At 60.3% G+C, this 110,890-nt stretch carries 116 protein-coding genes and 3 pseudogenes (2 of these 119 running past the window's edge); 87 read left to right on the top strand and 32 right to left on the bottom strand.

Translation table 11 applies throughout. The features are described 5' to 3' along the window. The 13 genes from P9250_RS31560 to P9250_RS31620 form a co-directional block, all read left to right on the top strand. On the top strand, positions 1–722 hold the 3' portion of the coding sequence (locus P9250_RS31560) for a TrbG/VirB9 family P-type conjugative transfer protein (RefSeq protein ID WP_310397315.1). It extends 151 nt beyond the left edge of the window; 722 of the gene's 873 nt are visible here — the last part of the coding sequence; the start codon falls outside the window, past its left edge; it ends in the stop codon at positions 720–722. Between the two features lie 83 nt (positions 723–805). Continuing rightward, positions 806–1,975 carry a TrbI/VirB10 family protein gene (locus P9250_RS31565; protein ID WP_310397317.1) on the top strand — a complete coding sequence of 390 codons (1,170 nt, stop codon included), beginning with the start codon at positions 806–808 and terminating at the stop codon, positions 1,973–1,975. Continuing rightward, positions 1,968–2,768, top strand: coding sequence for a transglycosylase SLT domain-containing protein (locus tag P9250_RS31570; RefSeq protein ID WP_310397319.1), 801 nt, complete (start codon positions 1,968–1,970; stop codon positions 2,766–2,768). Before P9250_RS31565 ends, P9250_RS31570 begins: the two co-directional genes overlap by 8 nt. Then, the gene (locus P9250_RS31575; RefSeq protein WP_310397321.1) at positions 2,765–4,024 is read left to right on the top strand and encodes a TrbG/VirB9 family P-type conjugative transfer protein; all 1,260 of its coding nucleotides are present in this window, start codon (positions 2,765–2,767) and stop codon (positions 4,022–4,024) included. Before P9250_RS31570 ends, P9250_RS31575 begins: the two co-directional genes overlap by 4 nt. Then, positions 4,021–4,443: a lytic transglycosylase domain-containing protein gene (locus tag P9250_RS31580; RefSeq protein WP_310397323.1), complete on the top strand. Its 423-nt coding sequence runs from the start codon at positions 4,021–4,023 to the stop codon at positions 4,441–4,443. Before P9250_RS31575 ends, P9250_RS31580 begins: the two co-directional genes overlap by 4 nt. A gap of 5 nt (positions 4,444–4,448) precedes the next feature. Beyond that, entirely contained in the window at positions 4,449–5,135 is a 687-nt protein-coding gene (locus P9250_RS31585) for a toxin co-regulated pilus biosynthesis Q family protein (protein ID WP_310397325.1), read from the top strand. A gap of 5 nt (positions 5,136–5,140) precedes the next feature. Then, positions 5,141–6,772, top strand: coding sequence for a type II secretory pathway protein (locus P9250_RS31590; protein ID WP_310397326.1), 1,632 nt, complete (start codon positions 5,141–5,143; stop codon positions 6,770–6,772). Positions 6,773–6,791: 19 nt separating this feature from the next. Further along, positions 6,792–8,072, top strand: coding sequence for a hypothetical protein (locus tag P9250_RS31595; protein ID WP_310397328.1), 1,281 nt, complete (start codon positions 6,792–6,794; stop codon positions 8,070–8,072). Positions 8,073–8,106: 34 nt separating this feature from the next. After that, positions 8,107–8,676, top strand: a complete 570-nt coding sequence (locus tag P9250_RS31600) for a hypothetical protein (protein ID WP_310397330.1) — start codon at positions 8,107–8,109, stop codon at positions 8,674–8,676. A 3-nt stretch (positions 8,677–8,679) separates the two neighbouring features. After that, positions 8,680–11,142 carry an ATPase, T2SS/T4P/T4SS family gene (locus tag P9250_RS31605; protein WP_310397331.1) on the top strand — a complete coding sequence of 821 codons (2,463 nt, stop codon included), beginning with the start codon at positions 8,680–8,682 and terminating at the stop codon, positions 11,140–11,142. A gap of 11 nt (positions 11,143–11,153) precedes the next feature. Beyond that, a complete protein-coding gene (locus P9250_RS31610) occupies positions 11,154–12,272 on the top strand; it encodes a type II secretion system protein (RefSeq protein ID WP_310397333.1) in 1,119 nt (372 codons plus the stop codon). Between the two features lie 10 nt (positions 12,273–12,282). After that, complete coding sequence (locus P9250_RS31615; RefSeq protein ID WP_310397335.1) at positions 12,283–12,927, top strand: hypothetical protein; 645 nt, start codon at positions 12,283–12,285, stop codon at positions 12,925–12,927. Between the two features lie 33 nt (positions 12,928–12,960). Further along, positions 12,961–14,250 (top strand): hypothetical protein, encoded by a 1,290-nt coding sequence (locus P9250_RS31620; protein WP_310397337.1) that lies wholly within the window; start codon positions 12,961–12,963, stop codon positions 14,248–14,250. Between the two features lie 865 nt (positions 14,251–15,115). On the opposite strand, the gene P9250_RS31625 is transcribed toward P9250_RS31620, so the two are convergent. The 6 genes from P9250_RS31625 to P9250_RS31650 all read right to left on the bottom strand — a co-directional run bounded on the left by P9250_RS31625 (position 15,116) and on the right by P9250_RS31650 (position 20,343). Beyond that, on the bottom strand, positions 15,116–16,090 hold the full coding sequence (locus tag P9250_RS31625; protein WP_310397339.1) for a CAP domain-containing protein: 975 nt from the start codon (positions 16,088–16,090) through the stop codon (positions 15,116–15,118). Positions 16,091–16,300: 210 nt separating this feature from the next. After that, complete coding sequence (locus P9250_RS31630; protein WP_310397341.1) at positions 16,301–16,675, bottom strand: hypothetical protein; 375 nt, start codon at positions 16,673–16,675, stop codon at positions 16,301–16,303. A gap of 3 nt (positions 16,676–16,678) precedes the next feature. Then, on the bottom strand, positions 16,679–16,852 hold the full coding sequence (locus tag P9250_RS31635; RefSeq protein WP_310397681.1) for a hypothetical protein: 174 nt from the start codon (positions 16,850–16,852) through the stop codon (positions 16,679–16,681). A 25-nt stretch (positions 16,853–16,877) separates the two neighbouring features. After that, the gene (locus tag P9250_RS31640) at positions 16,878–18,086 is read right to left on the bottom strand and encodes a FlhC family transcriptional regulator (protein WP_310397343.1); all 1,209 of its coding nucleotides are present in this window, start codon (positions 18,084–18,086) and stop codon (positions 16,878–16,880) included. A gap of 47 nt (positions 18,087–18,133) precedes the next feature. Next, a complete protein-coding gene (locus P9250_RS31645) occupies positions 18,134–19,414 on the bottom strand; it encodes a hypothetical protein (protein ID WP_310397345.1) in 1,281 nt (426 codons plus the stop codon). A 248-nt stretch (positions 19,415–19,662) separates the two neighbouring features. Beyond that, positions 19,663–20,343: a nuclease-related domain-containing protein gene (locus P9250_RS31650; RefSeq protein ID WP_310397347.1), complete on the bottom strand. Its 681-nt coding sequence runs from the start codon at positions 20,341–20,343 to the stop codon at positions 19,663–19,665. 403 nt (positions 20,344–20,746) lie between these two features. On the opposite strand from P9250_RS31650, the gene P9250_RS31655 reads away from it, so the two are divergent. From P9250_RS31655 to P9250_RS31680, 6 genes are all read left to right on the top strand, one after another. After that, positions 20,747–21,028, top strand: coding sequence for a hypothetical protein (locus P9250_RS31655; protein WP_310397348.1), 282 nt, complete (start codon positions 20,747–20,749; stop codon positions 21,026–21,028). Positions 21,029–21,136: 108 nt separating this feature from the next. Then, positions 21,137–21,571, top strand: a complete 435-nt coding sequence (locus P9250_RS31660; protein ID WP_309851086.1) for a hypothetical protein — start codon at positions 21,137–21,139, stop codon at positions 21,569–21,571. A gap of 10 nt (positions 21,572–21,581) precedes the next feature. After that, positions 21,582–22,367 (top strand): hypothetical protein, encoded by a 786-nt coding sequence (locus tag P9250_RS31665; RefSeq protein ID WP_310397350.1) that lies wholly within the window; start codon positions 21,582–21,584, stop codon positions 22,365–22,367. Between the two features lie 11 nt (positions 22,368–22,378). Beyond that, on the top strand, positions 22,379–22,921 hold the full coding sequence (ssb, locus tag P9250_RS31670) for a single-stranded DNA-binding protein (RefSeq protein WP_310397666.1): 543 nt from the start codon (positions 22,379–22,381) through the stop codon (positions 22,919–22,921). 255 nt (positions 22,922–23,176) lie between these two features. Then, positions 23,177–24,259, top strand: coding sequence for a primase-helicase zinc-binding domain-containing protein (locus P9250_RS31675; protein ID WP_310397351.1), 1,083 nt, complete (start codon positions 23,177–23,179; stop codon positions 24,257–24,259). Positions 24,260–24,372: 113 nt separating this feature from the next. Then, a complete protein-coding gene (locus P9250_RS31680; RefSeq protein ID WP_309851080.1) occupies positions 24,373–24,597 on the top strand; it encodes a hypothetical protein in 225 nt (74 codons plus the stop codon). Positions 24,598–24,889: 292 nt separating this feature from the next. On the opposite strand, the gene P9250_RS31685 is transcribed toward P9250_RS31680, so the two are convergent. From P9250_RS31685 to P9250_RS31695, 3 genes are all read right to left on the bottom strand, one after another. After that, complete coding sequence (locus tag P9250_RS31685; RefSeq protein WP_309851076.1) at positions 24,890–25,042, bottom strand: hypothetical protein; 153 nt, start codon at positions 25,040–25,042, stop codon at positions 24,890–24,892. A gap of 127 nt (positions 25,043–25,169) precedes the next feature. Beyond that, positions 25,170–25,496, bottom strand: a complete 327-nt coding sequence (locus P9250_RS31690) for a hypothetical protein (protein WP_310397354.1) — start codon at positions 25,494–25,496, stop codon at positions 25,170–25,172. Beyond that, complete coding sequence (locus P9250_RS31695) at positions 25,493–26,524, bottom strand: PRTRC system protein D (RefSeq protein ID WP_310397356.1); 1,032 nt, start codon at positions 26,522–26,524, stop codon at positions 25,493–25,495. The genes P9250_RS31690 and P9250_RS31695 overlap by 4 nt, the downstream gene beginning before the upstream one ends. Positions 26,525–27,711: 1,187 nt before the next feature. On the opposite strand from P9250_RS31695, the gene P9250_RS31700 reads away from it, so the two are divergent. Both P9250_RS31700 and P9250_RS31705 read left to right on the top strand, forming a co-directional pair. After that, entirely contained in the window at positions 27,712–28,512 is an 801-nt protein-coding gene (locus P9250_RS31700; protein ID WP_310397358.1) for a hypothetical protein, read from the top strand. Beyond that, on the top strand, positions 28,512–29,690 hold the full coding sequence (locus P9250_RS31705) for an integrase domain-containing protein (protein ID WP_310397360.1): 1,179 nt from the start codon (positions 28,512–28,514) through the stop codon (positions 29,688–29,690). Before P9250_RS31700 ends, P9250_RS31705 begins: the two co-directional genes overlap by 1 nt. A 92-nt stretch (positions 29,691–29,782) precedes the next feature. Here the strand turns inward: P9250_RS31705 and P9250_RS31710 are convergent, their stop codons facing one another. From P9250_RS31710 to P9250_RS31740, 7 genes and pseudogenes are all read right to left on the bottom strand, one after another. Continuing rightward, positions 29,783–29,923, bottom strand: a complete 141-nt coding sequence (locus tag P9250_RS31710; RefSeq protein WP_309851064.1) for a hypothetical protein — start codon at positions 29,921–29,923, stop codon at positions 29,783–29,785. Between the two features lie 82 nt (positions 29,924–30,005). Further along, positions 30,006–30,671, bottom strand: coding sequence for a Lar family restriction alleviation protein (locus tag P9250_RS31715; protein ID WP_310397362.1), 666 nt, complete (start codon positions 30,669–30,671; stop codon positions 30,006–30,008). A gap of 121 nt (positions 30,672–30,792) precedes the next feature. Further along, positions 30,793–31,188 carry a hypothetical protein gene (locus P9250_RS31720; protein ID WP_310397364.1) on the bottom strand — a complete coding sequence of 132 codons (396 nt, stop codon included), beginning with the start codon at positions 31,186–31,188 and terminating at the stop codon, positions 30,793–30,795. 55 nt (positions 31,189–31,243) lie between these two features. Then, the gene (locus tag P9250_RS31725) at positions 31,244–31,555 is read right to left on the bottom strand and encodes a hypothetical protein (RefSeq protein WP_310397366.1); all 312 of its coding nucleotides are present in this window, start codon (positions 31,553–31,555) and stop codon (positions 31,244–31,246) included. Between the two features lie 7 nt (positions 31,556–31,562). Then, positions 31,563–32,096, bottom strand: coding sequence for a hypothetical protein (locus tag P9250_RS31730; RefSeq protein WP_310397368.1), 534 nt, complete (start codon positions 32,094–32,096; stop codon positions 31,563–31,565). Positions 32,097–32,131: 35 nt separating this feature from the next. Continuing rightward, positions 32,132–33,100 (bottom strand): annotated as a pseudogene (locus P9250_RS31735) (DUF1173 family protein); the annotation flags it as partial. A 218-nt stretch (positions 33,101–33,318) separates the two neighbouring features. After that, the gene (locus P9250_RS31740) at positions 33,319–33,648 is read right to left on the bottom strand and encodes a hypothetical protein (RefSeq protein ID WP_310397371.1); all 330 of its coding nucleotides are present in this window, start codon (positions 33,646–33,648) and stop codon (positions 33,319–33,321) included. 183 nt (positions 33,649–33,831) lie between these two features. Between P9250_RS31740 and P9250_RS31745 the strand changes: the two genes are divergently transcribed. The 31 genes from P9250_RS31745 (at position 33,832) to P9250_RS31895 (ending at position 59,334) form a co-directional block, all read left to right on the top strand. Further along, positions 33,832–34,239, top strand: coding sequence for a hypothetical protein (locus P9250_RS31745; protein ID WP_310397372.1), 408 nt, complete (start codon positions 33,832–33,834; stop codon positions 34,237–34,239). 386 nt (positions 34,240–34,625) lie between these two features. After that, on the top strand, positions 34,626–35,420 hold the full coding sequence (locus P9250_RS31750) for a hypothetical protein (protein WP_310397374.1): 795 nt from the start codon (positions 34,626–34,628) through the stop codon (positions 35,418–35,420). 61 nt (positions 35,421–35,481) lie between these two features. Next, positions 35,482–38,601, top strand: a complete 3,120-nt coding sequence (locus P9250_RS31755) for an SNF2-related protein (RefSeq protein ID WP_310397376.1) — start codon at positions 35,482–35,484, stop codon at positions 38,599–38,601. Further along, positions 38,602–38,850, top strand: coding sequence for a hypothetical protein (locus tag P9250_RS31760; RefSeq protein WP_008343155.1), 249 nt, complete (start codon positions 38,602–38,604; stop codon positions 38,848–38,850). It abuts the gene before it with no gap. 317 nt (positions 38,851–39,167) lie between these two features. Further along, positions 39,168–39,866, top strand: a complete 699-nt coding sequence (locus tag P9250_RS31765; RefSeq protein ID WP_310397378.1) for a hypothetical protein — start codon at positions 39,168–39,170, stop codon at positions 39,864–39,866. Positions 39,867–40,073: 207 nt separating this feature from the next. Then, positions 40,074–41,717: a PRTRC system ParB family protein gene (locus tag P9250_RS31770; protein ID WP_310397668.1), complete on the top strand. Its 1,644-nt coding sequence runs from the start codon at positions 40,074–40,076 to the stop codon at positions 41,715–41,717. Positions 41,718–41,805: 88 nt separating this feature from the next. Further along, a complete protein-coding gene (locus tag P9250_RS31775; protein ID WP_310397380.1) occupies positions 41,806–42,294 on the top strand; it encodes a PRTRC system protein E in 489 nt (162 codons plus the stop codon). Between the two features lie 9 nt (positions 42,295–42,303). Next, on the top strand, positions 42,304–42,540 hold the full coding sequence (locus P9250_RS31780) for a PRTRC system protein C (protein ID WP_310397382.1): 237 nt from the start codon (positions 42,304–42,306) through the stop codon (positions 42,538–42,540). 99 nt (positions 42,541–42,639) lie between these two features. Continuing rightward, positions 42,640–43,779 carry a PRTRC system protein F gene (locus P9250_RS31785; RefSeq protein ID WP_310397384.1) on the top strand — a complete coding sequence of 380 codons (1,140 nt, stop codon included), beginning with the start codon at positions 42,640–42,642 and terminating at the stop codon, positions 43,777–43,779. Positions 43,780–43,792: 13 nt separating this feature from the next. After that, complete coding sequence (locus P9250_RS31790) at positions 43,793–44,521, top strand: PRTRC system protein B (RefSeq protein ID WP_310397386.1); 729 nt, start codon at positions 43,793–43,795, stop codon at positions 44,519–44,521. Beyond that, positions 44,521–45,177: a PRTRC system protein A gene (locus P9250_RS31795; RefSeq protein WP_310397670.1), complete on the top strand. Its 657-nt coding sequence runs from the start codon at positions 44,521–44,523 to the stop codon at positions 45,175–45,177. Before P9250_RS31790 ends, P9250_RS31795 begins: the two co-directional genes overlap by 1 nt. Beyond that, positions 45,174–46,007, top strand: a complete 834-nt coding sequence (locus P9250_RS31800; RefSeq protein WP_310397388.1) for a PRTRC system ThiF family protein — start codon at positions 45,174–45,176, stop codon at positions 46,005–46,007. The genes P9250_RS31795 and P9250_RS31800 overlap by 4 nt, the downstream gene beginning before the upstream one ends. A 14-nt stretch (positions 46,008–46,021) precedes the next feature. After that, positions 46,022–46,396 carry a hypothetical protein gene (locus P9250_RS31805; protein WP_310397390.1) on the top strand — a complete coding sequence of 125 codons (375 nt, stop codon included), beginning with the start codon at positions 46,022–46,024 and terminating at the stop codon, positions 46,394–46,396. 7 nt (positions 46,397–46,403) lie between these two features. Further along, positions 46,404–46,580 carry a hypothetical protein gene (locus tag P9250_RS31810; protein WP_310397392.1) on the top strand — a complete coding sequence of 59 codons (177 nt, stop codon included), beginning with the start codon at positions 46,404–46,406 and terminating at the stop codon, positions 46,578–46,580. Between the two features lie 92 nt (positions 46,581–46,672). Further along, positions 46,673–46,933, top strand: coding sequence for a hypothetical protein (locus P9250_RS31815; protein ID WP_310397394.1), 261 nt, complete (start codon positions 46,673–46,675; stop codon positions 46,931–46,933). 156 nt (positions 46,934–47,089) lie between these two features. Continuing rightward, entirely contained in the window at positions 47,090–47,647 is a 558-nt protein-coding gene (locus tag P9250_RS31820; RefSeq protein ID WP_310397396.1) for a hypothetical protein, read from the top strand. Between the two features lie 279 nt (positions 47,648–47,926). Then, positions 47,927–48,877: a LysR family transcriptional regulator gene (locus tag P9250_RS31825; RefSeq protein ID WP_310397398.1), complete on the top strand. Its 951-nt coding sequence runs from the start codon at positions 47,927–47,929 to the stop codon at positions 48,875–48,877. Between the two features lie 151 nt (positions 48,878–49,028). Next, entirely contained in the window at positions 49,029–49,796 is a 768-nt protein-coding gene (locus P9250_RS31830; RefSeq protein ID WP_310397400.1) for an SDR family oxidoreductase, read from the top strand. A gap of 106 nt (positions 49,797–49,902) precedes the next feature. Next, entirely contained in the window at positions 49,903–50,199 is a 297-nt protein-coding gene (locus tag P9250_RS31835) for a DUF1330 domain-containing protein (RefSeq protein ID WP_310397402.1), read from the top strand. Between the two features lie 160 nt (positions 50,200–50,359). After that, a complete protein-coding gene (locus tag P9250_RS31840) occupies positions 50,360–51,220 on the top strand; it encodes a LysR family transcriptional regulator (RefSeq protein WP_310397404.1) in 861 nt (286 codons plus the stop codon). 585 nt (positions 51,221–51,805) lie between these two features. Further along, the gene (locus P9250_RS31845; protein ID WP_310397406.1) at positions 51,806–52,051 is read left to right on the top strand and encodes a hypothetical protein; all 246 of its coding nucleotides are present in this window, start codon (positions 51,806–51,808) and stop codon (positions 52,049–52,051) included. Between the two features lie 115 nt (positions 52,052–52,166). Continuing rightward, complete coding sequence (locus tag P9250_RS31850) at positions 52,167–52,301, top strand: hypothetical protein (RefSeq protein ID WP_310397408.1); 135 nt, start codon at positions 52,167–52,169, stop codon at positions 52,299–52,301. Between the two features lie 98 nt (positions 52,302–52,399). Continuing rightward, complete coding sequence (locus P9250_RS31855) at positions 52,400–52,861, top strand: glycine zipper 2TM domain-containing protein (RefSeq protein ID WP_310397410.1); 462 nt, start codon at positions 52,400–52,402, stop codon at positions 52,859–52,861. Positions 52,862–52,898: 37 nt separating this feature from the next. Continuing rightward, on the top strand, positions 52,899–53,183 hold the full coding sequence (locus P9250_RS31860) for a hypothetical protein (protein ID WP_310397411.1): 285 nt from the start codon (positions 52,899–52,901) through the stop codon (positions 53,181–53,183). A 105-nt stretch (positions 53,184–53,288) separates the two neighbouring features. Then, complete coding sequence (locus P9250_RS31865) at positions 53,289–53,687, top strand: hypothetical protein (protein ID WP_310397413.1); 399 nt, start codon at positions 53,289–53,291, stop codon at positions 53,685–53,687. Continuing rightward, the gene (locus P9250_RS31870; RefSeq protein ID WP_310397415.1) at positions 53,684–54,148 is read left to right on the top strand and encodes a hypothetical protein; all 465 of its coding nucleotides are present in this window, start codon (positions 53,684–53,686) and stop codon (positions 54,146–54,148) included. Before P9250_RS31865 ends, P9250_RS31870 begins: the two co-directional genes overlap by 4 nt. Before the next feature lie 227 nt (positions 54,149–54,375). Continuing rightward, complete coding sequence (locus P9250_RS31875) at positions 54,376–54,834, top strand: hypothetical protein (RefSeq protein WP_310397417.1); 459 nt, start codon at positions 54,376–54,378, stop codon at positions 54,832–54,834. Between the two features lie 103 nt (positions 54,835–54,937). After that, on the top strand, positions 54,938–55,819 hold the full coding sequence (locus P9250_RS31880) for a hypothetical protein (RefSeq protein WP_310397419.1): 882 nt from the start codon (positions 54,938–54,940) through the stop codon (positions 55,817–55,819). A 173-nt stretch (positions 55,820–55,992) separates the two neighbouring features. Further along, positions 55,993–57,018, top strand: coding sequence for an ATP-binding protein (locus tag P9250_RS31885; protein WP_250528359.1), 1,026 nt, complete (start codon positions 55,993–55,995; stop codon positions 57,016–57,018). Positions 57,019–57,126: 108 nt separating this feature from the next. Then, the gene (locus P9250_RS31890; RefSeq protein WP_310397422.1) at positions 57,127–58,041 is read left to right on the top strand and encodes a hypothetical protein; all 915 of its coding nucleotides are present in this window, start codon (positions 57,127–57,129) and stop codon (positions 58,039–58,041) included. 9 nt (positions 58,042–58,050) lie between these two features. Beyond that, a complete protein-coding gene (locus tag P9250_RS31895) occupies positions 58,051–59,334 on the top strand; it encodes a DUF2201 family putative metallopeptidase (protein WP_310397424.1) in 1,284 nt (427 codons plus the stop codon). Between the two features lie 73 nt (positions 59,335–59,407). Here the strand turns inward: P9250_RS31895 and P9250_RS31900 are convergent, their stop codons facing one another. Together P9250_RS31900 and P9250_RS31905 are read right to left on the bottom strand one after the other, a co-directional pair. Further along, the gene (locus tag P9250_RS31900; protein WP_310397426.1) at positions 59,408–59,875 is read right to left on the bottom strand and encodes a hypothetical protein; all 468 of its coding nucleotides are present in this window, start codon (positions 59,873–59,875) and stop codon (positions 59,408–59,410) included. Between the two features lie 27 nt (positions 59,876–59,902). Continuing rightward, positions 59,903–60,373, bottom strand: coding sequence for a zinc-finger-containing protein (locus P9250_RS31905; RefSeq protein WP_310397428.1), 471 nt, complete (start codon positions 60,371–60,373; stop codon positions 59,903–59,905). Positions 60,374–60,728: 355 nt separating this feature from the next. On the opposite strand from P9250_RS31905, the gene P9250_RS31910 reads away from it, so the two are divergent. The 13 genes from P9250_RS31910 (at position 60,729) to P9250_RS31970 (ending at position 74,267) form a co-directional block, all read left to right on the top strand. Continuing rightward, positions 60,729–61,778: an ATPase, T2SS/T4P/T4SS family gene (locus P9250_RS31910; protein WP_310397430.1), complete on the top strand. Its 1,050-nt coding sequence runs from the start codon at positions 60,729–60,731 to the stop codon at positions 61,776–61,778. A gap of 12 nt (positions 61,779–61,790) precedes the next feature. Further along, positions 61,791–62,144: a TrbC/VirB2 family protein gene (locus tag P9250_RS31915; protein WP_310397432.1), complete on the top strand. Its 354-nt coding sequence runs from the start codon at positions 61,791–61,793 to the stop codon at positions 62,142–62,144. A gap of 1 nt (position 62,145) precedes the next feature. Beyond that, complete coding sequence (locus tag P9250_RS31920; RefSeq protein WP_239294732.1) at positions 62,146–62,454, top strand: VirB3 family type IV secretion system protein; 309 nt, start codon at positions 62,146–62,148, stop codon at positions 62,452–62,454. Continuing rightward, entirely contained in the window at positions 62,448–64,910 is a 2,463-nt protein-coding gene (locus P9250_RS31925; protein ID WP_310397434.1) for a type IV secretion system protein VirB4, read from the top strand. Before P9250_RS31920 ends, P9250_RS31925 begins: the two co-directional genes overlap by 7 nt. Before the next feature lie 23 nt (positions 64,911–64,933). Continuing rightward, positions 64,934–65,701 (top strand): type VI secretion protein, encoded by a 768-nt coding sequence (locus P9250_RS31930; RefSeq protein ID WP_310397435.1) that lies wholly within the window; start codon positions 64,934–64,936, stop codon positions 65,699–65,701. Next, positions 65,698–66,717 carry a type IV secretion system protein gene (locus P9250_RS31935; protein ID WP_310397437.1) on the top strand — a complete coding sequence of 340 codons (1,020 nt, stop codon included), beginning with the start codon at positions 65,698–65,700 and terminating at the stop codon, positions 66,715–66,717. The genes P9250_RS31930 and P9250_RS31935 overlap by 4 nt, the downstream gene beginning before the upstream one ends. Continuing rightward, entirely contained in the window at positions 66,714–68,081 is a 1,368-nt protein-coding gene (locus P9250_RS31940) for a TraI domain-containing protein (protein ID WP_310397439.1), read from the top strand. The genes P9250_RS31935 and P9250_RS31940 overlap by 4 nt, the downstream gene beginning before the upstream one ends. Further along, entirely contained in the window at positions 68,078–69,949 is a 1,872-nt protein-coding gene (gene traD, locus P9250_RS31945; protein ID WP_310397441.1) for a conjugative transfer system coupling protein TraD, read from the top strand. Before P9250_RS31940 ends, traD begins: the two co-directional genes overlap by 4 nt. A gap of 10 nt (positions 69,950–69,959) precedes the next feature. Continuing rightward, entirely contained in the window at positions 69,960–70,478 is a 519-nt protein-coding gene (locus tag P9250_RS31950; protein ID WP_310397443.1) for a hypothetical protein, read from the top strand. Then, entirely contained in the window at positions 70,435–70,689 is a 255-nt protein-coding gene (locus P9250_RS31955; RefSeq protein WP_063786815.1) for a hypothetical protein, read from the top strand. Before P9250_RS31950 ends, P9250_RS31955 begins: the two co-directional genes overlap by 44 nt. Continuing rightward, positions 70,682–71,296, top strand: coding sequence for a DUF4400 domain-containing protein (locus P9250_RS31960; protein WP_310397445.1), 615 nt, complete (start codon positions 70,682–70,684; stop codon positions 71,294–71,296). Before P9250_RS31955 ends, P9250_RS31960 begins: the two co-directional genes overlap by 8 nt. Before the next feature lie 400 nt (positions 71,297–71,696). Next, complete coding sequence (locus P9250_RS31965; protein ID WP_310397447.1) at positions 71,697–72,533, top strand: ATPase; 837 nt, start codon at positions 71,697–71,699, stop codon at positions 72,531–72,533. Positions 72,534–72,542: 9 nt separating this feature from the next. Further along, complete coding sequence (locus P9250_RS31970) at positions 72,543–74,267, top strand: ATP-dependent helicase (protein ID WP_310397449.1); 1,725 nt, start codon at positions 72,543–72,545, stop codon at positions 74,265–74,267. A gap of 75 nt (positions 74,268–74,342) precedes the next feature. On the opposite strand, the gene hfq is transcribed toward P9250_RS31970, so the two are convergent. The 5 genes from hfq to P9250_RS31995 form a co-directional block, all read right to left on the bottom strand. Continuing rightward, positions 74,343–74,618 (bottom strand): RNA chaperone Hfq, encoded by a 276-nt coding sequence (gene hfq / locus P9250_RS31975; RefSeq protein ID WP_244818618.1) that lies wholly within the window; start codon positions 74,616–74,618, stop codon positions 74,343–74,345. Between the two features lie 210 nt (positions 74,619–74,828). Beyond that, positions 74,829–75,032, bottom strand: a complete 204-nt coding sequence (locus P9250_RS31980) for a hypothetical protein (protein ID WP_244818617.1) — start codon at positions 75,030–75,032, stop codon at positions 74,829–74,831. Between the two features lie 59 nt (positions 75,033–75,091). Beyond that, entirely contained in the window at positions 75,092–75,544 is a 453-nt protein-coding gene (locus P9250_RS31985; protein WP_008343235.1) for a polymer-forming cytoskeletal protein, read from the bottom strand. Positions 75,545–75,555: 11 nt separating this feature from the next. Then, positions 75,556–76,407, bottom strand: a complete 852-nt coding sequence (locus P9250_RS31990; protein ID WP_310397451.1) for a hypothetical protein — start codon at positions 76,405–76,407, stop codon at positions 75,556–75,558. Between the two features lie 89 nt (positions 76,408–76,496). Beyond that, the gene (locus P9250_RS31995) at positions 76,497–77,093 is read right to left on the bottom strand and encodes a DUF1845 domain-containing protein (RefSeq protein ID WP_310397453.1); all 597 of its coding nucleotides are present in this window, start codon (positions 77,091–77,093) and stop codon (positions 76,497–76,499) included. Positions 77,094–77,766: 673 nt separating this feature from the next. On the opposite strand from P9250_RS31995, the gene P9250_RS32000 reads away from it, so the two are divergent. The 9 genes from P9250_RS32000 to P9250_RS32040 all read left to right on the top strand — a co-directional run bounded on the left by P9250_RS32000 (position 77,767) and on the right by P9250_RS32040 (position 88,248). After that, complete coding sequence (locus tag P9250_RS32000) at positions 77,767–78,027, top strand: hypothetical protein (protein WP_310397457.1); 261 nt, start codon at positions 77,767–77,769, stop codon at positions 78,025–78,027. A 5-nt stretch (positions 78,028–78,032) separates the two neighbouring features. Further along, positions 78,033–79,358 carry a hypothetical protein gene (locus P9250_RS32005; RefSeq protein WP_310397459.1) on the top strand — a complete coding sequence of 442 codons (1,326 nt, stop codon included), beginning with the start codon at positions 78,033–78,035 and terminating at the stop codon, positions 79,356–79,358. A 183-nt stretch (positions 79,359–79,541) separates the two neighbouring features. Next, a complete protein-coding gene (locus P9250_RS32010; RefSeq protein WP_008343254.1) occupies positions 79,542–80,024 on the top strand; it encodes an NADAR family protein in 483 nt (160 codons plus the stop codon). Between the two features lie 82 nt (positions 80,025–80,106). Beyond that, a complete protein-coding gene (locus tag P9250_RS32015; protein WP_310397461.1) occupies positions 80,107–81,501 on the top strand; it encodes a metallophosphatase family protein in 1,395 nt (464 codons plus the stop codon). A gap of 239 nt (positions 81,502–81,740) precedes the next feature. Continuing rightward, positions 81,741–82,289: a hypothetical protein gene (locus P9250_RS32020; protein WP_310397463.1), complete on the top strand. Its 549-nt coding sequence runs from the start codon at positions 81,741–81,743 to the stop codon at positions 82,287–82,289. Then, the gene (locus P9250_RS32025) at positions 82,277–84,598 is read left to right on the top strand and encodes an SMC family ATPase (protein ID WP_310397466.1); all 2,322 of its coding nucleotides are present in this window, start codon (positions 82,277–82,279) and stop codon (positions 84,596–84,598) included. The genes P9250_RS32020 and P9250_RS32025 overlap by 13 nt, the downstream gene beginning before the upstream one ends. 302 nt (positions 84,599–84,900) lie before the next feature. Continuing rightward, entirely contained in the window at positions 84,901–85,287 is a 387-nt protein-coding gene (locus P9250_RS32030; protein ID WP_310397468.1) for a hypothetical protein, read from the top strand. Positions 85,288–85,559: 272 nt separating this feature from the next. Next, the gene (locus tag P9250_RS32035; protein WP_310397470.1) at positions 85,560–86,375 is read left to right on the top strand and encodes a hypothetical protein; all 816 of its coding nucleotides are present in this window, start codon (positions 85,560–85,562) and stop codon (positions 86,373–86,375) included. Between the two features lie 67 nt (positions 86,376–86,442). After that, entirely contained in the window at positions 86,443–88,248 is a 1,806-nt protein-coding gene (locus tag P9250_RS32040; protein WP_310397472.1) for a phosphoadenosine phosphosulfate reductase family protein, read from the top strand. A 30-nt stretch (positions 88,249–88,278) separates the two neighbouring features. Here the strand turns inward: P9250_RS32040 and P9250_RS32045 are convergent, their stop codons facing one another. Next, complete coding sequence (locus P9250_RS32045) at positions 88,279–88,533, bottom strand: hypothetical protein (RefSeq protein WP_310397474.1); 255 nt, start codon at positions 88,531–88,533, stop codon at positions 88,279–88,281. 126 nt (positions 88,534–88,659) lie between these two features. Next, positions 88,660–89,418: a hypothetical protein gene (locus tag P9250_RS32050; protein WP_310397476.1), complete on the bottom strand. Its 759-nt coding sequence runs from the start codon at positions 89,416–89,418 to the stop codon at positions 88,660–88,662. Positions 89,419–90,300: 882 nt separating this feature from the next. Between P9250_RS32050 and P9250_RS32055 the strand changes: the two genes are divergently transcribed. The 5 genes from P9250_RS32055 to P9250_RS32075 all read left to right on the top strand — a co-directional run bounded on the left by P9250_RS32055 (position 90,301) and on the right by P9250_RS32075 (position 93,426). Next, on the top strand, positions 90,301–90,507 hold the full coding sequence (locus P9250_RS32055; protein WP_310397478.1) for a hypothetical protein: 207 nt from the start codon (positions 90,301–90,303) through the stop codon (positions 90,505–90,507). Continuing rightward, entirely contained in the window at positions 90,504–90,644 is a 141-nt protein-coding gene (locus P9250_RS32060) for a hypothetical protein (protein WP_310397481.1), read from the top strand. Before P9250_RS32055 ends, P9250_RS32060 begins: the two co-directional genes overlap by 4 nt. Positions 90,645–90,650: 6 nt before the next feature. Continuing rightward, entirely contained in the window at positions 90,651–90,938 is a 288-nt protein-coding gene (locus P9250_RS32065) for a hypothetical protein (RefSeq protein WP_310397483.1), read from the top strand. Continuing rightward, the gene (gene ligD / locus P9250_RS32070; protein WP_310397486.1) at positions 90,911–92,440 is read left to right on the top strand and encodes a DNA ligase D; all 1,530 of its coding nucleotides are present in this window, start codon (positions 90,911–90,913) and stop codon (positions 92,438–92,440) included. The genes P9250_RS32065 and ligD (P9250_RS32070) overlap by 28 nt, the downstream gene beginning before the upstream one ends. A gap of 623 nt (positions 92,441–93,063) precedes the next feature. Continuing rightward, positions 93,064–93,426: a hypothetical protein gene (locus tag P9250_RS32075; RefSeq protein WP_310397489.1), complete on the top strand. Its 363-nt coding sequence runs from the start codon at positions 93,064–93,066 to the stop codon at positions 93,424–93,426. A 297-nt stretch (positions 93,427–93,723) separates the two neighbouring features. Here the strand turns inward: P9250_RS32075 and P9250_RS32080 are convergent. Beyond that, positions 93,724–96,654, bottom strand: a pseudogene (locus tag P9250_RS32080) (error-prone DNA polymerase); the annotation flags it as partial. A gap of 58 nt (positions 96,655–96,712) precedes the next feature. Here P9250_RS32080 and P9250_RS32085 point away from each other — a divergent pair. Further along, a complete protein-coding gene (locus P9250_RS32085) occupies positions 96,713–97,984 on the top strand; it encodes an IS256 family transposase (RefSeq protein ID WP_409015006.1) in 1,272 nt (423 codons plus the stop codon). Positions 97,985–98,015: 31 nt separating this feature from the next. Here P9250_RS32085 and P9250_RS32090 read toward each other — a convergent pair. The 3 genes and pseudogenes from P9250_RS32090 to imuA all read right to left on the bottom strand — a co-directional run. Continuing rightward, a pseudogene (locus P9250_RS32090) lies at positions 98,016–98,249 on the bottom strand (PHP domain-containing protein); the annotation flags it as partial. Between the two features lie 14 nt (positions 98,250–98,263). Then, a complete protein-coding gene (locus P9250_RS32095; protein ID WP_310397495.1) occupies positions 98,264–99,727 on the bottom strand; it encodes a DNA polymerase Y family protein in 1,464 nt (487 codons plus the stop codon). After that, positions 99,651–100,364 (bottom strand): translesion DNA synthesis-associated protein ImuA, encoded by a 714-nt coding sequence (imuA, locus tag P9250_RS32100; protein WP_310397497.1) that lies wholly within the window; start codon positions 100,362–100,364, stop codon positions 99,651–99,653. The genes P9250_RS32095 and imuA overlap by 77 nt, the downstream gene beginning before the upstream one ends. A 412-nt stretch (positions 100,365–100,776) precedes the next feature. Here imuA and P9250_RS32105 point away from each other — a divergent pair, with 412 nt between their 5' ends. The 4 genes from P9250_RS32105 (at position 100,777) to P9250_RS32120 (ending at position 103,151) form a co-directional block, all read left to right on the top strand. Then, complete coding sequence (locus P9250_RS32105; protein WP_310397499.1) at positions 100,777–101,133, top strand: hypothetical protein; 357 nt, start codon at positions 100,777–100,779, stop codon at positions 101,131–101,133. Positions 101,134–101,182: 49 nt separating this feature from the next. Then, the gene (locus tag P9250_RS32110; protein ID WP_310397501.1) at positions 101,183–102,142 is read left to right on the top strand and encodes an SOS response-associated peptidase family protein; all 960 of its coding nucleotides are present in this window, start codon (positions 101,183–101,185) and stop codon (positions 102,140–102,142) included. Positions 102,143–102,512: 370 nt separating this feature from the next. Further along, on the top strand, positions 102,513–102,758 hold the full coding sequence (locus P9250_RS32115) for a hypothetical protein (protein WP_310397503.1): 246 nt from the start codon (positions 102,513–102,515) through the stop codon (positions 102,756–102,758). Positions 102,759–102,905: 147 nt separating this feature from the next. Continuing rightward, the gene (locus P9250_RS32120; protein WP_310397672.1) at positions 102,906–103,151 is read left to right on the top strand and encodes a hypothetical protein; all 246 of its coding nucleotides are present in this window, start codon (positions 102,906–102,908) and stop codon (positions 103,149–103,151) included. Positions 103,152–103,161: 10 nt separating this feature from the next. Here the strand turns inward: P9250_RS32120 and ligD (P9250_RS32125) are convergent, their stop codons facing one another. From ligD (P9250_RS32125) to P9250_RS32135, 3 genes are all read right to left on the bottom strand, one after another. Further along, a complete protein-coding gene (gene ligD / locus P9250_RS32125; RefSeq protein ID WP_310397675.1) occupies positions 103,162–105,123 on the bottom strand; it encodes a DNA ligase D in 1,962 nt (653 codons plus the stop codon). 1 nt (position 105,124) lies between these two features. Continuing rightward, positions 105,125–105,424 carry a hypothetical protein gene (locus tag P9250_RS32130; RefSeq protein WP_310397505.1) on the bottom strand — a complete coding sequence of 100 codons (300 nt, stop codon included), beginning with the start codon at positions 105,422–105,424 and terminating at the stop codon, positions 105,125–105,127. A 271-nt stretch (positions 105,425–105,695) separates the two neighbouring features. Next, positions 105,696–106,688 (bottom strand): tyrosine-type recombinase/integrase, encoded by a 993-nt coding sequence (locus P9250_RS32135; protein ID WP_310397507.1) that lies wholly within the window; start codon positions 106,686–106,688, stop codon positions 105,696–105,698. A gap of 324 nt (positions 106,689–107,012) precedes the next feature. Here P9250_RS32135 and P9250_RS32140 point away from each other — a divergent pair, with 324 nt between their 5' ends. The 3 genes from P9250_RS32140 to P9250_RS32150 all read left to right on the top strand — a co-directional run. Next, positions 107,013–107,273 (top strand): hypothetical protein, encoded by a 261-nt coding sequence (locus tag P9250_RS32140; protein WP_310397509.1) that lies wholly within the window; start codon positions 107,013–107,015, stop codon positions 107,271–107,273. Between the two features lie 265 nt (positions 107,274–107,538). Continuing rightward, entirely contained in the window at positions 107,539–110,031 is a 2,493-nt protein-coding gene (locus P9250_RS32145; protein WP_310397510.1) for a DEAD/DEAH box helicase, read from the top strand. 387 nt (positions 110,032–110,418) lie between these two features. Continuing rightward, positions 110,419–110,890, top strand: partial view of a type IV toxin-antitoxin system AbiEi family antitoxin gene (locus tag P9250_RS32150; RefSeq protein ID WP_310397512.1) — the 5' end (the start) only. 644 nt of this gene lie beyond the right edge of the window; the window shows 472 of its 1,116 coding nt (coding positions 1–472); its start codon is at positions 110,419–110,421; its stop codon lies off the right edge, out of view.

The raw sequence follows: 110,890 nt of genomic DNA on the forward strand, positions 1-110,890 counted from the left end.
CGATCAATCCGTTCAACGGCGGCGCTGATCCATTGACGATGCCCAGCGACGCTCGCATCGGCGTGTTTCCGTACAGCCGCGACCAGATTTACCGCGTGCTGACCGCACCGCTCAAGCTGACGACGATCGAACTGGAGAAGGGCGAGAAGCTGATTGCCGACCCGGCGATGGGCGACAGCGTCCAGTGGGAGATCGACGACGACAAGATGAACCATGTGTTCATCAAGCCGCACAAGGCGGACCTCGTCAACACGCTGCACCTCACGACGAATCTTCGCGAATACGACTTCACGCTCATCGCCTCACCGGCGGGCGGCATGTTCTATCAGACGGTGCGCTTCCAATATCCGCGCGCGCCGATCGCCCGCGTCAGCGCTCGCGAAAATGCGTCCGGAAGCGGCGACCGTGGTGGTGCCGACTCGGGAAGCATCAGCGTCGCGCCCGACAAGCTGAACTGGGACTACAGCGTCGACGGCCGCGCTGAATTCACGCCGGAAACGGTTTTCGATGATGGCCATGCTGTCTGGATGCGTATGCCCGCGAAAGCTCAGGAGTGGCCGGTTCCATTCATCCTCGACCACGGCGACCGCGTCGTTGCGAACTTCATTCGGCGCGGCGACTTCCTCGTGCTTCAGCGTCTGGCCGACGAGATCGTGCTGCGTTCCGGCAAGGACGAGGTTACCGTGACGCGCGGCCGTCGGCGCATGTTCGGAGTGTTCTGACCGTGGCAAAGAAACCGGACGCGGCCACGCCTACTGCGGAGCAAGAAACGCTAGTCAAAGGCAAGACGCCGCGCAATGCGATTATGAGCATCGGCATTCTGGCTGCGGTCGTGATCGGCGGCCTCGGCTTTTACTATCAGCTACAGGCGACGAACAAGGCAGACGAAGAGGCCCGCATCAAGAAGGCGACCGCGCTCAAGTCGAGTACGGAGACGCCCACTGCCGCGAACAACAACGACATCGACCAGATGATCCGTCAGCAGCGCGACGCAGCTGCGTCGGAGGCTGCCGCGCGTGCTGCTTCTGAAGCAGCAGCTCCGAAGCCCGCCATCAAACCGATGCTGACCGGTGCGGACTTCAAGGAAGAGGTCGCAGGCTCGGGCACGGACACGCGCGAGCTTTCCCGCCAAGCGGCGCAAGACGCGATCTATACGTCTTCCATCTTCAAGCAGGCCGGCGCATCGCGTTCGGCGAACTCGTCGACCGGCGTACTCCCCGCTGGCGTCCCTTCGTTGGACGAGGTGCGAGCTTCTCGGAACGCTGCGGGAGCTAACACCCCCGATGCGATGGCGCTCGCGTTGGCGAAACAAGGACAGGCTCCCGAAGACCGCGACCGCGCGTTCCTGCGCGATGCGGCGTCGCAAGGCGGCATCGAGCGGACGACGTTCAATGGCCGCTCAACGGGTTGCACGTTGACGCCGCCCCACGTCATTCACGTCAAGACGGTCGAAGGGCTGAACTCTGACAAGCCTGGCCGCGTGTCGTTAATGGTGGACGAGGACGTTTATGACAGCCTGCGCGGTGACTGCTTGATGATCCCGAAGGGTGCGTTCATCAACGGCATGTACAGCGCGGACGTCAAGGTTGGACAAGAGCGTTTGCTCGTCGCTTCGACGAGTCTGCGTCTGCCCAACGGAAAGAGCGTGCCGCTCAACGGTATGCAAGGTGCCGACCAAAACGGCTACGCCGGGTTCTCGGGCGACGTGAACAACCATTTCCTGAAGATCTTTGGTGCGGGCTTCATTACGGCGATTTTGCTGAAGGCGTTCGACAGCAGCTCGCAGACGGCGACGACCGCGACGCCTAACGGCGTCACTACATATGGCGACACGGCAGGGCAGGTCGCGGCCGCGACGGCCCAGACCGTCATGCAGCGCAACCAGAACATCCCGCCGACGATCACGGTGGAGCCCGGCCAAAAGTTTCTGGTGCAGGTCACCCAAGACATCGTCATGGAGCCGTACCATGAGTAAGGCTCTCGCGGCGGCATGCCTGTCTGTCATGGCGTTCGGCGCCCATGCTGCAATCATCGATTCGATCATCAGCCCGACGCGCATCGTGCTTGATGACGGCGTAAAGCGCGCAATCGTCGAGCTGCCGGGCGAGCCGGTCTACACCTGCGGACTGAAGCCGTTCCTCGCATGGGCTAACCGCTTTGAGGGCCAAACGGTCGAAGCTGCTTCCGGTGGCGTTGCCGTGAGCATCGACGGCTCGCCTGTCAGCCTCGAAAGCCTCTTTGTGAAAGCCGGGTGGCTGCGCCCCGCGAATCTTACCGATGACGCACAAGCGAGCATCGCAGAGCGGCAAGGTGGCTGGGCTTGCGCGTCCGCGCAAGCGCCGTTCGACGTCATGCACACGTCAGTCGATCCCAAGATTCTCGCCGGTATCGCGCTGAACGAGTCCGCCTATAACGGGCGCGCATGGCCGTGGACGTTGAACGTTGCCGGTCGCGGCTTTTTCTTCCGCACGCGCGAGGACGCGTACCGAGCCATTCGATACCTCATCAGCAACGGCCGTTCAGACTTCGACATTGGCCTGATGCAAGTGAACTGGGGATACCACAGTAAGCGCTTCAAGAGTGCTTGGGATGCGCTCGCGCCGGCGACCAACATCCGCGTGGCGGAAGACATCCTCAACGAGAACTACCGCCTCACGCATTCCGCAGTGAAGGCCGTCGCGTATTACCACAGCGCCAATCCTGCCCCGGGCCGCGAGTACATCGCGCGCTTCGTGAAGCACCTCTCTCAAATTGAACGCGGTCTATGAAGCACACGCTCTCTCTTCTCACTATCGCGCTTGCCGCAGTCGCGCTCAATGCGGCGGCCGCTGGCACAGACCCGCTCGACTTTGACTACGAGATCGCGGGCAATGTGTTGGAACGACCGGCGCTCGTCTTCAACGACGGCAGCGACACGTACTTCCAACCGCGCGCCGGCCAGGTGTTGCGCGTCGACGGTGGCCACAGTCAGGGTCCGTACATCGTTGTGCCGGGCACGCCCGAGGTGATCCGTTACTCGGCCGGCGGTTCGAGCGCCACCGCATACTGGAAGAAAGCGAATCGATTCATTGGCGACAAGGCGCGCACCGAGACACCTGCCGGATTCAGCGGATTTTCCGGTCGGCTCGCGCTCATTGGACCGCGCAGCAGCCTGGAAAGTACGCGGCCTCTGAACGCCACGCTGCCGCTCGCGCAGCTGGTGAAAGCGGTGGTGCCGCAGGGTTGGACGGGTTCAGCGCAGAAGGACATCGATCTGACCGCTTCGACCAGCTTCGGTACGCGCGACGGCGAGAACTGGATGCAATCGCTCGATCGTTTGGTCGCCGCCTCGGACCTGTACGCGGACGTCGATTTCAACTCTCACCATGTAACACTTCGCCGCTCGGCTCCGCAGTCGGTGGCGGTGAACTATGTAGCACCGGTGTCGCAGGTCGCAGCAGCTCCGGCGCCAGCGTCTAGCGCAAACGCTGCGGCCGACCCCATTGCCGATATTGCGAAAAAATCTGACGCAGATGCACCTGCCGCATCAAGCTCCGTTCTTGCCGCGAAGCTCGGCGCGGTTGCGATCCGCGACGGTGATGATAGCCATATTCAAATCAAATTTTCGGCCAAGCCCGCGGCCGAGTTGAAGGTGATCGGTCAGGATGGCAAATCGCTGCGTCCGAAGTGGGATGACGCGACCGACGTGGTTACGTTCAACCGCGCGGAGCGCTTCACCGTTTCCAACGGCACGAACAAGGTCGAAGTCGCCCGCGTCGCCGGAACGGTCTATGAGTTCGACACTGCGAACAAGGCCGTTTTGCAGAGCGTGTTCGATCAGGACGGCTCGACCTTCTTCAAGTTCGCCGATACCGTCGGCAAGGTGACGGTCGCAGACGTGGCGCACATGGGCTCGGGCGAGCAAAAAGGTCGCTACTACAAGTTCAACGGCACGGCTGATCAGTTCATCGTGAACGCTGACGGCAACGTCGTGAATGTGCAGCGCAAGCACGATGTTCGGTTTTTTGATCGGCCCGCATCATGAGCCGACTGTTCCTTTTCTCGGCGTTGCTCTTCACAGCCGTCTCCCTGAACGCGCGCGCGGATTGCCTTGACGACGCGGCAAGCTATCACCGCGTGAGCGTTCAGGTCGTACGCGCGATTGCGCAGCAAGAGTCCGGAATGCGCCCGTATGTGACCAGCCGCAATACCGACGGCAGCGAGGACATTGGCCTGATGCAAATCAACTCGTCCTGGCTTCCGAAGCTCGCTCGCTTCGGTATCACGCGACAACATCTGTTCGATGCGTGTGTGAACGCCTACGTAGGCACATGGATTTTGGCTTCGAACATTAAGCAATTTGGTCCGACTTGGAAAGCCGTCGGTGCCTACAACGCAGTCTCCTCGAATAAGCAACTCGTCTACGCCAACAACATTTACCGCCGCCTGCAACGCGCGAACTGACCAACATGACGCCTACTTTTTCTATTCAAACGCAACGCACCGCGCGCATGGTGGCCCACTTGTTCGCGTGTCTGGCACTGACAACCGTATCGGGTCTCGCCGCAGCCGATCCTGACCAGTCGCGCCTCGCACCTCCGCCGGGCGACGGTTGGCAATTTCTCTCCGCACCGGTCGCAAAGGCCCCGGTGGCCCCGGTGGCCCCGGTGGCCCAGGTCGCCATGGTGACACCGGCTGGGCACGTTGCTGCCGCGGCCCCGGTTCTTACCGCTGCTCCTGCGGCTCCTGCTGCTCCCGCCGCGCTCAAGGCAGCGATCGGCGGCGCTGCGCCTTTGGCGCTTCCTGGTGCTGCCGCGCCGTCAGCTGTCGGCTCGTTGGACGTTGCCCCGGTCGTTGTGCCGTCGCAAGGTGGTGCGACGGCGCCCGGCGGAATCCTAAGCTTCACGATCACGCCGCAGGACATTAACCTGCGCAACGCGCTCGACCGCTGGCTGCAGCAGCAGGGCTGGCAACTTGCATGGAAGATCGACGACGACTTGCCGCTCGAGTTCAACGCGACGTTCTCGGGCGACTTCAAGTCGGTGCTCACGCAAGTGATGCAGGCGACGAATCACATGCGCACGCCCACGCGCGTTTGCAAGCACACCAACAACGTAATCCGCGTCGTCGCACGCGCAGCCAACTGCCAAGAGTAATCGCCATGCGCCTCACGAAAATCAAATCTGCCGTTGCCATTCTCGTGGCCGCCTCGCTGACTAGCTGTGCCGTGTCGCAATCCGATGTGAACCATGCCTATGACGCGACGAACGCTGAAGCCACGCGTGCGATGGGCAATGGCCCGGAGTCCATGTCGCTCGTTGAGGAAGTGCCGACCGCGTTCCTCGGTGACCGACTTGTGCCGGTCGCATACGAGGCTACGCTGCCCGCGATCTTCCGTGAAAAGACGGTGGTGTTCCCCGGTAATCTGCCGCTCTCGAGGATCGCGACGCTTGTCTCTACGGCTACCGGCTATCCGGTGCATCTGAGCCCGGACGTCTTTATCCCGCGCGACGCACTGATTCCGAGGACGAACGGCGGCGCTGGCGCGCCAACCGCACCAACGCAGCCGCAAGCCATCGCGAAGTCGAACGTGGAGCCGGTCTACGCCCAAGCATGCAACTGCAAAGTGGGCGAGTATCTGCGTGGCGTGACGGAAAACCTCGGCCTCGACTGGACGTTCGATGGCAACACCATCTCCATCAGCCGCTTCGTCACCAAGACGTTCACGATCGCGGCAATCCCCGGCAAGGTGTCGATCAAGTCGACAATGTCCAAGGGCACAGATACCTCGACGGGTAATCAAGCGTCGGGCGGCACGACCGGCGGGACAACGGGCAATACCGGCTCGTTCTCCGCTGTCACATCTACCGGCCGCGACGGAACATTCGATCAAATCGCGATCATCCAGTCCGAGCTTGAAAAGCTCAAATCGCCGCTCGGCGAGGTGGTGGTCAATCCGCAAAGCCGCCTTGTGATGGTGCGTGACACCAAGGAAGCGGTCGATCGCATGGGTGCGCTGCTCGCGCGCGAGAATGCCATATCGACGAGGCAAGTCGCGCTGCGCGTGCGCACGTTGCAAGTGGATCTGAGCAACAGCTCACAGGCCGGTGTGAGTGCAGACATCGTGTTCAATCGCATCTCGGACGGCCTGAAACGCTATGCCGTGACAGTTGCATCGCCTACGTCGCTTGCGACGGCGATCGGCGGCACGGTCGGTCTGTCCGTCCTCAAGCCCGGCTCACCGATGGAAGGCACGAACGCCATCGTCAGCGGCCTTAACGCGTTCGGCAAGACTGTCCAGGACAACACGCAAACGAAGCTGACGTTGAACGGTTTGCCGGTGTCCATCGGCTCCTTTGAGACGAAGGGCTACCTCGCCGCAACAACGCCAAGCCTCGGCTCGCTCACGGGCGGCACGGCCGGCGTGCCGGGTCTGCAACCGGGATCGGTGACGGTCGGCGACTTCGTGAACATCCTGCCGTCCGTCAACGACCACAACCAGATCATCCTCTCGTACTGGAGCGATAGCTCCAAGCTGAATGGCCCGTTCACCACGATCAGCACAGGTTCGGGCGCCACGCTGCAGCAGATCCAGTTGCCCGACATCCTCGGCAACAAGGACGATCAGACCATCGCGCTGTCGGACGGTCAGACCGTCGTGCTCTACGGCGCGGTGAGCAATCGCTATGACGGCAGCAACAACAACGGCATCGGTGGTCTGTCCGGCGCTTGGAACAAGGGCAGGACGTTCCAGGTGATCATGCTGACCGCGACTGTTGTCCCCTCGATGTAAGTGCGAGGTAAGCAGACCCATGCACTTTGAATCGATACCGGGAGAGAAGGGCGCGAAGCTCGCGTTCGGGCTGGAGTGGCGCGCCTATTCGGCAAAGGGCTCGCGCGGCGAGCGACGGGAGTACGCGAAAGAGTCCGGCGCGACGCACTATGCGGAGTTCAAAGCCAATGACGAGACGATCGTCGGCTACTGTGAGCTTGAGCCCGCACAGCGCAAGGGTGGCAAGCTGTATTCCGCCGCAGCGCGCATTGCCCAGCTTGACCGCGTACGCCGGCGTCCTGCGGTCCTCGTTCTTATCCAGAACGATGAGCGCGTTCACCTTGTGCTGGTCCAGCGCGGCGCGGTTTCACTCGATCAGGAAGTCGCGCTTAATGCGCTTGCCGACAAGCGTGAAGCTCTTGAGGATGCTTGTGCGAAGGCTGGGCTTGAACTGGCGACGCTCGGCTATGGCGCGCAACTGCACGCGGTCGATGAAGCGTTCGACCTTCGCGAGCTGCTCGGGGCTCGCAAGGTCGGACTAATCAAAAAGGTCCCGGTCACCGTCCCGGCGACGGTTCCGTTGCTCGTCATCCTGGCGGCCGCATTCTTCGGTGGTAAGCAATTGATCGACGCGCTCAATCCACCGCCGCCTCCGCCAGCGCCCCCACCGACCTTCATGCAGGACTATCAGTCGGCGGTGACACGGACGCTCGCTGCACCCGCGCCGCTGGCGAACCAACTCGTACCGAAGCTGTTGGCAGCCTTCGGTGCCCAGGAAACGAATGTCGCCGGATGGCAGTTCCAGAAAGCGACATGCACGGTTGCGGGCCCGTGTGTCGTGACCTACAAGCGGCAGGGCGGCACCTTCAAGGAGTTCGACGCACGCGCGCCCGAGTCACTGCGTCCGATCGTCTTCAATGCAGACGGCTTGCATCTGACGACGCGCGGTCCTGAGGTCTCGGTGGCCGAGCGCGTCGCACCAGCGCAAACGAAAGGGTGGCCGACGCAACAGGCGCTTATCAAGGCTCTGCAGACGGATCCGCAGCGGCTTTCGAGCAAGCCCGAAACGCTGGATAGCCACGGCTACGTCGTTGACATCAAGCCTGCTGAGCGGCTCATTCCGCGACAACCGATGGCAGGCGAAGTGCAAGGGCCGCTCGTGCAGCGGGGCACGTGGCAAATCGACGGATACAAATGGCAAAGCGCGTTGATCTCGCGCCTGCCCGACAACATGGCGCTGGACACCCTCGACGTCGACATGAAGGACGACGGTACAGGCGTGCATTTCACTGCGAAGGGTAAATATTATGTTCTCAACTAAGTGGCCAGTTCGCGCCGCATGCTTTGGCGCGCTCATGTTTGTCGCAGGCGCGGCTCTCTCCGAGGAAAGCCATCTCACGCTGGACGACATCGACAAGCTCGCCCGCGAGAAGCTGGTCGATTCGATGCGCAAAGGCCAGGGTGGCGAAGGCAATGGGGCGAATGGAGCGCCCGCGAGCGGGGGTGTTGGGCTGAATTCGCCGATCGGTGCCACGCCTGCACCCGTCGCGGCTGCGCCCGCGGCCGTCGCCCCCAAGATCGAGCGAAAACCTAGTCTTCCGCCCAAGCGCATGTTTCCGGCCACGTTCGTTGGCGCGTACTCCGATATGTCTGGTTCGTACGTGCTCTACGACTACCAAGGCACGACCTATACCGCACGCCGCGGAACTCGTTTGCTCAACGGCTGGACGGTCGCATCTATCGACGGCTTTATCGTCAACCTCGTCGATGGCAAGCGCCACTGGACAGAGACCATAGCGGCACCGGCTGAGGTGCCTGTAATTTCGGACGGCCCGGCCGTCCGGGCGATCACCGATCTCTCATCGCCGCTTCCGCCCGGTGGAGTCTCGTCGACCGCTTCCACTTTCGTACCGTTCGGGAAATAAGAAATGGGTCTGTTTGCACAAGAAGAGCAGGACACGCCGGAAGCCCGCGGAGGCTTCCTCAAGCGCTTCCGGACGCCACGTTCGAGTTTCGTCGAGCCGGGCAGCAGTGCCGAGCCGCAGTTGAAGATGCCAAAACCCGTGCGCGAGAAAATATGCGGAAATGAGCAACGGCAGTCGGCAGCGAGCCGCGCGGTGAATCCTCAGGTTATGTTCCTTGGACGTGCACTCTCGGGCGGCGGCATTGAAGACGTCGATAATACTGAGTTTAACGATGACCGGTACGCGCCGCAGCAACGAGCGGAACATGGATCCAAGGCTCCAGAACGTCCCGACAGAGACGAACCGGTGTTCCAGCCGTTCGTGCCGCCCACGTTCGAGCGTCCCACCTACGCCAGCATGCGCGCTGCAATGGACAACGTCGAGCGTGCTCAGTCGGGAGTCGAGGCAACCGTCACCGAGCAAGCCGCTTCGGTCGACGCGCAGTCTCAATCGGCACCTATCTCGTCGGGAACTGCAGAGGATAGCGTTGCAGCCAATTCGGATGCGACGTCAGACGCGGTAGCGCGTGACGACAACGGGTCGTGCAACAATGAGCGACAGCCGCAAGCCGAAGTCCGACGGCCGGCTGAAGCGGAGCCGGCCGCGCATGTCGTCATGCCTGCGTCGACAGCCGCGAAAGATGATCCTCGCGTTGAACAGCGTCAGCCAGAGGCGGCGAAGGAACGCGCCAAGGCTTCGTGGACGAACGTCACCGAATCGGAACCGGGATCGGACGACGATTCGCAGGTAGCGGCCGGCGGGCTTTCATCGGGGCGACCGGAACTGGTGTCGCCCGACTCGCTCCCGGACTTCAAGCGGATTCTAACGATCGCCGACGACGACGCTGCGCTGCGCATTCCTGCCGCCGCACGGAAAGACTTTGTCGCGGTAGAGCTGCAACCGGGCGTTGCCATCACGGTGGCGACCGCGCGTTTCGCGGAGAAGGCGCAGTACGCAACGTTCATCAAGGATCTCGGGATTAACGACATCCTCGTGCGCGAAGAAATGGTCGCGACTGCGGCTGTCATTGCTTCGATATACGCCGGGAAGACGGCCGCATCGTCGAACTCGGCCGCGCGCGAGTCGAGCCGGGCGATCGGCATTTTCCGCGACATCATCGAGGCCGCGCACGGTTATGGCGCGAGCGATATCCACTTCGAGCCGCGTGAATTCCACAACGAAGTCGAAGTCCGTTTCCGCGTGAACGGCGATATGTACACGTTCAACCGCATGCCCAAGGGCATCGTGCGGCGTGCGCTGTTCGCGGCATACAGCGACCTCGTGCAGAAGAACACCAACTCTGGCAACAGCTTCCAGCCGAGCGCGCCGCAGTCCGCGATGATTCCGCTCGTTGTGAAGACGGACACGGTCAATCTTCGTTGGCAATCGTCCCCGCTCGTTGGCGGTTATGACGTCACGCTGCGTCTGCTCGACGGCAACTTTAAGAACTATTCGGTGCTGCTGCCGAAAGACATGGGCTTGGAGAAGAGCCAGCTCGACCTGATCGACACGCTAAACTACGTCAGCGGCGGAATCACAGCCCTTACCGGTGAGACCGGCTCGGGAAAGACGACGACGCTTCGCGCGCTGTCCTACATGCTGCCGGATCGCGAACTGAAAAAGCAGTTCGCGGTGAACGAGCCGTCCGAGTACCCGATGCCGTGGCTCTCCGACTACTCCATCATCCGGCGTCCGGATGAGACCGACGATGAGGCAAACCGCAAGTACGCGGAAGTCATCCGTACGCTCATGCGGCAAGACCCGGATGATCTGACCATCGGTGAAGTGCGAGACCGGGTGGTGATGGGGCTCGTTGCCGAACTGGCGCTGACCGGTCACCCGGTGCGCTTTTCTCTGCACGCCGGTGACATCATCGCGGCCGTCATGCGTATGGCAGGCGGGCGGCTGCAACTGCCGATCGACGAACTGGCGTCGGAAGGCTTCATCAACGCGGTCGGCAATCAGAAGCTGATCCCGACGCTGTGCGAGCACTGCAAGCTGCCGGCCGAAGACGTCATGCAGAAGGCCGACCTCGAAGTGCTTCGCGCCAAGTTCGGCCTCGACACGTCGCGCATGGCATGCCGAAACTACGACGGGTGCGCACACTGCCGCCTCGACGGTCTGTTCACGCGCAACGGGAAGGTGGCCGGTGGGACTAAACGCCCGTCGCTGGCCGCAGAACTCTATCGGCCAACGCCCGAATTCCTGGACCGTGTTGCCCAACGCGATTGGGCCGGCGCACGCCAAGTTTGGCGCGGAGAGCGCCGTACCGGTTTCGAAAACGCCGATATGACTGGAAAGACGCTATATGAACACGCTCTTTTCAAGGCTTCTTGCGGTTTGATTGACCCACAATTCATCAATCGGTCGATGCAGTCGTTCGCGCAGTACCGCGTGATGCCCGGCGTCGATGGTCTGATGGTCTAACTTGTCCCGCTATGTTCACGACGTTCGCAAAAATGCTGCCGCCTGGGCAGCAGTTGGTCGCCGCGCGCTGGCGCTTCCAGAAGGTCCGCGAGGACTTCTATCGCGAGACGCGTCTTGATATCGCAGCAAAAGGGCTGCGCAACACCGAGACGCTTTTTGATCGGCTCGAAACGTACGAGAAGCGCAGCCGCTCGCGAGGAAAGCTCGAATGGCGGGTGTTCGCGCGCATCCGGGAGGCCATGCAGCGCGGAGAGAGCTTCGCCATGGCGATCAAGCCGTTTATTCCCGGCGACGAATACGCGCTTTTCGATATCGCGGACGAGTCGTCGCGCGAAGACGCGGTTGTGCGCGGATTCGAGTTGGCCGAAATGGCGGCGAAGGCCAAGCGCGTCCTGTCGTCTACCACCTCGGTGCAGATGGCCTATCCAGCCTTGCTGCTCGTCTATATGTACGCGTATTGCATGCTGTTTGGTGGCGTCATATTCCCGCAGGTGCTCGACGTAAGGCCCCTCGACCAATGGCCGGATCTTGGGCGCTTCCTGTACCACGTCGATACGTTCTGCTTCGAGTATTGGTGGCTCACGCTCACAGCCATGATCGGTCTAGTGTTTGCGTACTTCTCGACCCTGAAACGTTGGGCAGGGCCGCTACGCGACAAGTTCGACCGCATGCCGTTGCTGTGGCGCAATCGCCGCGATCTGCGCGCGGCGCTCCTGATCGTTTCTCTAGCAGGCCTGTTCGATTCGAACATGACTCTGCGTGCAGCGCTGGAGCGGCTGTTGAAGACCGCCGACCCGTGGCTGCGCTGGCATTTGAAGATCATGGACCGACGCCTGACGGCTCGTTCAGACGAGCCGATGCGGGCGCTCGACACGGGCATTTTCTCGCTCGCGATCGTCGACACCATTATGGACGCTGCGGGCCGTGACCAGTTTGAGGCCGCGATCAAAAGCCTTGGGCGTGAATCGCTCGATCGCGTCGTTGAAGCCGTCAAGTGCAATGCTCGGTTGACGCACTACATGCTGCTGGGCTTCGCGGCGGCATTGTTCCTAACCCTTGGCATCGGCTCGTATGTCGTGACCGGCGCCGTCAATCTCACATCGGGAAATCCCGCCGCTACAAGCAACTAAGGAAATAAAAATGACCAACGATAAACGAGAAGCCGTCCGGATGGACCCGAATACAACCGCTGCGAATAAGATGGACGCGATCAAGGCGCGCCGCGCACGCATGCTGAAAGCGGCGCGTGCGACCAGGCAGTCCGGGGAGCTGTCGATGATCGAAGCGGGTGCAGTGATGGCGGGTGCCGCGTTGCTCGCGCTGGCGGTCTATGCCGGCGGGAAGTACGTCCTCGACCTGATCCATGCGTCGCAGTTCAAAAGCGAGGCGCAGATGTTCCACACCGGCATCCTGAACGCGACGCAGAACGATGCCGATTTTTCCTCCGAGACGCTGACTGTCTTGGCGCAAAACCATGCCTTCGATTCGGCGGGTTCGCGCGTCGCGTCGGACAATTCTTCGGTGAAGGGGATGTTCAACGGGACTGTCACGGCAGCCGTTAATACGCTTGTCACCTCGAACGACGCGCTGGTGTTGACGTATCCGGTCACCTCGACGGTGTGCTCGCTGAGCGCCGCTGCTCTGATCACCGTCTATACGCAGGTAACGGTCAATGGCACGACCATCTTTTCACCGACGGTCGCGTTCAACCCGGCGACGGTCGCAACCGCCTGCGCGTCGAACGGCTCAATGGCGTCGATGGGCCTCTGGACCACCCGTACTTAAGCGCGGGCCGCCGACATGGGAAGCATTCTTGAGATGTTGATCGTCCTGGTTGGCGCGGCCTTGCTGACAGTACAGGGAATCAAGGAAGACATCGCTGCGAAGCGCCAGAACCTCTTGCAGATCGAAGGGCAAAACATTGCGTCGATCAATGCGGCGCTTGGCAGCTATATCACCAACAACTATGCCGCACTTATTCCCGCGGGGTTTTCGCAGACGACGTCTACGCCAATCGCTGCGCCGACGCTGGCGCAACTGAGCGCGCAGTCGAATAACAAGGTTGCTTTCAAGAACGGTCCATTCTGGGGTGGCACCTACCAGATCGCTCTATCCATCGTGCCCGACAATTGTTCGACCTCTGCAGGTAATTGCCATATCGCCTCGCAGATCTATCCGAGCTTGCCGCTGGTTAGCATGAGGAATAAGACTGCCGACATCGCCGGTGCCGGTGTTCTCGCTGCGGCCGGAGGTGCGCAGTTCGGCTACTCGACAAACCGAGCGCCTGCGACGGTGACCGGTATTCACGGCGGGTGGACGTTGCCTAATCCGGTAGGCAGTAAAGCCGGGATGGTATTGGCGATTAACGGTTTTGGCGCGGATGGTAATTCGCCGTATTACCGGCGTGATGGTGCGCTGCCGTTGACTGGCACGATGAACGCCAACAATCAGGACATCCAGAACGCAGGCAACGTGAGCGCCAAGACGCTAAGACTGCAGGCAGGCAACAGCCTGCAGATCAGCGACGGCGCAATCTACTACGGTGACACCGTGAACGCTGCCGTTCGTACCGAAGGCGCGCTCTATGTGCAGAACTACCAAGGGACGGGATCGGCGCCTATCAATGTCGGAGACGTGAATTCGAGCGGCACGTTGAACGGCAATGCTTTGACAGTGAATACCGCGACCGCAAACGTTGCGAACATAAACGCCGGTGCGGGGAACTGTGGCTGGAACGGCGTGGCGATCCGCAACAACCTCATGTACGTTTGTAATAAGTGGGGCAACTGGGTTGGTGTCAGCTCCTTAGTGAGTAATCAGTCTGCCGATGCCCAATACGCGGGGTACTACAACGGTTGGGGCATCAATCCGCCGGCGTGTGGTGCGGGCGGAAGTCCCTGGTACCGGATCATTCCCCAAAGCGTCACCACCGATTACTCGAATCACAATCCACCAATCGGTGGCGCGCGCTTCGGGATGGGCTGGAACGGAAGTCAGTGGGTCTTGCAAATCTATGACGTTCTTGCCGATGGAGCGAACACGTTAGTCGCAGATCAGCTCGGTCTGCAGGCGCAGGTGGACGTCGGATGCAATTACAGCAACCAGTAATGCCCAAAAAAATGAAAATTAGGACAGGACTAACGGTTTGTCTTGTCGCGGCTCTGAGTGCACCCGTAGTTATGCCGCAGGTAGCACAGGCGCAATGGGTTCAAATCCCTCTGGGCGTTCCCCGCGCGCCAGGATGTGACGCTGGTTACTCGTGGCAAAAGATTGGTGTACGGTATCAGTGCGTCACGCCGCAGCCTTCCTGTGCGTATGGCTTTGCCAGCGGCCCCGCCTGGAACGGCAGTACATGGGTCTATTCGTGCAATGCACCGCCGCCGCCACCGCCACCGCCGCCTCCCCCAAGCTGCCCGAGCGGGACTTACCAGGCGGCTGCTCCGTCGTGGAACGGCGCGGCGTGGGTTGGGCAGGTGTGCTTTCCGAACGGGCAGCAACGGCCTCCTGGTCCTCAGACGCAGTGCGCGGCACGCGCTCAACAAGACGGTATAACGCTTCCACCCGAGAACGTGTCACGAAGGCACTCGTTCAATTCGTATGCCGGCCCGGCAACATCGTATTACTACGACTTGTCCACGGGGCCTTATTGGGAGGTCGGGGGGTATTCTGGAAATAGTTGGACGGTCATTTGTAGCTTCGTCAATGCCACGGGTGATTGGGTTCCCGCAGCTAATAATCCGTATGTACGCGCCATTAACGAACCTTATGACGGCGCTGGTGGAGGGTAAAGACCGTGGCTCGCCATGTAAGGCAGTAGTATCCGACGCCTCGCGCTGCTGTATCGCGGGGCTTTTGGTGTCAAGCGCACGCAACGCGAAGCGATCGAGGTTGCCCAAGGCTGTCATTAAGCGCGGCCGACAAAAAAGCCGCCATAAAAGTTGGCGGCTTTTGGCACCGGTACGCGGATTTTTTGTTAGCCGACGACGTCTCCAGTCGTAAAGCTGAACGTACGCGAGAACGCCACGCCGTTGATCGTACCCGTCAGCGAAACCGTGTATTGCGAGTTCGGGGACAACGGAGTGGTCGGGTACGCTACGCCCTGATCCGGCAGCAATTCCTTGTTCGGGTCTTTGGCCGAGTCGAGAACTTGCAAGGTAATGACATGCCCGGACGAATCCGTCATAGTGCCCGTTTGCATAGTGATGATGTCAGTCGGGTTGCCGACAACTCCTACCGGCGTTCCCCAATTACCGGACGTTGCGGGAGGGGTCGGGATTTCTCCAAACGACGTGTAGGCAACGCCAGCAGTCCCTTGGCACGGAAAGGTTAGCGGCGCGTTGGAGGTTAGCTGCTGAGAATTCGTCAAGTTCAACGAGAACTGCTCTTGCGGGAAGCCGTTGTACGTTTTCGCGACCTTGCCGATGCCAACCGTGTTCATAAGTGAGGCCGCAATGCTAATGTGATACACCCCGCTCAGGAAACCATAGATGGCTCGCCGACCATATTCTGCGTCCGTCAACGTCGCGTTCGTATAATAGCCACCAGACACCCCGATGGAACCGTTGTTAGACGTGTACCCGAAATGGGCTGCGCGATCAACGAAAGTCGCCCCTGTGAAGCCGGGATTGCCCGCGACTTCAGTGTCGGTAATAACATCGTTCACCGTAAGATACTGCGCGTGCGCCGCCGTCGCTTGGTCGAGTGCCGTGTTTTCCTGTAGGGCCGGGAAGCCGCATTGCTGGCGCTGTTGGTTGAGCAGGGTGAACGCTGCCAGTTGGAAGCTATCGGCCGGATACTGCGGTGTTGTTAGATTGGCCGGATTTGCGGGCGTGCTCGCTGCGGGCGCAGACGACGCATTGCTGCTGCCGCCACCACCACCGCAAGCGGCCACCAGCAGCGATGCAGCAATCGCGGCCATCGAGAGTTTGAAGTATTTCTGAATCATCATTTGTTGTTTCCGATCTAGTTGTTGCAGTCGCCCCCGCGATCTGCTTACTTTCATCTTATCGAGCGGTGTTCGAAGTCAAGCGTCTTGGAAGTCCGTCTCGAAAACCGCTTCCCTCGTTGGTAAATTGCCGTTGGCCAATCGGCGGCGCACGCATTGTAATACTCGCGTAGGGTCCGGCATTCGGCACCGTTGCTGGATCGCAACCGTTTGCTAACGATGTTTGGCGCGGGCTCGAAAGTGCTTCACCCGCAAGGCGATAAAGACGACGCCGAGCACCGCAGCAACGGCGACGGGCTGTGTCGCGCCGACAGACGAGAGAAGTGCGGACCCGCCCCAAAGGAGAATGAGGAGGTTCGCGAGCGCGCCGAATGCCTTGCTTTTCGACACGGCCGCGAACTGCCGCCTGCCTGACCCGAATCTTTGCGCGAAGCGAACGTTGCTTTGCTCAAGGTCGAACGCGTCCTGCGACTGCACCGTTGCCCGATCTGCGCGGTAGTGCCTTTCGTACCGTTGGAATCGGGCGTCGCCGCGGCCCTCAAGCCATGCGGCGACGCTGTCTGGAAAGAGGTAAGCGAAGTCCTGCATGGCTCAGTGCGTCACGTCAGAGTGAAATTCGATCGCGCCGATCGCATCGGCAATGCACAGACCATCGACCTCGCCGTAGTACGCGCCGGTTTGAAGGTCCAGCCAGCCAAACTGCACGCGGCCGTCGCGTGAGAAAACGACGAGTCCAGCTTCAACGCTAAACTGTTCGGACATCAATCGACTCCCTCCGTTGTGGTTATCGTTACTCGGGCTTCGACTTTGCCTGCTTTTTGGCGAAGCGGGACTTCAGACTGTAGCTGCAGCCCGGACAGAAGAAGTCTTTCGCCAGTTCGATCCTTCCTTGCTCGTTGGAGAGGATGTACTCCGTCTTACAGGTCCGGCACGGGGTCATCGTCAGCCGAGAGTGGATCGCCATTGCTCGGGTGAGGTGGATCGCGCGGTCGGGGCTAATGACCAACTCTTTGCCGAACATCTTCTCGGCGACGTCGATAGAGGCGATAAGCGCCTCAGGGATGTTGCCTCCGTTGGCCAGCGCCGCGCGATAAAGCCATGCCAAGAACGTTCCCTGCAGGCGATGTGTCGGGTGCTCGACGTACCAGATTAGCGACGTCGGATTGCAGCCGCACGGTGAACTGACGCCGTGGATTTCCCGGTAGGTGTTCCGTGCTTTTGTCGCGTTCAGCGTAAACAGATTGGTCGCAGTTGCAGCGCGGCAGCCTTGTGTCATAAGCGCCCGCGCGTAGACATCGCGCTGAGCCCGGTCCAGCCGAAGGTCTGACCACGCGTGCTTGAATGGCAAGGTGGACGGCGACAGCTGAGCCGTACGCATGAGGTAATGGGCGACCGCCTCGTTTGACAGCCATCCCGTGCGGTATTCTGTCCAGAACATGTTGTCGTCGAACCGCCATCTATAGAGCGGGAACTTGATCTCGCCGATCGCCGACTGGATGCGACGCATCGGCAGGCCCTTGAGATAGTGCGCGAGTTCGAGCGAGAGACCTAGCAGCGGTGCCGCCAGGACATTCATGTGCAGCACGTCCTTAAGCAGCGTCACATAGGAGCTGTTGTTGTGAAAGATGTCTCGGCCGGTCATGCCATCGACTTCGGGCATCTTATCCGTCAGCTCTTCTACTTTTCGCGAACGCAGGACGCCGTTGACGAACGTATCCCAGTCTCTGGGGTCCGGCAGGGTAGGGGACAACGCTAGGAACGGCATGTTCATCAACGTCGCCTTCGGATCGGCGTGCGTGTCGAACAGTTCCACGTTGTCCAGCGATAAGCCCAGCACGCCCTCCGCGTCGGGATACCGCGCAAGTACCTTGTGCATTGCGTCAGTGAGCGAATAGTTTTCGCGCTGGATCTTTTCGGCCAAGAAAGCCGGTAACGCGATGTTGGTCTCAATCGCGTCTAGAGTATTTTTTGACATTGTCGTTATCAATTTTTCTGTCATTCTGTGCGCCTCACGGCGCACGGCCACGTGGTCGGTCTTAGCCCTTTTTACTTAGCGAGCCATGCGTCGAGTTCGCTCTGCGATTTGCGCATCATCGCGGACAAAGTCTCCAGCATGGTGCGATGCTCGGCAGGGCTGTCGCATGCCTGGACGGCCAGTTGCGCGGCGGTGAGCTTTCCTGCGAAGGACTCGAACGCGGCGGAAACGCCTTCCATCGTCTTATGCACTTTTTCTGCGGCAGCGAGCGCAGCCTTGGCTTTCTCGCGGTTCTTCTCAACCTCGGTTACTTCTTGCTTCAGTGCGTCCAAGGCTTGCGTCGTCTTCTTGAATTCGGCTGTCTTCGCCTCCAACGCTTCCGATAGCGATGAGAAACCGGTGGGGGTGACAAGAACCTCCTTCACCTGAACTTCTGGCTTTTTGTTCATGACCTCATCGAGCAGTCGGGCGATCTCCCTGTCTTTATCTGCGAGGTCTTTCTGCATGTCGCTCATCCCCGCAGTACGACGGTTGTACAGGTCGTCTAGGCCGTCCAGTTGCTGCTGCTTTGCCGCCAGGGCCCGCGCCTTGGTGTCGAGTTCATCCTTAAGATGCTGCGCCTCGCGCTGCGCAAGGTCGAGTGCGGTCTTCGTGTCCTCAAGGACGGACGTGACGTTGTCTACTTGCTTTTGGCTATCGACAAGCGCTTTTTCTTGCTTCTGCAGCGCGTCGAGCAGCTTCTTCACGTCTGCTCGTTTCATGTCGGGCTTGCTTTCCTTCGCCAGCATGATCTCGTTGATCTGGGCGTCGGTGATGTGTGCGGCGGCCAGCATGTCGAGCTCGCCGACATTGAAGATACGGATAGCCTCTTCGTTGTTACCAAAGCGTTCCCAGCATCGCATGTACTGGCGGGCTGCCGACTCCTTGATCTTCAGCGAGTTCTCGAAGAAGTCGTACGCCATGCGCGCCGCTTTGCGATGGATCGCAATTTTGTCGCCGCCCTTCGCCACCAGATTGTTACGAATGAGGTAATGGGCGTGGAAAAGCTGATTGCCTAGCGCAATCATCTCTGCGGAGATGCGTTCCCGCGACTCGGAAACGGCCATCATGGAGTCCGTCAGCTTCGCGACGAGCTCGTCCTCTCCGCCAAACGAGTCTTTAGCGGCTTTTTCGATGGTGACCCGGGTGATCCCTTTGTTATCGTCGCGCGGGACGATGAAGTCGGACATGGAATCGTCACAGAACGGAACCGGTAGATTGGGATTGAACTTATTTGGAACGTTTCCGGACGTCTCGCCTGACAGCATTTCTTCTCTCCGTTGTGTGCAGCGCTGACGGGCGCTGCCCTTCATGAGCGGGGCTCTCATCCCCGCAAACCTATCGAACGATCGATCATCTAAGTAACCAATCGTAAATTCGTCGTTACACCTTCGGAGAGTGAAAAGACGCATATTTCACCCCCCTTTCGCGCCGTCGTGCGCAAACAAAAGCCCTACAAGCGCAGGTAAGCAATCGTTTAACGGTTCATATGTGTAACACTTTAACGTTTATGTGGAATAAATTTCCTAGACAAGGGCTTGATTTCGGTCGAAAGTTTTGGTTAAGCGGCCACCCGCGCCTTGTGGGCAATAAGAGCGTTTGCTGAGTTGTCGGCGTACATCAGCACGGCCGCCGTGGCGCGACGGATGTCCACCGGCGATCTTTCTTTGAACGAATCGCGCTTGAGTCGCAGCCAGTAGGGCAACTCCTCCAGCGATAGCAGATCGATCGGCAGGTCCCGGTGAAGCACGGCCGTGGGCGATGTGAAAATGCCGGCACCGGCAACCGGCCACATGTTTGGCAGTTGTTCACGAAGGAATCGGAGCTTGGTCCGGTTCTGCGCTATTGGGCAGCGCCTATCCTCCGTTTCGCCGTGGTGCGAAGTTCGGGTGAGATTCCCGGACATCGCTGACGGCGCAATGTGCCCGGACCAGTTTTTCGTCTCAAAAACGAAAATCCCGAAGGGCGTGATCGCAAGGTGATCGATCTCTGCCGTGGGAAAGGCCGTCCCCGGTGCGTGCTCGATCACCAACGGACCATCGTGCAGATAAAACTCCTCGCCGCACAGGCAGCGGAGGGATTTGCGCAGCTTCGCCTCCGTCGCAGCCTCGCCAGCAGCGCCGATCGCGTCCGCCCAACGTGGCGCTGTGCGCGCCGAATGCGAAGTGCGCGAGCAACGCCGTCCTTTAGACCGTCTATATAGGTAGTAGCCGCCGACGGCGATCAGTAGTTTGATAAGCATGTGCTGGCTCCCTGGTATGTATGCTCCAAGCATGGCAGGGCATGCGCGAAGTCAAGGCCGCCTGGCTCGCAGTCACAGATGCGTCGAAAAAAGCAAAAGGCGGTATGAAATCGGGAGCTTTCGAAGGCACACACCTCGCTGGCAGAGCGTAAATTCCCATCTATCCCCGCGTCCACGACGCATCGACCCGAGTTGCGCATACCGATAGGCCGCGCGCTCGCATCCCACTTTCCCCTGCTTTGAGCTGCTTCCGCCACGCCTTCATTCGAGCCATGACGAAAGCGTCTCTCCGCGCGCCGTTTTTCCCTGCTCACCCGAGCATCGAAAATCATCCAGCGCTGTATAGGCTGGACATCCCCTAGTGCGTCTTTTTCCGGAGAGAAAAATGCCGAGGCAGTTGGTTATGAAGGCGATGAAGTCGCCCGGCTGGTTGGTCGCTGTTTGCTTTGCCCTGTGGCTTGCTGCGCACTCGTTCTTCGCCTTTCTGTTTGTCTCTACCACCGTCGGTGTCTGGATCAAGAGATCCATCAAGGCGGCGCTGAAAGAGGAGAAAGCTGAGGATTCGAAGGCGCCCGCGCACGCCGTTGTCGCTCCGGCTCCCGCCGACGCCAACGTCACGCCCATCAAACGTCAGTACGCCAAGTCCGCAGTGGTCGTTCCACTTAAGACAGGCACCGACAACTAGTCGCTACGCCTGAATGTCAAGACTGCCCGCACGGGCGGTCTTGACCCCTCACCCCAACGGGAAACCATCCCGTTGCGGGCATGGGTTCCCGTTCCTTCGGAGATTCCCATGCAAGCAGAAGTAGCCGCATGGCAACTGGACATGTTCGGCGCTCCCGAAGCACCGATCACACGCGTCCAAGCCAAGCCCGATCCGCTGCCCGATCCGCACCTGTGGAGCGGGGCCGTTAAAGACAAGATGGTCGACGCGTTGATAAGTCTCGCGACTGACAGCAGACGCGGCGACAACATGCCCGAGTCGTTAATGGACTGCGCTGCGTTGTTCAGCGAGCGACTCAAAAACCGAAAAAAGATGGAACTCGAAGACTATCGGGCCACGCTCGGATGGGTCATGGAGTTCTGGATGGGCGCCTTACCGTATCGATTCGTGTGCCAGATCAACGGCGTCGATCCCGAGATCCTGCAGGACGTCATTCTGAGCAACCCTTTGCTCAAACGCGACATGGAAGAAGTGCGTCGCGAGTGCTTCGGCACGCTGCTCTAGGAAGTCGACTATGAGCACATCAACATTCGGCCGGCTGCTGGGAACGCTCTTCGGAGTGCAGTCGGCGACGCAGGCCCGAAATAGCTACCCCGCAAAGCAATCATCCCCCGTCGAAGTCGGAAAAGGCGGAGCGAACGAGCGGCACATCGCGATCGCTGGTCAACCGATGCTATTTCGCGACGAGGGCGATGTCGTGGTGCAGTTTCGCCCGGCGTTCGACTATGAGCTACGGCCAACCGCAGTCGGAATGAAGCTGATTCCGGCGCTCGCTCCGCACTGGGAAGTGCTGCGAGAGCACCAGGGTCCGCTCACAGAAGCGATTGCGGCTGCCGTCCGGGACGTTCAGCCGACAGAGACGCCCTCCGAGCGTTCCGTTGCGCGAACCCGCCCAGCCGCCGCTAGCGACGCGCGACCGACAAGACAAATCGTCGAGACCGTAGCGTCGTCGCCAGCGCTGGCCGCCGAGCCATCACATCGGCCCAGTGAGCGCGCGCGATATGGCGTGCTCAAGGAGTGGGGCGAGAAGGAGTTCCCCGACGGCAAGCGACCGGGGCGGACCTACGAATCCTTCTGCATCACACTCGAGCACCGTACAGGTGTGGACGTGCTGCAAGGCGAGGGTCTTCGCGACGCGATTGCAGAAGCACATTGCAAAGTCGGCGATCGCATAGAGGTCAGACGCCTTGGCAAGATCAAGGTACCTGCCGTCGATAAACGTGGTCGACCCAAGCTCGACGCCAGCGGCGCGCAAGTGCTGTGGGACAAGTGGCTTTGGTCGATTTCGAAGAAATCTTAAAGGAGCTTTTTATGGCATCAATAAACAAGGTCATCCTCGTGGGCAACCTCGGAGCCGACCCGGAAACGCGTTATCTGCCGAGCGGCGACGCGGTGGCAAACATTCGACTGGCAACGACGGATCGCTACAAGGACAAGTCCTCGGGGGAAATGAAGGAGCAGACCGAGTGGCATCGCGTTTCGTTCTTCGGTCGGCTGGCGGAAATCGTCAACGAGTATCTGAAGAAGGGCTCGTCGGTGTACATCGAAGGCAGAATCCGCACGCGCAAGTACACGGACCAAGCCGGGCAAGAGCGGTATTCGACGGAAATCGTCGCAGACCAGATGCAAACGCTCGGCGGCCGTTCTACCGGTGATCGTTCGTCCAATGACGGTTTCGAGAGCCAGCGCCCCGCACGTCAAGAACGGTCGCAGCAGCCGCGATCGAGCAGCCCGACGCCGGCAAATCGCGAACCGCAATCGACGTCGTATGGCGGAGGCGGAGGCTTCGGAGATATGGACGACGATATTCCGTTTCGCGCCTATCTAAAGGGACGTGAATGGTCCGCCGTTTGATCCCGTAACTGCTCACCTCACCTCCTGTTTTTCCTCACCTTCGTTGCTTCGTCGCACCGGGAACGGTCGGCGGAGCCGCGAAGCGTCTCTTTCCGACGCGACATAGCCTCATTCGTCGCCACACCCGCCTTTCGTTTTCCCTGCTGAAAAAAGCCGTCCGCCTCGCGCGAGGCGAGCACGGCGGGCGGCTTTTTTGAGCACGGTTTCACCGCCTGTTCAGGCATCGAACTCAACCACACCACAACTGGAGTGACAATGAATGTAAAGGACGTCAAGCTGTCCCCGGAACAGTGGATTGCGTTGCTCCAGAAGTATGGAGTGCCCGCAAGCTCACTGACTGGGAAGGGCGCACCCTGTCCCATCTGCGGCGGAAACGACCGCTTCACCTACGACAACAACCGCGGTCGCGGCGACTGGGTCTGCCGCAAGTGCAACGACGGCGACCGAAAAGCCGGCGACGGCTTCGAGCTCATCTGCAAGTCCGCCGGAATGACCTTCCGCGAACTCATGGTCGAACTCGAGGGCGGCAGCCTGGCCGATGCACGGCAGAACCGAGCACAACCGGCAGCCCCGGTGCCCGGCCGAAAGGTCGATCCCGAGTGGGCGCGCAAACGCCTCGACTCGATGTGGGATCGAGCGACGCTGGTCGGTTCCGACGGCCTCGTTCCGCGGTACCTGCGCGAGCGGGTGCCGGGTCTGACAGTGGGCCCGTCCGCGGCGCTGCGCATGGCGATGCTCGATTACCGCCACGAGAAGAAAGTTATCGGTCAGTGGCCGGGCATCCTCGCTCGTTTCACGCTGCCGGACGGCCGACTCGGAACGCTGCACCGAACGTTCCTTGAACGCTCGAAACCTGCGAAGGCGTCGATCGTCACTAACGATGGCGAGATCCTCCCATCCAAGCTGAACGACGTGACGCTTCATAAGCTCAACGGCGGCGCGGTCCGGCTGATGGATCCAGTCGATGGGGAAATCGGCGTCGCGGAAGGTCTCGAGACGGCGTATGCCGCGCACATGCTCTTCGGCGTGCCGGTCTGGTACTGCCTGAATCGAATCCTTCTCGCCGATTTCGTTGTGCCGGACGGGCTCGGCATTCGCGTCGTCCACATTTTCGCGGACTTCGATGCGGTCGATCCCCGCACCGGTAAATCGCCGGGGGTCGATGCCGCATTGAAGCTTGCGAAGCGGCTGCGAGCTGAAGGCTACACGGCTATGGTTCACCGGCCTAAAAAGCGGGAAACCGATTTTGCCGACGAGTGGTGTGCATCTCAGGCAGCGCATCGCCCGTCCGTTCCAATGGTGGTACGCCGCGACGAACGTGAAGCACTGCACGTTTGAGTATTTGATTCCGCGGCCGCCTGGCCGCTAACACGTAACTTTTTGCCCGGTGGGGATTCGTCCCCAACCGGGGCCGCAATCCGCCCGAGCTTTTTTCCAATGGAGAAGAGGAAATGAGCTTTAGCATGATTGTTGGCCGGTATGAAATCGTCGCAACGTCCGGTGTCGAGAACGGCTCGGTCAGAGTTGGAAAGTCTGAGGCGGAAGCCTACGATGTGATCGACCGTAAACGAGGCGGTCATGCCCGAGTGGAGAAGCAGGGCGTCACGCTGGACACTGCTTGGTTTTACTGCATTCGTCGACAGGCGAGCGCACAAGGTGTATCTCTGCTGCATTGATGCCCCGTGAAGACAAAAGCCCCGACCGTTTGGTCGGGGCTTTTTTATTTGGCAGCTAGGAATCAGCGACTACTTGTAGCGCACCACGTACCACAAACGCCACCGTAAGACGAAAAACGTAACCTTCAGGAACGGAACGAGGATGCCAGTTGCCCAACACATCACGAACGCACTGGACCCGAACAACACCTGAGTGAGGCCGCTCTTTGGCAGGTACGCACAAACCCACATCACGAAGAAAGACGCCATCACGATAATGATGCGTCGCGTGAAAAACGGCAGCGCCATGAATCTAGCGTACATCATCGGCTCCTTCGGCTGAGCGGGACAAGGCGCGATGAAACAGATAAGCAGCCTCCCAAGCAGCCAGTGCGGCGGCCACAAAGATCCACATGCGAACGCCGCGCGTCCAGTCGGCGTGCGCCAACATTTCTAAAAAGCCCATTTCTCCCTCCGTCGCCTTTGCAGGCCTGAACTATACGTTCCTATCTTGTCAGCATTCTCGCATTGTCAAGCGGTCGCGAAGAAAGCGGTCGAGAAGAGCACCGACGCTTTTGCTGTTGGCGGTGTCATCACCCCAGGATTAGATTTTCAGCCAGGAATGCGTAGTCGAAGTCTGGTTCGCCGTCGCCGACGGGTTGACTCGGTGCAGCTGTAACGACCGCGTCGCGTGCGGACGTAAGAATCGTTGGGCCGGCGATTGGCTCCCCGGTCGCAGCCGGCGCAGCACGCGTCCCCGGCTGGTTGCTGACCGAAACGTTGCCCCGCAGCGCATCTTCTGCAAGGCGCTTCAACAGCGCCGCACGCTGCCTCGGGTTGGAGATCGCAACCAGAGCGTCGAACAACGCTGGCGTCACTACTTCGCTGATTGTTACCTTGATCTCCAAAGCGCCTGTCATGCGGGCACTCCTTCCTTGCGCTTCTTATCGCGCAGCATCGTTGCCTCGCCAGCGGCAAGAAACCCCTTGACGTTCGTGAAACACGGATCCGGCATGTGGTCGATCCTCAAATGCGGAAAACGCGCTTGTATCTCGGACTTGTAGAGAGCCGCACCCCCACCCGTGAGAACGATTGAGCGAATATCCACGGTGTTTTTCACACCCGCTTGGATCGCTTTCACCGCAGCGTCTATGACCGTTTGCGCTCCAGGCAGGAACTCGCGAAGGTCGTAATCGTTCCCGTTGAGCAGCAACGTGGACCCGGTGCGCAACGCCTTATCGATCCGCTCAATTCCCTGAGTGTCGATATGCAGCTTCTCTTTGATGACAGCCGCGATAGCTTCGTAATGGTGAGAAGCGCCGCTGTGATGACCTCCGCTGCGCTCTTCGTCGATCGTCAGCCCCGTCGCGACTACCCAGTCCGTGGTGAAGTAGCCAACGTCAATAATGAGGTGCGGGTCCTCTTTGTCGAACTCGTGATAGCGCGAGAAGTTGACCAATGCACCCAGAGGCTGCGGCAGCACTATGACGCTTCCGACATCGAAATCCACCTCGCCGAACGCATTTTTGCCGGCGAAGGCAGTGCGCAAGTGCGCAACGTGGGTGTGGAAGTTGCGCATCGGCAGACCGAGGACCAAGCGGTCGACCGATGCAATGTTGGCGAAATGAAACGCGCCTGCCAGCAACGCGGCATAGCTGGAAGTCGTGCAGTAGTCGTCGTTGAGCGTCGCGCCCGCATCGCCGTTGCGCGAGCTCAACAAGACGCCCGGACCAACCTGATAGCGCTTACCTTCGACCTCCACGGCAATCGTCTTCGGCGTCGTGATCAATCCGGCGCTCTCCTTGGCGATCGTATGTGCCTTGTACGGCGGCGTCAGCGACGGAAACATAAATGTTGAGACGTCTGATCCATTGCGAAAGGCGACCTTGGTGTTGCCATATCCAACGTCGACAGCAAGGACGGGCGCATGTACTTTCATTGTGTTCATTCTCTCTCCAGAGCATTTCAATAGGCCACACTCATCTGCCCGTTATCTGACAGAAAAGTGGCAGATAGGCGGTGATGATGGCGTTCTCTCTACCAACGTCCGGATAACTGTCAGATATCTCCACCTCAACGGTGAGAAGCAAGAACGGATGCTGGGCCTTGCCTCAATCTGTTAGTTATCTGGACGAATTCGGTGAGAAAAGTCCACGTCACACGCGTCCAACTCTACAGATCGACACAGAAAGTCAAGGAAGCAAAAGCTCACTACATTTAGGCAGCTTTCGAAAAATGCGTTGGCTTCCGAGCGGCTAATATTCCAATCACCAACCGCGCGACCAGCGCATCGACCTCCTATACGGACCATCGAGGGGACCGCTTTGCCTAGCGAAAATCCCCTCTGTCACAGGCCGCAAAATCATGCGGCCTATTTCTCAATCAAATCAAACGCACCGTGAGCCAAGTTGAGGAACACGGACACGCGATATCCATTGGGTTTGCGGGCAGTTCAGCCCGAGAAAGCAAGTTGAGTCGAGGTGCGAGCGGACACGGACACAGTCTGCTGCTGCGATCACCGACGCATTCGACGAGCATGGACGCATCCTTACAGCACACGAAGCTGGGTACGTTGCGTGAGGCCCGACACACCGCGGCGGATTCAACGCGCTTGGGGATGGGGGAGCGAGCAAGCCAGAAAGGCGACTGCTCCCTGTACGGAAGACGAACGGTCGGCGCAACCGGAACAAAACAGCGCAAGAGCAATTACCGAGCAATTGGCCTCAGCGCATCAGTGCTAAGGCCGGCGCGGTAGCCGTAGCAGCGGCACAGCCCGATCGCGAAGCGAAATGCTCGCGGTTGGACTGCCGGCAGCAGCGGGGAGAACAATCAACGGCGAGAGGTTCCGCGAAGCGGACCTGCGTTGATGTCTACCGGCAGCTAGTCGGCGGCGGTCAACACGCGAAGCGTGAGACCGGCAGCACGCAGCAACACGGACGGTCGATGCACGTCTCTTCCACGTGCGGGGCTGATCGAATGGAATCGCTAAAGGCGAGGAAGGGTGGACCCGGCGGGGTGACGCGGCGCGCTGCGCGAAGAGACGAGGAGATAGGCTCCCTGCGGTTCTCGCCCGGCGACAAAGGGATCGGGCACATGTAAGTGTCCGCGGACCAAGCGCAGATCAACGAGGAAACGATGCAGGAGCCGTTGGACGTATTCGTGCTTCGGAAGGCAGTAACGGGCTCATATATTGTCGGCTCGTACCACCGCGTCATGGGACCAGTTTTCCTAGACGTATTCCACTCGGTCGAACGGCATTACAGGCTGACGCTGAACCTAGATCGGGCCCATCGCTTTGAGCGCAATACGGTCGACATAGATGCTTTTCTATCGAAGCTCGACGAGAGCGATCACGAGTCTGGCGTGGCCACCGGCGAGGTTGCCTCGCTATCCAATAATTTTTCCGTCACCCGGGGGGCCTTGGCTGAGTGGGCACGAGCCACCCCTTGGATAAAAGTTTTCGCACCTGCGCCGCCGCTGTACTTGCGGGCATTCGGAGCGGGGATCGAGCGTAGCTCGCCATGGACGCGAGACATTGCGCAAGCACACCGCTTCAGTGCCCGAGAAATCCTGCTTGAGCCGTCGCTGAGGAGGATCGAGCCGCATGGGCGGTTCGTCTCGCTGACGGCGGGTGGCGCCGCCGCCACAGGTGCGCATAAAGCCGCCCGGGAGCCGTGGGTCAATCATCCGCTTGAGGCTGACCTAGCGTGGTCCATGTGGCAGTTGTCCGTGCGATACGGTTTTGACGATGTGAGCGCGAGACGAGCTGCGCTTAGGCACGCAGCGGCGGCCGGTTGGGAATCTGCGGCGGCAGGCGTGATTGAGATATCCGGCCATATTGCGCGGTCGCCCGAGTTGCGCCAATCGTTCGAGACAGGACGGGCGCTCTGCTATGCAACTAATCACTTGATCAGGAACGCACAGGGGAATTGCTAATGTCGGTCACCGTCAACGTCCGCTCTGAACTTCGTCGCTACAATTTGCCAGAGGACTTCAAAATCGAACTGGAACGGCTTCTTGAGGACAACGTCGCTCGCGTGCACAGCCGGACTCGCGTGAGTAAAAACTCGCTGTCGTTGAAGACACAGGCATATCGGATTCAGAAGATCTGCCACGCATTCGTGGAGCTTCGCGAGAACGGATACGCACTGAAATCTCCGTGGGCCCTGAAGCAGAAGCACGTCGAGGCACTTGTGGACATCTGGGTTCGTAAGAAGCTGACGGGCGGAACAATCGAAAACAAGCTGACCTATCTTCGCGCACTCGCCGATTGGATGTACAAGCCAAACCTGATCGGCCCGTTGGAGAGTTATGTTGACCGTAAAGAGCACGGTCTCGTGCGCTCGTACATCGCCACCGAGGACAAGTCGTGGGCCGGCAATGGAGTCGATTCGATCGAGAAGATGGCGGAGATCGCACATACCGACAAGTATGTGGCTGTACAACTCCGCCTGCAGTTGACCTTCGGTTTGCGCGTCGAGGAAAGCTTCCTCTTGCGCCCTCTTGAGTCAGTCGGCGATGACGGGATGCTTCGCGTCACTCGGGGGACGAAAGGCGGTCGGAACCGGGTCGTTCCGATCGGTGACGGCCTAGACGTACTGAAGGAGGCTGCAGCCCTGATCAATCCGGTTTCCAAGACGACGATCCCTCTGGGATATACGAAGCAGCAGTGGAAAGACCGGTTTTACCGAGTGCTCCGCAAGCACGGCGTACGCAAGAGCGCGCTCGGAATAACTGCCCACGGCCTACGACATCAGAACTTCCACACGATGTACGAAGCGCTGGCAGGCGTGAAAGCGCCGGTTAAGGGGACAGGCGAGATTGCGCCGAAGGAGCAGCACGAGGAGGCCAGGCGGCAGGTGGTCGAGGCGGCCGGTCATAGCCGTCCATCGATAGCGAACGCGTACCTGTCGACCCATAGAGTGCAGCAGCAAAAGGCGCCCGACGTCACATTCGATCAGGTGTGTGATGCCATCGCTAAGTTCAACGGCAACAAAAAAGCTGCTGCGAACTTCCTTCAGATCTCTAGGCAGAGCGTCTATCGAATCCTGGAACGTAGCCGCGAGTGTGCCAATGCAAGAAGACCCGGGTTGTCACACGCGGAAAATTTGTGATTGTCATTTCTTTTCAATGACTTGAACGGAAACGTCTCGCGCAAAGTGAATTATCACTGATAATGCCCCCGCTCCGGGTCCCGCGTTTTGGCTCAATTCAACAGCCAATCCAATGACCGGCTTGTCATAGCGTGATAGGTGAGAATGGCGGCCAAGGCGAGCGCCACCGTGAGCTGCGGTGCGAGCTTTGCGCGCAGGCGGTAAGCGGCGCGAAGGTAGTCGATGGGGGACATGCGTTTCCTGTGGTGGTGGGTTGCTGCTGGCGCCGAACTGGCCAGCACCAAACCAGTATGGACGCATAAGCCGCAAGTCAAGTTACCAGCGATTGCGGTCCGGCAGATCGTCAACTGCGAGGTTCACGCTGTTTTCGAAACTGCCCTCATCACCGCCCGTCGCAGGAATCCGCGGAAACTGAATCGAGGCTATGCCGTCGATGTAGACGCGTTTCGCAAGTTGCTGCAGCTTCCGGTATCTCGCAGCATCGTTGAGCACTGTGTCGACAGGCCAGAAATCGCTCAATGTGATCTTGCTGTCGACGATTTTCGCAGCCAGCATGGCGAAAATTGGGCCGCGCTTCTCCCAGTCGCCCTCCGTCCGTGCCAATAGGTTGATCAGGAACGGGGCATCTAGGGCGCTGACTTCTTTCCTAATCAGCTTGAGGAGATCGCCTTCCTTGGCAGGCGGGCGCCGCGTCCGAGCGTTCCAGATCGTCCCCGCCTTCTCCAGGGCCGCGTGCCGGTCGTCGCCGATTGCGATCCAAGGCGTTTGCATACCGCAGTCCTCGCAAAAAATGCAGCAAACCTTTTCTTGCGGGATCGCAAATAGCGAGCGCGCTTCGAGGTCGTTAATCTGCGGAGCGGCTCGGTCGTCGGCGTTCAGATAGTCACTCGCGGGCGCCGACAGGCGCTTCAACAGCCGGTGCGAGTAGCCAAAGGCCCATTTTCCGCCGCAATGGTCGCAGGGGAAGAGCTCGTCAGTCATGGCAGCGTGGTCCGGGGCGTTCGCCGATCGTCGGCGAAAAGGGTGTGGGCGGATGCATTATAGCGACGCTCGTTTACCGCCAAATTAGGAAACAACCCCGAACTTTACAACAGCTTTCAGACTACGCGGCGACGCGGTTGGCGGCGATTGCGTTGTAATCCTCGTGGCTGACCAAGCGGATAGGCCTCAAAGATGGGGCGTCGAAAAGTAACCGATACGATCTGCCAACGGGAACCGATAGGAGCCTGCCGGCGGACGACTTCAGGAATTTGCCGTCGAGCGAGAAGGGATGGATTCCGTTGCTGACCTTCGCGAGGAGGTCGCGTGCCTCGCGTTGAACGGACGACAGATGACGAACCATCGACAGGTCGATGGCGTCGTCGGCAGTCGAGCTTCTCTTTGCCGCGCGCATTTGTTCCATCGCGAGGCGTTGCTCGGCTTTCTCTTTTTCTGCGTTGGCGCAGGTGTGGCAGAACTTCCCCTTGCCGGTGTGGCCGCATGCAAACGACTGCTTCATGGTGCTGGTGCTCTGTTGTTGCTGATAGCCTATTGCACCACCGATTGAGGCTCCGTCAAGTCTCCGTTGAAGGCTGTTTCGGTGCTCTTTTCAGGTTATCGATGGCGTCGAGCGTCTTGGAGAGCTCAAGAATTCGCGAATCAGCAAGAGCCAGACGATTGTTGAGGTGCTCGATGTGCGAGAGAGCGAGACCATACTGCTCAGCGAGCATTGAAAGCGCGGAGAAGGGTGCCACGGCCGTGCCGCAGTCAGAGCAAGAGACCGTGCCGCCGTGTTTATCCTGCCGAATATGACCATGCGCGCAGTCGTTGCCGTCACTGCGCGCATCGCTGGTAGAGAGACGCGTAAATGGAAGGATGTTGCTCATTCAGGAGTCAACGAGTGGCGCCGCGCCGGTAAGCGGGCCACCCTCGATTTCGCCGCGTAGGTTGTCGGGGAACAAAACCCGAGCAATTCTCGCATCTCGCACGATAGTGCCGCTCAACATTATCAAGATATCGCCGAAAGGCTGCGTCGTCGGTGAGACGCCCCTCAATCGAACAATGCGCGAGCCGTAAATCGGTCGGCGTCGACGCGTGTTGTTCAAGTGCACGGGCATGTCCGCCATCCGGCAGCCACCACCTGTTCCAACGAACGGTAAAGGCTAGCCAGCTACGCGCTGAACTATCGATCTCTGCCCACGACGCCCGGAAGTCGAGGATCGCGCCAAGCGTACTGAAGAACACCATGCGCACTTGGGTGTCGTCGGCGGCCGCGACAACGATCTGCTTGCGCCGCTCATCGACCGGGTCGATCGAACTTGCCATTGCGAGCGCTGGGTAGCTCACCTGCCATTCGGCGTCGCGAGCCGTCGCGTGTTTCAGAAAGAACGAGTTCGAGCTCACGTGTTGTATCGAGAAGTTGAACATGGGGTCAAGGTATCGCGGTGATGCCCGCTGTCAAGTCAAGCGGCGTCCGGCAGTCGTACCGACGCTAGTTCTGCCGGTGGTATCCACTCGACACAAGGCGTTGCAGTGCGCGCGTACCGCGCCTGCTTTTCCTTTTTGCGCTCAAGGTACTGCGGGTTGCCCTGCATGCCATAGACTTCGATCGCGGTCAGGGCCTCGGTGTCCGTCAGTTGAAAGTCCGGCAGCAGTGCATCGCCGTTCTCCAGCCTGAGCGGCTTGGTAAACCGACGGCGCTCCGCGACCAGCCGGTTGGCCATCGCGACTTCGTAGCTGGAGTCGCAAGGTAAGAAGCTGCTGTTGCACAACTGCAGGGCGATGTCGACGATTCGAAGATTCCCTTCTTTTGTCCGCTCGATGACCGCTAACACCACGATCCGCGCGCTCGCGTCGCCGACCATGGCCCATGCAGATCGGAATGATGCGGCCGCCATCTCAATCAACTGCTTTGAGGCAAAGAAGGTGCGCTTCATCTGACGAAGCTTGACGACGGAGCCATACTTGGAAGCATCGACCGTGCGCAACTCGCCAAGCACCAAGCCACGTTGCGACGCCGTAGGCGTCGTTTCAATCCGCCCGAGAAAGTCATCGAACTCCGCGACGATGGATTGCGCTTCGTTTTCGTCATAGCGACGCATGACATGCAGGACGCTCTGCATCGGCTTACTGTTGAGTTTGCCGTCTCCCAGTGCGGCGACGAGGTGAGCGTTGCATTGCCCCCAACTGCGCGCAGAGGCACCCGTCCAGGTATGCAAATCCGCCTCGGTCCAGAGACGCTGCAGGAAGCCGAGCAGCGCCGCTGCACGGCGAGTCCTGCCCGTGTCTGAAGCGTTCGCGGGCAGGCGGGGAGAGGTTTCGACTGTTTTGACAAATAGGGAGGCGTCGAGCTTGACGTTCAAACCCGCAGGCGTCTGCTGGATTGCATCAGCGGCTTCGGACTTGCTCTTGCCGGCCGCAGCGGCCGCCGCATAGAAAGGACACTGCGAGTTGTGGCGGGGCCCTTCGTCGGGCCATCGCGCAAGATGGAAAAGCGCGCCAGCGACGAACTACGAGACGCAGCGGTTGGCCCGCACTCGCGGAGTTGCATCGACACGCCGCATAACCCGGCGACTTCTTGGCACGCTCAAGCTGGCGCGCGTAGCGTGCCGGGCTGTTCTGAACGTCCTCAAGCGAAACGGTGAGATTGTCAAAGGCGACGTGAACCATGTCTTTCGGCCTCGCGCAGGGTGGAACGCGCCTGGTGGCTGGGGACCTTGTGAACATGGGCGCGAGTGCCCAGCAGATTGGCCATCTGGCGCACGCTCAAGCAGAACTGCTCTGCGTGGAAAGTGCTGGGAAACCGAACGCCGACGGTCGACACAGCGCCAGGAGCGGCATAGTCACGAGAAAATACCGCGCCAGCGCCAATCAGTGCGTCCAGCCATGAGTCCGGAAACCCAGCGGCCGGCTCTGCATCTGCGCGTGCGCCTGCCGGGTCATCTCTGATGTCTTCGAAGCTGATGATGATGAGGTCCATCGTCCTTAGTCACGGGCGAAGAGGCGGATGCGAGCTGCCTCAGTTGCGAGTTGGTGCTTTCGCCAAAGTCTTGTCGCAAAGGACGAGCGCGCCCATCGCGGCGACGCCTCCTGTATATACGAGTGCGATGAGCAGTGCGATCAACCTCTTCTCGTTGCTTGCTAGCGCTTCGGCGCGGACGCTTTGCGCCCTCGCGAGTTCGATACGCTGCGAATCCAGCGCGTCGTCGAACGACTGACGGTCACGAAACCCGTAGTTTTGGAGCACAGTCGCCTGCGCGTTGGCCGGAACCTGCTGGAGCGCATCTGCGACGCCTTGCATGCGCTCTACGAGGCCTGTGCCTGCAACGACCGGTACGGCTGTTCGCTCGAGTTTGAATCCGTGCACAACAAGGCCGATCGCCGCAACCGAGGTCGCGCACGAAGCGATGAGGACGGCAACAGTAGCTATGTGACTCAGTTTCATGTGCTCATGGAATCGTTGACGCGGCTAGCGCAGTTCACGATTCTCGCGATCGGCGACCCATTAGCGACGGAGAAAGGTGCGTCGTTTCGAGCGCCTTTTCGATTCACCGTGCGCACACGTAGTTGAGCCGGAATTCCTTGCCAGCAAATTGACCGGAAAGCTATCGTTTTTAGGGGGTCTTTCGCCAAACGCGCTTCATCATGATGAACCCCCCGGACCGTGAACCCCGAGAGATGTGTGGGTGAATGTGCGCGGCGGTGACGTGTTATCCCCAGGGTTATCCAGAAAAACTGGGGATAACTGAAAGCGGCTGGCTGAAGAGGCGCTATCAAAAGCTCGCCTTTCCCCGCAACGCGGCGACGTCATGCAGGTATCGTTGAACCATCACCCGCGCGTCCTAGCGCATCGACTCTCGGCGACCAACTTCGCCGCACCCGCAACGTCTACCTTAACCCGCAGGGGCATGTCCCCGATTGCGGGCGTGCGCCTGCTCATCCCCATGAAGCAATCGCATGTACACGCAATTAATCGAGCAGTTCAAGACGGCCCAAACGGCAGCAGCAGTGGCGTATCGCGCTGTCGTTCAGGCCGAGCGCGACGTCTTTGCTGACGGATTGACCGAGTATTCGGCGATGGAAGTTCGAAGCGAATACAAAGTCGAGCGCGAGCTCAACACGTTCTGCCGACGGCTGCTCTCGCGGCTTGTGATGGAGGCAAGCCGAAGATTCGCCCCCGCCGGCGGCAGAATCGAGATCGACCAGAGTCGCGAACTCGACCGATGCGGTCTCGATATCGAGGAGGATCTGAGGAAGAACAACATCCCTGACTTGGACGGCTTCTGGCAACACCTCGAGCGAACGTTCGGCGGTGAGGCCGGCGAGCGCGTTGCGTTTGAGCAGGCAGCCAAGGCCATGATCGACGGTTTTTGGCTCAAGCCCGATACCGAAATCAAGCGCACCAACAGCGCGGTGATTCTCGAAAAGCGCGTCACCTCCCAGTCGTGCTTCCATTCGAAGGGGCAACGCGAGGTCTATTACTCCTCTCAGCAGGCGGTCGCCACAACCTTTGACGGCTTGGCGACCTTCGCGAAGAAGCATCAGTTCGGCGCGCTGGCGATGCAACTGCGCAACTTCAGCGTCCACCGACTGACTTTTTCCACTCGCGAGAAGCTGTCGTTCGCGGGGCTGGAGATCGTGCTGTTCAACGACAAGTGGCAGTTCAAGTTCGCTCACGACGTGGGTGACGCGTTGTCCCTCTTCATTAGTGAGTTTGGCGCCAAGTACCTCGCCTCGCGCGACCGGTACTGAGGTGTCCACCATCTCATCCTTGACCCGCTTCGGCGGGTCTTTTTATTCCTAGAGGTGATTCATGCAGAGAGATCTGTTTTCGTTTGAGCCGGATTGGTATGAGCCGTTGCGTGCGATCAGAAGTTTGGGATCGCAGGCGCCGTCGGTCGCCCATCAGGGCGAGCTAGCCGCGGCACGGCGTCAGCACCTCGGGCAGTTTTTCACGCCGGACGCCATTGCGGCGTTTATGTGGAGCTTCGTCAGCGGCTGGAAGGTCAATCGGCTTATCCGAATCCTGGATAACTCGGTTGGTTCCGGCCGGCTGCTTCAGTACGCAGACCCGGAACGCCATGCCGTGTACGGCGTCGACGTCCACGCTGACGTGATCCAGCAGTGCCAGAACGTGTTTGAGGACGCAGGGTTTCATTGCGAGTTCCGGCAAGCCGGTATGGAAGATATCCATCCGGCGCGCTTCGATATCGCACTGATCAATCCGCCGTTCTCGATCCATCTCGAATCGCCACATCTGCAGACGCTCGAATGCACGACGTGGGGCCGGTACGGCGCGCACACCAGCGCGCTGAGCCACGACTACGCCGTGCATCAGGCGCTTGAGGCGGCGAACATCGTCGTCGCGCTCCTGCCGATCACGACCGCCGAGTCGATGGTTGGGGGCGAGCAAGGGGACCGTTTGAAACGCCGCGCGGCAGGTCTTTTCGAACTGCCGGCGGACGCGTTCAAGCTGGAAGGCGCGAACGTGCGCACGGCCGTCGTGGTGTTCGACCGCTACCGCGATCGTCCGTCGGACTTCGTACGCGCGGTCGTCGACGATCTGGCAAAACCCGGCCCGAATCTCGGGCTGCACTTCGAGGAACGTTCGTTCGACGAAGCTCGGCTGCGGCTGCAAAAGCTCGATGACAGCGTGCCGTTCATCACGCGTGCGGTCACGGGCGACAAGTCGGTCAGGGTCTCGCACGATGGCCGGCGGATTCGCTTGTCATTTGCATGCGGCTTCAACGAAGCGATGGTGCTCAACGCGGTTCTCGTGAAGCGCATCTACTCGCGCGACGGCCACCGCCTGCCGCGTGGCTTTCGTTACTCGGGCCAAGGCTTGCTGGATATGGAAACGTATCTGGTGCAAGACGATCCGATCGCGGGCTTTGGTCAGCTGCTTGATCGAATTCGCAGCGTCGGTGGCGAGCCGCAACTCGCGCCCGGCTTCATGGAGCACTTTAGCAGACGCATGCGTCGCAGCGTACGACAGGCGATACCGTTGCGGCACGTGGCGTGGACAACTGGCGCTGGATCGCGAGATCAAGTGTCGGGCATCGCGAAGGAGACCCACAAGGTCGACGCGACGCGCTGGGCCAGTCCGCTCATCAAGGTGGGCGACGAAGTCCAGTTTGATCGCGAAGCCGACGGACGCTACCGATACGCCCTGCATGGCGTCTGGTACCACCTGTCTGTCGACGAGCTCAATGCCCGGTTCGCGGTCGAGAACGTCAGCGAGGGATGGGAAGTGGTGCACGAAGGTCTGTGCGCGCGCTTCCCCGACCAAGCAGCGGCGCTGCGCTCGCGCGTGAAGGTGCTTGGCGTCGATCAGTGGCTCGATTGGGAGTTTCAGGTCGATGATCTAGTCGAAACGCTGTTGAAGCCGACCGGTTGCGTCGTTGCGTGGGAGCAGGGCTGCGGCAAATCCCGGCTCGCGTTGGCGCTGATCCTCGTCTCGGGTGTGAAGCACGGCCTCATCGTTGTTGAGTCCCGGCTCATCGAGGAGATGTTGAAGGAGATCGGCCAGTTGCCGATCGCGGCCGATCAGGTGAAGGTAATCGAATCGGCGGCGGACCTTGGTGACCTCCGGCGAATCAACCTCATCTCGTATGAGCGCCTGCGTATGCCGGTAGACAAGGCGGCTTCGTCGCGGGTGACCTATGCGCACCGGCTGCGTCGTCGCATCGGACTGCTGGTGGCCGACGAAGGCGAGCGCCTCGCCAATCCGACTAGCGATCAGAGCCGCGCGCTCTGGCAGCTTTCGGCGCGACGACGCTTCGTTTTGACGGGAAGTCCCATACCGAATTATCCGAGAGATGCGTTCGGTTTGATCGCGTTCTCAGGCGGTGATGGGACGGCGGCCCAGCCGTACGGTTATCGCGTGGGCTATCTCGAGCAGAACTGGATTAGTTCGGTGGAGTACGCGATGCGGGGCGTCGATCGATTCAGGGATGACTTCGTGGTGCTGGAGTGGGTGACGTGGCAGTTCGCGGAGAGCCTGCAGGATGGGGCGAAACGCGAGGTGCCGAAGATCGGCAATTTGCATCTGTACCGGGCGATGCTTGCGCCGCACATTAAGCGGCGGCTTGTCGCAGAACCTGAAGTCTCGCGTTTTATCCAGATCGAGCCACCCGAATTTGAGGTGGAAACGGTCGACTGGGATCGCGGGCATCTGGCCGCGTACCTGCGCGCTGCTGACGAGTTCGCCGATTGGTATCGCTCATCCCGCGATAACAAGAAGGCGTGCAACCTCGTAACGATCCTCGCTCGTATCCGCGCGGTTCACTTCGCCGCCAACTATCCGCAGTTCGGGATGGAGGGCGTAGAGTACATCGGCGGGCTCACGAGCAAGCAACGAGCGGTCGTTGCGCGGATGCGTACGATCGCGGCCGAAGGCAAGCAAGCAATCGTGTTTGCCGAGAACCCTGGCGTGCTCGATCTTCTGTCGCGCGAGCTGGATGCGCATGGTGTGCAGACGGTCCCGTTTCATGGCGAGATCCCGATCAAGCGTCGCGTGGCCGATAAGGACAAGCGCTTCTTGGGCGGACTGGCAACCGGGCTGATGGCCACGAAGGCATCGGGCCGCGCCGGTTACAACCTGCCGAACGCCGACTACATCCTCTTCTACGACCGTTCGTGGACGTGGCGCATCGAGTATCAGGCGATGCGGCGCGCGCTGCGATGGAACCGGAAGGGCGTGTTGCAGGTGCTGTATTTCCACTTCCAGGGCAGCATCGACGAGTATCAGGACCAAATGGTCGCGCACAAGCGTGATGCGACGCAGGCGGGGCTGGACTGGGCGACGCCGGAACTGGAAGACGAGACCTTCTTGCACATGGATTCTCTGCTGGATCGCTTCGTTGATGACCTCGCATTGCTGGCGGCGGAAACGTCCGGTGACATGCGCAAACTTTTGAAGGAGGCAGCGTAAATGCCGAAAGACTCAAACGTGTATGTGGTGGTCGGGGAGGGCGTCGTCACGGTTAAACGTGAAGGCTCCAATCGCGCGGTGCTGGCGAACGTCCTCGGCAAAGTACAAGTCGATGGCGTCGAAGTGCTGTGCCTTGACCGCCTCGTTCATGAAAGCCACGAGCAGCAATTTGGCGAGTGGACGTTGGCAGGAGCAGTCACGACCTTGCTGTCTCGATCGCTGCCGCCCGCGAATGGCGCGGCGGCATGAGACCTAGCGGCATCCTCGGATGCCGCTCGTCATACCCTTCAGTCACAACCCGGCTTTCGAGCCGGGTTTTTTTTCGTCCGCACGCGTAATCGGACGATCGTTCGGCCACGCGTCGGGGTGTTTTCACCATCGCGAGCGCGAGTGTTCGTTGCGCCTCATCATTTGGCCCTTAATGCCAATACGCTCCGGTTCGCGGTATGGCGTCTCCCTCGTGCGCCGGCCGTCTTATGCGCCGGCTATCTGCGGGCGCACTTTTTCACTCATGGCATCATGCGAACAGGGCGCGATTTGGCGCGTCAATTACGCACGACAACGCAATGAGTGATTCGCAAGCACCCAGCACCCGATCCATCGCCTTTACCGTCCCAACCCATTTAGCGGAAGCACTCCAAGAGACCGTTGACGACTTCCTTGCAAAAGCGGCGGGCGGAACGACCCCTGCGCAGCGTGCGGCCGAGATACGCGCTCAGGATCGTGACGCGAGCCTGGATTCGCTTGCCTATCTCCTTGACGTGGCCGAGGGCAGTTCTGGGCAGGCACGCGTCGCTGCTCAGTTTCTGGCAGGCCTCTATAACGGCGAGGACTTCCCCTTCAGTCTCACTGACTTTCGACGGCTCGACGATGATCTGCTGGAGCACTGCATGCAGGTACTGCGGCTGGACAGTCGGCATGCGACGGAAGTGCATCGCTACTTTCCCAATGGGGATGCCCGCTGGCAGGCGATGATCAGACGATGGGGGCTGGCTGACGAACCGGCGCACACGCCGCTGCCCGACGACGGAGTGGTGCACTCGTGCCAGTACGAAAACAAGCTCGATGCGCCGGGTTATCGCGACGTGACCTTGTTCGTCAAAGTCGCGGTCGGCGTCGGCGATGTTTGCTCGCTCGGCCTCGCGCTGTCTGCCGCCGATTCCGAACGGCTAGCGGCGGATCTCGTGTCAGTTCATCGCCTTGCGTGGGCACGAGGCAAGCCGCTGGATGCAGACGAGGACGAGCCGCGACCCGCCTGGCTGTGAAAGACGGCATGAATTCGTGAGCTTTTGCGTGGCGTGACCGCAAAATAAACCGCTATCTTCACTCCATCACCCGCGTCATAGACGCATCGACCCCGCTGACTTCAGTCAGCCCACGTTGTTCAACCCTTTGGGAACCACTCCCAAAGGGGGCAGGTTCCCTCTCAGGAGCCCTGTCATGTACAGCAACCTACTCTCGCCCTCAAGCAAATTCAGGTCAGCGTCAATCCCCGCAAGTACTTCGATGCGGCGGAAATGGAAGAGCTGACCGCGTCTGTGCGCGAAAAGGGCGTTATCCAGCCCGTCATCGTACGCACGCTCGCTGACGGCGGCTTCGGCCTCGTCGCTGGCGGCCGCAGATACAAGGCGGCGCTCGCGGCGCACGGCGAAGACTATGAAATCCCGGTCGTCGTTCGAGACATCGATGAGGTCGAAGCGAAGCAACTCGCCATCATCGAGAACATTCAGCGAGCCGACATGTCGCCCGCCGAAGAAGCCATTGCGGCAGCCGAGCAAGTTGGGCTGTGCAAGGGCGATCGCGACGAAGTCGCGCGCATCTTCGGCTGGTCCCGTGCGACTCTGGATAAGCGTCTCGCGCTGATGAACTGCAGCACGCCCGTGCTCGATGCGCTCAGCACGCGACAGATCCTTCTCGGTCACGCCGAGTTGCTTGCTGCGCTCCCAAAAGAGACGCAGGACAAGCTGCTGCCGGTGATCATCAAGGAAGGCAAGGCGGTCGCCGAGGTCAAGAAAACCATCGAACAGGTTGCCTGTTCGTTGGCGGCCGCGATCTTCGACAAGGCCGACTGCGCCGGATGCCCGCACAACTCGTCCACGCAGGGCGAGATGTTCGGCGAGTCCATCGGTACGGGCAACTGCACCAACCGAACCTGCTACAACGAGAAGACCGAAAAGACGCTCGAAGCGACGGCCACCGGGCTGCGCGACGAATATCCGGTCGTGCGCATCGTGCGTGCTGGCGACAATCACACGCGCGTGCAACTCGCAGTCGATGGCCCCAAAGGCGTCGGTGAGGAGCAGGCGAAGGCGTGTCATGCGTGCCAGAACTACGGCGCGGCGGTGAGCGGCCTGCCTGACTCGATCGGCAAGGTCTATCGCGGCCAATGTTTTGACACCGTCTGCAACATGAAGAAGGTGGCGGCGCAACTGCAAGCGGTCAAAGCCGCGACGCAGCCGAAGCCCGAAGCAGCCAAGGGGGGCGCGAAAGCGTCGCCTGCAGCAGCGAAGGGCTCGGCCGGTTCGTCCGCGGCATCGACGACAAGCAATCCGCCGGCGACGGTGGTGGCCGAGTCGGACAAGATGAAAGCGTACCGCGTGGCGTTATGGCGTAAAGCGCTGCGCCGTGAGGTGGGTGCAGATCCCGCGCTCGCCCAGCGATACCTCGTTGCGATTGCGCTGTCCGACCAGATGCGCTGCGTCGATCAAAAGACGCTCTCGGGCATCTGGGAAAAGCTCACCGAGGAGCAAGTCGCGTCCGGCGATGTGTCTAAAGCGGCAGCCTCGACGGCAGCCGCAGACGACGCGAAGCTCGCGCATGCCGTCACCGGTGTGACGGTCGCTGCGATCCAAGGCCTCGACGTCCAGCATCTCACGCGTTTGTGTAAGCACCATCACCTCGATCTCGCGAAGCACTGGAAGCTCTGCAAGGAGTTTCTGGAGTTGATCACGAAGTCGGAAATGATGGTGGTTGCTGACGAGCTCGGCATTCGTGCCGCGCTCGGCGACAACTTCAAGAAAGTCTTCGGCAAGTCCAAGTCCGAGGTCATCGACGCGCTTTTGGCGGTCGAAGGCTTCGACTACGCGGGCAAGATCCCGAAGGTGCTCAAGTTCTAACGCGCGGTTCGCCCGTGCATCGATCGTGATTTACATCCCTTTATAGACCGTCTCCGCGCGGTCTTTTTATATTTCTCAGGAGTTTTCCATGTTTGCAGCTATTGAACCGCTTCTGCGTCATTGCACGAAGCTCACTTTGTCCTTGCAGATGAAGGGCGACGAGATGGTTGTCTGTGTCATGCCGCAAGGCACGGCAAAAGACGCCGCCATGCTTCAGCCGCTCGCGCTCACCGCGATGGCGGCTGAACTCGACGCGGGCTTTGTCGACGCGCTCGCAGCCTATACCGGCGCGCACGCGTCGCTCGCCGAGCAGGTTGCTGCGACCACCGCCATCCTCGAAGCCGCCAAGACGACGCAAGTCTCGAAGGCGACCAAGACGCTGGCTAAGGGCGGAAGCAAGCCTGCTGTGCCTGCACCCGGCAGATTGAGCACCGATGTGGACAACGATGACGATAACGCGAGCGATAGCGATGAAGGGCAGAGCACCGCCCCGAACGCATCGCCGGGCTCGGCTTCGTCGGAAGCATCGGCGGAACCGGCTAACACCGGTACCAACCTCGCATCGCTTTTCGACTAAGGAGCAGACATGGCTATCCAAGTTGCGAAGCTCACGCGCGAATTCGTCTACAGCGGCGTGACGTTCCCCGATCCGGGGCCGACCTTCTCGCCCGACGATGTTCGCGATCTCTACTCCGCGCAGTACCCGGAGCTGACGACCGCGGCGATCGACGGGCCGACGACGGAAGGCGAGGTCATGCGGTTCACCTTCGTGCGTGCGGCCGGTGCGAAGGGTGCAGTCATGCCCTGCGGCGCCCATGCGTAAGCGCGACCTCCTCAAAGCCTTGTCCGACCCGGACTTGGCTCTTTCTCATCAGCAACCGCCTGGAAGGGCGGTTTTTTTTCATGACAAGGAGATCGAGCAATGCTCTTCGATCCTCGCCCGTCTGGTGCAGAAGTCACTGTCTCGGGAGAGTCTTGGCAATCGCGATGCGCTCCCTCTGCCCGACGTCGACCTTCCAATGATTTTCTAAGCCTGCCGGCCATCGGCTCGGACGTCAAAACGCGCGCAGTGATGCGTTGGAACGCCGAAAAGGATGTCGCCAGCCTCATCGCCGCCCAGTTCAACTCGGGCGTGTTGAAGCCGCGCGACGTACCGGAGTTCAAAGGCGCGGGTGACGCGCTTGCCCACGGGTTCTTTGCGTGGGCCAAGCGTCATAGGCCGCGTCTGGACTGCCTTGGCTTTGACTTCGTGCTGTGCGACGTGCAGGCGGTGCAAGACGTTGTCCAGTACCAGGAGGACAGCAGCGACTTCAATCCGACTTCGCCCGTTTATCTCGGCATCGAAATACCAGGGGAGAACATCTACGAGATCGGCAGGCGTGCCGCCGACCTTCGCAATGTGCATCCTCGCTTGGTATCGACGGCGATGGTCCTCATCAATCGAGCAGCAGGCCGCACGATGTGGGTCAGAACGCCCGACGAGTTCCTGGGCGAGTTCGCCTCATGGTTCTGGGATGGCGACTCGAACGCAACCGACGAGGAAGCGCGCGAGATGTTGACGGACCGGTTCGGCGACGACGAAGCGGAGATCGAGCATTACCTCCCTTCCGTTGTACGTCCGCAGCTTTGTCCCGACGACATGGACGTCTACCGCTGGAACGCAAAGAGCCGCCGCTATCTACCTCAACGGGCGCTTGGTGTCGCGGCCCTTAGGCGGCTACAGCGTTTCACCTCCGGGCGCACGCGTCGCATCTGCGCGGAGCTTGAAAAGCTCTCGCTGATGCTGCAGCGGGTGGGTAATCGCGACCTCTTTGGTTGCGAGTATCGGCCCCGGTGCGCGTATGCAGCAGCCACGCTCACGGTGCAGAACGACGGCCGCGTGGGTGAAGTACTCGATTCGCACTACGAGTACCTCGCCAGCGCCGGCGACGGCACTACCTACCTCGGCTTTACGCCGCTTGCCTCTACGCCTGACGCCATCCGCAAGCATTACGCGGACTGGTCGCAGGGCTTATCCATTCTTGGCCAACTGGACCGCGTCATCGCGTGTCTCGCGGCATAACTAGGAGCTTTATATGAAAGGGCTTGATATCGGCTCAGACCGCGTTGACGAACTCGCGGCGATCAGCGCCATCTTGTTGTACGGCCGTCAGGATCGCAGCGCGGTCTATGGCACCGTTCATCCGGTGACGCAGGGTAAGAGCGGCCGGGCAACGATCGGTGCCGGAAGGCCGATCGACCGCATGGCGCTCGTCGATTGCCTGCGCGAGCTGGCTCAGAACGCTGCGCCTAAGGCCGAGTTTCTGCCTGAGACGGTGCTCGCGGTGTCGCAAGAGGCGGTGATGTGGTGGTGCAGACCGGCGATGCGAAGAGTCTTCTTCGATTGTCAGGAGATCGGGCGGCGCAGTGCGGTCGTCCCGCATCCAGGGTTGGTGTTCCGTGCAGCTTCGAGCGGGTTTTCCGTGTTCGCGCTGCAGGAAGACAGCCGGCCAACGCCTGAATCGAAGCTGCACGAACCGCCTTACTTTAACACCTGGGACTGGGGGCGGATCTGCATCGGCTCGGCGCACGTTCCTAAGCGGATCGATATCGAGTCGATCGGCGGATGGGAGGGCGGATTCTTCGAATCGGCCTTTACGCACCCGAACCACGGGAACAAACGTGTTTCGCATCCCAATGGTGAATTCGCCTTCTGGAAGGAAATGCTCGACCGCAAGTACGGCGAGCAATTCCCGAAAGACGCGCTCGTCCCTATGGACCTTACCCTCGCTGAGCTAATCGCTGGCAAACAAGGAGTTCGATGATGAACGCTGGTGCTTTGAATCCTGCAGATGCCGCGCTTCAACGCTCATTTCCTTCCGTCATGGTGCCCCGGCGCGAGTCGGTCGCGCCGATGCAGTCGGCCGGTGAGCGACTGCTGATCGGCGAGAACGGTGTCTTTCTAGAAATTGATCTGCCGTGGCTCTCAGTCGTTCGCCGCATTGCGCACTACACGGTCCCGACCGCAATCCCCTACGGGAAAGTGGCAGAGTCGACCGAGTTGCGTTGCGGTGCGGTGCCGCCCGATTTGATCGGCGAGTTCGTCGCGATGGCACGCGCCGCGCATCCGCTGGAAACCGGTGCCTGGATCGTCTGGAACGTCGAGACGAAGCAGTTTCGCCTCGCGCCTGTGAAGGTGCTTTCGCAGGGGACCGGGTCGCTGAAGTACGAGCGGCCGGAACTTCTTCGAAGTGAACTGCGGGTGATCGACTGCCATTCGCATGCCGCGCATCCCGCGTACTTCTCGCCGACAGACAACGAAGATGACCGACACGAGACGAAGTTCGCCTTCGTCGTCGGCAACTGCGCGTCATCGGTGCCGAGTATGGTGATGCGACTTTGTGCCAAAGGCATCTTCGAGAACGTCGAGCGCGTGCCGAGCAGTTGGTACGCGGCGGCTCGCGCGCAGGAGGTTGCATGAACGGGACTATCCGACATCAACTTCCTTCGCGGATGCTCGAGCGAAGCTGGAATGTGGTCGTAGTAGGCGCGGGCGGCACCGGAAGTGCTGTGCTCCCGAGCTTGGCGCGGCTGCACCACGCGATGCTGGAACTGGGTCACCCGGGCGGCATCGACTGCACCGTGTTCGATGACGACACCGTCAGCCCGACCAACGTCGGCCGGCAGGGCTTCTATCCGAACGACGTGGGCGAGTACAAAGCCTCGCTCATCGTCAATCGGCTCAACGCACTGATGGGCACGAACTGGCGGGCGGAAACCCGGCGATTCGGTCCGGGCGAGCCGCTCTACAACGTCGATCTCGTGATTGGCTGCGTCGATACGCGTGCCGCGCGGGCCGCGATTGTCGGCGCAGCGCAGTACACGGAGGCGTATTACCTCGACTGCGGCAACGACACGGATCGGGGCCAAGTTGTTATAGGTCAAGTCTGTAGCAAGAGCTATGCGCTGAAGCATCCTGAACGGCTGCCGCATGTGGGCGAGTTGTTTCCGGAATTGATCGACGCGAAGCTCGATGCGAAAGACGAGACCCCGTCCTGTTCGATGGCAGAGGCGCTGCGCAAGCAGTCGCTGGTCATCAATCAGGCGATCGCCGTCCAAGCATTCAACATGCTCTGGACCATGTTTCGAACCGGCGCGGTGCCGTTCTCGGGCGTGTTTGTGAACCTCGCAACGGGGCGCACAAATCCGATTCCGTTGGATGCGGCCGCGTGGGCGCGCTTTGGGTACGAAGTCCCCAAGCCTCCCGTGAAGAAAGCGAGGAAGAGCCGCAAGGCCAAGCTCGCTGCGTAAGTAGTCGCTGTTCCATGACTGCCGACCTCCGCAAGGGGTCGGCATTTTCTTTTCTCGTGCTCAACGGGCACGACAACCTCAACAGGAGTATCCGAATGTCGGAAGACACTGAAATCGTATTTTCGGCACCGCTCAAAGTGGCGGCGGCGTTGTGGCAAGAGCGCTGGTGGTGCTGTGCGGCCTTTGTTGTCGCAACGGCCGCAAATTTGGTCCCGCCGGCGGGCTACGTCGGCATGGCCGTCAGGTTCGCGTACGAGCACTTGTTGCACGACGCATCGGGCATTGGCCGAATCATGGCTGCGGTCCTTGGCGTTCTGGCGACCTCGCTGGCATGGCGGGTGGCCGGTCAGCGAGACCGCGCCCGCCCAGGGCTCTTTGCCCGTGCATAACTGGGTCGTGAACCGCTTCCTGATGTCGCACCTTGCGCGCGGCGTCGTGGCGGTCACCGGCGCAAGCGTCGCCTTCGGCGCACACGGGGTCCTGTTCGGCGTAGCGTTCGGCGCCTGGCTCGGCTTTGTCATGTGCAGCATGCAGTGCTTGACGGCCTTCTCCGTTATGCCGCGTCTGCGGTAACAGCATTAACCGCTCCCTCGCGGAGCGGTTCTCTTTCACCTCAGCGGGTACGCAGCCCGTTGGGGCTGCTCCGCGTATCACTGGAGCAAAACATGGGTTCTTCGATTTTGACGGGTAAGCGCGCAGGCGCAATGCAAAAGGCCAACGGCGAGTGGATCTACGCGTTGTTCGAACGTGGCTATGAGTCGAACGTCTATCCGCATACCGACCACTGGTCGGCGGTGGCACTGGGCAATTACGCGCAGGTGATGCGCCGCATCTTCTCGCATGCGACCAGTTGCGAAGGCGGGATGCTCCGCAGCCGCAACGGATCGATCCGGCCCGAGAACTACATTGCGAGTTGGAGAAGTTAACTCGCCAAGCCCACGCTGCTTCAGGATCGGGCGATCGATCTCACGGTCGGCTCCTCATGCTACTCGGCGGTGCCTGAGTCGCAGCTGGACGATGTCCGGCTCTCGTTGATCCGCGCTGGCTTCGAGCCTCGCATCGATGAGTTGGTCGGGGGCAGCTTGAGCGTTTCGCTGCACGCGGACATCGACCTGCTGCTCTCGATCTATGGGAACAGCGGGCCGCTCAGCGTTTGGCGAGTGCTCAAGGAGTACGACTGTGGGACCGCACACATCGAAATGCCGGTGCCGCCCATAACGAAGACGGCGATGGAGCGGATGCCCGAGGTGCGGTGTCATTCCATCGACCAGCACAATGTGTTGGTTGCAACGGGTGCAGCTCCGTGGCGTCACGCTGGCTGGCAGTACAGCGCGGTCGGTTCGTTCGTCACGGAGGTTGCCTATCCGGTGGAGATGGAAGCGCCGGGCTTCGCCAAGAAGGCGATTCCAGCGTTTCGAGAAGCTGTCAGGAACGCGTCGCCGGTTCCGCCGGCGACGCGCATCACGACGACGCGTGAGCCTGAAGGTGCCGACGACTCGCGGGTTCGACGTGCGGACGAGCTGGCCCAACTCCTTGGGCTTGTGTCCGATGGTGAACCGGCGCCGGCCGCACGCGAAGGCGCTGCGCCTGACCCTTCGTTCTTCGCGGACGAGGCACAGCTATCTCTGTGTCTTGCCTAGTCTCTTGCGACAGACGCCACGCTCCGGTTGCCCGGGGCATGGGGTTTTTTTTCGCCCGTTAGAAAGTGAAGCTTGCTTGTGCTGGTAGTTCCGCGGCGGCCGCGGGCGAACGCTGCGCCAGCAACTCGTCATACGGGCGCACGAGATCGGCGGCGCTCGTGTAGCCGATCTCGATACCTTCTGCATCGCGACCTACATGCGCTTTGGCTGCAACGAGTCCGGGAGATCGTCGTTTCGCTACACTGCGCGTTTTCTCTGACGACCTGCAGGAGAATGCACATGGACCGCATGGTGGCGATGGAAACCTTCGTAACAGTTGTCGATGCGGGTTCGTTTTCTGCTGCGGCACGCCGCTTGAAGCTTGGCCAGCCAGCCGTCTCAAAGGCGGTCGCACAGCTGGAGGAACGTCTGGGCGCCCGTTTGCTATTGCGATCGACACGTGGCCTTGTGCCGACGGATGCCGGTCAACGTTTCTACGACCACGCGCTGCGGGCCATCGATGAGGCCGATCAGGCCGAGCAGGCTGTGCGTGAGTCGACGGAAGGCCTGTCGGGACGATTGCGCATCGGCGCAGCGGTCACGTTCGCCCGGCTGCATGTCTTACCAGCTCTCAAGGCTTTCTTAGATCAGCACCCCAATCTGAGTATCGACATCGTGCTTGACGATCGGTCCGTCAATTTGCTCGGAGAAGGCGTCGACGTCGCATTGCGTATGGGCGCGTTGGACGATTCGACGATGACCGCGCGTCGCATCTCCACCGGCCGGCGTTTCGTCGTCGGCACTCCGTCATATTTCGCCGAAGCCGGCGTTCCTCAAACGCCTGCCGACCTTAACCGGCATCAGGCAATCGTTTACGCTGTGCGAGGCGGCGGTGAATCTTGGCTGTTCAGCCGCAACGACAGCTCCGACTCGACGGTGACGTTGTCCGGCCGGTTAAGCGTGAACGCGGCAGAGGGCATGCGTACGGCGGTGCTCGGGCACATGGGCCTTGCCGTCGCTTCGGAATGGATGTTCGCCCCCGAGCTCGCGAACGGTACTGTTCAGGCCGTGCTGACCGACTGGACGTTGCCGCCGATCGATCTCTGGGCGGTTTTCCCGTCCGGTCGTATGGCGACCACAAAGGCGCGTGCATTCGTCGCGTTTGTCGAGCACCTGCTCAACGAGCACAAGTTTGGCGTTGGCCTAACCGGCGAGACGCTTCGCAACTCTGCCCCCTCGCAGCAGGAATAGGCGCTATTCCCCCTCCGAGGCTACCGAGCGATTCCGCCTCAGCGGAGGATACGCATCAACCAATGCACGAATCATTGGCTCCGATGCAGAGGTTCCTTTTGGATTTCCCAAGCCGGAGGACCGCTTCGAAACCTACCTTTTGAGGAAAAACATGACCCAAGCTCTGAAAGGCAAACTCGCCCTCGTAACGGGGGCCTCGCGTGGAATCGGCGCAGCTATTGCGGCGCGTCTTGCGCGCGAGGGCGCATCCGTCATCGTTCATTACGCGTCGAGTGCGGCGCGCGCCGAAGCCGTCGTCAAGGAAATCCGCGATGCCGGCGGCGAGGCTGAAGCCGTCGGTGCCAATCTGTCGCAGTCAGAAGGCGTCGCGAGCCTCATTGCATCGCTGAACGGTGCGTTTGGCGGTCGCTTTGAAGGGCGGCTTGATATTCTCGTCAACAACGCTGGCACAGTCGAATATGGGCCGTTCCTCGATTCGTCGGACACGTCGTACGACACGCACTTTAATCTTAATGTCCGCGCGCCGATCGAACTGGCAAAAGACGCGGCAGCGCGCATGGCCGCGGCAGGCTGGGGGCGGATCATCAACGTGGGTTCGGCTTTTGGCGAAGCCGCGCCATTGCCTGGCGTGACGCTCTACATCGCTTCTAAGTTCGCCCTCAGAGGCTTTACGCGCGGGTTATCGCGTGAGCTCGGGAAATTCGGCGTAACCGTGAACGCTGTACAGCCCGGCCCGATCGACACAGAACTCGCTCCGCAACCCGGCACGGAAGACCACGCAACGATGACAAAACTCGCAAGCGTGGGCCGCTTCGGAAAACCTGAAGAAATTGCGGCGGCCGTAGCTTATCTCGCGAGCCCTGAAGCAGGCTATACGACCGGAGAGAGCCTAACAGTCGACGGCGGATGGATTGCCTGACCCGGACCGCGAAGCTTGTTGCTGATACTGCGGCGGCGCCGTAATTCGGATTTTCAAGACCGTACAAACGGGCCGTCGAGTGCAAACTTCACTAGGAGCGCCAAGCATGGCTACATACATCGTCTTCACACGTGAGATCACCCGAGATCAGCGCGAGCTGGACGCCTATCAGGCAAGTGTCGCAGAGACCTTCTTCGGCCATCCTATCAAGGTCCTTGCCGCATACGGACCCCAAGAAGTGCTCGAGGGTGTGGCGCCCGAGGGTGTAGTGATTGTTGAATTTCCCGATACGCCGTCCGCTCGTGCCTGGTACGACAGCGAAGAATATCAGTCAATCGCGAAGCATCGATTCAGCGGTGCAAGCTACCGAGCGGTACTCGTCGAGGGGCTTGCGCACTGTTGACGGAACCATGGGGACCGCATCAGAGGAGGCTGCACGTCGCATGTGCGACGGCTTTTGTGGTCGACCGCTCGAGGTCGATCAGAGACTTTCACCGCCGACGTGATCGGCCGTTACATGAAGCCCTGACCGACGCATGGCCAGGGCGAAGCGACAACTCATCATGCTCAATCCGCAATGGCTGCGCACGTTCGCTGCGCTGGCCGAGCTCGGGAACTTCACCCGCACTGCGGAACGGCTCGGTCTGACACAAGCGGCCGTATCTCAACATTTGCACCATCTCGAGGCCGCGCTCGGTATGTTGGTGATACGCCGACCGCGCGCCATCGAACTAACGCCTGCCGGGCGCGCGTTGCTCGACTATTGCGAGGCGATGGAACAGGCACGCCGGCGGCTCGATGCGCGCGTGTCCGGTCCTGCAAAAGCTGGAGAGATCGGTTTGATCACGCCAGGAAGCATGGGGCTGGCGTTGTTTCCGCTGATGCTGGATTGGCAGGCACAGCACTCGCAGTGGAAGTTTCGTCATTGTTCTGCGCCGGGTCCTGAAGTGCTCGACGCGGTGCTCACCAATCGATACGACCTCGGCATCGTCACAGCTAGGCCCGTTGATGCGCGTCTCACTGTGCGCAAGTTTATGCAGGAGCCACTGGAACTTGTCGTCCCAGCGGGTGCAAAAGTGCGGGCGTGGAGCCATCTCAAAACGCTGGGCTTCATCGATCATCCGGATGGGCAGGCGATGGCGGATCGCTTGCTCGGCCGGTGCTTTCGGAAGAACGAAAGTCTGGCGGATCTGCCGCGCAACGGTTTCAGCAACCAGATCGGGCTCATCCTTGAATTCGTGGCGCGCGGGCTGGGATTCACGGTCATTCCACGTTATGCGCGGGCGACGTTCGCCCAGCAGGCAAGATTGATGTCGTTGAATGCGGTTCGCCGGTCTTTGAGACCTTGTGGCTCACTCACCGCGCGGAGTGGCCTTTGCCCGAGCCCTGCGCGCAGGCGGTCAGCTATTTGGAGGAACGGTTGAAGGGTAGTGCGCGTGATGGCTTGACGCCGCCGCGATCTCGCCCGTGACGTCTATCCCATCTTGCGCTAGCATCCGCCGGAACGTTCGATGGCCGACCGGACGGCCGAATGGGGGGAGCTGGAGAGGGTTTTAGCGACCTTTCAACGCCTCGGCTTTGATGTCGGTGGCTAGAATGGCGTCTCTCTCACGTTCGTCGACGGCCCTCGGATTTGCGACGGACTTTCAAGCGCCGCTCCAGCAATGGAGCAGGCGCTTTTTTTTCGTCCCGGCTTCGTGCTGCCGGCCCGGCTCCGGATTTGCGTCGCGCGGGAACTGACCGCCCGAAAAGCGTTCGTCTCCGTATTGGAGCGAAAGGCATAGCGATTTGTTGAGCTTTCCGACTTCGACTGCGCGATTCACTCCGTAGACTGGCTTCATTCCCCGCGCTTTTGCGCATCGACCTACCCCTCCAGCGTGCTGGAGGACCAGCTTCTCTCCAGCCGTCTATGACGGCAATCTTCTGGCGACCCTCGTTGGTCGCCTTTTTCGTCCCGTTGGGAGCCTATCCCTCCGGGAGACAGCTCCCATTATTTTTTGGAGTTGTCTATGTCTCGCAATCTCGCACCTGTCGTCAAAGTTTCCAGCAAGAACGGTTTCATGGCGAATCAGCGTGTGGTCGTTCAGGACGTCGAGGCCAGCCCGCCGCAGCTTTACACCGGACGTATTCATTCGGTGTGGAGCGACGGCACGGCAATGGTGGATTGGGACTATTCGCTCAACCATCAAGCCGAACGGCATCTGGTGCAAAGCGGTCGTGTCAGACTGCATCACCTCAGCCATACCGCCTCGTAGGTCTTGGTAAATGACGCGTCCAGTGCGGTTCGCTGGACGCCGTTTCTTCAGGTCCAAATCTTTCCTTGATGGGAGCCTCCCATCAAGGGCGGCTCCTACCTTTCGGGAGTTGCCCATGTTTCCCATGCCCAAACACGCTCTCAGCAGCCTCGCCTGGTACGCCAAGCAGGACGTCGAAGCCTGGAAGATGCTGTCGTTTCTCGTTGTCGTTGTGTACGTCTCGACGGCAATCGCCTCGGTCACACACTGACTCGCGTAGCTTTTCGCTGCGTATTCCCGTTTCTCTTCCCTTTGGGGCAAACCAGCCCCTTCGGGAATGGATTGCCTCACATTCAATCGAGGTGATCCATGATCAAGTTTCTCTGTTCCGTGATGCTTCTTTCGGTTCTGACTGGCTGCGCCACGGCGGACTTCGGCTCGCCGGATACCTACCAGCGCTACGACGTTCAACGCATCGGCCAGTTCGAGCAGGCAACCATCCTGCGCGTGCGTCCGATCACAATCGAGAGCAATTCTGGCTCGTCGGGCATTGCATCGATCGTCAGCGCAGCAGCAGGTGCCTTCCTGGGCTCGCAAGTCATCGGCAACGGTAGCGGCCGCTATATTGCCGGCGCGCTTTCCGGCTCCGTCTCCGGGTTGGTCGCTCAGCGCGTAAGCGCCGCTATGTCTCGTCACAGCGGTGTCGAAGTTTTCCTTCGTCGCGCCAACGGTCAGTCCGTGGTCGTCTCGCAGGTCGACGATCAGCAGTTCGCTGTTGGTCAGCAGGTGTTTCTCGTCTCGAATGGGTCCGGCTACCGGATCACCCACTAACTGGCGGCAACGCCTCGACCAACTGGATGAACCATCGATGAACCACTATCAGTTGATCACCCACGGCCAAACCAGCGGCTGGGATGCTTCGACCAACGATGTCAACCGCAAGAACTTCTACGGGATGCGTCCGGTGGAAGTAGCTGCGCAAGCAGGCGACGTTGACGAGTTCTCGGCGATCGTGTCTCACCCGGAGTTCAGCCCATGGGGCGCGCGGCGGCATATGTTCGCCGAGGTTGGGCGGATCAGCGACGGTTACGGCGACGCGAGCTTCAAACGCTTGAAGCCTGCGCTCGACGCTTACCAGGCGCGATTCCACTAACCGGGCGTCGCAGTACGCATCTTCTGAATGCGCGGTGAAAGCCGCGCCAACCCTTGCGGGGCAGGCTCCCCGCGAGGGACCTGCCTCGTCTGCAATGAGGCAATCATGAAATTTCCCCGAGTGTTCTATGCGGACCGCAGTAGTGCCAATGCTGGCGCGAAGGCGGCTCTGCAACGTCATGCGACGCGCGTTCTTCGGCGCGTCGCCCAAGACTTGCGTCTTCCGGCGCATGCGCACGAGATCGTCACCGATACTCGCCGCGGCAACTCAGCGGTGCGTGTGTCGTTGCGCACCGAGCCGTTGTTTGTCGACGCGCTTGAGCGTCGAGGCGGCTCGGGTGTCGCGCTGAGCTTCAGAACCCGGCGCGGCCGCTCCGACCTGACGGGCGGTGGCGAGAACCACGTCGCCCTGACGCAGCTCGAAACTCCCACGGGCTATCGAGCGATGCTGGACGGCCTGCGTTTGGCCGGTGGCATCGACCTGAAGTGCGGAGGTCGTCGATGAAACTGGCCAAGGTGAAAATCGAGTACAGCTCCGGCACCACGATCGTGGACCGGGTCACTCTCGATCCTGCGACAGGCCAAGTTCATCTTGCGCCGCGCGTACTCGGGCTACTCGGCAAGATGGAGGAGTCGGAGTGCTCGCCGTCGTTCAGTCTTGAGTACAAGGGCGATGTCTTGCCGGTGAACACGGCGGGCGACGGCGGGTATTTGGTATCAATTCCCCCCGAACCCGGTCCTGGCTTCCGCCGGCTGCTGCACGCAGTCGCGACGCCATCCAGGGACCAGCGGCACCAAAACGGCCGCTATCTACATACTCTATCGGCGGCATCGATCGGCGGTGCAGTCGGCTACGCGCATTCGACGTCGTCTTGGGATCCGCTGACGATTGCAGGTACGAGCGCACTGGCTGCCCTTGGAGTAGTATTGTGGTATGCAGGCCATTACGTGATGAAAGGAGAATGACGTGGGCGCAACAATTTTTACGGTAGTGCTTGGCGTGTCCATCGCGGCTTTCTTCATGTGGACCGCGAATAACGGTCGCAAAGCCGATCGCGAGCGCGATTGGGGCAAATGATTCGACACAGCGTAAGCTGAGTCCACAGACAGAACCGCACCCTTGGGTGCGGTTTTTTTTGACTTTTCTTTTTCTAGCGCGCCCTCGGGCGCGTTTTTCATTTCAGGAGCTGGTTATGTCTCAAGCAAACGCCGATGTGCTGTCGGGCGCTGTCAGCAACGGTATCACCGCCGATGGTGCAGTCGATCTCAAGTCAGTCGCCCGGTTGGACACCGACGGCAAGACGGTCGATCAGGTTTTCCAGGATCTGTGCCGCTTCGTGCGCGGAACGGAGCTCGAACCGGAGTGGCTTTGCCCCGCGAACCTGCAGGACGACCCTAACGAAGCCATGTACGGAGCGCGCCACAGCAGACCGTGGCCCGAGCCGTCGTCACACGACCGGATTTCCGTGTCTGTGTGCATCGGCAAGTCGGAAGGGTGGATCGTTCATGTGGACTTCGTCAGCCGACCGCAGCTCAGCGACTCGCTCGACCGGACCTACGCGATCATGATGTTGCTTCGCGCGAAGGTGTTTTCGACTGACCACGCGTGGTCCCTCGCGCGTCTGATCGCCCGTCTAATCGACGCGGCGTAATAGCTTCTCAACTCTTATCCGCGCCGTTTTGGCGCACTTAACCCTTGCCGGGCATCGACCCGACAGGGAGCGATTGCCCGCCATCTTTCCGAGGCAATCGCCCATGTTTCAGCTTTCCTTCTCGGGCTCCGCCCATTCCTTCCGTACGATGCTCGAAGTGCTCCGTTTCCTGCGAGACGACGCGAGTGTCGCAGCAGTTGACGCCGCGAAGATCGCGCTTACGTTCGTCAGCCACTCCGTATCCGTCACTCGTTATAACGGCACGCTGACCGTTCGTCGGCCTGGAACGGCGACAAGCCTCTTCCTGTCGCTCATCGACGAGATCGACGCGGCCTACTTCAGACTGTCGTTCGCCGCGCTCGAAGCGTGGCAAATCCGGCGCCAGCACTGGCAACTGCTCTATCTGGCTTTTGATCTGGCACTCGAGCCGCTGTATTTGTTCTCCTCGGAGCAGGTGGCGCAAGCCAACGAAGAGGCGGCTAAGAGCGGCCGTCGCGGGCTGGACCTGTTCGAGCTGCTGCAGGGCGAGTTCGAGCGTCGGTTCGGCTTTCGCTACGCCGGCCCGGTGCTGGACAATCGACAGTGCAACGGTCGGCACGAGGTTCATGTGGCCTACGCGCTCGCCGCGGGAAAGCCCGTTGCGCAGGCGGTGATCGATGACTACGCTTCGTTGTCGAAGTTCGATTCCGACTTGCAATGGGCCAAGCCGCTTCTCGTGGTGCCGGAGTTGCGTGGTGCGTTGCCGCTTGCGAAGCTCGTTCCGCTCGCAACGGTGATGCGTCATTCGAAGGGACTAGCGTGCGTTACGCGCTCGCTGACCGCGTGCGGCAATTGCAGGTATCGCTTCGCGCAAACGACGGTACGCTCGCTTATGCGCGCGTGGCGCTTGAACAGCGCGCAAGCTGATTCTCTTTCGATCAACCCGGCCATCGTGCCGGGTTTTTTTTCACCGCTCGCGCAGACACGGCGGCTTAAGGCGCTATGAAATAGTGACCTTTCCACGGATTGACTGATCCCACGACCCCTACACTGCATCTATCACCCGCGTCACTGACGCATCGACCCAGCCGGCCACGAGCCGGCTTTTTCATATCTTGCCCCACAGGGACCACGTCCCTACGGGCGTAGTCTTTAAGGGGCTTCTCTTTGGAAGCCATCATGAAAGTCACGCCCGCTCAACTCACCGAACTCCTCTCGCTGTACGTGCCGAAGCGCCTGCCGGTGCTCATCACTGGCCGCCCCGGCATCGGCAAGAGCGATATCGTCGAACAGACCGCGCATGCGACTGATCACGAACTGCTCATCAGTCACCCGGTTGTCGAGGATCCAACCGACTCGAAAGGGTTGCCGTTTCCCTCGCCCGATGGCGCGACCGCCAAGTTCCTGCCGTTCGGGGATTTGGAACGAGCGATGACTGCCAGACGACCGCTCATCTGGTTCCTGGACGACCTTGGGCAGGCCTCGCCCGCCGTGCAAGCCGCGAAGATGCAGTTGCTGCTCGCGCGGCGCGTCGGCGAGCACGTTCTGCCGCCGCAGGTCACGTTCCTCGCGGCCACCAACCGCCGCACGGACAACGCCGGTGTCTCGGGGATTCTCGATCCGGTGATCTCGCGTTTCGCCACGGTGGTCGAGCTGGAACCGACCATCGACGACTGGACGCAGTGGGCCGTGCGCGAAAACATCCCGCCCGCGCTCATCGCGTTCCTGCGCTTCCGTCCGGACTTGCTGTCCGTGCAGAAGACGTCGCGCGATATCGAGAATGCACCGAGCCCGCGTAGCTGGGGGTTCGTGGCGAGAACCATGGAAGTAGTCCCCAAGCACCTGGAGCACATTTCCTACGCCGGTTCGGTGGGAGAGGGTGCCGCGACGGAACTGGTCGCGTTCCTCCAAATCTTCCGCGAGCTGCCGAATCCGGACGCGATTCTTCTCGCGCCCGACACGGCCATGATTCCGACGACGCCTTCGGCGTTGTACGCGATCGCGGCCGCGCTTGCCGCACGCGCGAACGAAAACAACTTCGATCGCGTCGTGCGCTACACCGAGCGTCTGATCGGTGAAGGGCACCGGGAGTTCGCGGCGCTGCTGGTGCGCGATGCAGTTCAGCGCACGCCGCAGATCCAAAACTCGTATGCCTTCATTGGCGCGCAAGGCGGAGAGATCGGCAAGATCATCCGCGGCGAGTAATCACGCAATACCCCTTTCTCAGCATCACCCATGTTGGCCCTGTCGTGTCTTCGGACGCGCAGGGCCTTTTTCTTGGCTTTATCCATTCCATTTCTACGAGGTTTTCTCATGGACATCACTTCCATTCAATCGAAGGTCATGCTTTGCTCCGTCACGATTTCTACCTGGGTCGCCCGCCGTTTCGACGGCAAGGTGACGCAGGAAGTCGAGAGCAAGCACCACGCGAAGGGCATCGGCAGATTCAACAAACGCCTGTTGCCCGAGCACGCGCCGAGCTTCGCAGAAGTCGTGACGCTCGCCGGCCGCATCCGCTCGTACTTCTACGACCACACCCTGAAGTACGACCAGTTGGGCGTGCGGCTGCTGCCGACGATGGTGTACATGGACTTCGCCGAAAAGATGCGCTCGTTAAAAGACGAGTTCGACTTGGCGGTCTCCGTGTTCCTAACCGACTACCTGAACCTGAAGGAGGCGGCTCGCGAAGAACTGAACGGGCTGTTCAACGAGGCGGACTATCCGACTCTCGCTGAGCTGTCCACGAAGTTCGGCGTGAAGATGGCCGTCCTGCCGTTTCCCGACGCAAGCCAGTTCGGCGTCGAGCTTCCGGCGAACGTGCTCAACACGCTCAAGAGCGAGTTGGACCAGCACGTTCTGGCCTCGATCACGACCGCGAACGAGGACCTGGTGCGGCGTCTGTACGAAGCCGTCTCGCAAATGGAGAACCGCCTGTACGCGACGGGCAACGTGCGACTCGACGTCGCCAACAACGTGCGCGAACTATGCGCCTTGTTGCCGAAGCTGAACTTCGCGAACGACCCGCAGCTCACGCACATCCTCGAGCAGGCCAAGACGCATCTGGCCGTGCACACGGGGGCGGAGTTGAAAGACTCGCGCGTGCTTCGTTCTCAGGTGGCCAGCAAGGCACAGGAGATTGAAGGGCTGATGGCCGCGTTCATGGGCATGCAGCCGGAGCCGATGGAAGTCGAATCGGCGCACGCGAGCCAACTGCGCCTCGTCGCGTAAGGGGGCGTCATGGACCGCAATGATGTGGTGTTGGGCAGTAGCGCGGTCCATCCGCGCCTTGCCCGGCAGCGGACCGAGCTTGTCCTCTCGCAACCATTCTTCGGAGCGCTCTCGCTCCGATTGGATGTCCGCGAGGATCCGACTGCCAAGACTTTCTGGGTGGATGGCGAAACGCTGGGCTACAACCCGACGTACATGGAATCGCTCAGCGACCTCGAAGTCCGGGGTGTCGTCGCGCATGAAGTGCTGCACGTGGCCAATGGTCACTGCTGGCGCCAGGGCGCGCGAGACCTCAACCGATGGAACGATGCCTGTGACTACGCGATCAATCCGATCGTGCTGTCGTCGGGCATGGTTCTGCCGAAAGGCGCGCTAGTCGATCCGCGCTATACGGGCAAGTCGGCCGAGGAGATCTACGGTTTGCTGACACAGGAGGCGAAGGAAAAGCAGCAACAGCCTCCGCAGCCGAATCAGCCGCCGCAACAGCCGCAGCAGCCGCAGCCAGGTCCGCAAGACCAGCAGCAGCCGAACGGCAAGCAGGCTCCGAAGCCCGGTGGCCAGAACGGCGCCGCGCCGGGGCAGTCGCCCGGCGATCAGCCTTCGCGTCCCGGTTCATTCGGTGAAGTGCGGCCCTACAAGGGGCCGGACAAGCCGGTAAAGGAAGCGGGGTGGAAGGTTGCCGTCACGCAAGCCGCGAAAGCGGCCGCGATGCGCGGCAAGCTCCCCGGTGATCTGCAGGCGATGGCGGGCGAAGCGGTGCGGCCTGTCGTGGACTGGCGGGCGGTGCTGCATCGCTTTGCCCAGCAGTCGTCGCCGTCGGACTACAGCTTCGCGGCGCCGAATCGCCGGTATCTGCATCTCGGCTTCTATCTGCCGTCGCTGCATACACCGGCGATCGGCGATGCGGTCTTCGTGCGTGACTCCAGCGGTTCGGTGTTCGACGAGACGCAGGCGCAGTTCGACGCGGAGATCCTCGCGGTTTTCCACTCGTTGAAGCCAGCGCGCCTGATCGTGATGGACTGCGACACGCGCGTCACGCAGGTGCAGATCTTCGAGCGAGGCGACTCGCCGGATATCAAGCCTGTGCGCGGCGGGGGCGGGACGGCGTTCGTCGACCCGTTCAATCGGGTCGCGGAAGACGGCATGAACCCCGCCTTTCTGGTCTACCTGACAGATATGGTCGGGCGCTTTCCCACCGTCGCGCCGCACTACCCGGTGCTATGGGCATCGACCACCCCTCTGACGCGCGCCCGCAAGGCGCCGTTTGGGGAAACGATGGAGGTGATCTGCTAGACCCCGGCTGGGCCGGGCATCCAATGAAAAACGAGCCCGGCGATTTGCCGGGCTTTTTTTCGTCTTCAGCAGTTCACGCGCGGCGTTTTTGCAGCGGCTGGTATGCCTCGCCACCTTTGAACCGCTCGAGGCGCTCGCTCGCCGCGGTGAGTGCGCCGAGGCTCACCGTCTGCAATTGCTGGTCGTACATGCAGATGACTGCGGTCAGCAAAGCGAACGCCGCGTCGGAGCAAATCCGCCAAATCCCGCGCTCTCGACCGCCTTCGAAAACCTGCGCCATTGCGCGGTCGGCCGCCAGCAGCGTCTCGTGAGAGAACTCACCGTGGCCTGCCTCGGAAAGAAACTTAGCCAGTAGTACCACCTCGGTGATGTGCTGCGCGGGAGCGATCTCGTCGCAGTCGCCGCGGAGGGCTTCCAAGGAGAGATGCGCCCGGAGCGCCAGGTCGTCGACGACCGCGCGGGGAATCGGGAGCAATTGTGCTTTATTCAGGCGCGCGCGGGCGGCTTGAGACGAACGCTGGAAGGGAAGGGTCCTGGACATAGGAAACGTATGTTTGACTGCCCGGGGTTAACGATCTTCCCAAGCCGGTTCTAAAGAGGCGGTGGCGGTGCGGGCGCGCTGGAACTCGTCGACGACCGCTATCGCGCGCGCGCACTGGTCCGCGTCAAGGGTATGGATCGAGCACTTCTCGACGTCCGCGCCGATCTCGCCAGCCAGCCATTTCATCGCTTTTGCGCGCGCTTCGAACACGTTGCAGCCGTCGCGGCGGACCTTCGCCGCCACCAGCGGTTCAAGCGCCGCGTGGAGCTTCGCCTTCAGTTCACGAAGGCGCGCGTCAGCAAGGCGTCCGAGCGGGACATTCCGCTTGCTGCGCGGGAACACGCCGATCCACGCATGACAGTTTTGGCAAAGCCACAGCGGGCCGTGGTCGTCCCGGTAAGGGTAGGCGTCGTCGCCTGCACGGGCGAGGACGGCTGGATTGCCGCAATAGTCGCAATCTGGGTGGGGAAGCGGTTTGATTGGTTTTCCGATGCGCATCGCCGATGACTTAGGGCGGAATAACGAACAAAGCGGCTCACGGCGGGCGACGGCGACACGTAAAATGTCAGGCCCGTAACGCTACGAGCAACGCCCGCCGCGGACGATGGGAAATGCTTAACAGCCAGTCGCCGCAGGCGGTAGCCGGAAAGCTACATCATTTTTAGCGTCTTTCTGGCAAATGCGTTTCATCATGATAATTCACTTGGCCCTTCTGCCAGGCCGGCGCCAAATCCCGGGGGCGATAGTTTGGCAATGTCCTGAAAGCCGATCAATTTGAGGCGTCTTTTCATACCCGCGTGCGCGTGGCACCACCAACAATACCCGACATGTTAGATCGCCCACAGAGCATCGCATGTCCGAGTCTGCCGATAACCCACTGCTGAAGCTGCGCCCCCTCGAAGCGGAAGCCGTGCGCATGTTCTTCCATGCGCTTTCGCCGCTGCGCGAGCTGCTGGATTCGCCCGACCTCGCGGAAATCATGATCAACGATTACCGCAACGTCTGGGTGGAGCGTCGTGGCGTGATGACGCGCGAGAACATTGACCTGCGCCCTGAACAGCTCGAAGGAGCGATCCACTCGCTCGCGTCGTCCGTCGAAAAGTCGGCAAAGGCGGGAAGCGACAAAGGCATCATCAACGCGGGCCACCAAAACTTGCGTATCGCAGCGGTGATGAGCCCAACGTCGATCGACGGGCACGCGCTGAGCATCCGAAAGCACCGTGAATCGAAACTCACGCTGTCGGACTACGTGAACATGGGCGCGTTTTCCGCAGCCAACGCCCGACCGGAATACGCGGAAGCCATTCATTTCGAGAACGGCATCGAGGACGCAGCCCTCATGCGCGCGCTCGTCGCGCTCGTCCAGTCGCGCAAGAACGTGCTCGTTGCCGGCGGCACGTCGGCGGGTAAGACGACGTTCCTTAATGCGCTAATCGAGCAGATCCCGTCCGACCAGCGCGTAATCTCTATCGAAGACACGATGGAACTGAAGCTGCACGTGCCCAATCGCGTGCGGTTGCTCTCGAACGCCGACACAAACGTGACGACGCAGCTGCTCGTCGCGCTCTGTCTTCGCTTTCGCCCCGACCGCATCATCGTTGGTGAGGTGCGCGGCGGCGAAGCCTACGACCTGCTGCAGGCGCTCAACACCGGCCACGACGGCGGTCTGGCATCGATTCACGCGAACAACGGGCGCACGGCCTTGAGCCGCCTCGAATCGCTCGCCATGCTCGGCATCCCGACCGGATCGCGTTGGGAGCTAGAAGACATGCGCAAGAACATCGCTGACTGCTTCAACTACGTCGTGCACTTCAAGCGCACCGGCGAAATGCGGCACGTCTCCGAAATCCTTGAAATCCGGGGATTCAAAAACAACGATTACGACCTACAACGCGTTTTTTAACGGGAGCATCAAATGAAGGGAAAGAAGGTACTGAACACAGTGACAACGGTAGCCAAGCGTCTGCGTCCGGGCAAGCCGATGCTGGTTGGCGCGTTGCTGAGCGTCGTGTCGATGGCTGCGATGGCCGCGGGTGATTTCTCGAGCCTGACGGGCCTGACGGACATCATTTGCACGATCAGCAACCTGATCAGCGGCCCGTACCTGTACGGCATCGGCATCGTGCTCATCACGCTGGGCGGCGTCGCGGTGGCGAATTCGGAAAGCAATATCGCCAAGACGTTCTCGGTGGTGCTGGTCGGTCTCGGCATTGCGTCGGTCGCCGTGCCGATCATGCGCGATCATTTTCACATGGCCAACGCCTGCTGATATGCGCCAGCACAAGGTTAGTCGAGGCCTCTCATTGCCGCGCCAGATGGGCGGAGCAGACCGAGGGCTCGCCATTTTCAACGGGACGATGACCGCGTTGCTCACCTACACGAGTTGGACCCCGGCGTTCCTCGTCGTCGGCGTGCTGGTGCATGTTTTTCTGCGCTGGAAGAGCTCGACTGACCCGTGGTGGCGAATCGTGATGCTGGTGTACAACCGCTACCCGGACGTCTATGAGCCGGGGCCGAGCAGCCGTTTTAGTGCGCGCTTCAAGCGGCCGTATGGGTTTGATCAGGACCTTCCATGCTGAAAATGATGTTCACCAAGCGCGCGGTGCAGGAGATCGCGCCGTGGGCGACGATGGTCACGCCCGAACTGGTGCTCAATAAGGACGGGTCGTTGCTGACCGTGTTCGAGTTCGAAGGCATCGACGCGGACTCGCCCAATCCCGGCGACATCACCGCCGCCCGCGACAACCTCGATCACGCGTGCCGTAACTTCGATCACCGCGTGACCGCGTGGTGGCGCATGTCGCACCGGCGCGTGCGCGGTGGCATGGACGGCACCTTTGCGTCGGAGGCCGATGCGCGCGTCGACGCGATCAATCAGGCAATCATCGGCAGCGGCAAGTACTTCAAGAACGCGCACTCGCTCGCGCTCGCATTCACGCCCGAAACCGGAATCTCGCGGATCTTCGACAAGATCAGCTATCACATGACAGTCGGCGGCAAGAACCTGGCTGTGGCGATGTTCGAGGCGGTGAAAGACACGATTCTCGCGCGCAGCGCCTTCGCGTTCGACCTCACGAAGATTCAAAATGAGATCAAGCGGTTCGAGTCGGTGATCGACGGTTTTGTTGGCGGTGTCACGCGCCTGAAGATGAAGCGGCTGCAGCTTCAGAATGTTCTGTCGTTTCTGCATCAGCGCGCGAATCCGTCGTCGCCCAAGCGCCGAGTGCGCTATCCGGTCACGATGCTCGACACGCACCTGACCGAGACGGAAGTCACGATCGGCGCCACGGAACTGATGTTCGAATCGGCGCACGGCAAGGTGTACGCGCGGATCATCGGCATTAAGGAATGGATGGGCTTTCAGGAAGCGGCGCTCGACGTCCTCTCGCAGGTAGACGCGGAACTGGACGTCTGCGTGATGTTCCGTTTCCTCGACACCTCGCGGGCGAGCGCGTACATCAAAAAGATTCGCGGCTTCTACAAGGTCGCGGCCTTCAACCCGGTCGCCATCCTCAAGCAGTGGGCAACGAAGGAAGCGCAGAAAAACGACGAAGGCCGTGAGATCTTGGCGAAGGAGGCGGGTGACGCGTTGGCGAAACTCGACGCCGAAGGCCAGCAATACGGATTCGCGAACATCTCGGTTGTCGTCTACGGCAGCACGCCCGAGGAATGCGAAGACGCGACGCGTCAGGTGGTCGGCGTCATCGGCAACGCTGGCTTCGGCGTAATTCTCGAGAAGACGAACCTGTTCGCATCGTGGAGCGCGACGCTGCCGGGTCGCTGGGATCAGCAGAAGCGCCTGCAGTTCGTTGAGACGCCTGCCGTCTCCGACATCGCCCCGCTTTGCAGTGTGGGCGAGGGTTCGAAGGTCAACGAATGGCTGACGCAGCAGTCCGGTACGAAAACCGGGCCGCTGACGTGTCTGCCCACCCGCCATCGCACGCTTCAGTATTTCGACTTGCACCATCCTGGCGGCAAGGCGCACACCCTCGTTGTCGGTCCGATCGGCGCGGGTAAGTCCGTGTTTCTGAACTACCTGATGACGCAGACGGGCCGCCACGGCGCGCGCCGCATTCGATTTGACAAGGACCGATCGACCCGTATCCCGACGCTGCTCGGTGGCGGCCGGTTCATCGATGCAACGGGGCGCTTCGAGGCGGCGACGTCCGTTAATCCGCTCTCGCTGATCGGCGGCCAAAAGCACTGGTCTTACGTCGCGGACTGGGTGCAGCTTGCCATTGAGGGCGAGGATTACACCTGCACGCCGCAGCAGCAAACTGAGATCTACGACCGCATCAAGACGCTGGCGCTCGGCTTCCCGCCTGAGAAGTGGCGTCTGTCGAGCTTGATCACGCTGCTGCCCGCCGATCTGCGCGAGCGCCTTCAGGTCTGGACCGAAGGCAACAAGAACGGCAAGTTCTTCGACCACGCCGAAGACGGCTTCGCCATCTCGGATGACCTGTCGATCGAGATGGGCGACCTGTTCCAAAACTTCCCGGTGGCCGCCGCGTTGTTCATGGACTATGCGTTCTACCGGATCGCGCAGATTCTTGACGGCAAGCGCTACACCGTGATCGAAATTGAAGAGGCGGGCTTCTTCTTCACGTACCCGAAGTTCTATGCGCGCCTCGAAATCTGGGCCGTGACGATCCGAAAGCTCAACGCCGCGCTGGTGATGGCGACGCAGTCGCTCGGCCAGTTGGCCCGTGTGCCGAACTTCGAGATTCTGAAAGAGAACATCCCGAACATTATCTACCTGCCGAACAGCGACGCAATCAACAACCAGGGCTTGTACAGCGACGTGTTTGGTCTCACGCAGCACCAGATCAAGATGATCTCTGACGCGGTGCCAAACCGCGACTACCTGTGGGTGACGGCCAAGCAAAGCCGGATGCTGCAGGCGCAGTTCCCGAAGGAGGCGCTCGCCTACCTGCGCTCGGATGGTCGCGCGCAGGCGCTCCTCGACAAGCACGTCAAGTCAGGCAGCCCGCAATGGCGGGAGGACTACGTGCGCGACGTGCTCGTCAACGCTTGAACGCATTAGATAAAGGTATCGCCATGATGAAAAAACTGCTCCGCTGCGTCGCAGCCACCGGCGTTTTGACGCTGGGATTCGTGCAACACGCCAACGCGAACATGCCGGTGTTCGACGCGTCCAATTTCATTCAAAACACGATGACGGCGGCGGCAGCCGTGAAGGGTGAGGTCTATCAAGATTCGAACCTCGTCTATCAGTACCAGATGATGCTAAATCAGTTGAAGCAGGCGACCAACCTCAATCCGGCCGCGATGCTGGCGCAGTTCAACAGCATCAAGGACGATATTTCGGGCCTGAGCAAGTACACCGACGCCTTGAAGGATTTGTACGGTGGGCTGCAAAGCAACGCCGAGTATGCGAGCAAGGTGCAGGCGTTAATTACGCAATCGGGAAAGTCGGCCGACCAGTGGTTCACGGATCAGAACACCCTATTGCAGAACAGCGACAAGACGGCCAAGCAGCTTTTCCAGCAAGGCAACGACGTGATCTCGCACGTCAGCACGCTCGCGAAGCGCCGGCGGGAAATTCAGGACCAACTGAACATGTCGCCGACGATGCAGGCAACGGCTCAGCTGACCACCCACATGCTCGACATCATCGCCAGCCAGAACAGCGACCTTCTGACGATGATGGCGGCAAAGCAGCGCAGCGACGCGGTCAAGGATTCGGCGACGGTCGCGGACCAGCAGGCGAACAATGCGAGTCAGGCGGCGCTCAAGGCGCAACAGGACAGAGAACGAGCGGCATTCGACGCTCAAATCGGATCCTCGAAGGTGCTGGGGCAATGATGGTGCGCTCAGCAATGTCGCTCATAAGGTCGCTCCTCGTCTTTCTGGCGGTGATCTGCTGCATCGGCTTTACTGCTAGCCGCACAATGGCGCAAGCCGCCCCCGCTGTGCTGGCGTCGTCGACTAGCTCGGCTGCACTGCTGGCAAGCCAGGCGGGCGACTTTAGCAAGGGGGCAAGCAGCGCCGCACAGCAGATCCATGTCCTGCTCGGCAACGTCGTCACGACGGCAGTGGATGCAAGTTCCAACGTGATGAGCGAGGCCAACATGTTCGCGTGGGGCCTGGGCGTTATCTCGCTAGTTCTCGTCGGAGTGAGGTTCGCCGGAACCCACCATCCGATTTCCGCGTGGGTCGACCTGTTCGAGGAAGTGGCTGTCCTCGGCATCTTCGTCGCCTTGTACCTTGGCTACACGTCGTCGGCGGCTGGCTTTTGGACGTGGTTTGAGCAGTTGGCGGCACATATCAGCAATTCCGACAACGGGTCGGTGGGCTCCCAGATGGCCTCTCTAGCGGGGACCATCATCGACGCGCTCACGGCGAAGCTAAAGACGGTCAAGCTGTGGGACATTCCCGCGCTGTTAACCGATGTCATTGTTCTCGCCTTCGCGGGGATGCTCATGGTTCTCGCCTCAATCATCTTCGTTTATTACACTGCGATTGGCCAGATTCAGGCCGCCGTCGGTATCGTCCTTGGCCCGATTGCGATTGCGCTTGGCTTCTCGTCGTACACGCGCAGCTATTTTAAGAAGTGGCTCGATTGGATGATAAGCGCGGGGATGTACACCGTTGTGGTGGCCGTCCTGATAAAGCTTGTCGGGACGTCCATTTCAGACGCGGTGAGCAAGGCGACCCACGTAGGCGGATCTACCACCGTCAACGGGGCGTATGTCTTCGACCTGGCGGTGTTCGTGCTGCTGCTGTCCTTCGAGATTCCGAAGCTGGCAACGATCTTCGGAGGCGGTGCGACGGCGACCGGTACTGGCGCTTTGAAGCTGGCGAGCAAATTCATTCCATGACAGTCGCTCACGAAGCTATCGCGATCGAAGACTTGTTCACGACGCACCATAAGCGCATTGAGCTCGTTCGCCAGTGCGCCAATGAGAGCACGGAAGCGGAATTCGCACGGAAGTGGGTGTCCGTCTTGCGCCGCTGCGCAAGCTGGTTCTCCTCGATGCCGCTCACGCCGGAGCTGCACTGTGAGCCGGGCGGTGCTTTCCGCGCGACGATCGAGTCAACGTTTTATGCGATGCGGCTGGCCGGTGCGCAGAAGTTCGCCGCGGACCTCACGTCCGACAACCGGCGGCGGCTCGAGCCGCAATACAACTATGCGGTCTTCCTGGCGGCTGCGTGTTCTCTGCTTGACGAGCCTTTCCGTCATTTCGAGATGATTCGCCTGTCCGACCGGTCGAAGTGGAATCCGGCGGCACACGGCGCATTCGGCGCGTGGCTCGGCGGCGGCCAATACACGGTGGAACGGCGAGCAGCGCCGCTCAAGAACGAGCGGATGCGCACCGCGATGTTCGCCCAGACTGTCATCGCGCCGGATTTGCTCTCCGGGTTTGACACCGGGGTGCTTGACGACCTTTTCAACGCGATCAATCCAGAGCGCAGTCCGCAAGGTTACGAGCCGCTCGTCCATAAAGTGGTACGGCAGGCGATGGACGTTGCCGTGGACTTTGAGCGCAAAGCGCAGAAGGCGGTGTTTGCGCCGGTCAAATACGATGTTCCGTCCGCCGTGCATGTCGCCCTCGCGCTCGAGCCGCGTTTTGTCCAATCGACGGCCCCGGCAGGCGGTGAGACGTCCTCAAACGAGCCACATCCGCAGCCAGCGCCGGCATCCGGCGACATGGCGGCCCCGACTGCCCCGGCTTCGACAACGCCCAGCGCGGCCGCAACGAACTCCGCTGACAAGAAGGTCTCAGGAGCCCCGCCTAAATTGTCTCAGTCGTTGCGTGACGCGTTGAAGCGCAGCCAAGCACCGGGCGATGCAGCCGCAAAGACTGAGTCCTCCACAGTCCCGACCCCCGCGCCACGGCGCCCGGCAGCGATCGACCCTGCGGCGGCTCATACCGGCCGTGGCACCGGCAGCCGAACCGGGCCGTCAGACGAGGAACTAACTGAGGTGCTGGGGCCGGGTGCCGCGATGATGAAAGAGTTCTTCAAGGCACTCGCGGGCGACGTCGCGTCGGGAAACGCGAAGGTCACCTGGGAAGAAAAAGGCCTTGCCGTGCAAAAGCGCCTTGTCGGCGCGTACGGCATGACGAGCGATACGCTCGTCGAGCAACTAAAGAAGCGGCAGCTACTCATGCGCGCTCATGGCACCGATATCTGCATCGTTGAGCGAGCAGGGCGTCTCATCATGGAGCGGCCAGCGGCATGAGCTACGTCAACCACTTCCGACCCATCTACGAGTTCAGGCCATTCGTCGTCTGGCCGGTGGTCATCGTTGGAATCCTAGCCTCGGGGATGCCGTACGGCTGGGCATTCGCTCTGGCCGGTGTGCTGCTGCTGTCGATACGCGCACTGCAAATCTGGAAGGCGCTGAGCTTTCGCATGGCGATTTCCACGAAGTGGCTCAGCAAGATCCATATTGACAAGCTCCTCGCCACGCAGAAGACGATGCGGCAAAAAGCGGACTCGATGTACTTGGGCACGGGCTACGAATGGACGCAGAAGCACACGCAGATCGCCCACGAGATTCTTCGCATGCCGGTGACGGATATTCCGTCGTTGCCCAAGTGGCTGCCCAAAACCGAAATCGGTCGGACCGTCGAGGCGCGCATTGAACGGCTGTTCGGACCGAGCGACAGCATCCGGGATCGCATGCCCCAGGGATCATCGTGGATCCACGGCATGGAGCCGCAGAAGGTGAAGGTGCCGTTTCACTACAAGGCAATGGGCGGTCACACGCTCGTGGCCGGCACAACAGGCGCGGGCAAGACCCGGACGTATGAAGTCATTTCCACGCAGGTGATCCATAACCCCAAAGACGTTCTGATCATCGTCGACCCCAAAAACGACGACGAGTGGAAAAAGCGCGTTGAGAAGGAGTGCGCCCGCACCGGCCGCAAGTTCCTCTACTTCAATCAGGCCAAACCGCACGAGTCGATTCGCCTGAACCCGCTCGAAAACTGGTCGCAGCCGTCGGAAATTCCATCGCGGATTGCACAGTTGATGGAAGAGGGCCAGTTCCGGGATTTCGCGTTTCTGTTCATCGACCGCGCGGTGAAGGGCGAGCTGTACGTCGGCGACAAGCCCAACCTGCGATCGATCCTGAAGTACGCGCAGTCGGGGATTTCCAACTTGCTGGAACGCGGCCTGCGCCGCTTCTTCATCGAAAATGGGCTGGCGGACTGGGAAGAGCTGACGGTCACGGCAACGCTTAAAGACGCGCAGCGCCGCAACGACGCGTCAATGGTTGACGGGATGGTCAAGCTGTATCTGGACCGGTTTGCCGCCCACGATCGCGGGCACGAGACGATCGACGGATTGATCGCGACGCACACGCACGACCGCGAGCACTACATGAAAATCATCGCCTCGGCGCTGCCGCTGCTGCAGATGCTGGCGACCGGCGAAACCGGGTTAATGCTCGCACCGAAGGCAGATGACTTCGAGGACGAGCGTGAAATATGGGACATCGACAAGATCATCAAGCAGAAGGCGGTCCTCTACATGGGCCTGGATTCCCTGTCGAACAACATCGTGCAGAAAGCGATCGCCTCAATGGCGCTGTCTGACGTCGCGGCGGTGTGCGGGGCGATCTATAACTTCTACGCGGAGAAGCCCGACGTCGTGCTGATCATCGACGAGATCGCCGAGGCCATCAACGAGCAGGTGATTCAGATCCTCAACAAGGGACGCGGGGCCGGGTTCAAGGCGTTTGTCGCTTTTCAGGCGCGCGCCGACCTAGAAGCAAAACTCGGAAACGCAGCAAAAATGCTGCAGGTTTTGGGTAACCTGAACAACCAGATTGTCCTCAGACTGGAGGACTCAGATACTGCTAAGTGGTTCTCCGACAAGGTCGGCGAAACCGCGATCCGCGTGGTGAACGTCTCGAACAGCTTGAACACGACTACAGAGGCGCATGCACTGGAATTCAGCGGCTCGCAATCGCGCTCGCTTCAGCTTGAGAAGGTGCCATTGATCCCGGTTCGCCTCCTCCATAGCTTGCCGAACTTGCAGTACTTCATGCGCATCTCGGGAGGTGCCGTGTATCAGGGTCGAATTCCCATCATCGAAGGCTAAACCTAAAACTATGTCCGCTGCATACAAACACATCATCCGCGATCACAAGCTGTCGCACCGGCTCATGCCGGTGTTCAACGTGTCGCCGGATCTCGAGCTCGCGTGCTCCCGCGTGGCCGACTTCATCGGCGAACGATTCATGGGAGACAAGCGGCCGTTGACTGCTGAGATGATTGAATCGGCACTCGACAGCTACAGGCGGGCCAAGCGCAACGGCGAGCCGTACGTGGCATTCATGCAAGGTCTCTTTGAGCCGGCCCAGGCACTTTACGCGCGTCGTTACGTTGCGCGCCGTGGCGAGAAGGTGGAAGTGTGGTGCCCGATGATGGAGGCGATCACCGCGTTTGAGCAGCGCCATCCCGACCACGAGCTTGAAATGGTCGACGAGCGCTGTCCGGACCATATCACGCAGCGTACCGCAGCATTCCAGCTCGCATCCCGCGTGCTGCACGGCGAGACGTTCCGCCGCTACTTCGAGGAATACGATGTCGCTCACCGTTACGATAATAGCGAAGTTGTCGCAGACTGATTTCCGCACGGCCAAGCGAGCACTCGAGACCGCGATGGCATTCGACGGCGATGCGAACGCCGCCGTCCCCGAAGAGTTCACCCATGGCGCTGGCGCACGTTGCTACGCCCTGGCGACCATCGCCGAGTATCGCCCGGCGCTATTCTGGTGCGGGCTGTTCGCCGTAGCTCTGATACCCGTGTTGGCGGCAGTAAAGGTGCTACATGGCTAGCCGCTTCGGTTCGCACCTGAAGGTCTGGTTTCTCTTGGTCCCGGTGTTGGCAATAGCCGTCATGCCTGCGATGCCCGACCGGAAGCTATTCGAGGTGCCGGACGTCGAGACTCAGTCGTTGGTGGACACGGTTGGGCAGCAGAAAGTCGATACTGCGGTGAGCCGGGCGAACGAGATATTTCGCCATGCGTTCGTTGATACCGGCCTGCTGCACCGGACACTGAACGCGTCCGGGAGTGTTGGCGGGATGAACGACGGGGGCTTTTCCAGCTTCGCGCATACGTGGACCGAGAATTTCTGGCTGCTCGTCTATCGAATCGTCTTCCGAGCCATGGTGATGCAGCTATGGATCGTGGGCACAATCCTTTTTGCCCTCGGAATGTTCATCGACGGAACCTCTAGGCGAAAGATCAAAGCCTCGGCGGCGGGTTTCGTCAGCCCACTGTCTTTCCACCTCGCGAGCCACGGCCTCTTGCTGGTTTTCGGCACGCTCTTAGCCGTGCTCGTTGCGCCGTTGCCCGTGCTAGCGGGATACTGGGTCGCGGCCGCAGCGCTGTTAGGCGCGCTTCTGTGGAAAGCCGCAGAGTCGTTTCAATCTGCGCGCTAGGAAGCAAATAGTAAGGCGAAGCCCGGAAAGCTCACAAAAAACAGCGTCTTTGTAGCAAACGGGCTTCATCATGATACGGTCCCCAGCCCTAAGCACCCCCTCCTCGGCGCTCCCTCACGGAAGCGCTGTCTCGCCCCGAGCCGGCCTGTCCTTGCTCTCACCGACCTCCATTCTTGAACGCGCGGATGACCGTACCGTGCGTGCGAGCCCAACGGGGCACTGCGCGCAACCGTGCTCCCCACTAGGCTCCGTCGTCGGAAAGGCGCGCGAAATAGTCGCTGTTTCGGACGTTGACCGGTGCCCCCGACCGCAACAATGGACCCCATAGGCAACGCGCTTTGCTTGCCTGATCACCCACGATGAAACGGGACCCATGCGGTTTAGACAGGAGAAATGGCGAATGAGCACGGTTGTCGAACCCGGCAGTGAAGAGAAAGTCGCGCTGAGCGCACTCGAACAAGGTACGGTGGAGGCGCCGCTCACGACCGACGGCGCGGACGACGGAGAGCTTGAGCGCGAGTTGACGCAGATGGAGGCGGATGCCGACCGCCTCCAGAAGGAAGGCGTGATCTCATCCGACGACGCGCAGATGAAGCGGGCGGAAGTGGCGAAGACGCGCAAGCTGTTTCGCGACCTGCCTGCGGCGGAGCGTATTGCGATCATCAAGCGCCGCCGTGAGATCGGCCGTCAGTTGTTGGACCGCCAGCTTTCCGGCGCAGCAGTCGTGACCGCACGCGTGCGACTGAACCATACCCGCCTGAAGCCGCTGTTCGAACAATGGTGGCCGTACATCAACCGCATGAGCATCAACATGCAGCGTTTCGGCCGCTCGACGTTCGGCGAGAACGACAAGGAAGTCGTCAACAGTGCGCTCGAAAAGCTGCTTGCAGGCATCGAGAGCTACGTGGACGAGCAACTGCGCGTCGCCGAAGGCTTCCGGGAGCAGAAGGAAGCAGAGCTTCGCGCCAACAAGGAATTCGTGTTTGAGCCCACCATCCCGATGCCCGCAATGGACATCGAGGTGGAGGCGTACTCGCGCTTCTCGATGCGCGTGCTGAGCGCCATCATGAAGTTCGACCGTGCGATGGATCATTTCGACTTCATGGTCTGGAACGGCATCCGCGACCAGTCCGACGTGGACGACGAGGCAGTCAACTTCCTCAAGCGCTTCAATCCGCTCGGCATTCGCGGGTACATGACGCACCTGAAGCTGATGACGACCGTCCGCGGCAACTAAGGAGGCGCGATGCTGGACGAACTTAATCCCCAGCAACGGGAAGTCGCCCAGTTGCGCCAGCATTGCGTGGCGATCGCCTGCCCGGGCGCAGGCAAGACGAAAACGATCGCCACGAAAGCGGCCCTGTTGCTGCAAGACAGCGCCGCGACGGTCGGCGCCGTCACTTTCTCCAAGGACGCCGCGCTCGAACTGCGGGAGCGCATCCTGGCGGCCGCCGGCGAATCCGTGAAGAAGCGCTTGATCGCGGGCACCTTCCATTCGCTCGCCTTCAAGCAACTGAAGCGCCCCGGTGCACGTGCGCTCGATATCGCCTCGGATGGTGACCGGCTCGGTACGCTCATCCGCGTGATGCAGGAACTCGGCCGCGACGGGAAGGCAGAAGACCTCATTCCAACGATCGAGAAGATCAAAACCAATTTCGGGCGGTGCGATCCGGACACTGCCGACGGCGAGCTGTACCACGCCTATCAGGACGCGCTTGCCCGCAACGGTAAGATTGATTTCCAGGACATGCTGCGCCTCGCCGTGGAGGGGATGGAAAACGGAACCATCGCCCCGTACGCGTTCACCTATCTGCTCGTTGACGAGTTTCAGGATACCGACCCGCTGCAATACAGGTGGATCGAGCTTCATGCAAAGGCCGGTTCGATCGTGACCGTCGTCGGCGACGATGACCAGAGCATCTACGCTTTTCGCGAGGCGCTGGGTTATCGCGGCATGGAATCGTTCATCGAAGCGTTTGACGCGAAGCCGGTCGTGCTCGGCAGCAACTATCGCTGTCGTGCCGAGATTCTCGGCGCGGCCGACCGAGTGATCCGCAATAACGTCGACCGGATTGCGAAGGTGCTGCGCGCCGAGAAGGGGCCGGGCGGGAGCGTCCTGACATCGCGGTACCCGGACGAGTACGAAGAAGCGACCGCTGCAGTCGAGGTGCTGGGGCCACTGCTCGCCAAAGGACAATCGTGCGCCATCCTTGCGCGCACCAACCGCATCCTTGATCCGCTCGAATCCGTTTGCCGCTCTCACGGCATCAAGTATTACCGCGCATCCGGCGCATCGGTGCTGAGCCGCCCCGAGGGCGCGCTCATGTGCAACCTGCTCGAGATTGTCGAGCGCATCAAAGACACCGGTCTTGACGCCGTTCTCGCACACCTGGGCCTGACCGCGCAGCATTTGCGCGCATTGCATGCCGATATGGGCGCGGAACTGACGCAGAAGGGCCGCGCCGAGTTAGTCGAGCTGGGATTGCCCGAGGACGTCGCGACGAACTACCGTGAGTTCATGAAGCGGCTGGCGGAATGGCAAAGTTTGTGCGATCGGAAGTTTTATTCGCTGACGCTCTCAGGCGTCGCTGAATGGATGCTGAAGTACGCGAAGAAGGATTCTGCAATTCGCGCGATCGAGGCGACGAATGAAGTCCTCTGTCGCTTGTCGGGCAGCTTCGCTGAGCGGCTTCTTTTCCTGCGTCAGGATAACAACGAGCCGACGCCCGGCGCGCTCATCCTCACCACGATGCACAGCTCCAAAGGGCTGGAGTGGGATCACGTGTGGATCGCGCGCAGCGAAGAGACGATCGTCCCTGATGCGAAGTCGACGGAGCCGGAGGAACGTCGTCTGTTCTATGTCGCGATGACGCGCGCACGTGAATCCCTGATGATCTCGGGCACGTCCAAAAATTTCGAGTCTCGTTTTGTCGTCGAAGCTCAACTTCAGCAAGTAGCGGCAGCGGCCTAAGAGTGTGATTGGGCTGTTGCCACGGTTCTCGAGCGCCGATTGATCCGCCTCGGCTACTCTCGGTGCCGTGTCTATTCATGGCACCTTCTGCCCGGGGCGCGGGCGCCGATCAGGGCGCTCGTGGCGCTCAGAGTTCTGAGGGCGACCGCGGTCCTCGCTGACCGTCGAGATGGAGTGCTTGAAGATCACCTGCGGGCCCGTCGCCGCGTTCAGACAGACCGTGTACGAATCAAAGGACTCGATGCGGCCTGTCAGCTTTATTCCATTGACCAGGAAGACTGAGACGCGCTTGTGTTCTTTGCGGAGCGCGTTGAGGAACTCGTGCTCAGGCTTCGGGACGGTGTCAGGCATGGTCGCCTCAGTCAGTGAAGTCGAAGAGTGAAAGTGCTTGCAGTCCACGTGCACGCCGTGGCGAAAGCGGTCGGCATATCCGCATAGTCGCTCAACGTCAGATGAAACGCTGATTCTCGTGGCTACAGCCAAAAAAAAGCCCGCTCAAGGCGGGCTGCAATCCATATCGGTCGAGACATGGAGGAGACGTGATCAGTATAAACCCTACGGTTATTGGCGCATAGCCATCTTGTACGTCACGACGGACTTGTACGCGGGCCGGTTCCAGTGCGGCGTGCCCGCTGTCATCGCATGGCTGTTCACAAGCCGGCCAGTGTCGAGCATGCAAAAGCAATGGCCTTCGAACGCGGCTTCTTGCGCTGCCGCGTCCCACGTCTTAGTGACGAAATCGAAGATCGGTTCGACGGGTTTCATGATCAGGGTTCTTAGGGACTTTCACCCGTTATCGGCAAATCATCACGCTTATTCAGGGCTCAGGCGATGGCGCGCGAGATCTCCGTCACGTTCGATTCCGTGCGTTCCTGGCCCTTCGTGTCGTCCAAGCGCGGACCGGCGATAGGCCCTTCGTCCGGCGTCGAATCGGCCTCAATCGTCAGCATTCTGGCGACGCGCTTGAGCGTGCCGTTGAGCGACGCACGCGGACCGAGGCGGATGGTGCCGCAGTAGAAGATGTCACCCGAGACTTGGCCGTTGATTTCCAGTGAGCCACGCGCGTGCACATCGCCGTCAACGCGCCCGTCAATGCGAACGTGCTCGCCCTGTGCGCTGCCCTTAACGAGGCCGCCTTCGCCGATGTGCAGCAGACCCTGCGTGGAGATGATGCCGCCGTCGAGCAGGCCGAAAGACGAAATGCCGTGATCCACGACCATGTCGCCGGTGATGGCGCAGCCGCGCGCGATAAGCGTGATGTTGAGTTCGGTTTTCATGGTGTCGATTCCTAGAACATTTGCACTTCGTTCGACCCGCCGCGGGTCGCGGGTGCTGCTTTCTTATTCGATGCGGCGGCGCCGTCGGACTCCGTGGTCTGCTCGTCGCGCGCGCGCTTTGCGTGGTGGCGGTAGCTGTGCGAGTGCGACGGCGTGGAGGTCTCTGTCGTCGCGCCGTCTGTGGCTTGCGTCTCCCCGGCGGGAGTTGCCGTCGTGGCCGACGTCGCCGGTTGCTGCGCAGCGCTTTGCGCTGCCGGTGCGGCCGCCTTCATCGCGGGGGCGTTGGCTGTAGGCTGCTGTGTCGCGTCCGCGTCACGACGGGCTTGACGAATCGGCGACGCCGCCGCTCGCTGCTCCTCAGTCGAAACCGGGGCCGACTTGGCTGGGGTTGCGCCAACGGCGGGAGCGTTGCTTCCAAGCGAATTTCTGAACTGGTCAGCCGTCAAGCCAACCCCCGAAGGAGCGAGGTCCTTCGCGGTGAGCATCGGTGCCACGGCAACCGGATGAGGCGATTCCGCGTCGATCGGACGCGTCGTTGGTGCAGTTGGCTGCTCGCTTCCCGCGAGCTTGCCTGCACCGGAATCCGAGCGAGCGGCGCTGTGGACCGACGGTGCGCCGAACGACTTGTAGAGGGAAGCGGCTCCCATTCCTGCCATACCGATCACAGCGGCGAGTGCCACGGCAACGAGCGTTTGGCGCGCGGTGGGCGCTGCCTTCGGCAGGCGCACCTTCACAGAAGGCGCCTTGTCCTGAGCCGCCAGGTCCGCCGGCGCCGGAAGCGCCGCAATCTGCCGCGGCAGATCAATGGTCATCGAGTCGGGTGCGAACTGTGCGTGCAGTCGCTGAATATCGCGTAGGTCCATGTGAGGTCCTCTCGTCGTTGCATTAGGTCGAGCGTAACCAGCGCTGCCGCTAGTCAAGACAGCGAGCGCATGCGCGCGCTCAAGACGGTTTAGTGGGCTTGACCAGGGTCGGGAAGCAACACACCTTCGGGGGCGAAGCGATCGTTGTCGAAAATGCAGAGATAGGCGATCTTGCGAATTCGCGTTTGAGCGGCATCGAGGGTGCTTTGACGAGCTTCCGAGCCCAACGATCGAGCGATCAGTGCGCCCATCGTCAGTAAGAAGAGCTGGTCATAGATAGTCAGCAGGCGTACCAATCGTCCAGACATTGCGTGCTTGATTTCGAGCGTGACTATCTCCGGATACGTCGCAGTCTGCCTCTTGGGCAAGTCATTGGCCCAAGCCATTGCTTTGCGGAACCAGCCCTCGGCCACTCGAAATTCAGATTCGATAGCGATGAGCTTGCCGCCGCGAGCGACGGTCATCTTCGCTGCTGCAAAGTTGAAGTCGCCCCGCAAAAACTCACGTGCGAATGCCGAGTGGTACGGCAGTTCAGTCTTAGCCAGCGTATCCGCATGGATTCGCGCGAGCCGGCTGTCGTTGGTCAGGCGGTCGAGCCGCCGAAGACCGCTCTCGCCAGTCGGCGCGACCGGAGGTGAGCTTGGTCTTAATCCGTCTTCAGGTGCTTCCATGTCAGTACCAGCCATGATCGGTTTCGGTATGTCTGTGTTCTCTCTCACATAAGATTTTCATTGTTTAGGCAACAGTCAAGACGGCGAAAGCTAGGTCAAATTCGTGAGCTTTCACCCGCACGCTCGCGTCGATAACCCGGATACTCAACTCCATTCCCGCGTCACCGACGCATCGACCCCGATTCCAAGCCCGGAGTCCATCTTTTCTCTGCAAGTCGTGCCCGCCTCGTGCGTTGGCATGCGCCGACCGGATAGCTACCGGTGTGGAAATCTTCCTTGTGCTGAGTGTGCTCGCTAACACTCCCCAATTTCAGCCGTGATACTCGTACCCAGTGCTGCATTCATTTGCGCCGGTACATCGTTCGAACCCGGGTTTTCGGGTGTTCTCTCTCCAGAGCCTGATATGGGTAGAACGATCGAAGTTGGCTGATCCGTGATTCCTGCGGCGGAAGTAATTCCGAAAAGGGCTGTTGCGCGGCGTGACCATGCTGCGCGAGAACGACTTTACGTTCTCTGACCGAGCGACACCGGCTTATGCCGGCCGCTCCCTGCACGCCACGTCCCCGGAAGGGGCGTGGCGCGTAGGTCTCTATATCGATTTCAAGAAGCTCGTTCCCTTACGGGAGCGGGCTTTTTTTTCGTCCGTCGCTTCCTGCGGCCGGACCTTTCTCAACGGAGGTGCTGTTCTATGTTGTTGCCCGACCGCCTCAATCAACGTATCGCCGAGGCCATCACGCATCAAATCAATAGCGAGCGCGAGCAGGCGAACACCACGTCCCCCGTTTGGCGTGAGCGGTGCGAAGTAGCTCGAGTCGCGATGTTCAGCGACGCAGAGCGCTCTGTTTTTATTTCACATGTCAGCGAACGTCGCGGCAGTTCGGCAGCCCGAGAGATGCAATCTCAAGCCGAATCAATGCGGACCAACGCCATCTTCTTTCTTGCAAGGTAACCGTCATGAATGCAGTTGTTCAGATGTTCGATCACGCGCCGCGTAGCCTCGTTGAAGAACGAGCTATTCGCCCGCCCACGATCGGCAAGATTCGACCTGGCATCAAAGTGCTCACGCGGGCGCACCAGTCCAACGAAAAAGCTGTCAAGCTCTACAACGACATGGTCGCTGCGGGCGAGTCGTTCGAAGCCATCGGCAAGCTGCTCGAAACGTCGCTGAAGCTTCGGAACGCGCTGATTCCCAGAAACGTCGATTACTTCGTGTGCAGACGCTCGGACTTCTCTAATCCGGACACGGCCGACGAAATCCTGCGGCTGTATGGCGAGGATCGCGGGCAAGGATTGCGGCTATACCGCTTCCCGATCATGTTTGCGTTCGACGACTGGCTGCGCAATGTGCCCAATCAGATGGCCGCGTACACGACAACCGGGCGACAGTACTTCTCGGAGTACGACCGCGACGGCAAGCGCTATTGCAAGACGTACGCGCCGGTCGAGCGTAACGCACGTGCACAGCGGGCCCGTCGATCCTTCGGTGGGCGGCTGGTCGTTCACCGGCAAGACGACGACATTCCCGATGGCGTCTGTGATCCTCACGTCTGTCCGCAGTATCAGGACCGGAAGTGCAACCTAACCGCAAACTTCTTGTTTGCGGTTCCCGACGTGAAGGGGCTTGGGCTGATCGAGCTGCCGACCAACTCGATCTACGTGCTGCAGAAGGCGTATTCGGCAATGCAGACCGTGGCATTGGCGCGCGGCAGGCTCACCGGCACGCGCTTCTGGCTCTCGAAGAAAGAGTTCGACATCACGCGGATTGACGACAATGGCCAGGCCGTGCGTCAGAAGCAGATGTTGACGGTGCTCGATGCCGACATCGACCTAGGCGCGCTGCTGGATGGCGCGGACGAGGCTCAACCGGCGCTCGATGCTGCCAGTCGTGCAGTGGCGCTGCTGGGGTTGGACGGAACGGTACAGTCGATCGGCGATTCGCTCCTTCAGCAAGAGCAGCAGACCGGGGAAGCACTGACAGGCGATGGCGCATCATCGGGCATCGACGGCGCCGATGGTCAGGACGACGACTCGCCGGATCCCGACGAGACGCTGGAAGACAAGCGTCACCGCATGTCGGACCTGCTGCATCGTCTGGGCCTCAGTCAGCCGGAACGACAGAACGGCTTTCGCAAGTACGCGCATCAGACGTACGGTCGCGGTTGGATCGAACGCATCGCTGATGTAGATGCGATGAATGCGCGTCTCAAGAATGCGCTCGACGATCCCGCCTCGCTCGACGTCGAAATTCAGGACGCGATTGCACAAGCTGCCTACGTCTAACCTTGGCCAGTCCCCCTTCGGGGGCTGGCATCCTTTCTCCGTGTCACACAGCCTTTCTCGCTCGCGCATGAGAGCATTTCAGCAAGAACCGCTTGCTCAAATGCTTTCGACCGCGCTCACACGTGCGCATCGAATTCGTCCGCTTCGGCGGCCCATCTACTTGTTCGCGCGAAGGAGATTCCAATGCGTAGAGTCGGCAACTTCACGCTGTTCTTCGGCGCGGAGGACGCATTTAGCAACTGGCATCCGTGCCGCTTTTCGTACCACGACGTCGCTTTCGTCAGTGTTGAGCAGTTCATGATGTTCTCCAAAGCCAAGCTGTTTGGCGACGAGGACATCGCTCAAGCTGTGCTAGCCACGCATCTGCCGAAGGAACAAAAAGCCCTTGGCCGCAAGGTCAAAGGCTTTGACCTCGATACATGGAAGGCGAAGCGCGAGTCGATCGTGTACGTTGGATGCCGCGAGAAGTTCGCGCAGCATCCGGGTCTGCGAACGCTGTTGCTTGCGACGGCGCCGACCGAGCTTGTCGAAGCAAGTCCTTACGACACGATATGGGGCGTGGGTCTCGGTGAGCACCATCCAGACATCACGGACAAATCGAAGTGGCGCGGCCAGAACCTTCTGGGCAAGGCGCTGATGAAAGTCCGCGACACGCTGTCAACGTAATCCGTTTCTTAGCGCGCCCTAGCGGTGCGTCGGCAAATACTGGCTACCTTCGGGTGGCCCTTTTTCATTTATAGGAGGCGATTTGAAGATCGCACATTTTTCTGACCTGCACTACGCGCCGGGAAATCTCGAAGAGTCGGACCGATGCTTCGGTTTCGGCATCGACCATGCGGTGCTGGCCCATGCCGACGTGGCAGTCATCTCGGGTGATGCGACGGACCATCGTCTCGACGCACACGCGCCGTCGTTGAACCGCCTCGCACGCCGCATCAACGGTCTGAGCGGCAGCATGCCGGTCCTGATGCTGCAGGGCACGTTCTCGCATGAGCCGCCGGGCACGCTGCGCAACTTCGAACTGATGGCAACGACGCATCAGATCTATGTTGCGGAACGCGTGCAGCAGGTAAGCCTCCACGAGGGGCGGTTCTACCCCTCGGACGGCCCGGTGTTCTCGGACGACGAGCTGCGCGAGGTTCTGGCAATCGGCGCTAATGTCGTGTTCACGTGTCTGCCCACGGTCACTAAGGGGGCGCTGGCGGTCGCTGTTGGTGCTAAGGAAGCAGGGACGGGTCTGGAAGGCGTGCTGGGCGACTATCTCGCCGCAGCAGGGCGCGTCAACCAGCAGCTTCGTGCCGCAGGCATTCGAACTGTCGGGGTGTCACACGGCACGGTCAACGGTTGTACGACCGAGCACGGCGTGACGATGGCAGGGTTCGACCATGAGTTCTCGCTTGGCAGTTTGTTCGACGCCGAATGCGATGCTTTCATGCTTGGACACATCCATAAAGCGCAGCAGTGGGAGCGAGCGGGGCGCGTCGTGGCCTATCCCGGTTCCATCGGGCGGTTCCACTACGGTGAGGAAGGCGACAAAGGCTTTCTCATGTGGAATGTTGAGGTCGGAAGCGCGCAAGCTGATCTGGTCGTTACGCCTTCACGGCAGACGATCTGCGTCGACTTTGATGGACCGCCCGACTTGCAGCGCCTCACGGCAATCGCGCTTGATGCGACCGACAAGTTTGTACGAGTTCGTTGGCAGGTCGACGAAGAGCACAAACAGTCAGTGGACCGTGACGCGATCGCCGCGCTGTTCAGCAACGCGGCCGAGCTGAAGGTCGAAGCTCGCATTCTTCTCGTCGTCCGGTCACGCGCCCAAGGCATCAGCCTCGAAACGTCGATTGACCGGAAGCTCGAGCGTTGGTGCGAGCACGCTGACGTCGATCCGGCGCCCTTGCTTGACCGGCTGCAGTTGCTGGAAACCGGGGACGCGGAGGCAATCGCCGCTGGCGTGCTGGCGCGACTGAGCGACGCTGACGCATTGTCGAGCATGTCCGAGCCTGCGCCGGTGACGGCCCACGTAGCTCCGGATAGCGATGTTGGCGACGATGCACTGCCCATGCCCGATGCGACGGTGGAAATTGTCGAGTGGGCTTCGGCAAGTCAGCTTTCGTGGCTCAACGATGATTTGTTCGCGGCTTAATTAGCAAATAAAGTAGCCGCGCATGCAGAGGAGGCAAGTATGGCTCCTCCGCCTGAACACGCAAGCCGTGTTCCGATAGCCGACTGTCAACGTCGCTATCGAAACACAGGTTTTACCGCGTCTTTGACGCATCGATTCGTAGTGGCAGGACCTTTCTCTAGCAGTTCATTTCTTCTTTCACCCTGGCGGGGAGCGATCCCTTCCGGGGCAGCACTCCGCCCACCATAACGGAGTGCATCATGTTTGGTCTTTATCCCGCTGGCCCGAACTGGGTTCGCACCTTTGCGTTGGGCGACTGTTCATCGCGTGATCTTCAAAAGTCGTTGGTCGAATCGGCCGGCTTTACCGCTGCGATTCAGCATCAGCCGTTCGGTCAACACCGCGGCGCGGTACTGGCGCAGTTCGGTCAGACGCTGTTGCTGGTCGCCACAACCCCCGGGGCGTGCGAGATCGCCGTTACGCCGACCGTTGAAATGCAGCACCTTCTCTGGTCCTATCAGGAAGGCTATGCAAGTCAGTGGTCTGCTGCTGAGATCCGTAGCCTCACCGGGCATAGCGGCTGGTCCGATCTTCTGATGAACGCGCGTCGCGAGTTCGGCAAAGTCTGCGACAACGTGGCGGCCGCATTAGACGGAACGCTTCAAATGCCCAAGGCCCCGGTGCGATCTGTGTCGTCCGTCGTAATGAACGATCCGTTTCCCAACGAGGACGACGACGCGTTCTACTCGCAGATGGCAGCGATGTCCGCCTCGATGAGCGTATCGGAGGACCCGTCATGCGGCCTCTGAAACTGACACTGGAAGGCTTCGTTGGCGTGCGCGATGGCATGAAACGCGAAAGCGTCACGCTGGATCTAGAGACGTTGCCGGATGGTTTGATCGCCTTGACCGGCCCTAACGGGGCGGGCAAGACCACGCTTATGGACAACCTGCATCCGTATCCGATCATGCCGTCGCGTGCATCGAAGCTGTCGGTCGACGCGTTCTCGTACTGGGATCACATCTGTGGCACCAGTGCGTTGAAGGAACTCGAATGGGAGCACGATGGCATTCGCTATCGATCGTCGTTCACGTTTCGCAAGCCCGGCAAGACAGGCAAGGCGGAGTACTACCTTGCCTATCGCGGCGTCGACGGTACGTGGCGCCCGGTGTCTTTGCCCGACGGGACCGTGTCGGACGGCAAGACAGAGTCGTATAACCGCTGTGTTGAGGCGATCAACGGTTCGTTGGAGACGTTCTTCACGAGCGTGTTCTCTGCTCAGAACCGACGGCCGCTCGCGTCCTACGGTGCGGGCGAGATCAAGACGCTGCTGGCTGAACTCCTTGGCATCGACCATCTAAAGGCAATGTCGGCGAAGGCCGCTGATGTCGCGAAGGTGCTCGGCAAGTCGCTCGAAGGCATCCAGTCTGAGCTGGGTGCGCTAGCCGGAAAGCGGCAACGCGAAGCAGACGCTGAGCAGTCGATCGTCGCGCAGGGCAACACCCTGCGTGTCGCTCGGGAGCAACGCGATGCAGCGCTTGCGCATGCGAGCAAGCTGACTCAAGAGCGGGCGACCCTTGCGGCAAAGCAGAGCGAATCGGCTACGGCCGAGGCGCGCCTGCGAGAGCTGGGCGTGCGCCGCGACGAGTTGGGGCGTGCCCGGAAGAGCGCAGCCGACGACGAGCAAGCGGCAGCGGTTCGCTGTCAGCAGCGCGTTTCCGTGCTGAGTCGAACCGTGGCCACGCACCAAGCAACGTTGGCTCGCCGCGAGGCGATCCTCGGTGCGGCGGCGAAGCGCGAGGAGGCCGAGTTGGCGATTGCGCGTGAGGAAGCGAGGTTTGCTCCCCTGCAGCGCGACATTGCCGATTTGGAGGTGAAACGCGCGACGTTGACCACGCTCGATGCGACGCTTACCAGCTTGATGAGCCAGGGCACGACGAAAGCCGCGCACTTCGACACGTTGAACAAGCAGGCTGCGGTGGCGGAGCAAGTGCCGTGCGTCGGTCATTCGATGCATGCGCAATGTCCGCTGCTCGCGCAAGCCTTTCAAGCGAAAGAGCAAGCGGAGGTCCAGCGTATATCGGTGGCGAATCTTCGCGCGGAGTATCGCGAGAAGAAGGCGCAGGCCGAATCCTTGGCGCTCGTGCCGGCTGAGTTGGCGGCGAAGCGTGTAGAGATGCTCGCCATCACCGATGCGGCCGCGCAGTTGCGCCGTGCCTTGCAGGCGGCGGCAGAGCTTGCCGCCACTAAGCCGTTGCTGGATGCAGCCGTGTCGGGACTTGGAGCGGCGCAAGCTGAGTTGCGTTCGATCACCGAGGAAAGTGTCGCACGTACCGCCAAATACCAGTCTGAGAAGACGCGTATGGAAGCTGAGCTTGCTCGCATTACCGAGGAAGTCGGGCGACTGGCCGCCGTCGATGCGACAGCCGCCATTGCGAAGCTGGACCGTGACATTGCAGCGAACCGGGAGACCATCGCCGCACTGGATGGTCGAATCGAGCAGTCGATCCGCGCGCAAAGTGTATTGCAGGCCGAAGCGGAAGCGTTGGCGTTGGAGTTGGCGAAGTTCTCGGCCACGCAGTCGCGTGCCGATCGCCTCTCCGACGAGATCGCGCAATGGAAGCTGCTGGCTAAGGGCTTGGGCAACGACGGCGTGATCGCGTTGACGATTGATGACGCGGGTCCGGCGCTGACGCAAACCGTCAACGAGCTGCTGCTCGCGTGCTACGGGATGCGCTTCACGGTGGAGATCCGCACGCAGCGCACGCTTGCGAGCGGTGAACTGCGTGAGGGCTTCGAGATCCTCGTTCACGATGCCGAGTCCAACAGCAGCAAGTCGGTCTCCGTTATGTCCGGCGGTCAGAAGGTCTGGATCAACGAGTGCCTCACACGGGGCATCGCGCTCTATCTCGCGCAGAACACCGGTCAGCCTTATCAGACCCTGTTCAGCGACGAGTCAGACGGCCCGCTCGATCCCGAACGGAAAGTGCAGTTCATGCGCATGAAGCGCGAGGTGCTGCGCCAAGGTGGGTATCAGCGGGAGTTCTTCATCTCGCAGACGCCCGACCTTGTTGCAGAGGCCGACGCAGTCATCGACGTACAGGCGCTTGCCGCCTGATCTCTTTTTAACCCTTGTGGGGAGTTGCCCACAAGGGCGCTCCCTTTTCCCTTCTTTCTCGCGCCTTCGGCGCTGTTCCCACTATGGCAAACCTTTTGATGCTGCTGCTGGCGGCAGCCGGCAGTCCGTCTCACTCGAATGCAGTGCCTCACCAGCCGCCTGCGCAGCAAGCGGCACCGGCCAATGCTCAGTCGCAGCCGCCGCGTGCGCCGTCCCTGCGTCGTGCGGCTGCGTTCGATCGTGGCCGTTTGCGTCGCATCTGACAACGGCTCTTCTTCTTTACTTTTTGATTGGGGCCTTCCATGACCTATTCCTGCACTGATTTCGTCGACGACGTACTTAACGACATGGTGATCCGAAGCTGGATCAAGCCGGAGCAGTACGGGGCAGACGACCCGCAAGCTCAATGCAATGCGGTGCTGGGCGCGATTAGCGACGCTGAGGTGTCGCTGCGCCTCGCCGCTGACGCGAAGCAGTTTCATGCGGAGCTGCTGGATTCCGTCGAAACGCTGACCGCCATCGCCGAGCAGCACGGCGCGCTTGCCCTCGCGAATGTCGTCTATCTTCAGACGGCCTTCTTGAAGGGCGGGGTGATCGAGCTCACGCGCGATGAGGCGGAGGCACTCTCGTTTGTCAGAGAGCTGCCCTCAGGCGGTCGCTGGTGGCAGAGCGTCAAGGTGATCGACTAAGCGGCACAAACGCTGTTCAATTTCTTTTCTCAACCCTTGCGGGCAAGCGCCCCGCTGGGGTCGCTCCGCATTCTTTGTGTGGAGTGTTTCTATGTTTGAAGCAGCGAAGCTGGGGCATTGCCCGAACAGTTTCTAAACCTCGAAGCGGCGATTGATTACATCGCCGGCACCGCGACGTACGCGGGCGAAGTTCGCCCTTGGGTCCGGAACGTCGAGACGAAAGTGTTCTTTGTGATTGGCGGCAGAGTGCAACCCCAAAACGGGGTGCGCCAATGACGCCGCCGTGGCTGGAGCAATACGCCAGTGGCCAGAAGACCGGCTACGCGCAAGCCTTCATGGCGTACGCCGAGTACTACGGAGTCGATGGATCTGCTGACGATGACCCGGAAATTGAGGAGCGGATCGCCATGAATCGGCAGCCGCTCGTCGGTTACGCCAGTCGCACAGCCACACGCCGCAACCTGGCCGCACTGAAGGGCGCCGACTGGCGCTTGTTGGTCTCGGCTAAAGGCGAATTGCGTACTGAGGGCTTCGATCGCTACGCGTTGGATAACGGCGCTTGGACCGCGTACCAGCAAGGTCAGCCCTTCGATCAGCACGCGTTTGCGGTCGCCGTCGAACGGCTGGGCGAGCGGGCCGATTGGCTTGTCCATCCGGACATCGTCATGGGCGGGATCGCCTCGCTCGACTACTCGTTGAAGTGGCTGGAACGACTTCGCGGGATGCCGTGCCGGATGCTGATCGCAGTTCAGAACGGTATGCAGGTTGAAGATCTCGCCTCGTTGCTGTCGCCTGCTGTGGGCATCTTCATTGGCGGTTCGACAGAGTGGAAAGAGCAGACGGCGCACGTGTGGGGGTCTCTCGCGCGACGCCGTCACTGCTACTTGCACGTCGGTCGCGTGAACTCGGCGCGGCGCATCCGCATCTGTGCGGCCGCCGGTGCCGACAGCTTCGACGGTACCAGCGTGAGCCGGTATGCGAAGACGCTTCGTCGGCTGGATCGAGCAACACGGCAAGCAGACATGTTTGCCGCAGCGCACGACGGCCTTGAAGAGGCCCAACGTGCGACGGCTGACCTTTTCATTTGAATTAGACCATTAACCCTTTCGGGAGCGCATCCCGAAGGGTCGCTCCTATTTGTTTCGGAGCGAAAAGATGGAACAGGAAATTCTCTCGAAGATGGAAGCTGCTATCAGCGTTATGCAGCGATACATCGAACTCGGGCATAGCCTGAGCTGCGCCTACTCGGGCGGCAAGGACAGCACGTGCGCTTTGGTTCTGATGGTGGAGGCGATTCGCCGTGCCGGCGGCACGACGATCACGCACCACGTTCAGTCGGCCGACACGACCATCGAGAACCCAACGATCGCAAACTTCCTGCACTCCGTGCTGGACGAGTTGCAGTTGTATATCGAAGCGTCGGCGTTGCCGGTGCAAGTCCACGTGACGACGCCTTCGTTGGCGAGCCAGTTCGTGGTCTCGACGATAGGGCGCGGCACTTTGGTACGCACGCCTGAGAATGGCGTGCGCGACGGTAGAAGGACGAGAGCGTGCGCCGACGAGTGGAAGGTACGGCCGGGCGGCCGTCTTCGAACGTTGCTTGAACGCCGGGCGGCAGATGACGGTGCCCGCGAAGTCATAACGGTGCTCGGTCTGCGCAGGGATGAAAGCACCTCGCGCGCGGTGGCAATGGCCGAACGGCGAGATAGCGCCGAAGTGGCGGTCAGAAGCAGAACCGGGGCGCTCACACTCAGCCCGTTAAGCGAATGGTCCTCAGATGATGTTTGGACGATGCTCGCGCTGCTGGCGGATGCTCAAAGCCTGCCGTTTCCATCGCCGTTGATGCCACGCACGATACACCGCCTGTCCGAGATTTATCGCGCAGGGAACGGTGGAACGTGTGGTGTCGTGGTGGGCGACTCGGGCGCGAGGGCTTCCTGTGGAAGCCGTTTTGGCTGCGCCATATGTTATGTCAGCGGCGATCGCGACAAGTCGCTTGAGGCCATGATCGAGGATGAGCAGTATGGGCATCTTCGACCGCTGAACGACTTCCGCAACTACCTACTCGCAATCCAGTGGGACATGTCGCGCCGGGAGTTGGTGGGTCGTTCGCTGAGCGATGCGGGCTACACGCGCATCCAGGCAGACACGTACAGCTACCTCGCGCGTGTTGGTCTACTGGAAATGCTCTGCAGTATTGACGCGGCTGAGCGCGACCGCGCCGAAGCGCACTCCGGGGCACTGGCGACTGGCTTAATTCCCGATACGGAAGAAAACCGGCTGCTGTGTGAGCCGCAGTTTGAGTTCGTCACGCCACAGCAGTTGGTGGCGATCGACTTCTTTCTCTCGATGCATCATTACGCGCCGCATGCGTTTCCTGCACTGGCGGTTTGGCACGACGTGAATGTGCTTGGGCGTCGGTATCCGGTTCCGAAGCTCGACGGCTTGCCGAAGACCGATATCGTCTTGCACGGCTGGTATCACGTCGGGCAGTACGACCGAGACGCACCGTCACTCGGGCTGCGCTCGTTCGATGCAGAGCAGTGGAATCCGTACCGGCATCCGGGTCGGCCCGGGCGATATGCGAGGACGACTGGCGGGGAGCAGACCGTCTACTTCGAGGAAGCCTCGCAGTTCGAGGTGGATGCGGAAGCGGCGTGCCTGTTCGTCACATGCACCTACGACACCGCCTTCATGCTGGACACGCAGCATCGCGACGCAATTGATTCAGCGCATTTCTGGCTGAACGAGGGCACCGTGAAGCTGCCGACCGGGATGGCCCAGCGGTATCAGGACATGGCCAAACGCGGGCAGTACTTCTCGCGACTCGCTCAGCGTCTGAACCTGACGCCGGCAGAACTCGACGTGCATTTAATCGAGAACGCCGTTGGCGACGACGAGCATCAAGCGTTGTTGGGCTATGACACCACGCAGTTGAGTCTCTTTGCAGAAGCGGCGTAGCCGCAGCCAAGCTTTTGAACACGTCCCAGGCTAAAACCCTGGGACGTTTTTTTTTGCGAGGTCGAAATCGTCGAAGTCCGGCGAGGGTAGTGTTTCGCCTGGCTGCACCCCAAGCAGCCGCAGCGCGTGCATCATCGCCGCGCTTTCGCGAGCGAAATCTAACCGAAGAGACTCGCCCTCCATCGTGGCCTCTATGCCGGAAAACACGCTAAAGGTATGGAGCGCGAGGTTCAGCGCACGAGCAATTTCGCCGTCGCGCGTCTTTTGATCGAAAATCGGATTCATAGCTGCCCCTGGGCTCGGCATCCCCTGTAAGAAGCAGGCACCGTGCCGGGCGGGAAGAAACGCCTCACGTGCTTCGTGCTCGCACCGACGCGACGGCGAAACGCCCAAAAAGCTTGGAGCAGGCCTTCATTGAAACAATCTCGTTTCACCTGCGTTGATTGCGGCTTCTGCCAGCCCGTGCATCATCCTCGAACCGATTATCTCTGGGAGGTCGGGCAATAGCTCTTTTTTGAGTTCGAGGACGGCCTTGGCGGTGTCACGACCATCGCCTTCAAGAAACGACTTTTCGAGGCTAAACCACATTAGGGTAACGTCGGTCCACTCGTCGCTTTCATAGCTTTTGCTTGAGGTAACGGCGATGACTCGTCCAAGACAGAAGAGTGCCAGCGCTATCCACCCGGGTTGTCGTGGGTCGCCTGTGAGCTTGCGATGCGCACGTGTAATTGCAAGAGCGATGGGGTCGTCCGGATGCGCCGGCTGGTTTTTGTTGAACTGAAGCGCCAGATGCGGATCGCTTGACCAAAACTTCGTATGGGCAATGCGGATCATCTGATCGATGAAGTCCACGAATTTCTGGTTTCGGAATGCTTGCTGCATGCCCTCTGCCCAAGCTTGCGGCGGCACCGCCTTCAATTGTTTCGTCATTCGTGCGGCGTTGAGCGGGGCCTCTCTCAGGGCTTGGGCGAGCTCATCCTCTGCTATGGCGTCAGCAACCTGACCGAACATCGATAATTCGCCCGCTTTCTTTGACATATTCGAAAATCGGGCGATCGATGCGAATGTAGGCAGCACCTGAGGGTGTCGCACCATCTCTGCGGCCAGAGCAAGGCCCTCGCGCGTGCGATCGTCGAGACCAGAAGATTTGCCGCGGCTAGCTTTTCCCATTGTCGACTCGGAGTTGGCAGTGCACGGACGACCAGCATGCCACAGGCAACGGAGCGACTGGATGGCGTGTGCATCGCAAGACGGGACTCCTCAGATTGGCCCGCTCAGGATTCACGCGCCACTTGCAGGTAGCGCCTAAGAGCTTCAATCGGGTGGTCGATGCGGCAGACGTTAGCGAGCCACAGACGAAGCTCGTAGGCGGAGAGCGCCCGCATTTTCAACCAGCGGCTCACATTTCGTGACGAGCGGTAGGTTCGACAATTGCTATCGGACAAAGCACCCGGTAGCTAGGTTCGATCAAGATGGAAATCACCCTTGTATCACACCAGCCCCCACCACTCGGATCGGTGGACGATCTGCATCGGTTTCATTTCGACGGTGATGACGGCTTGGGTACGCTTACAAGCCACGAAATCACGCTTGGAACCGTTCGCGTGATCGCCGCGAACCTGCAATATTAAGACGCCATCACCATAGTGCTTCGCTCAATCGTCAGCACAGAACGCGCCGACTACGACACCTTGATCAGCAGGACCTACGCGGATGGCAACGACGCCGACGATGCCCCATATGCAGCAGTCCCCAGACGAACCGACACAGAAGACCGAGTACCGCGAATGGACCATCGACTCGCGGCCTAACCGGATCGGCCAAATAGGCACTCTTGGTGCGAAGTTGAGCGCAAACCCACCGAAGACGAGGCTGAGGGGCAAATCTTCCACTTTTCCGATATCGGGTACTTCGATACCGCGCGCGCGGCGCATGAACGTGCCATCGCGTGGGCGAAGGCGTGGATAGAAGAGAACTTCTAGGCAGCGTAGTGTAGTACGGGCAAGGACTTTGCGCTGACATCGCGAAACCTATCTTTCAGGGATTCGCGAGATGACGATCGGTAACGGACCGGTGAACGAGGTTATCGTCAGGCCGGACGAGCATGCTGGATGGCGCATCGCGGTTCACGATGCCGACCGCCCGGGGGGAGTCTTTGTGACGATCGTGGCTCAGAAGCAAAAGGCGCTGGACCTTGCCGCGCACCTGTATCCGCAAGCGCAGATTCGCGCTGTCGATGATCCTCCGGTCAGCACATGAAAAGGCGCTCCTCAAGCGGACGCGGGCAGACCGCTGTTGAGCCGTTGCCCGAATCGATCGCGCCCCAACTGGCGACGCTCGCGCGCCGGCCGCCCGCGAGCGGTGACTGGCTTTATGAGATCAAGTTCGACAGCTAACGCCTGATGTTCAGAGTCGAACATGGCAAAGCGAAGCTCATCACGCGCGGTGGGCACGACTGGACCGAGAAAATGCCCACGCTGGCGACGGCTATTGACAAGATGCCGGTCGACAACGCGTGGCTAGACGGCGAGGTAGTCGTACTCACCGAGAGTGGCCTTCCCGACTTCAACGCTTGGCAGAATGCGTCTGACCAACGCAGCACGGCGCAGCTGACCTTTTTCGTATTCGATATCCTGTTTCTCAACGGACGCGATCTGCGGGCATGCCGCTCTCGCAACGCAGGGAGTTGATCGGCCAGACGGTGAGCGAGCGTGTCCGCTTCAGTGAGTCCTTCACCGAAGACCCGCAATCGCTGCTCGCGTCCGCATGCTGCATGCGACTCGAGGGCATCATCGGCAAACGCGCCGATGCGCCGTATAGGTCCGGTCGCTCGATGGATTGGATCAAGCTGGAATGCTTGCTTAGGCAAGCATTTGTCGTTGGTGGCTGTACGCGAATAGCGGGCACGAAGAGCGGCATGCGATCGTTAATGCTCGGCGTGCAAGAACGCGATGGCAGCTTGCGCTTCGCCGGAACCGTAAAAGCGGAATTGAAGCCGCGCTTGCTGGCTAAACTAGAAAAGAAGGTAACGAAACTCCTTCGCGACGATCCGGCTTTCTACAACCCGCCCCCGCGCGAGAAAGATCGGGACTTCTTCTGGCAAGAGCCCGAACTCGTTTTCGAAGCGTCGTTTCTCGAATGGACGCTGTCGGGTGAAGTTCGTCATTCCGTTTTCCAGGGCATGCGCGAGGACAAACCGGCCACCGCCGTGACCGAAGAGACTGTCGTCGACGTCGATGAACCGGAGAGCCTGCCGCAGGCCCAGGGAACGACGCGGGTGTCACCGGGCCGGGCGCGAACGCTCGTCATTGCCGGCGTGAAGGTGTCCAACGCCGGGCGCATCTTCGACGACGTCACGCGCATCAAGAAAATCGATCTCGTGCGCTACTACGACGAGATCGCGGAGTTCGAGTTGCGGTACCTGAAAGATCGGCCGTTGTCGCTTCTTCGGGCACCGGACGGCATCTACTGCGAGTTGTTCTTCCAAAAGCACGAGGAACGCTCGAAGATCCCCAGTATCACGCGGCTACCGGTCGAGATGCACCCAAGCCACCCGCCGCTGCTGGTCGTCGACCATCACGAAGCGCTCATCGGCCTCGCGCAGATGAACGTGGTCGAGCTGCATAGCTGGAACGCCGTACAGCCGGACCTCGACCATCCCGATCGTTTCATCCTCGATCTCGATCCAGACCCCGAGCTGTCTTGGCAGATGATGCTCGATGCGGCGACGCTATCCAAGGTGTTGCTCAACGAGATCGGACTCAAGAGCATCATCAAGACGAGCGGCGGTACGGGCTTCCATATCGTTGTGCCGCTCACACGCCGACAGCGGTGGGAGGAGGTAAAGGACTTCTCGCATGCGGTCGCGCGCTACATGGCGCGGCTGATGCCTGAGCGGTTCTGCGCCGTTCTTGACCCCAAGAACCGGGTCAAGAAGATCTTTATCGATTACCTGCGCAACAGCAAAGGGGCGAGCACGGTCGCGTTGTTTTCCGCACGCGCTCGGTCAGAGATGGGCGTGTCGATGCCGATCGCGTGGGACGAGCTACAAGACATCGGCCGCGCGGATCAGTGGACGATCAAGACGGCCGCGCAGCGCTTGCACTCCCTCAGGACCGATCCGTGGCAGGGTTTCCATCGAACAAGGCAGGGCATCACGGCGGCAATGCGTCGCGCGGTCGGCATGCGCTGATACGGGCTGGTCCAGGGCATTAAGTCGTCGCTTCAGTCGCCGCTTTATCGGCAGACGACGCGTGTCCTATGCGCGGACAGAGCGTCGTTTCCCCGCTTTTTCATCGTTTGGTGATCGGCATCGCACATTTACACTTATTTTCGTGGCGATGAACAGCACGAGCCGCACGAAGGCATTCACCGAGACTCCGGCCCAACCTCCACGCCTATCCGGACAAGCGATTGCCGCACGCGCGTCTCACGTTCATCGCTTCCTCATTCGCATTAAGTCGTTTCGGAGAAGCAGTCGTTGTCTAGCAGTACGCAGGAGATGCAGTAGGGAAGTAGTCGTTGAAGCGCAGCAGTTTAGAAACCGCAGCAAACTTCGTTGTCACGTTCATAGGTGTTAGGTGAGCCTCGCCCCGGGAAATCGGTCGAGGCTCTTTTTTCGGTCTTGCCATTCGACGGCACGGCGAATCACTCCTGTCGCCACGAGCCGATGTCTGGCTACTGTGTAGTACCTCGGCTCCCCCATGCGGTCGTACCCCGCCGCCAGATCGGTGGCGCGCCTCTTGCCTATCTTCCGCGCTAGTTCAATGCAACAGTGGCCGCCGGCCGCGTTCTCAATGAGCAAATGGGGATGAGATGAGCGAGATAAACCGAGACAACAACGAAGAGAAGGCCGTTGAGCCGCAGGACGCGAGGGAGCGTCGCGCGCTGCTGCTGCACTTTGGCGATGTGGTGGAATCAATCGGCTGCGTCTTGAAATGCTCTGACCGCCATCAGACTATCGGTGAGGCTGCCGCTACTGAGGACGCTCTGGCGGGCTTTCAGCTTCTCGGCTTCGTCGCGCCTCTGTTAATGCCGCGCGACTTCGCGATGCGCGCCGCGTCCGCCTACTTCCTTTGGACGAAGGAGCTGCTTGAGGTCCCGCTTAACCGCAAGCTTCTGGCGCACACGGTTCAGCATGACCTCTTCGCCGGCAATCAGGCCGGTTGGGACGCCTAAGTCGAAATGATGCGTGGTGAAGTGCCGTGGGGCCCGATCACGACTTGGAAGCTGGCCGTATACAAGCGGACGCGCAGCCAAGCCGAACGACGGAAACTCCCGCATCAGCCACCGGCGCGAAAGTAATGAAAGGCACGAAACACGAAGAGCCGCCAGCCAAGCCGGCGAAAAGAGTGGTCACGAAGACGTCAAAGATCGCGAAGGAGTCGGACGCCAAACCTAAGCGATCTTCCAAATCCAAGAATGCGTCGTCGGTTGCCAGATGATAGGTGGTGGCGTGTTCGGGGCCTGTATCGCTCAGCAGAAGTTGCGACTAACGGACGTCAGTCCCCCGAGCAAGTGGGACAAGTCTACCAGTCGATGGGCAACAAGGTGTCGAACTTCTCCCTCGCATTGCCAGGTTCCGTACACGGCAAGTAAGGACGCTCCGAGCGCTTCCCTTCGTTGCTTCTCCTGCAATGACGGCCAGATGATCACATTGACGTTCCCCGTTTCGTCTTCGAGGGTGACGAACATCACGCCCTTAGCCGTCCCCGGTCTTTGCCGGACAGTGACGAGGCCGCAGCCACGCGCCAGACGCCCGTTTCGATAGGCTCGCAACGTCGAAGCCGGCATCAGCCGCTGCTCGAGCAGCATAGGTCGCAGTAGCGAAAGTGGGTGGCGACCGAGCGTCAAGCCGGAGGCGTTGTAGTCGCTTACGATATCTTCAGCCTCAGATGGCGCACCCAGCGCCGGCGTCTCGTCATCAATCCGGCTGTCGGCGAGGATGTCACGATCGGGTACGGCAGCAACCGATTGCCACAGTGCCTCGCGCCGATTGCCCGCTAACGACTGAAGTGCGTTCGCGGCGGCCAGCACCTGAAGATCATGACGATCAAGTTGCGCGCGCCGCGCCAGGTCGCTCACACTTCCGAAAGGGCTCACCGCTCGCGCGTTCTCGATGCGCTCCGCCGCGCCATCACGCATGCCCTTCAGCAACGATAGCCCGAGGCGCACGACTGGCTGCTGGCGCCCCGCGCGTGGTTCGAGCACAGAATCCCAGCCGCTGATCATGACATCGATGGGCACTACATCGACACCGTGGCGCCGTGCGTCCTGTACGAGTTGCGATGGCGAATAAAAGCCCATCGGTTGCGAGTTGAGCATCGCGGCGAGGAAGGCCGCCGGCTCATGGCATTTGAGCCAACTGCTCGCATACACGAGCAACGCAAAACTCGCCGCATGGCTCTCCGGAAAACCGTACTCACCGAACCCTTTGATCTGCTCGAAGATGCGCTCTGCAAAGGCGAGGTCGTAGCCTCGTTCCTTCATGCCGTTGACGATGCGATCGTAGTATTGCTCCAGACCGCCTTTGCGCTTCCACGCAGCCATCGCACGACGTAGCTGGTCGGCTTCGCCCGGTGTGAAGCCGGCAGCCAGAATCGCGACTTGCATGACCTGCTCCTGGAAGATCGGCACACCCAGCGTTCGACCCAGTGCCGTCTCCAGTGCTTCACTCGGATAGGTCACCGGCTCGAGCTTCTGACGCCGCCGCAGATATGGGTGCACGGCGCCGCCCTGGATCGGACCGGGGCGCACGATCGCCACTTCGATCACCAGATCGTAGAACGTACGCGGTTGCATGCGCGGCAGCATGCTCATCTGCGCGCGAGATTCGATTTGAAACACGCCGACTGTGTCGGCCTGCGAGATCATCTCGTAGGTGGCCGGATCTTCGGGCGGGATGTCCTGCATTTCAAATCGCTCACCACGCTGCTCGGAGACAATGTCGAGCGTGCGACGGATGGCTGACAACATGCCGAGCGCCAGCACATCGATCTTGAGCAGCCCGAGTGCCTCGAGATCGTCCTTGTCCCATTGAATTGCGCTGCGATCCGCCATCGCGGCGTTCTCGACAGGCACAAGCCGCGTGAGTTTGCCGCGGCTGATGACAAAACCTCCCGAGTGCTGAGAAAGGTGCCGGGGGAAGTTCAGGATCTGTGCCGCGAGCGTCGCCCACATCTGGATCAGCGGATTTTCTGGATCAAGGCCGGATTCCTCGAAGCGACGCAAAAGATCCTGCGAATGATCGAACCACTGGTGGCTCTTAGCGACCTTGTCGACGATTTGCGGGTCAACGCCCAGCGCCTTGCCGGTCTCGCGCAGTGCGCCACGCGGTCGGTAGGTTGAAACGGCCGCCGCGATTGCCGCCCGATCTCGGCCGTACTTGCGATAGATGTACTGGATAACCTCTTCACGCCGCTGGTGCTCAAAGTCCACATCAATATCGGGCGGCTCACCGCGTTCCTTGCTGATAAATCTCTCGAACAGCATGTTGCCGCGCGAGGGATCCACTTCGGTCACGCCCAAACAGTAACAAACCGCGCTGTTCGCAGCCGAGCCGCGTCCCTGACACAGGATGTGCTGGCTGCGTGCGAAACGCACGATGTCATAGACTGTTAGGAAGTAAGCTTCGTAGCGCATCTCGCCGATCAATTGCAACTCGTATTCGAGCTGCTGCTGCACCTCATGCGGAATGCCGGCCGCAAAGCGCTTGTGAGCGCCGATGTAAGTTTCCTGTCGTAGATAGGCTTCGTGCGTGAAGCCTTTCGGCACAAGCTCATCCGGATACTCGTAGCGCAATTCGTCCAGCGAGAACGTGCAACGCTCGAGGATGTTGAGCGTTTGAGCGAGCGCGTGCGCCGGATACAGATTCGACAGACGTAGCCGTGAACGCAGGTGCTGCTCCGCGTTCGGTGCGAGATCGTAGCCGCATTCGGCCACGGGCTTGCCGATACGGATTGCGGTCATCGTGTCTTGCAAGGGCTTGCGCGAGCGCACATGCATCACGACATTACCTAGCGCGACAACTGGGACGCGATGTCGGTCGGCGACGTACTCGACACTTCCGCGATGGATGTCATCCATCGCGCGCTGGTGCAAGATCAACCCAACCCACGCGCGAGCGGGAAAGGTCTCGTTGAGCCATTCGACTTGTGCCGGGAGCGCTTCTTCCTTCGCAGGAAAATCCGGCACGAGGATAGCCAGGCAATCGGGCATCCCACGCAAATGAGCGTGTTCTTTTTCGGGTCTGGAGAGATCGTGCGGCGTGAGCAGGTAACTTCCCTTGGCGGCCCGCATGCGGGCGAGTGTGATTAGCTCGGACAGGTTGCCGTAGCCGTTGCGATTTTGCGCAAGGAGGATGAGGCCAAACGCGGGAGTTTTGTCGGCATGCACGAGCCGAAAATACGGGACCTATCCGTAATTCTGTGGGCGAGGCATATTATGAGAGGTAAAAGTCATGGATATGCCGATGAAGAAGAAACGCACCGTCGCTTCTCAGGCAGCGGCCCGAGGGCCGCTGCCTGCCCTTCCGGAAGGTCTGCTGGATGACCTGGTCAAAGGCCCGATGACGCCCACCGAGGTCCAGGACCTGATGCTGGCGTTCAACAAGGCACTCATCGAGCGCGCGATGGGCGCCGAGATGAAGATGCATCTGGGCTACCTGGCGGGGCAGCCGAAACCCGACGGCCAGGGCAACGAACGTAACGGCGCCAGCGGCAAGACGCTCATCACCGATTATGGCCCGCTCAGGGTCGATCTGCCGCGTGATGGTGACGGCAGTTTTGAACCCATCCTGATTCCGAAACACGAGCGCCGTTTTACCGGTTTCGACGAGCGCATCATCGCCATGTACGCGCGCGGCATGAGTGTGCGCGAGATCCAGGCGTTTCTGGCCGAAGCCTATGGCACCGAGGTTTCGCCCGATTTCATCAGCTCGGTCACCGACGAAGTCATGGCTGAAGCGCTCGCCTGGCAAAGCCGTCCGCTTGAGCCGATGTACCCGGTGGTGTTCTTCGACGCGCTGCGTGTGAAGATCCGTGGCGACGGCGTGGTGAGCAACAAGGCGGTGTATCTGGCGCTGGGCATTCAGGCCGACGGCCAGCGCGATGTGCTCGGCCTGTGGATCGAACAGACCGAAGGTGCGAAGTTCTGGCTGAAAGTGTTCAACGAACTGAAGACCCGGGGCTGCCAGGACATCCTGATCGCGGTGGTCGACGGCCTGAAGGGACTGGCTGAGGCGATTGGCACGGCGTACCCGCGCACGGCCGTGCAGACCTGCATCGTGCATCTGATCCGCAACAGTCTGGAGTACGCCAGCTACAAGGACCGCAAGAGCGTGGCCGCAGCGCTGCGCCCGGTCTATGCCGCCGCGAGTGAACAGGCCGCTCAGCAGGCCCTGGAGGCCTTCGCCGAAGGCCCGTGGGGTGCGAAGTATCCGACTATCGTGCAGTCGTGGCGACGGGCGTGGGAGAACGTCACACCGTTCTTCGTGTTTCCGCCGGACATACGCCGTGTTGTCTACACCACAAACGCCATTGAGAGTCTGAACATGCAACTACGAAAGATCATCAAGACACGCGGCCACTTCCCCAATGACGAGGCCGCCATCAAGCTGCTGTGGCTGGCATTGCGCAACGTGCTGGCAAAGTCAGTACGCGCGGCGTTCGACTGGTCGTCCGCGATGAACCAGTTTGCCATCCTGTTTGGAGAGCGTTTTACCCACGCACGCGGGTGACTCCGCTAACCGCCTCGCACACAAAAATGCGGACAGGTTCAAAATACGAGCCGATGACAAGCGGCAGCTTGTCTTCCTTTGCCTGCACATGCGCGGGCACCACGCCGGCGAGCGAACATTCGTCGGTAATCGCAAGGCCTGAGTATCCCAGTTGCGACGCGCGCAACACCAACTCTTCGCCGTGCGATGCGCCGTGCAGAAACGAAAAGTTCGTGAACGCGAATAGCTCCGCGTAGTCGGGTAGGGTCGACGAAAACAGATCCACGGCGTCAACACCGGCTATCCGAACAGTCCGTGAAGAAACCAGCGGACTTCCTCAGTCTTCACGCTCGGTCTCTCGCGGTAGATCCAGTAACAGCTCTTGTCGGTGGCTTCCGCGACGTAGTAGTCGCGCGTCACGAGTTCGCCGTCGTGCCAGCCCGCTTCGATGCGCTCGCCAGCGGAAACGAGTTTGAGCGGCGAGCCGTAGAATGGTCGGTGGTTTTTGATCATGAGCCGCACCGGCTCGTTGAGTAGCCAGGTGGGGCGCGGAAGTTCGGCCGGGGGCGGACACGCTTGGGCGGTGTCCTGGACCGGTATCCACTGATTGGCGTGTTCAGGCCGGTGGTCTGAGGTGGGCGCAGGCCGCAGGACATTCTCAGGCCCCAAGCGTGCCACCAGCAATTCGAGCAGCCGCTTGTGATCTTCCGTCGAACCGCCCGGGTCGGGAAACAGCGAATCGCTCGGCGGCTCGGCCGGCTGGACTCGGGATGCCGTCAGCCGCACGGCGATGACGGCTGCTTCGAGCTCGATACGTCCAAGTCGCTCTCTGAGCAGGCGGACCAGGTGTTCCTCGTGCCAGGTGGGTTCGGCAAGCGCAATGTCGATCTGCGTGGGCTCAATGGCCTGACGACCGCGCTCGTGTTCCAGCGTGATCGTGGCCTGCGTGAGCGCGAGTTGCTGCGCGCTCAGCCAGCCGCACAGTTGGACGATCAGACGGCGCGCGGAAAAGAGAACGGCCTCGGCATGCTCGACCCGATCGGGCAGTTCGGTGCGCGCGCTGAAAGCGGGTGGCAACTCAAGCCACTCGTAGAGTTCAGGCGACAGGCCATAGGCGCGGTCAAGCGACTCCAATAAGTCCACGCCACACCTCTTTTTAAGCCCTGCACGCGGCAGGCGTCGAATATCGTCGAGCACTCGGCAACCGAGACCATTGAACCAGTCGCTGAACGACCGAATCTCCGGCACCACCACGAAAGGCAGCACGCCAAGGTGGCGTTCGAGCGAACTCATCTTGAGTACGCGTCTGCGCCCGCGCTTGGCGAGCAGCCACGCGCCCTGGCCGGTCGGCGCCACGCTCATGCGGGCGGTGACGCCGATCGTCCTGACCGTCTCGTTGATCTGCCGGCACACCTGTCGAATGCCGCCGAAAAGCCGAAGACTGGCGGTGACATCGACAATGAGGGTTTCTTCCTCGCGCATGGCGACCTGCGGCGAGAAGCGAAGCAAGGCAAAGGCGACTTCACGCTGTACATCGTGTTCACGCGTCGGGTCGCGGTCAACCATCAGCGCATCGGCCGCGAGTGTCGTGACACCTCCTCGTTTCATTCCCACTCTCACCCCCGCGTCTTGTGCTGCCTGGTCCAGCACAATGACCTTGTCGCGTTCCAGCACCACATATCCGTGTTCAGTCGGAGGCGACCACCTCGGACGGAATACCTCCAGCGAGAGCCGGGGCAGGAAGATGGCGACGAATACGGCCATGGGGGCTGAGCAGGATCGGAGACGGTTGAAGGTGGATGGAGAGTGACTCAGTTCGGGTGGGTCCTCGTCGCTTGATGATGTCGACAACGATGCCGCCGTCGGCGGGCCGCACCCCCAGTCGTAACGTCGCGGGTGACGAATCCTGGGCGGCGGCGAGCGGTCGAACCAGAATCAGGAGCGTTTCGGTTGCTTGTGCCGCCAGATGCAATCGCCGCAACGCCTCAGATCGAATGTGCTGCTGCCAGAAGAGCAGGGCGCCACAACTTCGTGCGTTCAGTACGCGCTCGGCGCACCAGAGCGCATCCGCGGTCTTCGGCGCGCGCAGCATCGTGAGCTTGTTCAGCGGCACACCCAAGTAGGCGAAGGCGATGATGTTTGGCACATGCGGGGCTTGCAGGAGAGCGACCGGTCGTTGGCTCGCGGCAATCAGCGCGGGATTGAGCAAGCGCATTTCGCCGATTCCCGGCTGCTGGACGAGCAACTCGACTAAGGAGCCAATGGGCCAGCCCCCGCCGGGTAATTCCGCCGACAAAGCCGCGTAGCCGGTGTCGATCGTCTTGCCGTAGGCCCGCGCGAGTTGCGACCCACGCCAGATCGCAGGATGGATCGCTTCAATGTGCTTGGGCAGAGCGGCCATGGCAAAGGAGGTTCCAAAAACACTGTATGAATGTACAGTGGTATCTTAGCGCAGAAAATGAAGCAGTGAATTGCGCCCTTTTAATTGGAACCGAAAAAAGCTGATCAATAAGCTTAGCCCAGACACTCCTTTTCGGAGATCGCCGAAGCGTGACCAGGCTATGTCGCGCATTCGACGTCGTGACCATGGACGAAGCGTTTCGCGCGTAAAAAGCGGCCAGCCGACGTTTTTGCGCAGGAGAGAGGGTGTGTGGTTCGAACGAAGCCTCTTGATGATTTCAATCGCTGGGAAGTCGACGGCAGGGTGCGCGATCGCCAATACTGTCGAGGGGCGACCCGCAGCGCGTCCGCATCTGCAACCGAGGTCGGTCGATCGGTAACATAGTGGAATACGGACGAAAAGCAGGATCGACATGATGAAACCTGACATCGACGAACTGACTGGCGCACGTGCGGATTTGCTCTGCTTTCTGGTGGCGACCATAGCCGCGTCTTACGCTTTGACGCACGAATGGCGCGTCGATCACGTGGTGCAGAGCTGCCGTATCTGGCTTAAGCGCAATCTCGTCACGATGGACTGGCTCGCGCGCATCCGCATCGGCCAACTGGCCCTCAAAATTGCGCGACGCGATTTGAAGGGAGCGGGCATTGCCGTGCGCCAGGCGGACGTGCAGGCACTGTTCACGAGCGATATGGGCCTGAACCACGCAAGCGCGGTGGTGCAGAAGATGATGCGGCTGTGCCGTGAGGCCACCGGCACGGCGAGCTAGCGGCCCCTTTTAACGATCGGATTGAAGCTCAATACCCTGGGAGACAGCAGTGTGCTACTCGGCGCAGATTCAGGCGGACTACCGGAAATACGTCAAGATGTTCGGCGCGCAAATGGACATTCGTGAGTTTGCGCGCCTGTTCTGGGAGCGCGCCGAAGGTAGCAAGGCCAAGATTCCGAAGGCGATGGAGGACGCATTTCGCGAGCCACAAAGCGACGACGAACGCCAAATCAAAGCATTCATCGATCGGTTCAATGTCGAGCAGACCTCAAAGATCGAGCAGGAGCTTTTCAGGCAGCGCACGCGTCTTGCAGATGCTGAGCGCACGCTGCAAACAAAAACTACCAAAGCCGCTACCGAAAGCAAGCGGATCGCAACTGACAAGATCGAAGCCTCGTTACGACGCCTGGAGGACCTGAACCGAACCGAGTTTAGGCCACGCGACGCAAGGATCTTCCCGGGCACGTTCGCACCGGTCCTGGTGATGGAGAACGGCGAGTACGTCATCAAGCCAATGCGCTACCAGTGCCGAATCGCAGGCAAACCGGCCAACTACGACGTGAAGTACCCCGGCACCTACAATGCACGGCGCGACAATCTCGAAGGATTCTGGAAGCCGTGCTTCGGTCACACGCATGGCCTCATGCTGGTCGATGTTTTCTACGAGAACGTCAGCAAGGCAAAGATGGAAGGGACGCTGCTGGAGAGCCACGAGCGGGACGAGAATGTGGTCCTCGAGTTTCGCCCGAACAACGGGCAGCTGATGTATGTCGCTTGCCTGTGGTCGAAATGGAGCGCACCGGGGGAGCCTGACTTGCTCTCCTTCGCGGCCATCACAGACGAACCGCCGCCGGAAGTGCAGGCCGCTGGCCACGACCGCTGTATCGTCCCAATCAAGCCCGACAACGTCGAGGCATGGTTGAATCCAGACGCCTCCAATTTGGCCGCGCTCTATGCGATCCTCGACGATCGCGACCGGCCCTACTACGAACACCGGCTCGCTGCTTAGGCGGGCGTGCGCTGCGCAGCTCCAAGCCGACGCCGCTAATACGCAGCGATTGATTCAAAGAGACGCTGATCGTCCCGGTCCTGACTAACATGTCGCGATAGACATCCTGGGAGGACGCGTGGACAAACTAGAGAAACACCAAAGAACGCGATCGAAGCGCTTGCTGGCTTTGCAGTTTGCAGTCGCGAGCATCGCTCACACTGAACGCGTAATTTGCGAATTGCACGCGGGCGATGCTTGCACAGTGGGCCTGGAGTGCTCTAGGTCACCGCTCTAGATGGCTCGCAAGCTCCCTCGCTTCGAGCCTGTCGGCATCAGAGAAGGCCGCACGTTCTGGCGCAAGTATCGGGGCAACGCGGACGTCGAGCGCATGTTGCTTGAGATCGCGCAGGCGCGGGAAGTCATGCAGCAGATCGGCGATTACTTCGACTGCCTGCATAAGGTGTGGGTTGAAGAAAATTTGGGGCAACTGGTCGCCCTCGAAAAGATTCGCTTGCTGCTGAACGAGCAAGCCCTCCGACAGCGTGTACTCGCGGGACTCAAACCACCGCCTCGTAAAGGCGAACCCGACGACTGCAATGGGCCCGATGAGCCCGAAGCTGAAGTGATCGGCTAGCCTCAAACAAGCCGAACATTGACTCGAATACAATCTGACGAGCTTTCAGGTCCATGACGTACGTTGCGCGGTGCGCGCGCGCCGTACAAACGCGGGGCACAGCAGTTGCTCAATTTGCTCATCATCTACCTTGAATAGGAGGACATGATGGCAGGCGATACAGCTTATAAACCCGGACAGATCGTGAAGGTGTCGGGTATCTACTCGGTCGTTCACGATGATGGAAAGGACACGTTCGAGGTCACCTGTGTAAAAGGCGAACACTTTCCGCCGACGCGAAGCGGCAGGGGCGCACATTTCGAATTGAAGTATGGCGCGGCCCACGCTCATCAGCATGAGGCACTCAAGGGTACGGGCTCGGGTACAGAATCGGTTTCGCAATCGCGGACTTAAGCCTTCACGGCTACTTCATGCCGACGGCCCGGCGCATTGCGAGCGTAATGCCTTGCCGCGTGCGCCAGTAGCCGTCCCACGGGTCGCGGTACAGAAAGCGTTGCCTCTTGACGGCCTCCAGCATGCTCCATTGATCGCCGCTCTTTACTTCCTCGAGTTCATCCCATGCGATGGGCATCGACACGGCTAAGCCCGGACGGGCGCGAACTGAGAACGCTGCCACGGTGCTCGAACTGCGTCCGTTGCGAAGATAATCGATAAAGATTTTTCCAACGCGGTTTTTGGGACCGAGCACGGCCGAGAAGCGGTCCGGCACAACCCGAGTTATGTGCTGCGCGACAGCTTGCGAGAACGCTTTGACTTCGTCCCAACTCTGTCGACGGGTCAGCGGCACGACGATATGAAAACCCTTGCCGCCGCTTGTCTTGACGAAGGAACGAAGTCCGATCTCATCGAGCACCACCTTGACCAATGTGGCCGCCTCGAGCATCGCGGACCAGGGCAGCGCCGGGTCTGGGTCAAGGTCGAAGATCACGCGGTCCGGATGCGTAAGATCCGGCGCGACACCATTCCACGAATGAATTTCGACCACGCTCATTTGCGCGAGACCAACCAGTGCCTCAGGGGTGTTGGCGGCAAGCAGTCGTGCATGATTGGGATAGACACTGGCGGGCAGTTCTTCGATGCCGGGAATGCGGGCGCGCTCGCTGTGCTTCTGAAAGAACTGCTCGCCCGCGATGCCGTCGGGCGCGCGTACCAATGCCAGTGGTCTGCAATGAAGATATGGCAGCGCCCACTGCGCGATCGCATCATAGTAACGGACGATGTCCAGCTTGGTTAGACCGGATACCTTGTCCATCACGCGTTGTGGATTGCTGATCCTGATGTCGCGAACAAACACGGTCCCGCGCGGGCCAGTGCGTTCGCGTGGCGCGCCAACGCTTTCGACTGCGAGATCGTCCACTGTGGTGCCTGCCTTTTCCTGCGTCACTGCACTCGCCGGCTTGTCTTCTCGCAGTGCCTGAAACACAGGATGCCGGATCTCGCCGGAAGGCGTCCACTCCAGAAACGAGACTTCGGCAACGATGTCGGGCGCCAACCAGTGAAAGTCTCGATCGCGCTCTGGCACCGGTGCATTGTGGAAAGCTGATTTCGTCTGCCGAAGCGAATCCGCGCGCTTGGCGAAGGCAGCCGCGCGTGACGGCGTGAAGTGAGGCGCAACGTTGCCCGCGTAGCGCAGCGATCCGTCTCCTTCGTACACGCCGAGGAGCAACGAACGTACGCCCGACTTCGCGCCCTTGACGCGTGAGAACCCGCCAATCACAAATTCCTGGCGAGACTTGCACTTGAGTTTGATCCAGTCCGGTGATCGGCCAGAGCGGTAAGGCGCATCGCCGCGCTTGCCGATGATGCCCTCGAGTTGCATCTTGCATGCGGACGCAACCAGCGACGCAGGGTCGTCGGCGAAGTCATCGGAAAAGCGGATGAGCGGGCTCTCGACTGCGTCCAACAGCTGGAGAAGCAGCTTGCGGCGCTGACGCAGCGGCTGCTCACGCAGGTCGACGCCATTGAGCCAGAGCAGATCGAAAACAAATAGCACAATATCGGTGGTGCTACGACGATCGAAGGCGTTCTGCAACGCATTGAAATCGGGCTTCCCTGAGGCGTCCAGCACAACCGCCTCGGTATCGAGCCACAGGTTGTCCGCCTCAATCGATGCGAGCGCCTTCTGCAAGCGCGGCATGCGGCTCGTCCAATCGTGCCCGTTGCGCGTAATCAGCGTCGCGGCGCCACTCTCGACACGAGCGAGCATGCGATAGCCGTCAAATTTGATTTCGTAAGACCAGTCACCGCTCGCAGGGTGGCGATCCACCAGCGTGGCAAGTTGCGGCTCGATGATGAGTGGCATCTCGCCTGCCGGCGTTGCCGGCGCGCGTACGCGAGCCTTGCTCGAACCATTCCATCGCCCCATCTCACGACTCGCCGCGATCGGATGGCATGGGCGGATCGTCCACATCGCTACGTGGGAAGCTTTGGCGTGGTCGAGATTGCGGCGGATGTAGCAATAGAGTGGTGTTGATACCGGCCATCTGAAAGACCTCGTCAATCCGTCGAAGCTTGATGCTGAAGTCCATTGGCCAGTGAGACTTATCGTCGTCGTCGCCGAGAACCGTTATGCCGTCATGGATCGTGAGGGCATAGCGCGCTAGCAGAAGAGCATCGACGAATCGCGCTCCGCGCGCGGCCTGTTTGAAGGATACGTGGGTTTTCATGTCGCCATCTCCACGATACGCATGAGGCAAACAGCGGGCCCGACTGCGGGCTCTGATTAGTGTTGTTCCGTGCCGACGGCCCCTTGCAATACTGCGATACGGGTTTATACTAACCTCGTCTCCTCCATGTCTCCTGATATGGGTTCAACCCGCTCCCAACCGAGCGGGTTTTCTTTTTTCAGCGCCGCTTTGTGACTGGTGCGCTCATCTCCGGGTTCGAATCGTCGCCCGGCAAGCTGCCTTGTTGTTTGGCACGCCGCAAAGTCCAACGTCACCGTTGAGTGCCTTCGATCAGAGTTCTGTCGAGGGTCTGACGTAACCGCGTCGCCGTTCGATGGCTGGACAAGCCCATCAGAACACTGACTTCTTCATTGGTTTTACCCGCGATGAGATAGCGTCGACCAAACGTGTTCCGCAGCAGGCGTGGGCTCTCGTCAGATGCGGAAAGATTGGCTTCATGCAAAGCGGCGCGCACACAGATTAGTAGTGTATCCGGCCTCATCGGCTTACCGGAGGCGGTCGTAACGAACAGCCAAGACGTTGCGCACTTCATGGAGCGGCGCGCGTCAAGATATGCGCGCAGCACCTCGACCGCGAACATTTCGATTGGCACCCGACGCGCGATGCGCGCCCCACGCTTATCGACGAAGATGGTCGGGCGTGCGCTTCCCATGTCTATGTCATCAACGCGTAATTGCCTAAGTTCGGCTGCTGTCACGCCTGAGGCAAGGAAGAGCGCAACGATAGCCACGTTCCGCAGTTGTTTGAACGACTCTGGCCTGGACGAGGCGCACAGTCTCTGCAGTCGCGCATCGTCCTCCGCAGACAAATAAATTGGCGTCGGTTCATCTTCCGGCCAGCTTTCGATGATGAGCAGGACGGCGGCCGGATTATCCACGCGCAATTGAATGTTGACCAGATGCCGTGTGAAGCGATCGATCAGTTTGAGGTAGCGAAGCTTTGTCGTCGTACCGGGCGAGCAGTCTCGTGCAAGCTCGGCAAAGAAGCCCTCGACGTGATCGGTGCCGAAGGTCGCAACGGTCTGCCGATGTCCGATGAGGTAATCGTTGAATCGCGAAAACATCGAACGATGCTGAACGATGGATTGTTCTGCAAACGCTCGCCGGTCGGCGCCGACCGCTTCTTCGCGTTGCCATTGCCCGTAAGCTTCTTCAGGATCGGACAGCCATAATTCCATGTCGTAAAAGTCGATATACTGAATTTGACGAAACCCAACCATAACGCGAAGCTTACGCTTCGCCAAGCCCATCGTCACCAAGAAGAGGGCTGTTCGACGGGCTCTCCGGTACTTGCCGGGGAATGGAGCACGATTAGTCCACTGGCTCCCTGTCGCGGCTCTAACACAAGCACTTTCGCTTGCTTAAGTGTCGTGCGCGAACTGGACTTCAGCGAAGACCTGAGTGCCGTCGGGCAGTGCCAGGGAAAGCGGTTCTAGGCCGTCCGTCGTATTCAGGTCGCTTCGTTGTGGCCTCTGCACCGATGCATCAATTGTCATCGAAAGCGTTTAGGGAGTTTTCAGCAAGGCGTTGGCGTGTGAAATTGTCGGCTAGTTTATGGAGCGCGCCAAGTGAGCGCAGCACAATGCGATGCGTCGGTTGACGACCGCAAGCCTGACCCCAGCGTGATTCCCACTCTGAGACATTTGCGTGAAATCGCCCCTGAATTATTGTCCGCGTGCTCAACCGACGGTGCGATCGGCGTCAACGATTTTTGGAATGCAGTTCTTCTATCTGTCGCTGGTGGAGCATGTCCAGCGGCGAGGTTATGTAATTGGCACGATCCGCCATTCGGTCATATGCAAAATCTGCTGTTTGAATGGCTGCAGTAAACCCATGAACATTGCACCATGACTTCGCGAGCTCATCCTTTCCTCTTCGGTGTCAACGGGGCTCGACGGGTCGAGCGAGCACTTAGCAAGGGCCGGCTATACCAAACGTTAATCTGACAAAAAACTAGCTGGCACGAAGTCTCTGGGCTTTTATAGATTGGTGCCTGTTGGTCGGGAGCCTTAAGGCGACTTGAATCGCGCGTCGCATTCGTTCAATACTGTCCGCGCGTTATCGTCGTGACGCGGGCCGAGCAAAAGGTAAAAAATGATTGACTTCACAGATTATTTGAACAAGAAAGAAGACAAGATCAGCTTCGATCTAGAGGCGTTCTACGCAGGACTGGATGCAAAGGGCACCCACACTGAGCCAAGACCAGCGCAGCGGGAGGCATTGAGGGATCTCACGATCCGCCACGCCGAGCGGGACATCGTGTTGAAGATCAGTACGGGCGCAGGAAAGACCACTGTCGGCCTGTTGTTCCTTTACGGCCACATGAAGATTTCGAAGTTGCCTTCCGTCTACTTGTGCCCGACGACTCAGCTCGTCAGCCAAGTCCTCGCGGAAGCACAGCGTCTTGGTATTGAGGCGCGTCATTACGGTGGCGGCGAACCCATTCCGGCGGCCGAGTGCGTACGCGGAGATGCGATCATCGTATGCACCTATGAAAAGATGTTCAATGCCAGAACCACATTCATGCGTCAAGACGTGAATCTCGTCGCGAACGCCGTTGTTCTTGACGACGCACACGCCGGTGTTGAGGCGATTCGCAAACAGTTCACCCTGAAAATCAGAGACAAGGCATTTGTCGAACTCAAGCGGATCCTTGAGACCCGGTGTAAGGCTTACCACGAAAGCATCTGGGGTGATTTGCAGGGGGAAACCCCCGCTCTGCTGGAGGTGCCGCATTGGATCTGGTCAGACGCACGGCAACAAGTCGTGGAGGCATTCAGCTCGTTTGCCTCGACAGACGCGTTCGCCCTGGTATGGCCGTATTTGCGGGACCGTCTGCCACTTTGTCGCTGCATTCTCTCGAACCATGGAGCGGAAATCGTTCCAGAGGTTCCACCCGTTGATTTGGTCCGGCCGTACGACAAGGCCGCGCATCGGCTTTTCATGTCCGCGACGCTTGCGGACGATTCCGTTTTGGTGCGTGAGATCGGCGTGGATGCGAAAGCTGCACAACTACCGATCATGCCGCCATCAGATCGCGGCCTCGGCGAGCGGATGGTGCTCGCGCCCTCGCTTGTCGATCCTTCCTTGGATCGAGCCTATGTGATGAAACTGTGTGCCGATCTTTCCAAGTCGTACAACGTGGTCGTTTTGACTTCCAGTGATCGCCTTGCGAAGGACTGGGTTAGTTTCGGCGCCACATTCTTTCCGAACGAACAGTTTTCAGGTGGTGTCCAGAAACTGCAGAACAACAGTTCTGGCATGCGTTTCGCAGTTTTCGCGCAGCGCTACGATGGCGTCGATCTGCCTGATGATTCGTGCCGTGTTCTTGTAATAGATGGAACGCCGTACGGAGAAAGCCTCGCGGACAAAATGGATGCCCGCATGACCGGAAGTGCACGCGGTGCGCGAAACCGGACTATCTACCGTATTGAGCAAGGTATGGGGCGTGCAGTGCGCTCACACAAGGATTTCGCCGCGGTCCTCCTTGCCGGTGCGGATCTAACAGCGCTCGTCGGACGACAGGATGCGCTGGAAGCGATGACGGCCGATACGCGTAACCAATTGAAGCTTTCAGTCGAACTGGCGGAAATCGCACGCAAGGAGCATGCAGATCCTGGCGCGACGGTTCGCTCGCTGGTGTTGCAATGCGTCGAGCGGAACGAGGGCTGGAAAAAGTTCTACAACCAGAGGATCCGCAACGTCGCTCACGCTCCGTTTGCGTCCGACAAGTCACGCCTTGAACTGGCGCTGGCAGAACGCGACGCATATATCTTGGCGGCAACCAATCGAGCGATGGACGGCAAGACGCGTCTGCATAAAGCCATCGACGACGTTGCACTGCAAGAGGAGGAACTGGGCATCTACCTCCAGCGGCTCGCTAGGATTACCTATCAGATTGACCCGGGCGAATCGATGAAGCTCCAGCAGTCAGCACGTCTCAAAAACTACGCCGCCTCGATGCCGCCGGAGCTTCCACGCCAAGTCCTTTCTGCAGGAAGCAAAACGACTGCGCAGAAAGTGGCGCTCTGGATTTCGCAGTTCAACCCGCTTACTGCCGCTATCGTCGAAGCTCAGCGGATCGTCGCCAAGCTTGATTTGGGAGGAAACTTCCGCACCGTCGAGGCGGGATTCCTTGAACTGGGGAGGCTAATCGGCGCGGATGCCAGCGCGCCTGACTCGGAATTCAGTGAAGGACCTGACTGCCTCTGGCTACTTAATGGAACGGCTTACGTCATCGAAGCCAAGAATGAGAACGTGAAGTCGCTTCACAAGAAGGATGCCGGGCAGATGCATGTGAGCGTGGAATGGGTGAAGCGACACTATCCCCAGTACGCTGGCAAGATTCAACCGGTCGTCATAGCGAAGGTCACGGGACTAGACCATGATGCGTTGTACCTGGAAGGGACCCGGGTCGTCACCGGAGAAGACTGTCAAAAGATTGGGACGGCGCTTGTACAGTTTTTGAATAAGGTCGCGCAGGAGGGGCCGCTCTTCGCAACACCTGACAATATCCATGCGCAACTCCAGGCATTTGGCCTTCTGAACGAACAATTTTTTGCCAAGTTTGGTAGAAAGCTCCGCTAATGGACTTCGGCGTGCGGGCGGTGGGCAGCCGGAACGACTCTTCTTTGAGCCCGGGTGAATCACTAGTTAACTGCGATCCGCAGGCCGCCAGGTGTCGAGTGGTCGCGCAGATCAATGACAGTTCCTGGGCGAATCGCTAGGTCGTCCTCGCTGCTGGTGCGCGGCACATGCGCAGCTTGGTGGCGGGACACCGCGAATCATTGAGTCGAAAGGGGACGCATATCGCTCGAACCTAGTGATTCACCCGGACCGGCACAGGTCCCATGCAGTTTCTTTAGCTATATGTGGTATTTTAGCTGTTCAGCAAAAGAAGCTTATATTGCTAAATAAAAGCCGCGTGACTTGATTTTGCTGAGCAGCTAAACTAGCTATTTTTCCTAAAGAGACATGCAAAACCCACAACCAGCCGGTCCGGCAGCCGCTCGCAACGATTTCCACGCGGTGGTTGCAGACGAGCTATGCGACGCGCTGGTGGCCGCCACCGCAGGGAGCATCTCGGCCCGCAAGTCGAATGTCCCGATCGATGATGGCACACACCTCGATCTCCTGCTCAGCCTCGACGTCGACGGCAAGCTCGCCGACATCGCCGTCGAAACCGTGCGGAATGCATATCCCCGTGACGTCCAGGCAGCCGTCTGGCGGTTGACTCAGTATGCACTCGGCGGGAAGGAGGCCGAGAAGGCAATTCCGCTTGTTGCGGCAGAAACGCTAAGTCCGGGCGCGAGGGAACTGCTGCGCGAACGTGGAATTGGCTATTTCGAGCGCAACGGCAACCTGTATCTCCGCCGCGCGCCGTGGGTCATCAACATCCAGATGCCAGACCGTAAGGCAGCGAAGAGGGGGGGCGGGACCTCGCTTT

The sequence above is a fragment of the Caballeronia sp. LP006 genome (assembly GCF_031450995.1).
GTDB lineage: Bacteria > Pseudomonadota > Gammaproteobacteria > Burkholderiales > Burkholderiaceae > Caballeronia.

What these genes read in the sequence shown, in the direction of transcription:
- P9250_RS31565 (WP_310397317.1), top strand. Translation starts at nt 806, where the DNA reads ATGAGCATCGGCATTCTGGCTGCGGTCGTGATCGGCGGCCTCGGCTTT.
- P9250_RS31570 (WP_310397319.1), top strand. Translation starts at nt 1,968, where the DNA reads ATGAGTAAGGCTCTCGCGGCGGCATGCCTGTCTGTCATGGCGTTCGGC.
- P9250_RS31575 (WP_310397321.1), top strand. Translation starts at nt 2,765, where the DNA reads ATGAAGCACACGCTCTCTCTTCTCACTATCGCGCTTGCCGCAGTCGCG.
- P9250_RS31580 (WP_310397323.1), top strand. Translation starts at nt 4,021, where the DNA reads ATGAGCCGACTGTTCCTTTTCTCGGCGTTGCTCTTCACAGCCGTCTCC.
- P9250_RS31585 (WP_310397325.1), top strand. Translation starts at nt 4,449, where the DNA reads ATGACGCCTACTTTTTCTATTCAAACGCAACGCACCGCGCGCATGGTG.
- P9250_RS31590 (WP_310397326.1), top strand. Translation starts at nt 5,141, where the DNA reads ATGCGCCTCACGAAAATCAAATCTGCCGTTGCCATTCTCGTGGCCGCC.
- P9250_RS31595 (WP_310397328.1), top strand. Translation starts at nt 6,792, where the DNA reads ATGCACTTTGAATCGATACCGGGAGAGAAGGGCGCGAAGCTCGCGTTC.
- P9250_RS31600 (WP_310397330.1), top strand. Translation starts at nt 8,107, where the DNA reads ATGTTTGTCGCAGGCGCGGCTCTCTCCGAGGAAAGCCATCTCACGCTG.
- P9250_RS31605 (WP_310397331.1), top strand. Translation starts at nt 8,680, where the DNA reads ATGGGTCTGTTTGCACAAGAAGAGCAGGACACGCCGGAAGCCCGCGGA.
- P9250_RS31610 (WP_310397333.1), top strand. Translation starts at nt 11,154, where the DNA reads ATGTTCACGACGTTCGCAAAAATGCTGCCGCCTGGGCAGCAGTTGGTC.
- P9250_RS31615 (WP_310397335.1), top strand. Translation starts at nt 12,283, where the DNA reads ATGACCAACGATAAACGAGAAGCCGTCCGGATGGACCCGAATACAACC.
- P9250_RS31620 (WP_310397337.1), top strand. Translation starts at nt 12,961, where the DNA reads ATGTTGATCGTCCTGGTTGGCGCGGCCTTGCTGACAGTACAGGGAATC.
- P9250_RS31625 (WP_310397339.1), bottom strand. Translation starts at nt 16,090, where the DNA reads ATGATGATTCAGAAATACTTCAAACTCTCGATGGCCGCGATTGCTGCA.
- P9250_RS31630 (WP_310397341.1), bottom strand. Translation starts at nt 16,675, where the DNA reads ATGCAGGACTTCGCTTACCTCTTTCCAGACAGCGTCGCCGCATGGCTT.
- P9250_RS31640 (WP_310397343.1), bottom strand. Translation starts at nt 18,086, where the DNA reads ATGACAGAAAAATTGATAACGACAATGTCAAAAAATACTCTAGACGCG.
- P9250_RS31645 (WP_310397345.1), bottom strand. Translation starts at nt 19,414, where the DNA reads ATGAAGGGCAGCGCCCGTCAGCGCTGCACACAACGGAGAGAAGAAATG.
- P9250_RS31650 (WP_310397347.1), bottom strand. Translation starts at nt 20,343, where the DNA reads ATGCTTATCAAACTACTGATCGCCGTCGGCGGCTACTACCTATATAGA.
- P9250_RS31655 (WP_310397348.1), top strand. Translation starts at nt 20,747, where the DNA reads ATGAAGGCGATGAAGTCGCCCGGCTGGTTGGTCGCTGTTTGCTTTGCC.
- P9250_RS31660 (WP_309851086.1), top strand. Translation starts at nt 21,137, where the DNA reads ATGCAAGCAGAAGTAGCCGCATGGCAACTGGACATGTTCGGCGCTCCC.
- P9250_RS31665 (WP_310397350.1), top strand. Translation starts at nt 21,582, where the DNA reads ATGAGCACATCAACATTCGGCCGGCTGCTGGGAACGCTCTTCGGAGTG.
- ssb (WP_310397666.1), top strand. Translation starts at nt 22,379, where the DNA reads ATGGCATCAATAAACAAGGTCATCCTCGTGGGCAACCTCGGAGCCGAC.
- P9250_RS31675 (WP_310397351.1), top strand. Translation starts at nt 23,177, where the DNA reads ATGAATGTAAAGGACGTCAAGCTGTCCCCGGAACAGTGGATTGCGTTG.
- P9250_RS31680 (WP_309851080.1), top strand. Translation starts at nt 24,373, where the DNA reads ATGAGCTTTAGCATGATTGTTGGCCGGTATGAAATCGTCGCAACGTCC.
- P9250_RS31685 (WP_309851076.1), bottom strand. Translation starts at nt 25,042, where the DNA reads ATGGGCTTTTTAGAAATGTTGGCGCACGCCGACTGGACGCGCGGCGTT.
- P9250_RS31690 (WP_310397354.1), bottom strand. Translation starts at nt 25,496, where the DNA reads ATGACAGGCGCTTTGGAGATCAAGGTAACAATCAGCGAAGTAGTGACG.
- P9250_RS31695 (WP_310397356.1), bottom strand. Translation starts at nt 26,524, where the DNA reads ATGAACACAATGAAAGTACATGCGCCCGTCCTTGCTGTCGACGTTGGA.
- P9250_RS31700 (WP_310397358.1), top strand. Translation starts at nt 27,712, where the DNA reads ATGCAGGAGCCGTTGGACGTATTCGTGCTTCGGAAGGCAGTAACGGGC.
- P9250_RS31705 (WP_310397360.1), top strand. Translation starts at nt 28,512, where the DNA reads ATGTCGGTCACCGTCAACGTCCGCTCTGAACTTCGTCGCTACAATTTG.
- P9250_RS31710 (WP_309851064.1), bottom strand. Translation starts at nt 29,923, where the DNA reads ATGTCCCCCATCGACTACCTTCGCGCCGCTTACCGCCTGCGCGCAAAG.
- P9250_RS31715 (WP_310397362.1), bottom strand. Translation starts at nt 30,671, where the DNA reads ATGACTGACGAGCTCTTCCCCTGCGACCATTGCGGCGGAAAATGGGCC.
- P9250_RS31720 (WP_310397364.1), bottom strand. Translation starts at nt 31,188, where the DNA reads ATGAAGCAGTCGTTTGCATGCGGCCACACCGGCAAGGGGAAGTTCTGC.
- P9250_RS31725 (WP_310397366.1), bottom strand. Translation starts at nt 31,555, where the DNA reads ATGAGCAACATCCTTCCATTTACGCGTCTCTCTACCAGCGATGCGCGC.
- P9250_RS31730 (WP_310397368.1), bottom strand. Translation starts at nt 32,096, where the DNA reads ATGTTCAACTTCTCGATACAACACGTGAGCTCGAACTCGTTCTTTCTG.
- P9250_RS31740 (WP_310397371.1), bottom strand. Translation starts at nt 33,648, where the DNA reads ATGGACCTCATCATCATCAGCTTCGAAGACATCAGAGATGACCCGGCA.
- P9250_RS31750 (WP_310397374.1), top strand. Translation starts at nt 34,626, where the DNA reads ATGTACACGCAATTAATCGAGCAGTTCAAGACGGCCCAAACGGCAGCA.
- P9250_RS31755 (WP_310397376.1), top strand. Translation starts at nt 35,482, where the DNA reads ATGCAGAGAGATCTGTTTTCGTTTGAGCCGGATTGGTATGAGCCGTTG.
- P9250_RS31760 (WP_008343155.1), top strand. Translation starts at nt 38,602, where the DNA reads ATGCCGAAAGACTCAAACGTGTATGTGGTGGTCGGGGAGGGCGTCGTC.
- P9250_RS31765 (WP_310397378.1), top strand. Translation starts at nt 39,168, where the DNA reads ATGAGTGATTCGCAAGCACCCAGCACCCGATCCATCGCCTTTACCGTC.
- P9250_RS31775 (WP_310397380.1), top strand. Translation starts at nt 41,806, where the DNA reads ATGTTTGCAGCTATTGAACCGCTTCTGCGTCATTGCACGAAGCTCACT.
- P9250_RS31780 (WP_310397382.1), top strand. Translation starts at nt 42,304, where the DNA reads ATGGCTATCCAAGTTGCGAAGCTCACGCGCGAATTCGTCTACAGCGGC.
- P9250_RS31785 (WP_310397384.1), top strand. Translation starts at nt 42,640, where the DNA reads ATGCTCTTCGATCCTCGCCCGTCTGGTGCAGAAGTCACTGTCTCGGGA.
- P9250_RS31790 (WP_310397386.1), top strand. Translation starts at nt 43,793, where the DNA reads ATGAAAGGGCTTGATATCGGCTCAGACCGCGTTGACGAACTCGCGGCG.
- P9250_RS31795 (WP_310397670.1), top strand. Translation starts at nt 44,521, where the DNA reads ATGAACGCTGGTGCTTTGAATCCTGCAGATGCCGCGCTTCAACGCTCA.
- P9250_RS31800 (WP_310397388.1), top strand. Translation starts at nt 45,174, where the DNA reads ATGAACGGGACTATCCGACATCAACTTCCTTCGCGGATGCTCGAGCGA.
- P9250_RS31805 (WP_310397390.1), top strand. Translation starts at nt 46,022, where the DNA reads ATGACTGCCGACCTCCGCAAGGGGTCGGCATTTTCTTTTCTCGTGCTC.
- P9250_RS31815 (WP_310397394.1), top strand. Translation starts at nt 46,673, where the DNA reads ATGGGTTCTTCGATTTTGACGGGTAAGCGCGCAGGCGCAATGCAAAAG.
- P9250_RS31825 (WP_310397398.1), top strand. Translation starts at nt 47,927, where the DNA reads ATGGACCGCATGGTGGCGATGGAAACCTTCGTAACAGTTGTCGATGCG.
- P9250_RS31830 (WP_310397400.1), top strand. Translation starts at nt 49,029, where the DNA reads ATGACCCAAGCTCTGAAAGGCAAACTCGCCCTCGTAACGGGGGCCTCG.
- P9250_RS31835 (WP_310397402.1), top strand. Translation starts at nt 49,903, where the DNA reads ATGGCTACATACATCGTCTTCACACGTGAGATCACCCGAGATCAGCGC.
- P9250_RS31840 (WP_310397404.1), top strand. Translation starts at nt 50,360, where the DNA reads ATGCTCAATCCGCAATGGCTGCGCACGTTCGCTGCGCTGGCCGAGCTC.
- P9250_RS31845 (WP_310397406.1), top strand. Translation starts at nt 51,806, where the DNA reads ATGTCTCGCAATCTCGCACCTGTCGTCAAAGTTTCCAGCAAGAACGGT.
- P9250_RS31850 (WP_310397408.1), top strand. Translation starts at nt 52,167, where the DNA reads ATGTTTCCCATGCCCAAACACGCTCTCAGCAGCCTCGCCTGGTACGCC.
- P9250_RS31855 (WP_310397410.1), top strand. Translation starts at nt 52,400, where the DNA reads ATGATCAAGTTTCTCTGTTCCGTGATGCTTCTTTCGGTTCTGACTGGC.
- P9250_RS31860 (WP_310397411.1), top strand. Translation starts at nt 52,899, where the DNA reads ATGAACCACTATCAGTTGATCACCCACGGCCAAACCAGCGGCTGGGAT.
- P9250_RS31865 (WP_310397413.1), top strand. Translation starts at nt 53,289, where the DNA reads ATGAAATTTCCCCGAGTGTTCTATGCGGACCGCAGTAGTGCCAATGCT.
- P9250_RS31870 (WP_310397415.1), top strand. Translation starts at nt 53,684, where the DNA reads ATGAAACTGGCCAAGGTGAAAATCGAGTACAGCTCCGGCACCACGATC.
- P9250_RS31875 (WP_310397417.1), top strand. Translation starts at nt 54,376, where the DNA reads ATGTCTCAAGCAAACGCCGATGTGCTGTCGGGCGCTGTCAGCAACGGT.
- P9250_RS31880 (WP_310397419.1), top strand. Translation starts at nt 54,938, where the DNA reads ATGTTTCAGCTTTCCTTCTCGGGCTCCGCCCATTCCTTCCGTACGATG.
- P9250_RS31885 (WP_250528359.1), top strand. Translation starts at nt 55,993, where the DNA reads ATGAAAGTCACGCCCGCTCAACTCACCGAACTCCTCTCGCTGTACGTG.
- P9250_RS31890 (WP_310397422.1), top strand. Translation starts at nt 57,127, where the DNA reads ATGGACATCACTTCCATTCAATCGAAGGTCATGCTTTGCTCCGTCACG.
- P9250_RS31895 (WP_310397424.1), top strand. Translation starts at nt 58,051, where the DNA reads ATGGACCGCAATGATGTGGTGTTGGGCAGTAGCGCGGTCCATCCGCGC.
- P9250_RS31900 (WP_310397426.1), bottom strand. Translation starts at nt 59,875, where the DNA reads ATGTCCAGGACCCTTCCCTTCCAGCGTTCGTCTCAAGCCGCCCGCGCG.
- P9250_RS31905 (WP_310397428.1), bottom strand. Translation starts at nt 60,373, where the DNA reads ATGCGCATCGGAAAACCAATCAAACCGCTTCCCCACCCAGATTGCGAC.
- P9250_RS31910 (WP_310397430.1), top strand. Translation starts at nt 60,729, where the DNA reads ATGTCCGAGTCTGCCGATAACCCACTGCTGAAGCTGCGCCCCCTCGAA.
- P9250_RS31915 (WP_310397432.1), top strand. Translation starts at nt 61,791, where the DNA reads ATGAAGGGAAAGAAGGTACTGAACACAGTGACAACGGTAGCCAAGCGT.
- P9250_RS31920 (WP_239294732.1), top strand. Translation starts at nt 62,146, where the DNA reads ATGCGCCAGCACAAGGTTAGTCGAGGCCTCTCATTGCCGCGCCAGATG.
- P9250_RS31925 (WP_310397434.1), top strand. Translation starts at nt 62,448, where the DNA reads ATGCTGAAAATGATGTTCACCAAGCGCGCGGTGCAGGAGATCGCGCCG.
- P9250_RS31930 (WP_310397435.1), top strand. Translation starts at nt 64,934, where the DNA reads ATGATGAAAAAACTGCTCCGCTGCGTCGCAGCCACCGGCGTTTTGACG.
- P9250_RS31935 (WP_310397437.1), top strand. Translation starts at nt 65,698, where the DNA reads ATGATGGTGCGCTCAGCAATGTCGCTCATAAGGTCGCTCCTCGTCTTT.
- P9250_RS31940 (WP_310397439.1), top strand. Translation starts at nt 66,714, where the DNA reads ATGACAGTCGCTCACGAAGCTATCGCGATCGAAGACTTGTTCACGACG.
- traD (WP_310397441.1), top strand. Translation starts at nt 68,078, where the DNA reads ATGAGCTACGTCAACCACTTCCGACCCATCTACGAGTTCAGGCCATTC.
- P9250_RS31950 (WP_310397443.1), top strand. Translation starts at nt 69,960, where the DNA reads ATGTCCGCTGCATACAAACACATCATCCGCGATCACAAGCTGTCGCAC.
- P9250_RS31955 (WP_063786815.1), top strand. Translation starts at nt 70,435, where the DNA reads ATGTCGCTCACCGTTACGATAATAGCGAAGTTGTCGCAGACTGATTTC.
- P9250_RS31960 (WP_310397445.1), top strand. Translation starts at nt 70,682, where the DNA reads ATGGCTAGCCGCTTCGGTTCGCACCTGAAGGTCTGGTTTCTCTTGGTC.
- P9250_RS31965 (WP_310397447.1), top strand. Translation starts at nt 71,697, where the DNA reads ATGAGCACGGTTGTCGAACCCGGCAGTGAAGAGAAAGTCGCGCTGAGC.
- P9250_RS31970 (WP_310397449.1), top strand. Translation starts at nt 72,543, where the DNA reads ATGCTGGACGAACTTAATCCCCAGCAACGGGAAGTCGCCCAGTTGCGC.
- hfq (WP_244818618.1), bottom strand. Translation starts at nt 74,618, where the DNA reads ATGCCTGACACCGTCCCGAAGCCTGAGCACGAGTTCCTCAACGCGCTC.
- P9250_RS31980 (WP_244818617.1), bottom strand. Translation starts at nt 75,032, where the DNA reads ATGAAACCCGTCGAACCGATCTTCGATTTCGTCACTAAGACGTGGGAC.
- P9250_RS31985 (WP_008343235.1), bottom strand. Translation starts at nt 75,544, where the DNA reads ATGAAAACCGAACTCAACATCACGCTTATCGCGCGCGGCTGCGCCATC.
- P9250_RS31990 (WP_310397451.1), bottom strand. Translation starts at nt 76,407, where the DNA reads ATGGACCTACGCGATATTCAGCGACTGCACGCACAGTTCGCACCCGAC.
- P9250_RS31995 (WP_310397453.1), bottom strand. Translation starts at nt 77,093, where the DNA reads ATGGCTGGTACTGACATGGAAGCACCTGAAGACGGATTAAGACCAAGC.
- P9250_RS32000 (WP_310397457.1), top strand. Translation starts at nt 77,767, where the DNA reads ATGTTGTTGCCCGACCGCCTCAATCAACGTATCGCCGAGGCCATCACG.
- P9250_RS32005 (WP_310397459.1), top strand. Translation starts at nt 78,033, where the DNA reads ATGAATGCAGTTGTTCAGATGTTCGATCACGCGCCGCGTAGCCTCGTT.
- P9250_RS32010 (WP_008343254.1), top strand. Translation starts at nt 79,542, where the DNA reads ATGCGTAGAGTCGGCAACTTCACGCTGTTCTTCGGCGCGGAGGACGCA.
- P9250_RS32020 (WP_310397463.1), top strand. Translation starts at nt 81,741, where the DNA reads ATGTTTGGTCTTTATCCCGCTGGCCCGAACTGGGTTCGCACCTTTGCG.
- P9250_RS32025 (WP_310397466.1), top strand. Translation starts at nt 82,277, where the DNA reads ATGCGGCCTCTGAAACTGACACTGGAAGGCTTCGTTGGCGTGCGCGAT.
- P9250_RS32030 (WP_310397468.1), top strand. Translation starts at nt 84,901, where the DNA reads ATGACCTATTCCTGCACTGATTTCGTCGACGACGTACTTAACGACATG.
- P9250_RS32035 (WP_310397470.1), top strand. Translation starts at nt 85,560, where the DNA reads ATGACGCCGCCGTGGCTGGAGCAATACGCCAGTGGCCAGAAGACCGGC.
- P9250_RS32040 (WP_310397472.1), top strand. Translation starts at nt 86,443, where the DNA reads ATGGAACAGGAAATTCTCTCGAAGATGGAAGCTGCTATCAGCGTTATG.
- P9250_RS32045 (WP_310397474.1), bottom strand. Translation starts at nt 88,533, where the DNA reads ATGAATCCGATTTTCGATCAAAAGACGCGCGACGGCGAAATTGCTCGT.
- P9250_RS32050 (WP_310397476.1), bottom strand. Translation starts at nt 89,418, where the DNA reads ATGGGAAAAGCTAGCCGCGGCAAATCTTCTGGTCTCGACGATCGCACG.
- P9250_RS32055 (WP_310397478.1), top strand. Translation starts at nt 90,301, where the DNA reads ATGACGATCGGTAACGGACCGGTGAACGAGGTTATCGTCAGGCCGGAC.
- P9250_RS32060 (WP_310397481.1), top strand. Translation starts at nt 90,504, where the DNA reads ATGAAAAGGCGCTCCTCAAGCGGACGCGGGCAGACCGCTGTTGAGCCG.
- P9250_RS32065 (WP_310397483.1), top strand. Translation starts at nt 90,651, where the DNA reads ATGTTCAGAGTCGAACATGGCAAAGCGAAGCTCATCACGCGCGGTGGG.
- ligD (WP_310397486.1), top strand. Translation starts at nt 90,911, where the DNA reads ATGCCGCTCTCGCAACGCAGGGAGTTGATCGGCCAGACGGTGAGCGAG.
- P9250_RS32075 (WP_310397489.1), top strand. Translation starts at nt 93,064, where the DNA reads ATGAGCGAGATAAACCGAGACAACAACGAAGAGAAGGCCGTTGAGCCG.
- P9250_RS32085 (WP_409015006.1), top strand. Translation starts at nt 96,713, where the DNA reads ATGCCGATGAAGAAGAAACGCACCGTCGCTTCTCAGGCAGCGGCCCGA.
- P9250_RS32095 (WP_310397495.1), bottom strand. Translation starts at nt 99,727, where the DNA reads ATGGCCGTATTCGTCGCCATCTTCCTGCCCCGGCTCTCGCTGGAGGTA.
- imuA (WP_310397497.1), bottom strand. Translation starts at nt 100,364, where the DNA reads ATGGCCGCTCTGCCCAAGCACATTGAAGCGATCCATCCTGCGATCTGG.
- P9250_RS32105 (WP_310397499.1), top strand. Translation starts at nt 100,777, where the DNA reads ATGATGAAACCTGACATCGACGAACTGACTGGCGCACGTGCGGATTTG.
- P9250_RS32115 (WP_310397503.1), top strand. Translation starts at nt 102,513, where the DNA reads ATGTTGCTTGAGATCGCGCAGGCGCGGGAAGTCATGCAGCAGATCGGC.
- P9250_RS32120 (WP_310397672.1), top strand. Translation starts at nt 102,906, where the DNA reads ATGGCAGGCGATACAGCTTATAAACCCGGACAGATCGTGAAGGTGTCG.
- ligD (WP_310397675.1), bottom strand. Translation starts at nt 105,123, where the DNA reads ATGGGGCGATGGAATGGTTCGAGCAAGGCTCGCGTACGCGCGCCGGCA.
- P9250_RS32130 (WP_310397505.1), bottom strand. Translation starts at nt 105,424, where the DNA reads ATGAAAACCCACGTATCCTTCAAACAGGCCGCGCGCGGAGCGCGATTC.
- P9250_RS32145 (WP_310397510.1), top strand. Translation starts at nt 107,539, where the DNA reads ATGATTGACTTCACAGATTATTTGAACAAGAAAGAAGACAAGATCAGC.